The following is a 115,343-nucleotide window of genomic DNA, read 5'->3' as shown; positions in this document are numbered from 1 at the left end:
CTATGCCACTCGGCGTCGACGCACCTACATCGACGTCGCGGCGCTGCTCAGCATCATGATCTGCCTGCTCTACCTGCTGCCGGCACGGCTGATCGTGCCGAACCTGACGTACGTGGGGCGGCCAGCCCTGCTGCTGGCGATGCTCCTCTGGTGCTGGTGGCTGTTGACCCGCCTCAACCCGTTGCTGGTCATGACAGGACCGCAGCCCCTGCGTTGGGCGGTCCTGGCCTTCCTGCTGGCGGCGATGCTGTCCTATGTCGCGGGGCTCCTGCGCGGCCTGCCCACCTTGGAGGCCAACGCTCAGGACTTCGCCATGCTCGCGCTGTGCCAGTTCCTCGGCGTGATCCTGGTTGCGGCCGACGGCATACCGAACTGGGAACGACTCAAGGGCGTCCTGCGGGTGCTCCTCTGGTGCGCCGGATTCATGGCGGTCAGCGCGCTGCTCCAGTCGATCTTCACGTTCGACATCACGCACTACCTGGTCCTGCCGGGGCTCGAGATCAAGGGCTACATCATCGGGTTCGAAAACCGAGGTGAGGGCACCGGCCTGTTCCGCGTGGCGGGTACCGCGACGCACTACATCGAGTTCAGCTCGGTCATGGCCATGGTGGTGCCGTTCGCGATCCATTTCGTGCGCTTCGCACCCTCGCGCGGCCATCGCCTCGCGGCGGCCGTCGCCGGGCTGCTGTGCGCCGCAGCCATTCCGATATCCATCTCGCGTACGGGCATCGTGGCGCTCGCCGCAGCGATCATCGTGATGATCCCCGTCTGGCCCTGGCGGTGGCGATACAACCTGCTGATTCTGGGCGGCGTGATGACCGTTGCCCTCATGGTGGTCAAGCCAGGACTGCTCGGCACGTTGAGATACATGTTCTCGGGAGCCGATGAAGATCCGAGCATCGAGGGTCGCACCAAGGACTACGAACTGGTCGGTCACTGGTTCTCGCAGCGGCCCTGGCTGGGGCGCGGCCCGCGCACGCTGGTGCCTGACCTCTACCAGGGGACTGTGCTCGACAACCAGTGGCTCTACACGTTGGTCACCGGTGGCATCCTTGGCGTGGTCGTGCTCGCTGCCTTGCACATCACCGCGATCACGCTCGCCGGGATCGCGCTGCGAAGGTCAACGCGGGAGGAAGATCGGCATCTCTGTGTCGCCCTGATCGCCGCGCAGGTGATCGGCATTCTGGTGTCGGCCACCTATGACGCCCTCGCCTACACCACCTACGCCACCACGCTCGCCCTGCTCACCGGGTTCTGCGGCGCTGTCTGGAGGTTCACCCACCCGACCCGCACCGTCCGCACCTCCACCGTCCATCGGGTGCTGAACCAGGCGCCGCGGGCGCCTCGGTAGCGGTGCCTCGCAGGGCGGTCGACCCCGCCAGCTACCAGGAGTTTCGTCCATTCCTGGCCACCGGCACGTCACCGATCGCGCCAACCGCCCCTCGTCGCTGCTCCGACCGCAAACAGCACGGTGGCCGGTACAGAGTTGCTGTCGCACTGCGAGGCTGTCCGAACGGTTGACCCGCAGCGATCCGGGATGGTGCCAGTTCCGATGTGGACGAGCAATTGTCGTGCCGTCCCCGGCACGGCTACCGTCGCGGCAGTTCTTGTCAATGAGTTCATATCTGGGGCTCACTCCTTGACTCAATCATGAGAGCGAGGGTCCGTGGACGCGGATGGACTCGGCCGGGCAGACGGATTGTCAGCACCTGCTGTTCTGACTCGTGCATCGGCAGCGGCCAGGTCGGGCTGGGCGAGGCGTGCGGGCGGTCCGGGGCGATTCTCGCGGGCGACCACCTCGGGGCGCGGGTGGAGGTGCCCGCGGCCGGGGGCGCGCCGGGCCGCGGGTGGCGCGGTGGCTCTCACCGGACTGCTTCTGCTGGGAACCGGCCTCGTCATGTCCCCAGCGAACGCCGCCACCGATGCCTGCGGCACCCCCGACAACGTCGTCGTGTGTGAGAACGGCAAGCCAGGATCGCCGGCCTCAGAATGGGATGTGGTCGGCGCAGGCGACCCCGAACTGCAGGGATTCGCGACCGACATCAGTGTCAATGTCGGCCAGCAGGTTGATTTCAAGATCAAGGCTGCGGCGTCCTCGTACACCATCGACATCTACCGCCTCGGTTGGTATGGCGGCGACGGCGCGCGAAAGTGGGGCAGCGCTGTGCCTTCCGTGCCCCTGCCCCAGCAGCAGCCCGACTGTCTCGAGGACGCCGGCACGCAGATCTACGACTGCGGCAACTGGGCCGTCTCGGCGAGCTGGACCGTCCCGCAGAGCGCGGTGTCCGGCGTCTACATCGCCCGACTGCAGCGTCCGGGGGCCGAGGACGGCAGCCACATCGTCTTCGTCGTGCGTGACGACTCCAGCCAGTCGAGGCTCTTCTTCCAGACCTCCGACACCACCTGGCAGGCATACAACCTCTACGGCGGATCCAACTTCTACGAGGGCGGCGCCCGGGGACGTGCCTACGCGCTCAGCTACAACCGCCCGTTCGCCACCCGCGGCCACATGTCGGGGCGCGACTTCCTCTTCAGCAACGAATACCCCACGATCCGCTTCCTCGAGCGCAACGGCTACGACGTCAGCTACACGACCGGGATCGACAGCGACCGGCGGGGCGGCCTCATCCGAAACCACAAGGTGTTCCTCTCGGTGGGGCACGACGAATACTGGTCAGGCGCGCAGCGCGCCAACGTCGAGGCGGCCCGGGATGCCGGCGTGCACCTCGCCTTCTTCAGCGGCAACGAGGTCTACTGGAAGACCCGCTGGGAGAGCAGCCAGGATGGCTCCGGCACGCCGTACCGCACCCTGGTCTGCTACAAGGAGACCTGGGCCAACGACAAGATCGATGACTCCGCGGAATGGACCGGCACGTGGCGGGACCCGCGGTTCACCCCGCCCGGCGACGGCGGGAGGCCGGAAAACGCTCTGACGGGTACCGCATACGTGGCCAACGACGACGACCTGCCGTTGCAGGTTCCGGCCGAGCAGGGCCGGTTCCGGATCTGGCGCAACACCTCCGTTGCCGCCGCCGCCCCGGGACAGGTGACCACTCTTGCCGAGCACCTCGTCGGGTACGAGTCCAATGAGGACCTGGACAACGGGTTCCGGCCCGCGGGACTGATCCGGATGTCCACCACCACCGGTCCGACACCGCAGTATCTTCGCGACTTCGGCAACAAGGTGAGCCCGGGAACCACCACCCACCACATCACGATGTACAAGGCCAGCAGCGGCGCACTGGTGTTCTCGGCCGGCACCATTCAGTGGGGCTGGGGCCTCGACGACAGGCACGACTCCCGCACCGCGGTGGAGCCGGCCGACCCGGCCATCCAGCAGGCCACCATCAACCTCCTCGCGGACATGGGCGTCCAGCCGGCCACCCTGATGACCGGCCGGGCCGCGGCCAGCGCGTCGACCGACACCCAGCCGCCGACCGCGACCATCACCTCGCCCACGACGGGGGTGTCGGCGACCAACGGCAACGAGGTCACCGTCCAGGGCACCGCCAGCGACACCGGCGGCGGCCGGGTGGCCGGCGTGGAGGTGTCCACCGACGGCGGCGAGACCTGGCATGCGGCGGCGGGCACCACCTCGTGGACCTACCGGTTCTGGGCGAGTGGACTGGGCACGCAGAGCATTCTCGCCCGCGCTACCGACGACAGCGCCAACCTCGGCCAGCCCAGCCAGCCCGCCGTGCTCACGCTCACCGGCTCGAACACCCTGTTCGGTCAACGGCTGCCGGCAAACCCGGCGGAGTCCGACGCCGGCGCGTGGGAACTCGGCATCCGGTTCACGCCGCTGACCGACGGCTTCGTCACCGGAATCCGCTTCTACAAGGGCCCCGGCAATACCGGCACCCATACCGGCAGCCTCTGGTCGGCTGGCGGCACCCGGCTGGCGACCGGGACGTTCACCGGGGAGACGGCCACCGGGTGGCAGAAGCTGAGCTTCAGCACCGCCGTGCCGGTCACCGCCCACACCAGGTACGTCGCGTCGTACTTCGCTCCCGCCGGCCACTACGCCGCCGACTTCCACCAGTTCAACTACCGGGACTGGGTGTCCGGCCCGCTCGCCGCGACTCGTGCCACCCAGACGAGCGGCAACGGCCTTTTCCGCTACGGCAGCAGCGGCTTTCCGGCCAGCACCTACGACGGTACGAACTACTACGTGGACGTGACCTTCACGGCCGCGGCCGACGCGGCGCCGGCCGTCTCGTCGATCAACCCCATCGGTGACCAGACGGGTGTGCCGGTTTCGGTGGCGCCGTCTGCCACCTTCTCCAAGCCGATCGACGCGTCGAGCCTGCAGTTCACGCTCACGAACTCGGCCGGCGCCCCGGTGGCGGGCACCGTCGGGTATGACGGGCCCACCCGAACCGCCACGTTCACTCCCGCATCCCCGCTGGAAGCGACGCGGACGTACACCGCCGCGGTGGTGGGCAGCGACACCCAGGGCAACGCCATGGACGCGCCGACGCGGTGGTCTTTCACGACCGACCTCGATCCGTCCGTGCTGAAGCTGTTCGCCACGAACGCCACGCCGGCGTCTCCGGCGTACAACGATGGTGGCGCCGTCGAAGTGGGCGTGAAGTTCCGGCCGTCGGTGAGCGGTTCGGTCATCGGCCTGCGGTATTTCCGCGGCGATGGCAACATCGGCACGCACACAGGAAGCCTGTGGACGGCGAGCGGAACACTGCTGGCCCGGCTCACCTTCCCGTCGAACGCGGCGATCGGGTGGCAGAGCGCGATGTTCGCAAACCCGGTGCCCATCTCCGCCAACACCACGTACGTGGTGTCCTACCATGCGCCGAACGGCCATTACGCCATCACCACGAACTTCTTCGCCTCGGCCTGGACCAACGGTCCGCTGACCGCGCCGGCCACCGCCAACGGGGTCTACCGCTACAGCGGCACCCCCGCGTTCCCGAACAACTCCTACCAGGCCGCCAACTACTGGGTGGATCCGTTGATCCTGCCCGGAGGGGGCTCGGAACCGCCTCCCGCCCCGACGACGATCGGGTTCTTCGCCGAGGATGACCTGCCGGCCTGGGACAACTGGAACGACACCAGTGCGGTGGAGGTCGGCGTCAAGTTCAGTTCGGACGTCGCCGGTGACGTGCAGGGTGTCCGCTTCTACAAGGGCGAGCTCAACGGTGGCGTCCACACCGGCACGCTCTGGTCGGCGAACGGCACCCTACTGGCCACCGCCACGTTCGAGGACGAGACCGCCTCGGGGTGGCAGATGCTGAAGTTCTCCCAGCCGGTCACCATCACTGCGGGCACCACGTACGTCATCTCGTACCAGACCCTGGCCGGGCGGTACGCGCTGACCAGCAACTCGTTCACCAACCCACTGACGCGCGGGCCCCTGCACATTCCCGCCGCCGGTGCCGTCTACCGGTACGGCGGAGGCTTTCCGGGCAATCCCTCAAACGCCAATTACTGGGTGGACGTCGTCTTCAAGCGTGCATAGCGGGGTCACATTGGCGACAGCGGCCCGAGCCGGTGAGTCGTTGTGATCCCCGCCCTGCCTGTGGAAGCGTGGCTTTCGTCAGCAGGCACCCGGCGCGAGACGCGCGGGCGGGGCGGTTGTTGAGAGGAATGCCGCAACGCGGCACACAGGCCGCGGCAACCGGCCGGCTGAGGCGGAGACAGCGAGGTAAGCGGTGGTGCGACCGTGATCAAGCTCAGACCCCAACCGCTGCGAGGGCGGCCCACGGTCTCCGTCGTGGTTCCCTGCTACAACTATGGGCGCTTCCTGCCCGACTGCGTGTCCGGCGTACTCGGGCAGGAGGAGGTCGAGGTCGACGTCGTGATCGTCGACGACGCCTCTCCGGACGGCAGCAGCGTGGTCGCCCGGCGGCTCGCTGCGGCCGACCAGCGGGTCAGGCTGATCGCCCACGAGACCAACCGCGGCCACATCGCCACCTACAACGAGGGGCTGGCCGTCGCCGAGGGGGAGTTCGTCGTCCTGCTCTCGGCCGACGACCTGCTCAGTCCCGGCTCGTTGGCCCGGTCGGTCGCGTTGCTGCAGGCCCACCCCGAGGTGGGAATGGTCTACGGCTTCTCGCCAACGTTTGCCGACCGGCCACCGACGCCCCGCACGACCGCCCGCTCGTGGTCGATCTGGCCCGGGTTGGAATGGATCGAGCAGATGTGCCGGCGAATGAGCAACCCGGTTTCCACGCCCGAGGTCGTCATGCGCGGCTCGCTGATGCGGGAGTTCGTCGGCTACGACAAGCGGCTGCCACACGCCGCCGACCTTCTGCTGTGGTTGCGGGCCGCGACGCGTGGTCCGATCGGCCGGATCAACGGCGCGGACCAGGCGTTCTACCGCAAGCATGGGGCCAACATGCACGTCGAGATGTTCGCCGGCGTCTACACCGACATCGCCGAGCGGAGGCGCACCTTCGACATCCTCTTCGACGAGGACAGCGCCTGCTTTCCGGACGGTCACCAGCTGCGCGAGGTGGCCCTGCGGTCCCTCGCCCGCGAGGCGCTGGTCACCATGTGCCAGGCGGAGAAGCTGGGTCAGGTCGGCGACGAGCCGCACGACAAGCTGGTCGCGCTGGCCGCGGAGATGTGCCCACCCGAGCGCGACCCGCGGTTGTGGCGGGCGTACGAGCGGACGCAGACGCGGTCGCGCAGCGGCCGGGGGCCGGTGGTGCCCCGCACGGTCGGTCGGGCCATGGCGGACCTCGGCGGCCGGATCCGCTGGCGGCGTTGGCGCCGGACGGGATTGATGAGCGCGGTGGGGTCGCTGTGAGCGCAATGCCCGCCGGAAGGGATGTCATCGTCCTTTCCGCGCTGTCGAAACTCTACGAGCCGACGCCGAAGTGGATGCGGTTCCTGGCCCGGACCCACATCACCGAGCCGGTCAAGGCTCTCGACGGGGTGGACCTGGTGGTACGGGCTGGCGAGATCTGTGCCATCGTCGGCCCCAACGGCGCCGGTAAGACATCACTGTTCCGGATCATCGTCGGACTGACCACGGCGACCGGCGGCACCGGCAGCGTCCTGGGCCTCGACGTCGAGCGCGACTCCGAGGAGATCCGTCAGGTCGTCGGCTGGATGCCGGCCGAGGACCGCAGCCTGCTCATGCGAGCCACCTGCCGGGAGAACCTCCAGCTGCACGGCCGCCTGCAGGGCATGCACCGGCGGGACCTGGCCGCGCGGATCCCGCACGTTCTCGCGGCCGTCAATCTGGTTCCCCAGACCGACGCGGTCGTCGCGAGCCTCTCCGCCGGGATGAAGGCACGACTGCGCCTGGCCCGGGCGCTCCTGCCGGGCCCGCGGGCGCTGATCCTCGACGAGCCCACCGGTGCCGTCGACCCGATCGCCGCCCATCAACTTCTGACGCTCATCATGGACCTGGTCGACCGGGAGCAACTCGCGGTGCTCATCTCCTCGCACCGACTGGAGGAGATCGAGGCACTACAGTCGCAGGCCCTGCTCCTGGACCGCGGCCGGGTCAGGTACTCGGGCGATCTGCAGAGCCTTCGCGACGAGTGGGAAAGCCCGCAACTGGAACTGGTCTTCACGGATCCGCTACGAGCCCGACACGCCAGCGCCGAGCTGATCGCCCAAGGCATCGACATCACCGTCGACGGCGGCACCGTCATCTGTCGCATGCCGGCCCGGGGTGGCGTCGGTGCCGTCCTGGCCGGGCTCGGTCCGCTCACCGCGTCGATCCAACACATCAGGGAGGTCCCGATGCCGCTGCGCGACCTGATCGCGCAGGTCTACGCCAGCGGGCCCGCGGAAGAGGGTGTGCTGCGATGAGCATCGAGTCCCGTGCCGGCTCCGTCGCGTCCGGGGCGAGCGCGGCGGCGGCACTGGGTTATCCGGTGCCGATCCGTCGCCGTACCCGCCTGCGCAAGGTCCTCGAAACCTTCGAGGGATACATCCGGATCGACCTGGTCGAAGAGCGGATGTTCCCTGCGGCGAGCCTGTTGCGCTATCTCGCCGTCGTCTTTCCCGTGCTGCTCTACTACTTCCAGAGCGCGTTCCTCGACATGGGCGGCCAGCTCTTCTCGGTCATGCTCATCGGCACGGCGGTGACCGCCGGGCTGCAGGAAGCCCTTACCGGGCTCACCAACCGCCTCCAGTACGCCCAGGAGCGCGGCACGTTGGAGACCTACCTCGTCGAGCCGGTGCCGTGGGCGCTGATCCCGCTCGCGATGAACATCTGGCGCAGCGTCACCGGCGGAATCCTGGCCTGCATCATGGTCGGCGTCGGTTGGGCCCTGGGCGCGCCGATCGAGGCGCGGTCCATCCCCCTGGCGCTGCTGGTGCTCTTCCTCGGCATCGTGGCCTGTAACGCCGTGGGCACGCTCGCGGCGAGCTTCCTCGTACTCTTCAAGCGGGGCGAGCCGGTCATCGCGCTCTACGGCCTGGCTGCCGGTGTGCTCGGTGGCGCCCTCTTCCCGGTCAGCGTGCTGCCGGACTGGATCCGGTGGGTGAGTTATCTCGTCCCGCACTCGTACGTGATCAGCGCCGAGCGTCAGCTGCTGATGGCAGACCCGCCCGCGGGCGAGCAGTCGCCAGCTGTCTCGATCGCGATACTGGCGCTCTTCTGCCTGGTCGTCTTCACGGGCGGGCTCTTCGTCTTCGATCGATCGCTGAAGCTTGCCCGTCGACTCGGCATTCTCAGCGTGTGATTCCGCTCCAGCCGATTGGCCCTGCCATGCATCGTCTTCTGCTCTGGGCGCAGCGCCGCGCCCACGCTGTCCCGGTGCCACTGCGCCGCCTCGGCCGGCTCGTGCTCGGCAGGGTCGGCGGAGGTGAGACGGAATCGTCCGGCCCGCTGGAGGACTGGTCGACACCGCTCCTGCCGGGCCGCGGCACCGGCGACCTCGAGTCGCTGCCACCGGTGCCAGACGCTGGCGCCGGTCCCGATCTGGCCCCGCCGACGGTCGGCCGGCCCGCGTCGGCCGGAGAGGCGCCACTGCGCGTCGTCGTCGCCATCGACGTGCTCGACGTCGGCGGGATGGACGAGTTCGTCGCGTTTCTGGGCCGCCGGCTTCCGCGTCACGGCGTCCAGACCGTGGTCGCGTACGCCAGCACCACGATGCCCGGCTATCAGGGTCAGAGCGGTCGCCTCGTACGCGCCCTGGAACGCGACGGGGTGGCCACGGTGGCGCTGACCGCAGAGTCGTGTCGGGAGTGGCTGCGGGCACATCGGCCCGACGTCATCAGCGCGCACGGTGCACCCGACTGGCTGCTCGACGTCGCGGCCGAGTTGGGCGTGCCGTGGGTGGAGACCCTGCACGGCATGCACCACTTCCTGCACCCCGACACGTGGGAGCCCGAGCGGCGGCGAAGCCATCGGATCCAGGCCCAGATCGCCGTCAGCGAGCTGGTCCGGCGGCAGTATCTCGCGCGTAACCCGAACTTCCCGGCAGAGCGGATAGTGACCGTGCCGAACGGAGTCGACGAAGAGCGGCTCAGATGGGTCGACCGGTCGCAGGCGCGGGCGGCGCTCGGTCTGCGCGACGAGTTCGTCTTCCTCTCGCTGGCCCGCTACGGCCTGCAGAAGAACACCTTCGCGCTCGTCACCGCGTTCGCCCAGGTGGCTGCGGTTCATCCCGCGGCGCACCTGCTGGTCGCCGGCCGCGCCGACGACCAGCGCTACTACGAGCAGGTGCGCGCCCACGCCGAGCGCCTCACCTGCGCCAGTCGGATCCATCTGCGCGGCCACTGTGCGAACACCTCGGCCTTGCTGGCAGCGGCCGACGCGTTCGTCCTCGACTCGTTCTTCGAGGGGTGGCCGTTGGCCTCGATGGAGGCGCTCGCCGCCGGCCTGCCGGTGGTGATGAGCGACGTCGGCGGGGCACGCGAGCAGTTGGGAGACGGTGGCCGGGGCCACCTCGTGGACAACCCCGCCGGCGACCCCGAGGCGATCGACTGGCAGCTGATCAGCGACCTGCGGTTCCGATCGCAGGGCAACCAGGACCAGTTGGTCTCGGCGATGTCCGCGCTGGTCGCGGACCGGGCGCGGTGGGCGGCCGACCGTCAGCGGTTGCGTGACGAGGCCCGGTCGGCATTTTCGGCAGAGCTGTGCCTGAGCCGTCACGCCACCGTGTTGCGCAGCGTCGTCCAGGGCAAGCCGGTACCGACTTTCCTCCACCATGCGCGGCGCTGATCCCGTCACACCGGCACGACGCACGTCACCGGACCACCGCCGGTGACCAGGCGTCGTGCACGAGTAACCGGGCTGCCCCGCCGCCGCCGGCCGGGACCACCCAGACGTCGCTGGTCGCCCTGGTTGAGCCGCTGCGCGGCAGGCCGTAGATCACCTGATCGTCGTCAAGCCACTCGACCTGGTCGTCCACGCTGCGCTCCTCCGCGAGGAGAGTCTCCTTGCCGGTCCTGAGGTCGTAGACCGCCAGCCGCCAACGACCCGAAGGCAGGTCACCGTGCTTCTTGAACGCGACCCGGGTGCCGTCCGGTGACAGCGACGGGCATTCGACGTCTTCGCGCAGCGCGGTCACCCGCCGGGCAGTGAGACTGCCATGGACGAGCCAGGTACGCCCACCGGACGCGGCCGTCGCGTAGAACCGGTCGTCGTCGGCGAAGGTGACGCCCCACAGGTTCCGGTCCGCGTCGGTCACCGTCCTGCCGTTGACCACCAGCACGAACTGCTCGATGTCCCCGACCATCGTGCCGTCCACCCGACTGACCATCGTGCGGGTCGAGAACTGACCAGGCGTGGCGTACGAGTCACCGAAGACGAAGGTGGTGGTGGCGACCAGCGAGCCGTCGCGGGACAGCCGGGCCCGGCTCGGGACGCCAGTCAGCGGCAGGTCGCGCCGCGGCGTCCAGTCGGAGTTCAGCAACGTCGTCTGATAGCTCGTCACCAGGCCCTTTCGGGAGGCCAGGCAGATCGCCTCGCCGGCCCTGGCGTAGATCCGGTCGCACTTGGCCGAGGTGAGGGCACGCGGGCCGTCCGGCGCGGACAGCGGCGCCAGCGCAACCCGCCCGTAGCCGTCATCCGGCGCGGTGCTTCGGAAGACGAGGTGCGGCTGGCGCGCCATGGCGGACAGGCCGTCCGGGTTCGCGGCGACTCGTGCGTCGGCCCCGGCCTGATCCTGCGCGCGGCGTTCGAGCAGCACGTATCCGCCGCCACCGAGGACTGCGAGCACCAGGACGCCCGCGAACAGCGCCACCCGTAGCCGCAGCGTCATGCCTTCACCTCCGGCGTGCCGTCCGGGCGCCGCGGCCCCGCCTCGCGCACCTGGTCGCTGCTTCTCGCGTGCGGCGCGGCGATCTGGCCGGCATCCACCTCGCGCAGCAGCCAGAAAGCCACGGGTATGGCGGCGGTCAGCAGGCCGGCCACGACCAGCATCGCGGGTACCCGTCCCTGCAGCTGCCAGAGCAGGCCGAACGCCAGCGACGCGACAAACCGCGCCAGCGCGAGGGCGGTCTGCGCCGCCGCGATTCCGCTTCCCCGCGCCTGGGCGGGAACGAGCCCGCTGACGAGGGCCGACAGCACGCCGTCGGTGGCGGCGTAGAAGGTGCCGAGCAGCAGCAGGATGGCGACGGTCGACGTGAGACCGCCCGCGGAGCGGGCGGTCAGCAGGTAGGCGACCAGCAGCGGCAGGTGGCCGGCGACCAGCACCCGGGCCCTGCCGACCCGGTCGGCGAGGCGCCCGATCGGCACGGCGAGGACGAGGTAGGCGATGTTGGTGCCCACGTAGAGCAGCGGGAAGTAGCGCGCCGCGACGTCGTCGCGGTCCTGTATCGCGAGGTAGAGGAAGCCGTCGCCGAGGGTCAACAGGCCCAGCAACGCCGCCGCGACCAGTGGGCGGCGTAGCTGCCGCCGGGTCAGCTCCCGACCGAGTTGGCGTAACCCGAGGCGCGCGCCGGGGGGCGCGGTGCGGCGGTCGGGCACGAAGAGCACCAGTACGGCGACACCGACGACGGCGAACGCGAACGAGACCACGAACACCGAGTCGTAACTGGCCGGCACAGCGGCGAGCAGCGAGAACGCGATCAGCGGACCGAGAGCGGCGCCGAGGGTGTCCAGCGCCCGGTGTACGCCGAACGAGCGACCCAGCAGGTGCGGCTCGGACGCGCCGGCGATCAACGCGTCGCGGGGCGCGGTACGCAACCCCTTGCCGAGCCGGTCGGCCGTGATCACGGCGGTGATCGCCGCGAGACCGTGCACCGGGAGCATCGCGATGCGGCTCAGCGCGGAGAACCCGTACCCGACAGCGGCGACCCACTTCGGGTGGTCGCTCCGGTCCCCGGCATAGCCGCCCGCGATCCGTACGACCGCGCTCACCCCCTGGTAGAGGCCGTCGAGCAGGCCGTAGGCGGCCATTCCAAGACCCACCTGGGCGGTCAGGTAGAGCGGGAGGACCGACGACACCATCTCGGAGGAGACATCGGTGAGCATGCTGACGATGCCGAGGAGGATGACGGTCGTGGCGACCCGTTGGGCAGCGGTGCCCGTGGTCGATGGCATGTCACGTCCGCGGGGCCTGTCCCGCAGTGATACGTACACCGAGCTTCGCCTTTCGCCGTGCCCCCAGCGGGACCGGGTTGCCGCCTACCCGGCACGCCGCGGTTCCGTGAGTTCCGCTTCGAGCTGGGTGATCCGGCGTACCAGGTCGATCGTGCGTAACCCGAGCGTGGCGCGGACGGACGAGACGACGTGGGTCGCCGGGACCGGACACTGGCCGTCGACGCGCAGTGACTCCAGCCGCAGCACCCCGTCGCCGGTGAGCACGTCGACGCAGCCGTTCTGCTTGTCCACCCGGACCACCCGGCCGGGCACGCGGCCGGCGTAGACCGGCGCGTCCGCCACGGGTGTCGCCCGGTCGATCCACACCACCTGCAGGCCGACGTAGGTGTAGGCGCCGGGGAACGGCGCCGACAGCGCCCGGACCTGGCGGTCGATGGTGGCGGTGGAGGCCCGCCAGTCGATCTCTCCGTCCTCAGGCAGCCTCGTGCATCCGTACGTCGCGTGTGATTCGTCCTGCGGCACACCTGGGTCGCCCTCGAGGTGCCGGGCGACCGCGTCGGCCAGGTGCTCCCGTTGCAGGTCGTCGAGGCGGCGGTAGACATCGCCGACCGTGTCGCATGCCCCGATGGGCGTCGGAGCCTGGAAGAGAACGCCACCGGCGTCGAGACCCGGCACGATCGTGTGCACGCTGATCCACGCCTCGGGCTCGCCGGCGAGCATCATCCAGTTGACATTGGCCCGGCCGCGATAGCGGGGCAGCGGGGAGTAGTGCACGTTGACGAAGGGGCACAGGGTGAGCAGGCCCGCCGGCAGCACCCGGTCGTAGGAGGACACGACGACCGCGTCGGGTGCCAGCCGCTCGACCAGCTCGCGCACCGCCGCCAGCGAGGTCTCGCCGGTGACCTCGGCGCCGCCCGCAGCTGCGGTGCGGACCAGCTCGTCGTCGCCCGGCCGGACCAGCGCCACAACGTCGAAGCGGCCCGACAGCGACGCGTACGCGGCGGCAGCGGTCGGGCCGAGACCCAGGTGCACCACCTGCGAGCGGGGCTCAGAGCTCATCGAGAAACTCCAGGTCCTGCGGCCTGCGCAGCGCCGGCGGGCGAAGCAGCACCTCGGCCACCTTCAGCCCACCCGCCTGCAGCCGCACGATCGGGTCGGGGCCGACGGCCGACGGCAGCACCGCCATGTGCCCGGGACTGGGCGGGATCATCGGCCAGTACGGCAGGCCGGCGGCGTCGAGAGCGGCGCGGTCGAGGTCGCCCCAGTACTGCACGACCGGCAGCCCGGGCCAGCGGGTGGCGATTTCCTCGACCGTCGCCGGGCTGAGCACGGATCCGCCGGTCGGGCGCAGCGACACCACCAACGCGTCCAGAGCAGCGGCAGGGGACAGGCCGGCCACCGAGGCCGCGGCGGTCACCGAGCGGGCGCCCGCCCCGCGCAGCCCGCGTACCAGGTAGTCCTCGAACGGGTTGTCGCAGAGCACGCCGAGGTGCGTGCCGTAGGTCGGGATCCCGGCATCGATCAGCGCTTTCACCGCCATGAGCCCGAGATAGGAGAAGACGTCGACGGACGGGTGGCGCTCGTTGGTGCCGGCCACCGCGACCCCGCGCTGACGCAGCCTCTCGAGGTCGAGGTCGAAGCGTCCGGCCTGGATCTCCCACGCCTCGAACATGAGCGGCACGACCGCGCCCGGCTTCATAGCCGCGACCAGGGTCGCGTCGATCGGCCGGACGTGGCCGCTGTTGGTGACGACATCGGCAGCGGCGACGTCGGCCAGCGAACGGTGATCGGTGATCGTGATGCGATCGGCCACCCCGAACTGCGCGGCTAGCGCCTCCGTCTGTGCGTGTACCTCGGCGACCGACCCGTGCCGGCTGGCTCGCGTCCACGCGTGCACCCGTGCCGCGCCGGCCAGGGCGGCGAGGACCGGCGTGACCACGTACGCCCCGGTGGCGGCCTCGGTCAGCACGACCCGGTCGGTCAGGTCCAGCTCCACCCGGGCGGCCGCGTCGGCCACCAGCCGGGCGAGCCTCGTGGCGGGCGACGCCGCGATGACCGGCCCTGCCGTCATCGGATCGCCCGCACCAGTGCCTCGGCGACCCGCTCCTGCTGGTCGGCGGAAATGCCGGGATGGAGCGGCAGGGACAGCAGTGTGCCGGCCGCCTGCTCGGCGACGGGGAAGGCGCTCACGCCCGCACCGAGCGCGGCGAAGGCGGGGTGCAGGTGGACGGGCCGGGGATAGTGCACGCCGGCGCCGATGCCGTCGTGCTGAAGGCGGCTCAGCACCGCGTCCCGATCGTCCACCCGCACCGGGTAGAGGTGCCAGACGTGCGTGTTGCCCGTGGCCGTTCGGGGGAGGGTGATCCGGTCGACCCCGTCGAGCAGCTTGTCGTAGCGGCTCGCCGCCTCCTGGCGCAGCGTGTTCCAGCGGGCGAGGTGGGCGAGCTTGGCGCGGAGCACGACTGCCTGCAGGGCGTCCATGCGTGAGTTGAAACCGACGGTGATGTGGTCGTACTTGGTCTCCGCGCCGTGATTGGCGAGTAGGCGAACCCGGGTGGCCACCTGCGTGGCACCGGTGAGCACCGCCCCCGCGTCACCGTAGGCGCCGAGGTTCTTGCCCGGGTAGAAGCTGGTGCCGGCCGCGTCCCCGAACGTCCCCGCCGGCCGACCGTGCCTGGTTGCCCCCTGACACTGGGCGGCGTCCTCGACCACCGGAATGCCGCGCGGCATGGTGATCTCCAGGATCCGCTCCATCGGCGCAAGCTGGCCGTACAGGTGAACGGGCAGGACCGCGCGGGTCCGCTCGCTGAGCGCGCGGGTCAGCAGGCGAGGGTCCAGCAGCAGGTGGTCGGGGTCGACGTCGACCAGCACCGGGGTGGCGCCGCAGCGCACCACCGCCTCAGCTGTCGCGACGAATGTCATCGCGGGCAGTACGACCTCGTGGCCGGGGCCGACGCCGACGGCGCGCAGCGCCAGCTCCAACGCGTCGGTGCCGTTGGCGACGCCGACGCAGTGCGGCACGCCCATCGTCGCCGCGTACTCCCGCTCGAAGGCCGTCACCTGTTGGCCGCCGACGAAGCTTCCGGCGCCGATGACGTCCGCGAAGCCGGCGGTCACCTCGTCGGCGATCTCCGCGTGCTGCCACTGCAGATCGACCAGCGGAACGGATTGCGTCATACCCTTACTTCCTTCCCGCCTTACGAAGCACGGCGACGATGTGGTCCTGGTCGTCCTCGGTAAGTGCGTGGTGGAGCGGGAGGATCAGCGACTCGCGGGTCAGCTGTTCCGTCACCGGGAGGGGAGTCGTCGTCAGGTCGGCGTACGCCGGCTCGAGGTGCGCCGCCATGATGCCTCGGCGTGCCGACACCCCGGCGGCCGCGAGTTCGGCGAGCACGTCGTCGCGCCCCGCGCCGAACTTCGGCGTCAACAGCACCCAGAACGACTGGTAGTTGGTCTGCCCGTACGCGGGATCCCGCACCGGCACGAGACCGTCGATGCCGGACAGCAGCTGGTGGTAGCGGCCCGCCAGCTCGCGGCGCTGCGCGACCAGCCCCGCCAGCCGGCCGAGCTGGACCAGGCCCACTGCCGCCTGGATATCGGTCATCCGGTAGTTGTAGGCGGTCTCCAGATATGACTCGAGGACCGGCTGGGCACTGGCATGCCGATCTGCGGCGGAGACGTTCATGCCGTGCTCGCGGAGACGGCGCAGCCGGCTGGCCCAGTCCGGGTTGTCCGTGGTCAGCATCCCACCCTCGCCGGTCGTGATCACCTTGCGTGGGTGGAAGGACCAGGCGGCTATGGTCGCGCCCGCACCGACGGGCCGGCCGTATGCGGTGGTGCCGGCAGCGCAGGCGGCGTCCTCGACCAGGGCGACGCCCCACGCATCCGTGGCGGCGCGCAGCGCGGCCACGTCGACCGGCACCCCGCCCTGGTGCACGGCGATGACCGCCCGGGTGCGCGCCGTACGCACCGCGTCGACGGTGTCGACCGTCAGGTTGCCGGTGGCCAGGTCCACGTCGGCGAAGACCGGGGTCGCGCCAACGTAGCGGACCGCGTTGGCGGTGGCGATGAACGACAGCGACGGGACGATCACCTCGTCGCCGGGCCCGACGTCGAGCACCAGCAGCGCGAGGTGCAGGGCGGTGGTGCAGGAGCTGACGGCGACGCCATGCTCCGCGCCCACCGTCGCGGCGAACTCGCCTTCGAACCGCGCGACCCGGGGCCCCTGCGCCACCCAGCCGGACAGCACCGCGTCGGCCGCCGCCCGCGCCTCCTCCTCGCCGAGCTGCGGGATCATCACGGGAATACGACGCTCGCTCACCGTTGACCCCGCCACCACTCCACCAGCCCCTGCAGTCCTTCGGAAAGCCCGACCTCGGCCCGGAAGCCGATCCGCTCGGCGGCGGTGGAGGTGTCGGCCAACCGCCGCGTCACCCCGTTCACGGCCCGGGCGGGCCCGTGCTCCGGCGGCAGGTCGGACTTCATCACCGCGCTGAGTGCCCAGGCCAGCTCTCTCAGGCTGGTCTCGGTGCCGCTGGCCACGTTGAACACCTCGTCGGTCACATCGGCCTCGGCCGCCATGATGTTGGCACGGGCGATATCGGCCACCTGCACGAAGTCCATCGTCTGCAGGCCGTCGCCGAGAATCAGCGGCGCGATTCCGGACTCGATGCGTTCCATCCAGCGGATGAGCACCTCGGTATAGACACCGTGGGTGTCCATGCGGGGGCCGTAGACGTTGAAGTAGCGCAGCGCGACGTAGTCCAGGCCGTACATGCTGTGGAAGCTGCGCAGCATGCCTTCGTTGAACGCCTTGGCGGCGCCGTAGAAGGTGTCGTTGTTGTAGGGGTGGTGCCGCTCGGCCGTGGGGAACTCGTCGGCGAGGCCGTAGACCGACGCCGACGACGAGGCGACGACCTTCCGCACATTGGCCGCCGCGGCGGCCTCCAGCACGTTGAACGTGCCGTCGACGAGCACCTCGTTGGCCAACCGTGGTTCCTCGGCGCACTGGGTGATGCGGATCGCGGCGAGGTGGAACACCAGATCCTTGCCGCGAGTGACCTGGTGGACCAGGTCCGTGTCGCGGATGTCGCCTTCCACCAGGCGCACCGGGCCGTGCTGCACGGCCCATTGGAGGTTGTCGCGCCGGCCGCGTACGAGGTTGTCGAGGACGACGACCTGCGTCGCGCCACCGCGGACCAGTTCGTCGACGACGTGCGAACCGATCGTGCCGGCGCCGCCGGTGACGAGGCAGCGTGAGCCTTCGATCTCTACCGCGCTCACCCGTTGGGTCCCCCGTTCAACTTGATCATCTCTCCGCCCTTGGCGAGGCTCCGCGACGCGGCCTCAAGGATGCTCAGTACGCGCAGCCCGGACCGGCCGTCGGTCAGCGCCGGCGTGCCCGTTCGGATCGCCCGGCCGAACTCTTCGACCATGGTGCGCAGCGCCTCCCGCTCGGTCAGCGCCGGCGCGACCATGTCCCCGGAGCGGTACGACACCAACATGTCACGGCGCTCCTCGACGTCCAGCTCGTGCGGTGATGCCACGTCCACGCCCCGATCGAAGATCGCCAGCCGCTGGCTGGGATTGAGGTCGTCCCAGACCAGCGTTCGCTTCGACCCGCCGATGATGGTGGTGCGGATCTTCACCGGGGAGAGCCAGTTGACGTGGACGTGCGCGATCGCGCCGGTGTTGAGTCGGAGCGTGAGGTAGGCGATGCAACTGCGGCCGGCGCCGATCCCGTCGGCGCCCTGCGCGGCCACCGCCACCGGAGTGACGCCTTCCGGCAGGACGAAGTCGAGGATCGACAGGTCGTGTGGCGCGAGGTCCCAGATGACGTCGATGTCGCGCTGCACCAGGCCGAGGTTGATGCGTACGGAGTCGAGGTAGTGCAGCTCACCCAGCTCACCCGAGTGCAGCAACTCACGAATGCGCAGAACCGCCGGCGTGTAGCAGTAGGTGTGGTCGCACATCAACGTCAGGCCACGCCGGTCGGCTTCGTCGACCAGCTGCCGGCCTTCCTCGTGCGTGGCCGCCAGCGGCTTCTCCACCAGCACGTGCTTGCCCGCGCGCAGCGCGGCCAGCGTCACCGGCAGGTGGGTGCCGGCCGGCGTGGCGAGCGCGACCGCCTGGACCCGGTCGTCGGACAGCACGGCATCCAGGCTGTCGGTGGCCTCCACCGTGGAGTAGGCGCCGAGCACGCTGCGCGCCCGGTGCAGGTCGAGGTCGCACAGCCAGCGTAGGCGGAACGACGTCGAACCTTGAAAGTTGCGGACGAGATTCGGGCCCCAGTAGCCGGCGCCGATCACGGCGACACCGATCGGCTCCTCGGCCGTCGCAAGCGGTGGAATCACGGATATCCGTTTCGGCTCGGCAGGGTGCGGTCGGGACGGCGCGCTGTCGTGCTACGGGTGAGACGTGCGACGCCTGGCTGCTCGGCCCGGGGCCACCCCGAGCTGATCCGCCTCGGCAAGTTAACGGTCGCTCGACCTGAGGCCGCCAGCGCAGTGACGGATATATTGCACCGCGACCAGCGGCTCCGGGCTGTTCGGACAACCGCCGGGACCGGACGGCCACCCCTCCGCACGCCCGTCGGCTTGCCGACACCGGCGTACGGCGGCGACGGGTAGCCTGGCGCGGTTCCCCTGTGGAGAGGAAGCCGACATGGCGGACGCTGCGGACGAGGCGCGCGGGCAGAGCCGGGTAGCGGCGAGCGCCGACGTCGACCCCCGCGCGACGGTGGGCCCGGGCACGCGGATCTGGCACCTCGCGCAGGTGCGCGAGGACGCGGTGGTGGGGTCCGACTGCACCATCGGGCGGGGGGCGTACGTCGGGCCGGGCGTCCGCCTCGGCGACAACGTCAAGCTGCAGAACTATGCCCTGATATACGAGCCGGCGCGGCTGGGCGACGGGGCCTTCGTCGGCCCGGCGGCCGTCCTCACCAACGACGAGTACCCGCGGGCGGTCACCCCAGAGGGCCGGCTCAAGGGTGGCGACGACTGGACCGCCGTGGGTGTGCAGGTGGGCGAGGGGGCGGCTATCGGTGCTCGCGCGGTATGCGTCGCGCCGGTGCGCGTCGGCCGCTGGGCGCTCGTCGCCGCCGGGGCGGTGGTGACCCGGGATGTGCCGGACTTCGCCCTGGTCGTCGGCGTGCCGGCGCGGCGCGTCGGCTGGGTCGGCCGCGCCGGCGAGCCGCTCACCGCCAAGGGCGAGGGCGTCTTCGTCTGCCCCCGCACTGGCGTGGAATACCTTGAGACCGACAGTCTCCTGTCGGAACGGTGACGGCGATGCTGGGCAGAATCCGGCGGGGCGTCCGCGCCGGCATGCGGTGGGTGGCCCGCGACGAGACCGTCACCTCGGCGGGGCGTAGCGCACTCGTGCTCGCACCGCATCCCGATGACGAGACGCTCGGCTGCGGCGCCACGATCCTCCGCAAGGTCGCGGCGGGCACTCCTGTCACCGTCGCCCTGGTGACCGACGGTAGGAATTCCCACCGCAGCGCCCACCTGACGCCGGACGACCTGGCGGTCCTGCGGAAGGCCGAAATGACCGAGGCGGCAGCCAGGTTGGGTCTGGCGCCCGGCTCCGTGCGATGGGGCGGCTTCGTCGACGGCACGCTGAGCGACCGCGAGGAAGAGCTCGTCTCCTATCTGGAAGGACTGCTCCTCGAACTGCGGCCCGACGAGGTCTACACCACGTCCGCCGTCGAGCCGCACCCCGACCACTCGGCGCTGGGCCGCGCGGCACGTCGGGCGGTGTCCACCACGTACGGCGCCCCGCGCCTGCTCGAGTACCCGGTCTGGCTCTGGGGATCCTGGCCACTGCGGCGCGGCGATCGTCTCGGATCCACCTTCCAGGCGGCGAGCACCATTGCGCGTCGGCGGGTCGTCAAGGTGCGGGCGGGCGCTCACCTTGCCGGCAAGCTGCACGCGCTGCGCGCGCACTCCTCACAACTGAGCCGGCCGGTCGGGGTGCCCGCCGACGAGGAGTGGGCCAGCCTGCCGCCGCCGCTGCTCGATGCGGCAGCCGACCGCGCCGAACTCTTCCTGCCGTGGGCCGCACCCGCGCCGGCTGCTGCCGTACGCCCCGCCGTCTGCTTCCCAGACGCAGGGTGAGAGGGTGACAGCTGCTCGCGTGTCGATTGCCAATAGTGCTCATAAGTCCGCTAGAGTGGCGGCGTGAACTTGAAGGAGTGGGCGGCGGCGACAGGCGTCTCGTATGCGACCGCACGTCGGCGCTACGAGGCCGGGACGCTGCCCGTTCCTTCGTACCGGCTTGGCCGGCTCATCATGGTCGGCGAGCCGGTGACAGGCGCGACGGCAGGTTCTGGGCAAGTCGTGGTCTACGCCTGCGTTTCCTCGGCTGACCAGAGACCGGACCTGGACCGGCAGGTCGCCCGTGTCACCATGTGGGCCACCGGCCAGTGTCTGGCCGTGTCTCGGGTGGTGACCGAGGTCGGGTCGGCGCTCAACGGGCACCGTGAGAAGTTCCTCGCCCTGCTGCGCGACCCTGCCGTGTCGACCATCGTGGTTGAGCACCGCGACCGGTTCGCGCGTTTCGGCGCCGAGTACGTCGAGGCCGTTCTCGCCGCGCAGGGCCGCCGCCTGCTGGTGGTCGACCCGGCCGAGGTGGACGACGACCTGGTGGGCGACGTCACCGAGATCCTGACGTCGTTGTGCGCCCGCCTGTACGGCCGCCGCGCCGCCGCGAACCGCGCCCGCCGCGCCGTCGAGGCCGCCACAGAGGGCCCGGCGTGAAGACGATCCAGGCGTACCGGTTCGCCCTGGACCTCACCCCAGTCCAGGAGCGTGCGGTTCTCGCTCACGCCGGGGCGGCTCGTGTAGCCCACAACTGGGCGTTGGCCTGGGTGAAGGCGGTCATGGACCAGCGGGCCGCCGAGCGCACCTACGGCGTGCCGGACGACCAGCTCACCGAGTCGATCTCGTGGACCCTGGCGTCGCTGCGCAAGGCGTGGAACGTCGCCAAAGCCGACGTGGCGCCGTGGTGGCGGGAGTGCTCGAAGGAGGCGTTCAACACCGGCCTCGACGCCCTCGCCCGCGCCCTGAAGAACTGGTCGGACTCCCGCATCAGCAAACGGGCTGGTCGGCCGGTCGGGTTCCCCCGGTTCAAGTCCCGCCGCCGCACCACCGCATCGGTGCGGTTCACCACCGGCACGATCCGGGTCGAGTCCGACCGCATGCACGTGGTGCTGCCCCGGCTGGGCCGGTTGAAGCTGCACGAGTCGGCCCGCAAGCTCGCCCGCCGCCTGGACAACGGCACCGCTCGGATCATGTCCGCCACCGTGCGCCGTGACGGTGGTCGCTGGCACGTCGCGTTCTGCGTCGAAGTGCACCGCGCCGACCGTACCCCGGCCCGACCGGGCAGTGTGGTCGGCGTGGACGTCGGCATCAAGCACCTCGCGGTGCTGTCGACCGGTGAGCTGGTGGACAACCCGCGCCACCTCGTCGCCGCCCAGCAACGGATGCGGCACCTCGACCGGGCGCTGACCCGCAAGCAGGGCCCGGACCGGCGCACCGGCCGCCGCGCGTCGCACCGGTGGCAACGCGCCGCGAACCGGCTCGGCCGGGCACACGCCCGGGTGGCGAACCTGCGCCGTGATGGTCTGCACAAACTCACCACGCGGCTGACTCGCGAGCACGGCACGATCGTGGTCGAAGACCTCAACGTCACCGGGATGCTCGCCAACCGGCGTGTCGCGAAGCACATCGCTGACGCCGGATTCGCGGAGATCCGCCGCCACCTGGCGTACAAGACCGGATGGAACGGCGGCCGTCTGCTGGTGGCCGACCGCTGGTACCCGTCCTCGAAGACCTGCTCGGGTTGTGGCGCGGCGAAAGCCAAGCTGTCCCTGTCCGAGCGTGAGTATCACTGCGAGGCGTGCGGTCTGGTCATGGACCGCGACCGCAACGCCGCAGCGAATCTGGCCGCCCTGGCGGCGCAGTTCGACACCGCCGGGAGTGGCCCGGTGGCAGGACGTGGAGCCGACCGTAAGACCCGCCCCGGCGGGCTGGTGGCTGTGAAACGTCAACCCGGCACGGCACCCGCCGGTCAGACCGGGACCGTCCCACCGCAAGGCGGGACTGCTGATCATGTGCTCACTAGAGCGCACTGAAAGGTAACGGCGACCGCTCCTGGGCTGAGGCGTCAGGATCTGCGGGGCAGGTGAGTGCACGGTATCTCGACGAGCCACGGCCGGTCTCCCCGAGGCGCCACAGGCACCCGAGCCGTCGCACCCTCGCTGCAACTGGCCGCCGCCCGTTCCAGCTCGGCGCTCCAGCCCGGCCCGTCCGCGCGGCGGTTGTCCACCCGCAGGTTGACGGCCGCGACCACGGCCAGCAGCGCGGCCAGAACGTACAACGGGGCGGTAGTGGAACGCCGCATGGCGCCGACCGCCGCCCCGGCCGGGCGGGGTTGCACCAGGGCCACCAGCGCGGTCACCAGCAGCATCGCCGGCGCTACCGCGTAACGCGGGGTGGCGACGCCGGAGAGCAGGACCGGAAGCACGTAGAGCGCCGCGCTGTGCAGCGCCGCCACCAACGCCAGCGCCCACCCGGGCCGTACGACGCGGGCGTACGCGAGCAGCACCGCCGCGGCGACGACCAGCCACGCGAGTGCGGCCAGCACGAGGGACCGGGCGGTGATCTCTTGCCCCAGCCAGCGCTCGCCGATCAGCGGCGCGGGCACCGCACGCAGCAGGTACCCGGAGGCGGCGCGCAGCGGGTCGGGGGCGAGGGCGCGCGAGCTCGACCCGATGAGCAGACCGGCGAACTGGACGGCCAGGCCGACCGCGAGCGCCGCAGCGAGCAGCATGGCGTGCGGCTCGCGCCGTTCAGCGTCGGGGCGACGTAAGGCCCGCAGCAGGGCGAGCGGCAGGAACACCACGGAGAGAATGTCGCTCGCGGAGACGAGCAGGACGACCGCCGCCGCGACGAATCGGCCGGCGCGCCCGGCCGGCGCCCAGATCAGCACCCAGAACAGCGCGTAGAGGCCATACCAGTGCAGGTTGGCGATCGAGTTGAGTGTGTCGTCCTGCGCGACCGGCACGACCACGACGATCACCGAGACCAGCAGGCGGGACAACGTCGAGGCGAGGTGGGCGCCGGAGGCGGTGTACACCAGCAGCGCGACCAGGGCGGTGCACAGCGCCGCCTCCACGGCGAGGACGGCGGAGGCGGCCTCGGCCGGCACGAGCGCGGCGACGCCGGCGAGCAGCCGCGGCACCGCGTGGTAGTAGCCGGCGTACGACGTCGTGAGTGCGGACAGTGGACCCTGCCGCACCGCCTCGCTGAAGAAGACCTGCCCGTCCTCCGCCCACATCGTGTCGAGGGCACCCACGCCGGGCTGACGTAGCAGGCCGACGGCGGTGCCCAACGCAACGGCCCCGACGCCGACGGCGACCGCGCGCCAGCTGGGGCGGCGGGTCGGCCGGACGGCGAACAGCGCCTGGATCAGCGCCGGGAGCCGGGCCGAGAGCGGACGGCGGGCAGTGGCCGCCCCCGGCGCGTCGGTGGCGGCCGGACCCGTGGCGGTCAGAGCCGCCCCTCCTCGACCGCCCGCGTCACCCACGGGATCACCTCGTCGAGCATCTCGTCCAGAGTCGTCGTCGCCTCGAACCCGAGCACCTCCCGCGCCTTCGTGACGTCGGGGACGCGCTTCTGCACGTCGTACTCGAACGGGTCGTCGGAGACGTACCGGAACGGCGTCTGCGGGCCCTTGATCTTGCGCCAGATCACGTCAGCCAGCTTGAGCACCGTCGTCGACTCCGCCGTGGAGAGGTTGAAGTCCTCGTTGCGCGCCGCCTCGTGCTCCATCGCGACCACGATGCCTCGCGCCAGGTCACCGCCATAGGTGTAGTGGCGGACCTGCCCGCCGTCGCCCAGGATGTGCAGTGGGTCCTGTCCCTTGACGATCTTTTGCACCAGGTCGGGCACCACATGCGACATGGCCAACTTCACGTTGCCGGAGAGCACCTCGGCCTCGCCGAGCGCCCGGCCCTCACCCACGCCGACGCAGTTGAACGGACGCACGATGGTGTACGGCAACCGGTACTGGTCCCACGCCGCGCGGGCGTAGTACTCCACCGCCAGCTTCTGGAATCCGTACGAGGACAGTGGTGGCGGAATGCGCCGCTCGTCGCCTTCCCTGGACGGCCAGTGATCGGTGGACTCGAACACCATCGACGAGGACAGGTATGTCACCTTCCGCAGTCGGCCCTTCCGGTGCGCCCGGATCGCGGCGTCGCACGACGCGGCCATGATCCGCTCGTTCGTGGCCAACAGGTCGTACGCGTAGGCGTGGAAGTAGGAGATGCCTCCGATCATTGCCGCACCCGCGATGAACTGGTCGCAGTCGGCCAGCAGCTCGCCGAGCAGGTCGACGTCGCGGGCGTCCCCTTCCATGAAGCGGTATCGCGGGTGGGCGTCATAGGAATGCGACACCGGACCGTACTTGGAGAAGTTGTCGACCCCCACGACCTCGTGGCCGCGCGACAGCAGCTCCTCGACGACGTAGCCGCCGATGAAGCCGGCCGAACCGGTGACCAGAACTTTTGACACGATTGCTCCTAGCGGATCGGTTCGAGGGTGGGGGTGTCGATGGACGGGGTCGTCTCGTGCCGCTGCCGCCGGCCGACGAGTTGCTCCATGGTCAGCCGGCGACCGTATGCGAAGCGGTACCAGCGCAGGTAGCTGGGGAGGAACCGGCCCAGGTCGAAATGCGACTCGCCGAGCTGCCGGTCGAGCCAGATGGTGGGGATCTCGGCGACCGGGCGGCGGATCCTGCTGGCCTTGGCGGTCAGCTCCAGGCCGATCTCGAAGCCGGCGCGCGACTCGATGCCGACCGACCGGACGAATTCCGTGTCGTACGCCTTGAAGCTGTTGGTCGCGTCGCGGGTACCGACGCGCGTGAACAGGTAGAGGCTGCGCCCCGCCCAGCGGGACATCACCCGCTTGAGGCGCGGGCCGCCGACCTGCTGCCCGCCGGGCATGTACCGCGACGCGGCGGCCACCACCACTCCCCGTTCGACGAGCCGGGCCAGCTCGTCGATCTGCCGAGGGTCGTCGCATCCGTCGGCCATCGTCACCACCGTGACGGGAGCCTGGGCGGCGTCGATGCCGAAGCGGATGGCGTTGGCCGGCCCACGCCCGTACGTGTTGAGGACGGCTCGTACCCGTGAATCGCCGACGGCGATCTTCTCCGCGTACGGCACGGTGGAGTCGTCGGGCGTGTCGTGCACGAGCAGGATCTCGCTGGGCAGCAGCACGTCGCGCAGGAGCCGCTCCATGCAGGGCATGATGGCCGCGCCCTCGTTGTACACCGGGATGACGACCGACACCCGGGGCCTCACACCAGCACCGCCTGCCCCGTGACGCCCCACATGTCGATCAAGGGGCGATCGGTGTCGAGTCGGGCGTAGTCGACGTGCGGCGCGGCGATGACCAGGACGTCGGCGGCCGCCAGCACATCGGCGAGCGGGCTGAGCCGGCTGTCGACCACGTACGGGTCGGTGCACAAGACCGACCTGGCCTTCAACGTGAGGATCTTCCGGAGCTTGTACGCCAGGCTCTCGCGCGGATCGTCGCTGCCGGCCTTGAACGCCATGCCGAGCAACCCGATCGTGGTGTTCGTCAGGTCGAAGCGCTCTTCGAGCCGGGAGACCAGATAGAGCGGCAACCCCTCGTTGATGAGCATCGCGGCGTGGCCGAGCACGAAGTTGTTCTTGTTGAAGGCTGCCAGCTGCATGGTGTCCTTCAGCAGGCACGGCCCGGCGGCGAAGCCCGGCATCGGTACGTCGGCGGCCCGCGGGTAGTCGAACGTGATGGCGTGGCGGATTCGCGCGTAGTCCAAACCGAACTCGTTGGCCATCATCCAGAACTGGTTGGCGGTGGCGAACTTGATGTAGCGCCAGGTGTTGGTGAACAGCTTCGCCAGCTCGGCCTCTTCGGGCGCGAGCGGCACGATCTGGTCGGTGAGGTTGCGGAAGAACTTCTCCGCCCGCTGGCTCACGCCCGGGCTACGCGCCGCCACAATCTGTGGCAGGTCGAACAGTTCCGTCAGCGCCTTGCCCTCCGCGATGCGCTCGGGGCAGAACGCGACATCCACCTCGATGCCCTTGTCGCGCAGCAGCTTTTCGGTGAGCCCGGTGACTCCGGGATACACCGTGCTGCGCAGGATGATCAGCTGGCCGGAAACGAGGTGCTCGGCGCAGCGTTCAAGGGCCCGCGGCACGGCACCCAGGTCGGGGTTGAGGTGCTCGTCGACCGGGGTGCCCACCACCACGACCAGGTTCTCCGCCGTACCCACGCTCGCCGGATCGGTCGTCGCGCTGAGTCTGCCGGCCGCGACCACCTCGGCCAGCAGCGCCTCGGCACCCTCCTCGGCGAAGGGCATGACACCATTGTTGACTGTGGTCACGGCCGCGTTGTTGATGTCGTAGAGGGTCACCATCAGGCCGCGTGAGGCGAGTGCTATCCCCAAGGGGAGCCCGACCCTGCCGCAACCGCCGATGATGACCACGTCCCGCGAAAACTCGTTCTCGCGCACAGGCGTACCCCTCACAGTGCGTCGACCCGTGGACTGTCCGACCGCGGCGGGAGCCTGGTGCCCGGCCTAGCGACGGCCAAATGCTATTGATCCCCGCAGGGCCACAAGCCCGTCTGTCCAGAACGTGACAGGGGCCAGCGACAGGTGGCTGAGATCGGCTGCCCGAACTACCGATACCGTTCGCCGCCGATCTCCTGACGGGCCCGGGGTTCCTGCCGGACCGGGCTCGAAAAAGCCGGTTGAGTCTTACGCTCCTCCTCCGCACAAAGCCCCCGTCGAGGCGATTCGAATGCACCCCGAAGATGCCGTCGTGATCGACGACCCGGTGACTCATTGAGCCCATTCATCGGGGGTGCATGAGGACGGCGTGCACGATGGTGGTGGCGCCGCGCGGGGGAGCGGTGCCCTTGGTCAGGACCCTCTCAGGACGGACAGGCGGGTGCGGTCCTCGTGGCTGACTGTCGTCCTACGGAAGGCTTTGTCCTATCTGGAGCAGCGACACGCCCGCCTCGACTGGCCGCCCAACCATCCTTGGGCACGATCAGAAGAGTCTACTCTCCGATATCAGCCGCCAGAAGCTCAGTTCATGATTTAGTTGCCCTGGCGCGCGTGGCAGACCACTTGGTCTGGCAGGACTGACCAGTCATGATCAAATTAGCAGTGCGGCTCTGGCGACCAGCGGATCAGCCACGGCTTCGCCAGAAGGGGTAACGGATGCGTGATCAGTTGAGATCCGTCATTGTGCTGGGCGTCGCCGGCCTCGTCGCGGTCGCCGGAACAGCGCTTGCCAACGCGACACTCGCCAGCATTCGCGGTGGCGATCCCCTGCTCGATCGCCCCGAAACATATTCACTGTGGAGTGGTTCGGCGGCCCCGACAACCGTGACCGACCCGGACCGGCGAAGCGTGGAGTTGGGCGTCAAGTTCAAATCCGACCAAGACGGCACCGTGCTGGGTGTGCGGTTCTACAAGTCGGCGACCAACACCGGGGTGCACACCGGCAGCCTCTGGACCATGACCGGCACCAGGTTGGCCACCGCCGAGTTCACGAATGAGACGGCCTCCGGATGGCAGTACGTGGCCCTCTCCAAGCCGGTAGGCATCAAGGCCAACGTCCTGTACGTCGTGTCGTACCACACGGACGTGGGGCACTACTCGGCCGACGACAACTACTTCCGCGCTGGCCGCGACCGTGGCCCGTTGCACGCCCCCGCCGACGGTGTCGCCGGCACGAACGGCGTGTACGCCTACGGCGCCGGCGGATTCCCGAACCAGGGTGACCGGGCCACCAACTACTGGGTCGACGTGGTCTTCACCTCCCGTACGACCACTCACCCCGGTTCTCCGACCCCGCAGCCCACGGCCACGTCGGCATCCCCGACCGCGACCGCTACTCGCCCCCCGACGGCCAGGCCGACCCCGAGCCCCACTCGCAGCGCCACATCGTCCCCGCCGGCTCCCGACGGCTCCGGCTGCCCAGCCTTCCCCGCCTTCCCGGACGCGAGCTGCACCGGTTGGCAGCACACCGGCGTGAAATTGCACACGGAAAACTGTCCTGCCCGGATGACGCGGCCGAACACGACGTACGACAGCTGCCTCTTCACGGACGGCGTCAGCATCGCGGCCGACAACGTCACGATCAAACGATCCCGCGTCGAAGGGCGGATCGACCCGGCAGCCACCGACGGGAACCTACGCGGTCTCACCCTGGTGGATGTGGAGGTCGACGGCGGGCGCGAGCCGGACTTCAACCAGTCGGCGATCGGCAACAGCAACTACAGTTGCACCCGGTGCGATATCCACAGCACCGGGCGCGGCGTGAACATGGGCAGCAACGTCACGATCAGAGATTCCTACATCCACGACTTCGTCTACAGCGAGGGCGCGCACCAGACGGCCGTCGGCGCCCATGGTGGAGACAACTACACGATCGTGCACAACAATTTGCAGTGCAACAGCAACAACTACGGCTGTTCCGCCGCGCTGTCGTTCTACGGCGACGACTCGCAGATCAACGGCGCGCTCGTGCAGAACAATCTGTTCAACACCGACGGCGGCTACTGCACGTACGCCGGTTCGCTCAACGGGAAGCCGTACCCGCACGGGATCAACATCCGTTACCTCGACAACCGCTTCGGAAAGAAGTTCAACCCCAGATGCGGCGGCTACGGTCCCGTCGCTTCGTACGAGCAGAACCCCGGGAATGTCTGGCGGGGGAACGCATGGCAGGACGGATCGGGGGTCGTCACATCCTGACGCGTCGGCGACGACAGGGTGATGTGGCACCCACGACGACCGGCCGCGCCGGAACGAGCGGTGACGGGCACCCCCACGCGGGGGTGCCCGTCGAAATCGCGTCCCGGCCTCGCCGCTCAGGTCAGGTCGAGCTGCACCGTGGCGATCTCCCAGGCGCGCAACGGCAGGCGCACCTGACCGTCGGCGTCGACGGTCAGCCGGTCGCCCGGCCGGCCCAGCAGGTCGGCCCGCCACGCCCCCCGGACACCCCGCCCGGCCCCGATGACCGCGCAGGTGCCGGACGGGGTCTCGGCCACCACCCGCACCTCGACCTGACCATGCCGGTGCCGGACGCTGGTGAGTGCCACCCCCGGGCCGGCCACGGTCAGCCCGGTGACCGGGCCCGGCAGCGCGACGGACGGCTGCCCCGTACCGGGGAAGGCCAGCAGCTCGTGCCGGTAGGCCTCGGCCGCCTCGGCCACCCCCGCCGCGTGCCACTCGCCCCGGAACGGCAGCACCGCCAGTTCGACGGTCCGCTCGCCGCGGCACTGGGCCAACGGGGTGGGCAACTGCGGGCCGGCCGGCTCGTCGCGCAGGGCGTGCCGGTTGCGCGACAGCATCCCGATCGACCGCAGCACCGTCACCGCCAGCTCGCGCCCGGAGTCGGTCAGCTCGTACTCGGTCGGCTGGGTCAGCAGCACCGCCAGCGAGCCGGCCGGCCCGCCGGCGGCCACGAACCCGGACGCCGGGAACGTCGGCAGCGGCACCTCACCGCCACCGCCCTCCGCGGTCAGCCCGCGCTCCACCACCGCGAACTGACCCTCGGCGTACGACGCGCGGGCCGGGGACGGCAGCGGCAGGTGCAGCCGGACCCGGTGGTCGTCGCAGCGGTTGTCGAACTCGATGCGGAACCGGGCGAACCGCTCGCCGGAGCGCAGCTCGACCTGGGTGGTGACCACCACCGGCTCCCGGTCCACCATGCGAGAGCCGGCGTCGACGTCGGCCGCCACCGGCCAGCGGTACTCGCGCACCACGTCGAGGACGGCCACCAGCGGACCAGCGTGGCGGACCACCGTCCGCACCGCGCGGGGCTTGTCGACCAGCTCGTCGGCGGCGGGCGGGGCGTAGTTGTAGCTGTCGCCCACGTCACCGCCGTCGATGATCCGGCCCACCCCGTCCACCGCGACGCCGTCCGGGGTGGCCAGCCGCAGCGTGCCGTCCTCGGCGACATCGACGCGCAGCAGTCCGTTGTCCAGGCTCCGGCCGGCGACGCTGACCGGTCCGGGGACCGCGGCGGTGCCGGCCGGCAGCGCCACCGGCCGCACCGCGGTGTGACCGAGCGCCGGGACGTCGACCAGCGCGGCGACGCTCAGCCGGGGTGCGGCGACGATGCGGAACCGCCACTGCTCCGGCTGCCCGGCGTCGGCCAGCGCCAGCCGGACATCCGCCACGTCGAAGGCGGGATCGCCGTGCCGCGCCACCTCGAAGGTGAGGGTGGCGTCCGCCGGCGACACCGACCACCGGGTGATCTCCTGGCCGTAGAGCTCCCGGCCGTGCACCCGGGTGAGCGCCGCGGGCAGGTCGGCGGCCGGCACCACGTCGTCGGCGAGCAGCGTCCGGGCCCGGTCGAGGACCTGGGCGGCCACCGCCACGCCGTCCGCGCCGGCCAGCCCCACCGCCGCATCCTCGGGTGCCTCGACGTCCAGCCGCACCAGCGCGGTCCGGGTGGTCGGGCTGGGGTTGAACAACAGGTACCCGTCGTGCGGCACGGCGGCGGCCAGGCGGGCACCGACCAGGTCGCAGACCGCCCGGCCGAGCTGGTCGGCCTCGGCCAGCCGGGCAGCCACCTGCTCGGCGGTCTCGTCGCAGCCGCACCCGGTCACCGAGTCGTGGCAGCTGGCGTCGATCAGCCGGGTCCACGCCATGTCCAGGAAGCGCTGCACGGACGGGTCGTGCCAGAGCGCGGCGAGCGGTTCGGCGTACCGCTCCACCCGGCGCTCGGCGCGGCCCATCGCCTGCTTCAGATGGGCGCGTACGGAGATCACGCCGGGCAGGATGTTCGCCCGGGCGTGCGAACGCAGCTCCCCGTGCACGGTGGGTAGCTCGTCCACTGTGGCCGGCTGGGTGGCGAAGTACTCGGCGAGCGTGCCGAGCCGGAGCCGGGTGCCGCCGACGTCGGCGGCGGCGAGCAGGTCGGGGGCGTCCGGGGCCGGCGCGGCGTGGTCGGTGCCGTACATGGCGAGGATCGGGGTGGCGGCGCCCTCGGGTCGCCAGCCGCCGAGCCGGGCGGCCAGGTCGGTGGCCCGGCGGGTGACCAGCGCGGCGTCGTCCAGCAGGCCGGCCGCGTTGCCGTACCCGCCGGGCAGGTACTCGGTGCGCACGGTGGTGCCGTCCGGCGCCTGCCAGGCGAACGCGTGGCTCCGGACCCGGTGGGGGACGCCACGGAACACGCAGGCGTGGGCAAGCCCGGCCCCGGCCAGGATCTGCGGCATCTGGGCGATGTGACCGAACATGTCGGGCAGGTAGCCCACCGGCATGGCACCGCCGAGGTCGGCACTGCGGGTCAGCCCGCGCTCCAGGTTGCGGACGATGTTCTCCCCCGAGCAGAGGAACTCGTCGAGCAGGATCTGCCACGGCCCCACCGCCAGCCGTCCGGCGCGTACCAGGGCGATCACCTGCTCGCGCCGCTCCGGGCGGACCTCCAGGTAGTCGTCCACCGCGGCGAGTTGGCCGTCGAGGGTGAACCGCTGCCGCTCGTCGCGTTCCATCCGGGCGAACACGTCGTCCAGCAGCGCCACCAGCCGCAGCCGGAACCGCTGGAACGGCTCGTACCACTCCCGGTCCCAGTGGGTGTGCGGCACGACGATGATCTCGGTCGGTCGGGTCATGAGCTCGCCGCCTCTCCGCCGATCGCCGCACCGGTCAGCTCACCGTAGCGGCGTACCACCTGTTGACTGGTCCGTACGTCGGTCGCGCCCTCGGCGATCCCGGTCAGCGGTGGCGCGCCCGCGGTGACCATCGCGTGGAAGGCGACCAGCTCCTGCTCGAACGCCTCCGTCACCGACCGGAACGCCGCCCGCCGCTCACCACCGCCGTGCGCCTCCACGAGGGTGAGCGTGGTGGGCGCGTTGAGCAGGTACGGCGACGGGAAGACCAGTTCCAGCGAGCCCCGGGCGTGGTGCAGGGTCACCGTCTCCCGGTAGGCGGGATAGTCGGGCAGGTTGAGCCAGCGGATGCCGTAGCGGGCCCCGCCCGGCAGCCGCCCGCTGATCTCCACCGACGGCTCCGCCGGGCCGCCGGGCACCACCGGCCAGGTCGCGACGTGCTCCACGGTGGCCGGCGCACCGGTGAACAGCCGCAGCAGGGACAGATCGTGGGAGATGCTGTTGATCAGGATCTGGTAGAGGGTGCGCGCGCCGGGGTCGCCGCCGACCGCGGCATCGAGCAGCGCGGCGTCGGCCGCGCGGAGCCGGGCCGCCTCCCCGGGCGGCACGTCGGCCGGGGCCGGCGGCAGGTTGGCGAACGCGAGCTGCCGGTCGCCGCCGGCGTGCAGCACGCTCACCTCCACCGCGTGGACCCGCTCGGCTCCGCCCCACTCGTCGACCAGGCGGGCGGCCTCGGCCACCGCCGGGTCGTACTGCTTCATGTAGCCGACCATCAGCGCCGGGGTGCCGCCGCCCAGCTCCCTCAGGCGGGCCGTCTCCGCGAGGGTGTAGGCCAGCGGTTTCTCGCAGAGCACCGGCAGGCCCGCGCGCAGGGCCGACGCAGCCAGCTCACCATGCGAGCCCGAGGTCGCCAGCAGCAGCGCGTCGTACCCGCCGTCGGCCACCATCGCGGTGGCGTCGGTGTACCGGCGGCACGGCTCGACGCCGTACCGGCCGCCCAGCTCCGCCACCCGGGTGGGGGAGAGGTCGCCGAGCGCGACGATCTCGAACAGGTCGCCGCGGCGTTGCAGCAGCGGCAGGTGCACGGTACGGGCGATGGTGCCCAGACCGGCGACCGCGATGCGGATCCGCTTGCCAGGTTCGGTCACCGCAGCGCCTCCTCCAGCCACGACCGGTTGGCTCGCTGGTCGGCCAGCGTCCGGTCGAGGTCCCGCCCGTGCGCCGGCGCGTCCTGTTCGATCACCAGCCAGCCGGTGTAGCCGATTGCGTCGAGGCCGGCGAGCACCCCGGCGACGTCGACGTCACCGACGCCCAGCGCGCAGAAGCCGCCGGCGGCGACCACGTCGGAGAGGCCGCCGCCGGCCGCCCGGACCCGCTCGTGGACGGCCAGGTCAGCGTCCTTCAGGTGCACCTGCCCGATCCGGCCGGCCCACCTGCGTACGGCCGCGACCGGGTCGCCGCCGGCCAGCAGCAGGTGCCCGGTGTCCAGACAGACCGCGATGTCGGTGAGTTCGAGCAGCCGGTCGGCCTCGGCCTCGGTCTCCACGTCGGTGCCGAGGTGGTAGTGGAACACCGGTTCCAGGCCCCGGTCCCGGCAGCGGTCGGCGGCCTGCTGCACCCGGCCGGCGAACTCCGGCCACTCGCTGGCCGGCAGCACCGCGCTCCGCTCCGTCGGGGTGCCGGGATGGGCCATCCGGGCGGGGTTGCCGGGATAGGCGAGCGTGGGTCGGGGGGCGAACCGGGGGTCGCCGGCCGGTACGGCGGCGAAGGCGTCGAGCGCCGCGTCGAGCTTGGCCAGGTCCTCGGTGAAGCCGTCCGGGTCGGCGTAGCGCAGGTCGACCCAGCCGCCGGCGAGCCGGATGCCGGCCGCCGCGAGCCGGTCGGCGAGCGCCTCCCCGGTGCCGAGGTAGCCGATGGGCCCGGAGTCCACTCCGTCGTACCCGTCGCGGGCCAGGGCCGCCAGCAGCTCGTCCGGGCTGAGGAGGGCGTCGTCCGGCTGGTAGATGCCGTGGTTGACGGGTGCGCCGGCCACCCGGGTGCGTCCGGTCAGCTGCACAGTGCGATCACCTCCATGCGGTGGGATTCCAGGACGTGCAGGCCGTCGCCGGCCGGGAGCCGGCACCGGTCGCCGCGGACGACGCGGTGGCTGCCGTCGGGACAGCCGAGCAGCGCGCCGTCCGCGTCGAGCGCGAGCAGTTCGTCGCCGAGGCGCAGCAGCAGCGGCGCGTCGGGGTCGGCGGACACGGCGGTACGACCGGCCCGCAGCGCGTCGAGCACCGCGGCCTGGGGTTCGCGGTCGGCGTCGACCAGCAGCCAGGTGGTGGGGGAGCCGGGCGGTGCGTCGTCGCCGGGGCGGTGGAAGTCGCTGCCGCCGACCGGTACCACGTCCGGGTGCCAGGCTCGCGCCCACGCCAGCGGGGCGCCCCAGGTGCGGTCCCACCAGCCGGAGTGCCACACCTCGGCCAGTCGGGTACGGGTGGTCAGCGGCTGCCGCCACGCGCAGTCACCGCCGAGGGGGTGGTTGACCGACATCAGCCCGCCGGCCCGCTCGGCGGTGGCCAGCCACACGTCGGGCGGCTGCCGGAAGTCGACCCAGCCGACCGGGCCGAACACGTTGGCATGTCCCCGGTCGGTGGTCACCTCCTGCCCGGGCAGCAGGGTGAGGCCGTACCGGGCCGAGGCGTCGGGCAGCCACGGGTGGTGGCTGACGGTGTTGTGGTCGGTGACGGCGAGGAAGTCCAGGCCCCGGGCGGCGGCGAGGGCGGCCAGTTCGTCGATGGTGGCCACGCCGTCACTGTGCACGGTGTGCGCGTGCAGGTCCCCGGCGAGCCAGTGCCGGCCGTCCACCTCGGGCAACGCGCGGCGCGGCGGGCGGTCCGGGCGCGGCGGTGCCGCCGGCGGCACCGGGGCGTCCGGCCTGGTGGTGCTGGTGGTGGCGGTGACCTCGTAGTCCAGGCCGTCGGGTGGGATCCGGTGCAACCGGAGCAGGACCTGCCACTCGCCGGGCTCCAGCTCGCCGGGCAGGTACCCGGGGGTGGCCCAGTCGGCGGCCACGGTGTAGCCGTCGCGGGCACCGCCCGACCAGCCCCGGAAGCCGGCCGGCCCGACGCAGCCGAGGTCGAGCACCCCGGCCTGCCTCGGGTAGTCGAGGCGTACGGTGAGCGCAGCGGTGCCGGAGGGCACGGTGACCGGCAGGGCCCGCAGCACGTGGTCGGCGCGGTCCGACAGGGTCCACCTGCCCCGGTGCACCGCCATGGTCACCGCTCCGCGCCGACGCCGGTACGCGCGGCGGGCACGGACGGCGGCGCCGCCGCGCTGCTCACCAGCTCGCCGTCCCGGTAGAGCAGCGACCGGCCGGGCCTCGGCACCACCCAGCCGGTGTCGCCGGGCTCGGGTTCGCGCCCCTCCGGCACGACGACCTGCAGGCTGGTCCCCGGGCCCCCGGCGGCGTCCCCGCTCGGCAGGTCGAGGGAGACCAGCGAGAAGCTGCCCAGGTTCTCCACCACGACCACCTGCCCGCTCAGTGCCCCCGGCACCGGCTCGGCGGAGTAGTCCAGGTACTCGGGACGTACCCCGTAGACGAGCTTCTCGCCGGAGGTCACCCGGGTGTCCTCCGGCACTGGCAGCCGCGCGCCGGCGACGGCCAGTTCGCCGTCGTGCACCTCGGCGTCGACCAGGTTCATCGGGGTGGAGCCGATGAATCCGGCGACGAAGGTGTTGGCGGGGCGGCGGAACACCTCGGTCGGGGTGCCGACCTGCCGGATCCGGCCGCCCTCCATGACGGCGATCCGGTCGGCGAGGGCGAGTGCCTCGGCCTGGTCGTGGGTGACGAAGACGGTGGTGACGCCCAGTTCGCGTTGCAGCCGCTTGAGGAAGGTGCGCGCCTCCAGCCGCAGCCGGGCGTCGAGGTTGGACAGGGGTTCGTCGAGGAGGAAGACCTGCGGGTGGCAGGCCATCGCCCGGGCGAGCGCGACCCGCTGCTGCTGCCCGCCGGACAGCTGCCCCGGGCGGCGTTGCAGCAGCGCGGACAGGCCCAGCTCGTCGGCGGTCTGCGCCGCCTTCTCGGCGCGGCCGCGGCGGTCCACCTTCTTGATCCGTAGCGGGTAGGCGATGTTGTCCTGCACGGTCATGTGCGGGAAGAGCGCGTAGTCCTGGAAGACCATCGCCACGTCCCGCTTCCCGGGCGGCAGGTTGGTGACGGCGCGGTCGCCGATGCGCACGCTGCCGCCGGAGGCCACCTCCAGCCCGGCGATGGTGCGCAGCAGGGTGGTCTTGCCGCAGCCGGACGGGCCGAGCAGCGCGAAGAACTCCCCGTCGGCGATCTCCAGGTCGAGGGCGTCCAGGGCCCGCACCCCGTTGGGGTAGACCTTGGTCAGTTCGCGCATGGTGATGGCGGACATCAGCGCTTGATCCCTCCGTGGAAACGGAATCCGTACCGGCTGCTGACGAAGACGAACATGAGCGCGACCGGCAGCGAGTAGAGCAGCGAGAAGGTGGAGAGCAACCGCAGGTCGGCCTGGCCGCCCTCGGTGTAGAGGGTGTACATGATCACTGCGGCGGGGGCCTTCTCCGGGCCGCGCAGCAGCAGGAACGGCACCAGGAAGTTGCCCCAGACGTTGGCGACCGCCCACACCCCGACGGTGGCCAGGCCGGGGCGGACCACCGGCACCACGATGTGCCGCATGATCTGCAACGGGCTGGCGCCGAAGACCCGCGCCGACTCCTCGTAGGACGTCGGGGTGGCGTCCATGAAGTCCTTCAGGATGAAGATCGCCGCGGGCAGCAGCCCGCCGGTGAGGATCAGGATGACCCCGAGCCGGGAGTCGATCAGGTTGAGCCGGAACGCCAACTCGAACAGCGGCACCATCGTGGCCGTGCCGGTCACGATCGACGAGAGCAGCAGCAGCCCGTAGAGCAGCGCGTCGCGGCCGGGCACCCGGACCCGGCTCAGCGCGTACGCGGCCAGCGCCGCGAACGTCACCACCAGCGCCGCGGTGCCGGCGGCCAGGTAGACGGAGTTGAGCAGCGAGCTGAGCGCGTACGGGTTGTCCAGCAGGGCGCGGAAGTTGTCCAGGGTGAACTGCGGCAGCGACGCGGTGATCGTCGGGGTGTCGTCGAACGGGGCGGTCGCCAGCCAGAGCAGCGGCAGCGCGAAGAACCCGAGGACGGCGCAGAGGAAGACGTAGCGCCCGGTCCGGGCGAGCAGGTGGCGTACGGCGCTGCTGGCCCCGTCGTGCGCCCGGTCCCTCGGCGGCGCGGGGGCCGTGGTGGTCGCGCTGCTCACGCCGCCTCCTTCCGCCGGCCCAGCATGCGCAGGTAGACCAGCGCGATGACCAGGTTGATCAGCAGCATGAGGAACGAGATCGCGGCGCCGAAGCCCAGTTCACCGCCGGAGAGCGCCACTTTGTAGACGTAGACCGGCAGGATCTCCGAGCGTTGCTCGGGGCCGCCGGCGGTGATGAGGAACGGCGCGAAGTCGTTGAACGTCCACAGGCTGATCAGCAGCAGATTGGTCAGCACGTGCCCGCGGATGCGGGGGAAGACCACGTCGCGCAGCTGCTGCCAGGTCGACGCGCCGGCCAGCCGGGCGGTCTCCAGGTGTGAGCGGGGCACGTTCTCCAGGGCGGCAGCGTAGAGCATCATCGAGAACGCGGTGCCGCGCCAGGTGTTGAAGATGATGATCGACAGCATCGGGTGGTCCAGCAGCCAGGCCGTGCCCGGGATGCCGAGCAGCGTGTTGAGGGTGCCGCCGTCCCGGTCGAGCAGGGCGATCCACAGGAACGCGACCACCGAGCTGGGCAGGATCCAGGAGAGCAGCACGAACGCCTCGACCACCCGGCGCAGCGGACCGCGGCGGTCGCGCAGCGCGAAGGCGATGGCGAACCCGAGCCCGGCCTGGCCGATGACCGCCGAGCCGAGCACGAACTGCAGGGTCAGCAGCAGCGAGGAGCGGAACCGCTCGTCGCCCAGCGCGCGGGTGTAGTTGTCCAGGCCGACGAACTCCGGATTGGCGGCGGCCAGGCCGGTCAGCCGGTAGTTCGTGACGCCCAGGTAGATCGTCCAGGCGGCCGGCACCACGAGGAAGACCAGGATCAGCACCATGGCCGGCACGAGGAAACCGGTCGCCCGGGCCCGGCCCAGCCCGGCGGCGTCCGGGGCCGGGGAGGCGCCCGGGTCCGGGCGCCTCCCCTGCACCACCTGGTCAGGAGGTGACGTTACCCGGGCCACCGACGATCCCTTCCACCTTCTTCTGGTACGCGGTGGCGGCCTCGTCGGCGCTCTTGCCCGCTGCTGCGGCGGCGGTCGCCTCCTGCAGCGCCACCGACACCTGCGGGTACACCGCCAGCGGCGGCCGGTACGCGGTGACGGGCAGCACCTTCTCCGTGATGAAACTCAGCATCTGGTCGCCGGCCAGCACCTCCTTGTTGACATCCATCCGCGCGGTGATCCGCTTCTCGCCGGCGAGTTCGGCCTTGACCCCCTCCGCCGAGTGCATGAACGAGAGCAGCTCCCATGCCTGGGACGGGAACTTGGAGTGGGGGTTGAGCACTCGCACGCCACCGCCGGACATGCTGACGAAGTCCTGCCCGCGGATGCCGGCGCCGGGCTGCTTGGCGGGGATCATCGCGTACCCGACGGTGGTGTCCCGGTCGGCCATCTTGGCGATGCCGGTGCTCGGGTTGACGACGCTGCGCCAGAAGTAGTCGCCCTCGGCCAGGATGCCGATCTTGCCGGTGGCGAACTCCGCGAAGGACTTGTCGCGCCCCTTCGCCTCCTGCTGCAACTTGGGGTCACCCAGGCCGCCGCCGTAGATCTTGGTGTAGAAGTCGAGCATGTCCTTGACCGGCTGGCTGGCCCCGGCCCACTTGCCGCCCGCGTAGATCTCGCCGCCGGCGCCGACCAGCAGCGGCAGCGCGCCCTGCATGGAGGTGGCCTCGCCCATCGCCGTGCCAGCGTTGATCTGGATCGGCGTCACCCCGGGCAGCGCCTTGAGCTTGGCGCCGGCGTCGAGGATCTCCTGCCAGCTCCTGGGCTGCCAGTCGGCGGGCAGGCCGGCCTGGGCGAAGAGCTTCTTGTTGTAGTAGAGCACCCGGCCGTCGGTGCCGAGCGGGATGCCGTAGCGCTTGTCCTCGAAGCTGCCGAGGCCCTGCACGGTCTCCGGGATCTGCGACCAGCCCTCCCAGGAGTCGGCCTGGTCGCCGGCCACTTCGGACAGCGGCTTGAGGTAGCCGGCCTGGACGAATTCGCCCACCCAGATGCCGTCCACGGCGATGACGTCGGCACCGCCCTTGGACCGCAGGTCCAGCGCCAGCTTGGTCTTGTACTGCTCGTCGTCGACGCCGCTGGGCACGAACGTCACCTTGGCGGTGACACCCTTGGCCTTCTGCGCCTCGACGAACCGGGGAATGACCCACTTCTCGATCCACTCCGCGCCGGCGGAGTTCTTGCCGCCGACGATGGAGTTGGCGGCGATGGTGAGGGTGATGTTCTTGGCGTCCTTGCCGGCGGGCTCGGACGAGTCGCCGCAGGCCGTGGCGGCAAGGGCAACGGCGGTGAGTGCGGCGAGCACGCCCGCCGCGTGTCTCGGCTTGGCTGACATGGGCTGCTTCCCTTCGCAAGGAGAGACTTCGAAGAGACTCGCGGGGTCGCCCGCCGGCCGCATGTCCGCCGCCGGCGGTGCTTGCGGCCACAATGTCATGACAGCCTGACGACGTAAATACCTGTCACTGAAATGAGCGCGAAACATTCACCGTCACCGCTCGGCGACGGTCACCTCAAGGGAGTATCGGCTGGCCCGGTAGATGTGCGCGCCGTGTTCCACGTAGCGGCCCTGGTCGTCGTACGCGGTGCGGGTCATGGTCAGCAACGGCGCCCCCCGCCGCTCGCCGAGCATCTGTGCCTCCGCGGCGGTCGCCGCCCGTGCGCCGATCCGCTGGTGGGCGCCGCGGATGCGCATGCCACCAGCGCGCAGGATCGCGTACAGGCCCTTGGCCTGCAGCGCGTCCATGCCGAGCCGCACCAGGTCGGGCGGGAGCCAGTTCTCCATCACCGCGAGGGGTTCCCCGTCGGAGAACCGCAGCCGGCGCAGGTGCTGCACCTCGCTGCCCGCCGGTACGCCGAGCGCGGTGGCGACGTCGGCCGGGCAGGGCACGGTGGCCAGTTCGAGGACCGAGGTCGACGGCCGCTGGCCGGCGCGCAGCAGATCGTCGTGGAGGCTGGTCAGCTCCACCGCCCGGCGCACCTCGCCCCGCGCCACCTGGGTGCCCACCCCGCGGCGGCGCACGATCAGTCCCTTGTCGACCAGGTGCTGGATCGCCTGTCGCACCGTCGGACGGGACAACCCGAGCCGGTCGGCGAGGTGCAGCTCGCTGTCCAGCCGGTCGCCCGGCGCCAGGTCGCCGCGCTGGATCGCCGCGGCGAACTGCTCCGCGACCTGGAAGTACAGCGGGACCGGGCTGCTCCGGTCGACCGCGATCTCGGGGCCGGTCACGGCACCTCCTCGCTGGGCACGCGCGGGTCTCGGGGGCACGATGATGGGCGCCACTGTACCGAAGCGGTCACCGACCGCAGAGGGCGGATGTCATGACAACATATTGACAGAACTCACAGAGTGCTGTTACCAATCAGGGACAGGGCCGGCGGGCACGGCGTCGCCGGCCGGAACGAAGGACGCCGCATGCTCGATGTGCTCACCATCGGCCGGGTCGGGGTGGACATCTATCCGTTGCAGATCGGCACGCCGCTGGCCGAGGTCGAGACGTTCGGCAAGTTCCTCGGCGGCAGTCCCACCAACGTGGCCGTCGCCGCGAGCCGCCAGGGGCTGCGCGCCGGCGTGATCACCCGCACCGGCGCCGACGCGTTCGGCGACTACGTGCACCGGGCGCTGCGCGACTTCGACGTCGACGACAGTCAGGTCCATCCGGTCGACGGACTGCCCACCCCGGTGACCTTCTGCGAGATCTTCCCGCCGGACGACTTCCCGCTCTGGTTCTACCGCACCCCGACCGCTCCCGACCTGCAGATCCGCCCCGAGGAACTCGACGCCGACGCGATCGCCGCGGCCCGGGTCTTCTGGCTCACCGGCACCGGCCTGTGCCAGCAGCCCAGCCGGGACGCCCACGTGGCCGCACTGGCCGTCCGCGGCGGACGCCCGCACACCGTGCTCGACCTGGACTACCGGCCGATGTTCTGGCCCGACCCGGCGGCGGCCACCGCCGCGATCGCCGAGGCGCTGCCACAGGTCAACGTGACCGTCGGCAACCTCGACGAGGTCGAGATCGCCGTCGGCACCCGCGACCCCGAGCAGGCCGCCGGGTTGCTGCTCGACCGCGGTCCCCGGCTCGCGGTGGTGAAGCTCGGGCCCGCCGGGGTGCTGGCCCGCACCCGCACCGAGACCGTCCGGGTGTCGCCGGTGCCGGTGACCGTGGTCAACGGGCTCGGCGCCGGCGACGCGTTCGGCGGCGCGCTCTGCCTGGGACTGCTACGCGACTGGCCGCTGGAGCGGACGCTGCGCTTCGCCAACGCCGCCGGCGCCATCGTCGCTTCCCGCCTGGCCTGCTCTGCCGCCATGCCCGACCGCGCCGAGACCGCGGCGCTGGCCCGTGCCGTCCAGTCGGAACCGGGGTCGTCGACCGCCGCCGTGGGAGGAGAAGACCGGTGAGCACCGAATACGACGCGCTGACCCTCACCCGCGCCCACCGGCCACAGGCCATCGCCGAGGCCGCCGCCGGCCGGACCCGCCGACCGTGGCCCGACCACGGGCGGCCGCTGTTCATCATCGCCGCCGACCACCCCGCCCGCGGCGCCCTCGGCGTCCGGGACCGGCCGATGGCCATGGCCGGGCGCACGGACCTGCTCGACCGGCTGCGCCTGGCGCTGTCCCGGCCCGGCGTCGACGGGGTGCTCGGCACCCCCGACATCCTGGAGGACCTGCTGCTGCTCGGTGCGCTGGAGGACCGCCTGGCCATCGGCTCGATGAACCGCGGCGGCCTCTCCGGGGCCACCTTCGAACTCGACGACCGGTTCACCGCGTACGACGCCGACAGCATCGCCGCCATGCGCTACGACGGCGGCAAGATGCTCTGCCGCATCGACCCGGACGACCCGGGCACCGCCCCGACCCTGCAGGCCTGCGCCCGGGCCGTCACCGCGCTGGCGGCCCACCGGACGGTCGCCCTCGTCGAGCCACTCTGGGTGGCGCGCACCGACGGCCGGGTACGCGCCGACCTGCGCCCCGAAGCGGTCATCAAGGGCGTCAGCGTCGGTCAGGCCCTCGGCGCCACCTCCGCGTACACCTGGTTGAAGCTGCCGGCGATCGACGAGATGGAGCGGGTGATCGCCGCGACCACCCTGCCGGTCCTGCTGCTTGGCGGCGACCCGGTGGAGGCGCCGGACGTGGTGTACGCGCGGTGGGAACGGGCGTTGCGACTGCCCGGCGTACGCGGACTGGTGGTCGGCCGGGCGCTGCTCTACCCGCCGGACGACGATGTGGCCGCCGCCGTGGACCTGGCTGGATCGCTGCTCCCCACCGGGCAGGACGCGTGACGACCACCGGGGCCCACCTGTCCTGGGGCACGACCGCCCGGGCGCCCTGGGCGCTGGAGGTCACCCCCGAGCGGGCCGGCTGGCGGTACGCCGGCCTGCGGGTGCTCACCCTGCCCGCCGGCGGCGCGGTCACGTTCGACACCGGCGACGAGGAGATGCTGGTCCTGCCGCTGGCCGGTGCCGCGAGCGTGCACTGCGACGGGGTATGGCTCGCCCTGACCGGCCGCGCGTCGGTCTTCGCCTCGGTCACCGACTTCGCCTACCTGCCCCGGGACGCCACCGTGACGGTGCGCGGCGAGGGCCGGTTCGCCCTGCCGTCGGCCCGCGCCACCCGCCGGCTGTCACCCCGCTACGCCGCCGCCCGGGACGTGCCCGTCGAGCTGCGCGGCGCCGGCCCGGCCAGCCGCCAGGTCAACAACTTCTGCGCCCCGGAGGCCTTCGACTGTGACCGGCTGGTCGCCGTCGAGGTGCTCACCCCCGGCGGCAACTGGTCGTCCTACCCGCCCCACAAGCACGAGGAGGACCGGACCCACGACGACGGCCGGGTCGAGGCAGAACTGGAGGAGATCTACTACTTCGAGGTGGCCGGCGGCGTGCCCGGCGACGCCGGCGGCCCGGTCGGCTACCAGCGCGTCTACGGCACCAGCCGGCGGCCGTTCGACCTGCTCGCCGAGGTGCGCGGCGGGGACGTGGTGCTCGTCCCGTACGGCTATCACGGGCCCTCGATGGCCGCGCCCGGCTACCACCTCTACTACCTCAACGTGCTGGCCGGGCCCGGCCCCGCGCGGACGATGGCCTGCGTGGACGACCCCCGGCACCACTGGATCCGCAGGAGCTGGGCGGACCAGCCGGTCGACCCGCGGCTGCCGCTGGCCGGCCCGACGATGCGGGAGGCGTGATGCCCAGACTGACGGTGGCGCAGGCGCTGGTGACCTTCCTCGCCCGGCAGTGGTCCGAACGCGACGGAACGAGGCGGCGGCTCATCCCGGCCTGCTTCGGCATCTTCGGGCACGGCAACGTCGCGGGGATCGGGGAGGCGCTGGCCGGCCCGGCGGGCGCGGAGCTGCCCTACCACCTGTGCCGCACCGAGCAGGGCATGGTGCACACCGCCGCCGCGTACGCCCGGATGACCGACCGGCTCAGCACCCTGGCCTGCACCACCTCGATCGGCCCCGGCGCGACGAACCTGGTCACCGGCGCCGCCGGCGCCACCGTCAACCGGCTGCCGGTGCTCCTGCTCCCCGGTGACATCTTCGCCACCCGGGTGACCAACCCGGTGCTCCAGGAGCTGGAGGACCCGCGGTCCTACGACGTCAGCGTCACCGACGCGCTGCGGCCGGTCTCCCGCTACTGGGACCGGATCAACCGCCCGGAGCAGTTGCCGGCGGCGCTGCTGGCCGCGATGCGGGTGTTGACCGACCCCGTCGAGACCGGCGCGGTCACTCTCGCCCTGCCACAGGACGTGCAGGCCGAGGCGTACGACTGGCCGGCGGAGCTGTTCACCGAACGGGTCTGGTACGTGCCGCGCCCCCGCCCGGACCCCTCGGCCGTCGCCCGGGCCGTCCGGGCCGTCACCACGGCGCGCCGGCCGCTCCTGGTGGCCGGCGGCGGGGTGATCTACAGCGGGGCGTGCGAGGCGCTGCGCCGGTTCGCCGAGAAGCACGGGGTGCCGGTCGCCGAAACCCAGGCCGGCACGGGCGCGCTGCCGCACGACCACCCGCTCGCGCTCGGCGCCGTCGGGGTCACCGGCACCACCGCCGCCAACGAGATCGCGGCCGGCGCGGACCTGGTGATCGGGGTGGGCACCCGCTACGGCGACTTCACCACCGCCTCCGGCACTCTCTTCGGCGAGGACGCCCGGTTCGTCAATCTCAACATCACCGGCTTCGACGCCGCGAAGCTCTCGGGACTGCAGGTCGTCGGCGACGCCCGGGAGAGCCTGACGGTGCTCGACGCGGCCTGTGCGGGCTGGGGCACCGAGCCGGCGTACCGGGCGTCGGTGGCGCAGCGCAACGAGCGGTGGGCGGCCGTGGCGGACCGGGCCCGGCACGCCGACCCCGACGCGCGGCCCACCCAGACCGCCGTGATCGGCGCGGTCAACGACGCCGCCGGGCCGCGGGACGTGGTGGTCTGCGCTGCCGGGTCCATGCCCGGCGACCTGCACCGACTGTGGCGCAGCGCCGACCCGAAGAGCTACCACGTCGAGTACGGCTACTCGTGCATGGGCTACGAGATCCCCGGCGGGATCGGGGTCAAGCTGGCCGCGCCGGAGCGCGAGGTCTTCGTGCTGGTCGGCGACGGCTCCTACCTCATGCTGCCGAGCGAGCTGGTCACCGCGGTGGCGGAAGGGGTGAAGCTGGTCGTCGTGCTCGTCGACAACCAGGGGTTCGCCTCGATCGGCCGGCTCTCCGAGAGCGTCGGCGCGCAGCGGCTCGGCACCGCCTACCGTGACCGGGCCGGCGGTCGGCTCCCCGTCGATCTGGGCGCCAACGCGGCGAGCCTCGGCGCGGACCTGATGCGGGTGACCACCACGGCGCAGTTGCGGGCCGCGCTGGCGACTGCCCGGGCGGCGGAGCGCACCACGGTCATCCACATCGAGACCGACCCGTACGAGGCCGGCCCGGACGGCGGCGCCTGGTGGGACGTGCCGGTCGCCGCGGTCTCCACCACCGCGCGGACGCGGGCCGCCCGGGCCGCGTACGAGGCCGGGCGCAAGGCTCGTCGCACCCAACCGCACGCCTCGCAGGGGTCGTCCCGGTCAGGCGACGGCGGCCACGGCGGCGTCGCCGCCGTTGCGCCAGAGCACGCCGACCTCGCTGAAGCCGGCGGCGCGCAGCGCGTCGAGGTGCCAGCTCGCCGGCGGGGTCCACTCGGGACTGTGTCCGGTGGGGTAGATCTGTCGCCGTTTCTCCACCAGGGGCCCGAGGGTGGGGTCCGCGGCGGCCTGCTCCCACCACCCGGCCCAGGACTGGGCGGCGCCGGCGGCGTGGCGGGCCGCGCGCCGTTGCCGGGCGCGTTCGGTCAGCCGGGTGGTGAGGGTGGGCAGGGCGTCGCTGGGCATGTGGTCGGCGTTGGCGAACACCCCGCCGGGCCGCAGGGTGTCGTGGATCTCGCGGTAGAGGCTGGCCAGGCGTGGGCCGTCGAGCCAGTGCAGGGCGGTGGCGGTGAGCACCGCGTCGTAACCGCGGTGGGGGAGTGCGGCCGTCCAGTCGGGGCGGTTCAGGTCTGCCGTGACGATGGCGGCCCGGCCGGACAGGGACGCCTCGGCGATCGTGAGCAGGACCGGGTCGAGGTCGACCACGGTGACCTGTGCGTCGGGGCGGCGAGCGAGGGCGCGCAGGCTGATCGAGCCGGTGCCGCCGGCGAGATCGAGCAGCCGTAGCGGCCCGTCGCCGCTGACGGCGTCGGCGGCGTCGAGCAGAGCGGCGAATCGGTGTTCCCGGTCCGGCAGGTAGGTCTCCTGCTGCCGGTCCCAGCTTTCCTGCCACGCCCGCGCCTCAGCAAGGTAAGGAGTCATCTCCAGCACGATAGTTACCGCGAGAGCCGGAGTCGAGGGTTGGCCATGACTTGTTGCCGGGCCGGCAGGCCCCCGGCCAGGGCCCGGGAACAGACGAACGCGCGTACGGCCGCAAGGTCCTCGGCGTGCGCGTAGGGCATGGTCGCGACGGCGGAGGACGGGGTGGCGGGATGCTCAGCCATGGTGACCGCCCTCCACCGGCCGAAGGGCCCGTCACCGCTGCCTCGAGCCGTCGTCGTCCGCGGGGTGGCGCAGCAGGTCTCCGACGCCGGTGATGTCCAGGACGTTCGCGACGCCCCCGGCGGCCTTGACCAGGTACGGCCGGCCGCCGGCGGCGAGGGCCGTGTGGTGGGCGGTGACCAGGCCGTGGATGCCGGTGGAGTCGAGGAAGTCGAGCGCGCCCGCGTCGACCACCACGACGGGGGCACTGGCCACGGCGGCCAGCAGCGTGGACGTGAGCTGTTCCCGGGCAGCGAGGGCGGCGCGAGGTCGCGACGGAACCTGTCCGTCAGGCGGCGGCCCGCAGCCAGGCCACCGCGCGTCGCACGGTGTCGTCGGGTACGTCGTGGCCGCCGTCGAACTCGTCATAGGTGACGTCGTGGCCGAGGGCGCGCAGGCGCGGCACCAGGGACCTGCTGCATCGGTCGATGGACAGCACCCGGTCGGCGGTGCCGTGGGAGACGTAGACCCGGGGCCTGCCGTGGGTGAGCAGCGGGGCGGCGAAGCCGGGGGAGAAGGCCAGGACGGCGTCGAAGACGTCGCCGTTGGTCAGACCGAGCGACAGTGCGTACGACGCGCCGTCGGAGAACCCGCCGATCAGCATGTCGGAGGTCGGGTAGGCGGTGACGATCTCCTGCAGCACCCGGTCGATGCGTCGTACGTCGGGGCCGAAGCCGACACCGATCATGTCCCAGGTCGCCGCGACCGACTGCGGCGCGACGAGCAGCAGGCGCTGTTCGTCGGCGACCGCCAGCATCAGGTCCAGGGCCTGCCGGGGCGATCCGCCGGCGCCGTGCAGCAGCAGGGCCAGCCGGTACGGGCCGCCGTCCGCCGGCTCCGGCACGTAGGCCTGGGCGACCAGGTCGCCGGCCTGCCCCTCGAACGACACCAGGCCGGTGCGGGCCGCGGCGACCACCGGCGGGCCGGGCCGCACGCTCAGGCGGCCGTGTCGGGAGTTCTCCTCCGGCTGCTCATGCGGTGGTGCGGTCTCCCGGATGTTCGGCATGGGCGCCTCCGCGTCGGACCGGACTCTCCGGCGGGCTACCCCCTCAGGCGCCGGGCAACCGTCCGCTGACCGTGGAGAACTTCGCCGCCGACGTGATCGAGTTGCTCGACCGCCTCGGCATCGAGCGGGCGGACGTGTTCGGCTGGAGCATGGGCGCGGTGGTCGCGCTACGCCTCGGCACCGACCACGCGCACCGGGTCGGGCGGCTGGTACTCGCCTCGGTGAGTTTCGACAACGCCGGCATGCACCCCGGGCTGCTGGACGGCATCCAGGACCTGCGACCGGAACACCTGCACGGCTCGGAGTTCCACGAGGAGTACCTGCGGGCTGCGGCGGACCCGGCGGGCTGGCCCAACCTGGTCACCAAGATGAAGATCCTGGACGCGAACCTGCCGCAGTGGACGCCCGAGCAGATCCGCTCCCTGGCCGCGCCCACCATGATCGTGCTGGCCGACTCGGACATCATCCGGCCCGAGCACGCCGTCCGGATGTTCCGGCTGCTCGGCGGTGCGGTGCCCCGGCGACCTGACCGGCCTGCCGGCCTGCCGCCTGGCCATCCTGCCCGGCACCACGCACACCACGATCCCGCAGCGCGCCGGCTGGCTGGCCCCGATGATCGACGAGTTCCTGGACGAGGGCTGACGGGGGGGTAATCTGCGAGCGTGAACGACGACGCTGGGGCCCTCGACCCGGAGCTGATCAGCTTCCGGTCTGCCGCAGCTTCCGTCCTCATGTCAGTGGACTTCACCGCCGCCACCCTGACCGCCCTGCGGCACCGCGTGCAGGCAGCGGTACGTGGCGCGGGACTCGCCGGCGACGAGGGCTACGAGTTCGTCCTCGCCGTACACGAACTGGCCACCAACGCGGTGCGTCACGGCGGCGGCCACGGCCACCTCGAACTCCGACGCCAGGACGACGTGCTGATCTGTGAGATCAGCGACCACGGCGCGGCCACGGGCAGCCTGCCCGTGCGGCTGCCCGCCGCCGACGTCGTCGGCGGACGCGGACTGTGGCTGGCCCACCAGCTGAGCGAGGGACTTCTCCTCACCCGCGGACCCCACGGCGTCACCGCCACCGTGACCGCTTGCCTGAACCCCGCCGAGCGCTAGTCCCTGGCCAGAGGTGGTTTCGGTGGCCTACGCCTCGCCCCGCCGTCCGTGCGTTCGAGGCCGGCGGCCGATCCTGTTGCCGAATTCTGTACAGGCAGTGGACTAGGGATTGCGTCGAAGTCGGCGTTGGCGCCTGAGCTGGATCGACGAGTTCGGGCGCGTGTCGAAGATCGAAAATGGGCTAAGTCTCCGGTAGATGGTTTGACGAACAAGAAGAACCGGATATCCATGCAACGCGCCCATCACGGGCAAGTCGTACACCACTCGGATGGGCGTGGCCGGCATTGATCCAGATCGAGGTGAGTCCAGGGGGTCCCCTAACCCTCTTCTGGGGTTATCCTGGGCCAATGTCACTCCGTACGTTGGGCGTGGCTGTGGTAGGGGCGGGTCGGGGTGGTCGTACAACTCCATGCATTGATGGTGAATGTCGCGACATTGCCGGAGATGCATGCCAGTCGTTGATACGGCAGGATGGCGCGCCCCGATCGCCTGCACAGGGCAGCAGCAGCGCCGCTTGTTGCCCGCAGCAACGTTCGAAGATGAGGTGGTCGCAAGCAATGAGGTACGAGCTGCTGGGGCCGGTCCGGGTGGTCAACGGAAACAAGACGTCATCGGTTAGTGCGCGGAAGGTAGAGATGCTGCTGGCAGCCCTTCTCATCCGCTCGGACCGAGTGGTCGGTACGGACCAGCTCATGATCGAGATCTGGGGAGAGAATCCACCGCGGCGCGCGACCGCAGGACTGCACGTCTACATTTCCCAACTGCGCAAGTTCCTCACCCGGGTAACGCACGGCCGCAGCCCGATCCTTACGACGCAGAAGGGTTACCTGCTGAGCTTGGGCTCCCACGAACTCGACGTCCACATCTTCCAACGCATGATCCAGCAGGGACGCAACCACCACCGTGCCGGACAACTCGTGGAGTCGTACAACGCTTTTCAGGAAGCACTGGACCTCTGGCGTGGCCCGGCGCTCGGCGGTCTCCACGACGGCCCACTGATGAACAGCTTCGCCGGATGGGCCGAACAGGCGCGCTTGGCGTGTCTCGAAGAGCTGGTCGACGCCGCGCTCCTGCTCGGCCGGCACCGTCAGTTCATCGGCTTCCTCTACTCACTGACCACGGAGTACCCGCTGCGTGAGGCGTTCCATCGACAGCTGATGCTTGCGCTCTACCGGTCCGGCTGCCAGGCCGATGCACTCAACGTCTACCAGTCCCTGCGAACCGTGCTGAAGGACGAACTGGGTCTCGAGCCTTGCCGGATGCTCAAGGACCTGCAACGCGCGATCCTGCTGGGTGATCCCGGACTGGAGGTCTGCGCCGCCGCCTAGACCAGCGCGTGTGTCGCTGCCGGGTAGACGTGGCGAAGTTCCAAGACCGGCGTTGCTTCTGCGTTTCCGGTCGGAGCGGCACCGGCTGCGCTATGCCCCGCAGGCCCCTGCGGGGCATGTTCCCTACCTGCCTGAGCAGGACGGCTAAAACAAGCGGATCGCAACAGGACGGGTCGGGCCGGTGTGTCAGTTGTGCCAGATCACGGCGGTGAGCGCGAGGATGGGTTGCAGTACGCGTACGGCTACTCCCGCTGGAATGCGTCCGCCGTGTCGTTCCAGGTCGAGCTCGCCGTTGAAGGTTGGGTTGACCGACTCGATGGTCTGTCGTAGAGCGCGGTGGTGGCCCAGCACGGCCTGCAGCACCGCGATGGTGATCAGCTCCGCGTTGGTGATCTTCGGGGCGATACCGGCCACCGGCCGCCATCGGTTGAGCTGGGGTGACGTCTTCAACTCGTCATCGATCTTCAGCGTAGAGTGCGGTGGCGAGGGTGTCCCGATCGACGTGCACGTGGCCTCCATGGTCATGGTTGCTCCGCAACGTCGATCATGGACACCCTCGCTCATTCTCGCTGCCCCGTACCCCTTGGAGCAGATCGTCTAGGTCGCCCTGACCTCCGGGCCGAATGCCGATGGTGGGCCCCACCACGTCACCGCGTCGTCGCCGGCGTCCGCGTGGGAACGCCCTCACCACCGGCGCCGAGCACGGCTCCAGCCTGCTGCGACCAGCGCGAGACAGCATTACCTGGTTCCGACCGACAGGAGGTCTACATGCGCGTGGGCGACATCTTCATCAATGGGATCGGGGTGGAACTGCCCGAGAGGCAGAGCATCGAGTCGGCAGTCGAGCAAGGGTTGTTACGCACCGATGACGCCACGGTCCAGGGGTTCACCAGCGTTGCCATCGCGGGAGACACGCCAGCTCCGGAGCTGGCGTTGCGGGCGGCACAGAGCGCCTTCAAGGACTGCGACGTGCAGCCGGTCGAGGTCGCCCTCCTGGTCTACGCCAATGTCTGGTTCCAGGGCCCGCTCACCTGGCAGCCGCAGTTCTATCTCCAACATCACCTGGTCGGCGACAGCCCGCTGGCCATCGAGATCAAGCACGGCTGCGTCGGCATGTTGAGCGGAATGGAATTGGCGGTCGGTTCGCTGCGCGCGGACGACAAGCATCAGGCCGCGCTCGTCGTGGCCAGCGACAACTTCGGTACGCCGCTGATGGACAGGTGGGCGACCGGGGCCGGCTTGACGGTGCTCGGGGACGGTGCGAGTGCTGTGGTGCTGACCAAGAAGCCCGGCTTCGCGCGGTTGGTATCGGTATGCAGCGGATCCTTCTCTGGGATGGAGGAAGCGTGGCGAAGTGGGGAGCCGCTGTTTCCCCCCGGCGTCACCGTCAGGCGGCCCGTGGACTTCTTCGGCACGCATGACGCGTTCCGCAAGAGCGTGACCGCCGAGGCCGCCGCGATCATGTCGATCACCCACATCCAGCGGAACATCGAGTGCATCCAGCGCACGCTGGCCGAAGCGGACGTGCGGACGGGCGAGATCAAAAAGATCATCACCCACACCATGTCGAAGGAGGAGCAGCAGAGCTACGTCGGCATGCTGGGGTTCTCGCTCGAGCAGTCGACCTGGGACTTTGGCCGCGGCATCGGGCACGTCGGCGCTAGTGATCAGGTGCTCGCCCTCCACCACCTGCTGACGACAGGCCAACTGGTGCCGGGTGACCGCGTCCTGCTGTGCGGCTTCGCCCCGGGGTCGACCTACAAGGCCGCGGTCGTGGAGATCCTCGATCTTCCGTCCTGGGCGCCGTCCCGGTAGGGCCAGCGTGTCACGGCCCGTGACGACCGAAGCCGCCGGCCCGGAGGGCCGGCACCTGGGATGTGCCGGCCTCCGGACTCGAAGGACCGGCCAGGTGACCCGAGCGGTACGGTGGCCGACGCGTCTCCGGTGCGAGCACTGGGTGTTCGCGGCGCAGCCGACGGTGCCGAAGGACTGCACGCGCGTGGGCTTCCGGTCCGGTGTGGTCAGGATTCCATCGGCTGCCGCTGCTTGGTCAATCGGACCGTCCCACCGGCCCGATCCTTCCGATCATCGCGACGATGCTCTCCACGTTCTCGAAGCTGAGCGCGTCGATCATCGACAGGGGCACTGTGGTGCCGAACTCGTCGCGGATGAAATTCAACAACCTCGCTGTGCTGAGCGAATCCAGGATGCCCGACTCCAGCAGTGGGGTGTCCGGCCCGAAACCGGCCATCAGTTCGTCGGGGAGCAGGTTGTCCTGGATGAAGCGGAGCAGCTTGCCACCAATGTCGGCACGTGTTTCTGCGTAGGCCATCTGCCTCTTCCTCGCCTCGGGGTGAGTTCATCGCGGGTCTGCCACCGGTCCTCTTCGTCCGGCGGCCACCGGATACCTGCTGGCTGTTCGCACGGCCGGTATGCCGACACGACCACTGTCACCGACCAGCCTCAAGCGGCGCTAATGGCTCGGCCGAGGCGACCGCGCCCCAGCCCGCGCCAGTTCCCGCCGGGCCGGCCGCTCCATCCGCCACCGTGGGAGCAACTTGCGGGCCTTGAGCGCAGCCGGAAATTGGTACAGGAGCCAACATTTAGGTTGGAACGGACATGCCGAAGGATCGTCTGCGTTTGTGCCGCTTTCCAGCCAGCGATGAACGAGCTTACGAAACGAGCCGTCGACGCTTCACATGATCAACCAGCCATCCCAACAGAACGCACAGGAGGACCACAATGATTCACGAGGCCGAACACCTACAGCTGATCATCCATGGCGCCACCGCTTTCGAACTGCTGCGCACCGCGCTCGAGTTCGAGCTCTTCGAGAAGATCGAAGCGGACGGCGGCATGAGCCTTCCGGCGGTGGCCGCGTCGCTCGGTGTCGAGGAGCAGCCGGCCCGGATCCTGCTGCTGGGCCTGGCCTCCCTGCGGCTCCTGCGCAGGGAGGGCGAGAACTACGTCAACACCCCGCTCACCCGTCGGAGCCTGCTGCCCAAGCGGGCGGGCTATCTGGGGCCTCTTGTCGAGATCCAGGAGAAGATCACGAATCCCGGCCTGGTCGACTTCGCGGACTCCATTCGGCGCAATACCAACGTCGGTCTGCGCCACGTGGAAGGGCCCGGCACGACGTTGTACGAGCGCGTGACCACCAACCCGGCGCTGCAACAGGTGTTCTACAACAACATGGGACACGCGTCCCGGCAGACGTTCCCACTGGTGGCCGAGACGTTCGACTTCTCAGCCCTGCACCACTTGGTCGACATCGGTGGCGGGGACGGCAGCAACAGCATCGCCGTGGCGAAACGTCACCCGCACCTCGAAATGACGATCTTCGACCAGGAGACCGTGCTGAACATCGCGAAGCAGAATGCCGTAGACGCCGGCGTAGGGGATCGCGTGCACGGATGGCCGGGCGACCTGTTCACCGATCCCCTGCCGACCGGGATCGACGGCATCCTCTTCTGCCACATCTTCGAGATCTGGTCGCTCGAGCGGAACACGGAGTTGCTGCGCAAGTGCTACGAGGCGTTGCCGCCGGGCGGCGCGGTACTCGTGTACAACTTCGTGTCCGACGACGACAACACCGGCTCGCCGCCCGCCGCGTTCATGTCGGTATATTTCCTGACCATCGCGTCCGGCGAGGGCATGGTCTACTCGGTGCAGGACATGAAGACCGCGCTGCGTGATGCGGGATTCTCGAGGGTCGAGCGCCACGAGGGCGTCGGATTCCATCACGCGCTCATGGTCGGATACAAGTAATCAATCCCGGGGCGGTCGTCGACCGCCCGCCCACATCGCCGGAACACCGGGGCTCCGGAGTAGCCCGCGAATGTCTGCTTTGGTCGGATCTTGTGGTGGGTGCCCGGATGGAAAGCGAGCACGACACCTGTGGATCATGGAGTTGTCTGCGCTTCAAGATCCCCAAAGGTGTCGTGTTCGCTGCGTCGTCATCGCTCATGCCCCCGGCGGGTCGCGTCGTGGCCTGTCTCTACCAATGCGGGTGCGCGGCCCGGTGCCCCACTGGCGGGGCGAGCAGCGCCACGCCCACTACCTGCTCACCGTCAAGGGCAATCAGTGCGCCACGAGGCGCTCTGACACATCCCCGCTGCAGGCGGGACAGACTCGAAGGGGGCTAGGGCGCGTCGCAGAGTCCGGGCTGGTGGCCGTAGTGAGCGGATGACGAGGGTTTGGTCAGCCTGGGGCGAGGAGGCAGAACTCGTTGCCTTCCGGGTCGGCGAGGACCGTCCACGGGACATTGCTCTGACCTAGGTCGATGGCGGTGGCGCCGAGAGTCCGCAGTCTGGCTGCCTCGGCCTCCGGGTCGTTACCCGGCTATGGGCGGACGTTGAGATGGACGCGGTTCCACACGGTCTTCACGTCGGGTGTGCGGAGGAACTGCAGATATGGGCCGAGGCCCTTGGCGGAGCGCAGTACCGCGTTGTGGTCGGTCACCTCGTGCAGGGTCCAGTCCATGGCCTTGCCCCAGAAGCGGGCCATGGCTCGCGGATCCGCGCAGTCGACCACTACCGCGGCGATCGGTCCGGTGTCTCGGTAGAGCGGGCGGGGGTCCAGCACGCAGAACTCGTTGCCCTCTGGGTCGGCCATGACCGTCCATGGGGCGTCGCCCTGGCCTACGTCGGCGGGTGTTGCGCCGAGATCCTTCAGGCGCGTGACCACCTCCGCCTGATGGGTCGCCGAGGTGGTGGCGAGGTCGACGTGTACGCGGTTCTTCACCGTCTTGGGTTCCGGGGAGGCGATGAGGTCGATGCAGACGGCGACGGGGTCGGGGTAGACGAAGCCCTCGGGTTCGAGGTTGGTCACGCCGGGTCCCTCGCTGGAGACTCCCCAGCCGAGCGTCTCCGCCCAGAAACCGCCCAGCGCGGAGTCGTCCCGAGCCTTCATGTTGATTTGAACAAGCCGAGTTGCCATGCCGACGATGCTAGGGCCTGTGTCGAGTCGGCGGTGGTGCCCGAACTGGAGTGACCGTTCGGCGCGTCAAAGATCGACATATGGCGATGTCTTTGGGAGGTGGTTCAACGACCAAGCAGAACTTGAAACCGGAGACCTCGTGGACACCCTAGTGTTCTGTCTCAGTTTTGACTAGCCGATTGCTGGAGGGTGACGCGTCCACGTCGGACTTTGGCCAGGATTGATTCGGCGGTGGCGGTCCACACGAACGGTTTCGGGTCGTCGTTGTGTACCCGCAGGTACTCCTCGATCGCCTTGACGAGGTCATCCACGCTGCGGAACACGCCCCGGCGGATCATCTTGTCGGTCAGTTCGGCGAACCAGCGCTCGACCATGTTCAGCCATGACGAGCTGGTCGGGGTGAAGTGCAGGTGAAAGCGCGGATGTTTGGCCAGCCAGGCCTTCACGTTCGGGTGGGTGTGGGTACCGTAGTTGTCGACGATCATGTGGATCTGCAGCTTGCGGGGCACCGACGTGTCGATGGTGCGTAGGAAGCGCAGGAACTCGTCATGGCGGTGCCGGGCGAAGCACTTTCCGATGACCTTGCCGGTCAGCACGTCCAGTGCTGCGAACAATGTCGTGGTGCCATGCCGCTTGTAGTCGTGGGTCATCGTGCCGGCCCGGCCGGGCTTGAGCGGCAGACTCGGCTGTGTCCGATCGAGGGCCTGGATCTGGGATTTCTCGTCCATGCACAAGACCACGGCCTTGTCCGGCGGGTTCAGGTACAGGCCCACGACGTCGACGAGTTTCTCCTCGAACCGCTTGTCATTGGACAGCTTGAACGTCTCCACCAGGTGCGGCTTGAGCCCGCGCGCGTCCCATACACGCTGCACGGTGGCCTTCGACACGCCGACCTTGGTCGCCATCGACCGGCACGACCAATGCGTGGCGCCCTCAGGCCGTGAATGCAGCGTCAGTTCCACGATCTGGTCGATCACCGCCTGCGGGATCGATGGCTTGCGGCCCCGACCCGCCGCCACCTTGCCCAGGTCAGCGAGCCCACGTTCGGCGAACGCCGCCCGCCACGCCCGCACCGTCATCCGGGTCACCCCGGCCAGCACGGCGATGTCGGTGTTGGACACCCCGTCGGCCGCGTGCAGCAGCACCTGCGCCCGCTGAACCAGACGGTGCTCCGCGGTCCGCGACTTCGCCAGGGACTCCAGCAGTTCACGCTGGCCCGGATCAAGCACCAACGGTGCAGCGGCACGATTCACGACCAGCATCGTACCAACTGGCTATCTATTTACGAGACGGTACACTAGCGGTGACAAGGCGGTTCGACCCGACCGACGGCAGTGGGCGGTGCTGGAGCCGTTGCTGCCGGCGCCGAAGCGCCCGGGTCGACCGCCGTCATGGAGCAGGCGGCAGTTGATCGACGGGATCCGGTGGCGGATCCGGGTGGGCGCCCCGTGGCGGGACGTGCCACCGCAGTACGGATCCTGGTCGGCGGCGTATGCCTGTTCCGCAGGTGGCAGCGCGATGGCACCTGGAAGCAGCTGCTCACCGCGTTGCAGACCCTTGCCGACGCGGCCGGCAGGATCACCTGGGACGTGTCGGTGGACTCGACCAGCGCCCGCGCCCATCAGCACGCGGCCGGGGCGAGGAAAAGGGGGATCTGCAGGCCGATCCACCCGGCGGCGTCAGCGTCGAGCCGGCCGACCATGCGCTGGGCCGCTCCCGCGGTGGGTTGACCACGAAGCTGCACCTGGGCTGCGAGCAAGGCCAGAAACCCCTCGCCATCGTGCTGACCGCCGGCCACCGCGGCGACAGCTCGCAGTTCATCCCGGTCCTGGACGCCAGCCGCGGCCCCCGAATGACCACCGGCCGCCCGGGAACCGCCCTGACCGGGTCCTGGCTGATAAGGCGTACACGTCGAAGGCGAACCGGGCCTACTAGGTCGGCGCGGGATCGCCGCGACCATCCCGAGCAGGGCCGACCAGGAGGCCCACCGGCGAGCCAAGGGATCCAAGGGCGGCCGGCCGCCAGTCTTCGACCCGCACCTCTACCAGCAAACGTCACGCGGTGGAGTGCGGGATCAACCGGCTCAAGCGCAACCGGGCCGTGGCCACCCGCTTCGACAAGCTGGCCGTCCGCTACGAGGCCACCATTCACCTCGCCGCCATCAACGAGTGACCGACTTCGAAAGGGCCCTAGCCGACCTCCTCGACCTTCTCCGGCTCCGCCGGCTGCAACAGGCCGGCCAGGTGCTCGATGATCGCGGTGACCGTCGGTTGATGCCACAGCAGCGTTGACGGCAGCTTGTGCCCGTAACGCCGCTCGAGGCGGCGCCGGATGACGATGGTCATCACGGAGTCGAGCCCCTGTTCGATGAGCGACCGGCGAGGATCGAGGGTCGTCGCCGGAAGCTTCATCTCGTCCGCGATCTGGCCGCCGACGTCCTCCATCAGGCGCTGACGCAGCTGCTCGGGCGGTAGATCGACGATGGTCAGCGGGTTCTGCCCGGTCGGACCGGTCGGGGCCGGCGCCGCCGAACTGTCGGACAGCTCCGCCAGCAACGGGAGCCTTTCCTCGCCGGGCTCCAGCGGGGTGACGCGCAGCACCGGGAACATTCCGCCGCCGCGCTCCTCGGCATGGTCCCAGGCGCTGAACGCCTCGACCACGGAGATGTCGCCGACGCCGCGGGCGCGGAGCTCCGCGTCGACCACCTCGTTGACCGCCATGCCCTGACCGTGCCACGAGGTCCAGCCCAGACTCAACGTTCCGTCCGGATCGGATGCGGCGTGGTTTCGGTACCGCGCGAAAGCATCCAGGTAGGCGTTGGCCGAACCGTACGTGGCCTGACCGGGGATGCCGAGAAGATAGCCGCACGACGAAAAGAGCACGAAGAAGTCCACACTCCCGGGCGGGAAGACGCCGTGCAGGGCCCAGGCGCCCTCCACCTTCGGCCGCAGCACGTTGTCCAGCGACGCCCGGTCGACGTCACGGAGCATCCGGTTGTCCAGCACGCCCGCGGCGTGGACCACTCCGCGGATCGGAGGCAGGCCGAGCGTTTCCGGTGCCAGTTGACGAGCGACCTGATCAGGATCGGCGATGTCGAGGGCCAGGACCCGTACGGTCACCCCGAGCGCCTCGAGGGCGCGGACCTGCGTGATCTGCCGGCGGGTCACGTCATCGACGGCCAGGTCCCAGGCGTCGCGGGTGGGCAGGCCACGGCGGCCGGCGATGACGATTCGGCGCGCACCGCGCTCGGCCAGCCAGCGGCACACCTGCAAGCCGAGCACGCCGAGCCCGCCGGTTACCAGGTAGGTGCCGTCGGCCCTGCACCGTACGGGCCCGCGGACCGGTGCTCGCTCCGTGGGCACCAGGCGGGCGACGCTCGGGGTGCCGTCGCGCAGCACGATGATGTCCTCTCGGGGCCGCGCACGCAGGACGTCGAGCAGCAGCTCCGCTGCCTCCGCCGGCGCTTCCGGAGGCAGGTCGACAATCCCGCCCCACAGCTCGGGATGCTCACCGGCGACGACCCGACCGAGTCCCCAGAGCGGCGCATGGGCAAGGTGGCTCTCGGTCGTACCCTCGCCGACGCCGACGGTCAGGCACCACAGCCGGGGGAACCGGCTGCCCTGGCGCGCGGACAGTCGCTGAACGACAGTGATGAGCAGCCAGGCGGCATCCGCCACGGCACCGGTGACGCGGGCCGGCGAATCGGGCGACGGCGGCAGGAGCAGCAGATCCGTGTCGTCACCGAACAGGTCCAGGTCACCGAGGTGGGACGGGGCGAGACACGAGGCCCCGGCCGCGGTCAGTCGCTCCCGCAACTCGGCGGCCACCGGGCTGTCCGGGCCGACGAACGCGATCCGGCGCGGCGCCGACCCGGCCAACCCGTCGGGCGCGGCGGCCGGCAGTGCGAGCGGGCGCCAGGCAACCTCGTGCACCATCTCGCCCGGACCGGTCCGGCCCCTGGCCTTCGGCTCCATCTCGGCCAGCCGAAGGCCGGCCAGCCGGGCAACCACCCGCCCCGTCGGCTCCGCCAGCAGCACGGTGAGGGCGTCGTCACCGGGATCGGCGATGATCTCGACGTCCACGACCCGCAGGGGCGCCCCCGAGGTGTGTACCTCGTCGATGCCCGCGACCATCCGCAGCGCCGGCGGGCCGGGATGCGCGAACGGAGCGATCGACAGGGCTGCGTCGAAGACCGGGGCCCAGGTCGTCCGCGCCGTCGGCGGCAGGTCGATCCGCACCCGGGCCCGGATGCGGTTGTCCCCGCGCCAGAGCTTCTCGATGGTCCAGTCGAACGCCATCGTCGGCACCCCGACGGAGGCCAACTGCCGGCGTACCGCATCCGGATCCGTCTGCTCGAGCTCACCGAGTCGGCCGGGAAGCTGCTCCGGTAGCGTCGAACCCGCCTTGGCGATCAGGGCCGTGGCGTGCACCAGCCACGGTCCGTCGGCCGCCGGGGTACGGGAGGCCAGGCGCAGCACGTCGTGGTCGTGCACTACCTGGATGTCGCGGGGCTCCCTGGTCAGCAGCGGGATCTGGAACGACACGTCGGTCAGCGTCGCCACCGAGAGGCCCTCCTCGCGCGCACCGAGGAAGGTGTTGATCAGGATGGCGGCCGGGGTCACCTCGGCGCCGTTGATCGTGTGGCTTCCCGGGTACGGCCGGCTGTCGTCGGTGAGCCGGGTCCGCCACACGCGCAGCGGGGTGCCGGCGATGCTCACGCGCGAGCCCAAGACCGTGTGCGAGGCAACATCGTGGCCGGACCCGTCGATGCCCGACGGGGATGCCGGATCGCGCCACAGCCGTCGGTGCTGCCAGGGAACTCCCGGCAGGGTGACCAGATCGCCGGCCGGTTGCAGCGTCGGCCAGTCCAGCGCCACACCGTGGCAGTGCAGCACAGCTGCGTTGGTCAGCAGCCTTTCCCGCTCCGGCGCGTTGCGTCGCAGGGTCGACACGACAAGGCCGTCCTCGTGGCCGGCGTAGGACAGTGTTTCGGAGATGGAGTGGGACACCACCGGATGAGCGGAGATCTCCAGGAACACCCGGTAGCCGTCCTCGACAGCCGCCTGGACCGCAGGCGTCAGCAGCACAGGGTTTCGCAGGTTGGCCGCCCAGTACGCGCCCTCAACGGGATGCTCGGACCGGGGATCGGGCAGCGCCGTGCGGTACATCGGTATGCGGGGCCGCTCCGGGGCCAGATCGGCGGCGGCCTCGGTCAGCTCGGCCAGCAACGGGTCCATCTGCGGGCTGTGGAAGGCGACGTCGGACGCGACCCGGCGCACCGCGATGTTCTCGTCCCGCCACCGGGCCACGAGTGCGTCGACCACCTCGATGTCACCGGCGATCACGGTCGACGCCGGTGACGACCAGATTGCCGGCCCCACGTCGGTACGATCGGCGAGCCGCTTCGCCACCTCGTCGAACGGTAGTCCGACCATGGCCATCGCGCCGTTCCCCGCCACCTGTCGCAGCAGTCGGGACCGGCGGCAGATCAGCCGGGCGCCCGCCTCAACGGTGAGAGCACCGGCGGTGACCGCGGCGGCTATCTCGCCGACCGAGTGGCCGATGACCGCGTCGGGCCGCAGCCCGGAGGACCGCCAGACCTCGGCGAGGCCGAGCTGCATCACGAAGATCATCGTCTGGATCCGGTCGACGTCGCGCAGGTCGTCGTCGAGGAGGACCTGGCGGGGGGAGAACCCGATCTCCTCAAGGAAGATCGGCTCGAGCTGGTCGATCACGGCGGCGAACACGGGCTCGGTCCGGAGGAGTTCTCGCCCCATGCCGACCCACTGGGAACCGTGGCCCGAGAAGACCCAGACCAGCCCGGTTCCGCCGCCGTCGTCCGCGGTGCCGGTGGTCACGCCGGGTGCCGGCTCACCGGCGGCGAGGTGGCGCAGCCGTGCCGCGAGTTCGTCCCGGCTCGCCGCCACGACCGCCGCCCGGTGGCGCAGATGGGAACGCCGCAGGGCGAGGGTGTGCCCGATGGACGCCAGCGACGCCGGTTCGGCCGACGCGGACAGCCAGTCGGCCATCCGTTGCGCATGTTGCCGCAGAGCGGCGTCGGAGCTGGCGGAGATCGGGAACAGGCGTGGCACGTCGTGCGCTGCGGCGTCGTCGGTGACCGAACCGCCGGCCTCCTCGGGCGCCTCCTCGATCAGCACGTGGGCGACCGTCCCGCCGTACCCGAAGCCCGACACCCCGGCCCGGCGCGGTTCGTCTCCGCGCGGCCAGGCGGCGCGTTCGGTGACGACCTGCAGACCCGCCGAGTCCCAGTCGATGGCCGGGTTGCCGACGGAGTGGTTGAGGCTGGGCGGGATCTCGCCGCGGTGCAGCGCGAGCACCACCTTGATGATGCTCGCCACCCCCGCGGCAGCCTCCAGGTGGCCGATGTTGGACTTCACCGAGCCGATGAGGCAGGGCTCGCCCGGTGCCCGGTCGACCCCGTACACCGCGCTGAGCGCACCGGCCTCGAGCGGGTCGCCCAACCGCGTGCCGGTGCCGTGCGCCTCGACGTAGCTGACCGATCCCGGGGCGATCCCCGCCTGTCGGCAGGCCCGGCTGAGCACGTGCTCCTGCGCCGGCCCGCTGGGTGCCATGATCCCGTTGGTGCGGCCGTCCTGGTTCACCGCGCTGCCCCGGATGACGGCGAGCACCCGGTCGCCGTCGCGCTGCGCGTCGGCGAGCAGCTTCAGCACCACGACGCCGCAACCCTCGCCGCGCCCGTAACCGTCGGCCGTAACGTCGAACGACTTGCACCGACCGTCCGGGGCCATCGCGCCGGCGGCGTCGAGGGTCAGTGTGAGACCGGGGGACACGATGAGGTTGACCCCCGCGGCCAGCGCGACCGGGGTCTCTCCCGCGCGGAGACTCTGACAGGCGAGGTGCATCGCGACCAGGGAGGCCGAGCAGGCCGTGTCCACCGCGAGGCTCGGTCCGCGGAAGTCCAGGGCGTACGAGATGCGGTTTGCCACGGCGCACATGGCGGCACCGATACCGGTCCACGCCTCGATCCTGGGCAGGTCCTCCAGCAGCCGCCGGCCATAGTCGTCGGAGCCGACGCCGACGAAGACGCCGACGTCGGTGCCGGCCAGTTCCCGCACGCGCATGCCGGCGTGCTCCAGCGCTTCCCAGGCCACCTCCAGCAGGATCCGCTGCTGCGGGTCCATCAGCTCGGCCTCGCGGGGGCTGAGGCCGAAGAAGTCGGCGTCGAAGCCCTCGATGTCGGAGAGGAAGCCGCCGAACCTGGTGGCTCGGCGCAGCGCGGCCGCGTAATCGGGACCGAGGTCGCCGTAGGCTTGCCATCGCTCCTCCGGCAACTCGCCGATGCCGTCACCGCCGCTGGCCAGCAGGTCCCAGAAACTGTCTGGCGAGTCCACGCCGCCGGCGAACCGGCAGCCGATGCCGACCACTGCGACGGGAGCCGTCACGGCCCGCCGCGGCGGGCCAGGTATGGCGAGGGCTTCTGCTGTCCCCATCCTGATCTCCTCAAGTTCGTCGGTGGCCGCGGGGCCGGGGCTGACCTCCGGGCGGGACGCCCGGTGTGCGAGCGGCACGGATGTTCGGACGATTCGCCGTGACTGGGCGCCGTCACCGCCAGCGCCGCCGTTGTTCGGCGTCACCCAGCCCAGGGCGTTGGCGCGTCGATCCGAACCAGGGCGCAGGACAGGGTGACTCCGGGGCCTACCCCGAGCATGAGCAGGTGATCGCCGGGCTTGAGCGCCCCGGTGCTCAGCAGGTGTTCGAGGGAGACGATCTGGTCGCTGGCGCCGAGGTGGCCGACGGTGCGGCCGAACTCCCAGGTCGACATGGACATGGGCAGGTTCAGCGCGGCCATGCACCGTTGCTCCACGATTTCCCGGGAGTAGTTCATGTAGGCGACCCGGGTGACGTCGTCGATGCCGATACCGGCGTCGGTGAGCGTGTCGTCCACGAGTCGCAACGTCTGCAGGTGGATCTGCAGCAGCGCCGCCGTCCCGCCAGCGTCGGCCATCACCCGGCGCCGGAACTCCGCATTGCGGTCGCCGAAGTTCAGTCCCCGCCCGACGGTCACGCCGGGTGGGAACAGCGGCTGACCGGCCCGGTGCATCTCCTCCGCCTCGGGAACGGTGAGCGACCGGACCGACAGCAGCCGGGCGATGCCCGGACCGGTCGTGACCACCACGGCGCTCGCGGCGTCCCCGGCGATGTACCCCGGACCCATCGTCCAACGGTCCATCAGCGGGGTGCCGAAGTTGTCGGCGGCCACCAGCAGGGCGACCCGCGGACGGCCGGCACGTGCCGCGTCCCCGCCGAGATAGCCGGCGGCCAGCTGCAGCGCGGAGAACATGCCGTTGCAGCCGTGTCGGACCTCCACCGCCAGCAGGTCACCACCGAGCAGGTGGCGTTGCAGGTAGTACTGCGGCTGCCAGCCGTCCGGGCCCTGGTGCCATGAGTCGGCGTACAACAACAGGTCGACGTCCTCGGGGCGCTGGCCGGCGCGCTTCAGCGCGTCCTGTGCGGCGCGCAGTGCCATCTCCGGCGCGGGCAGCTCGCCCGCGACCGCCGCGCCCGCCAACTCGTGCAACTCGACCTCATCGGCCGAATACCAGCCCTGCTCGACAGCGTGCTCGACACTCACCGCCTCGGGGAGGAAGACACCAATGCCGCTGATGGAAATGTCGGTATACAACGAGCGGCCTCCTCGACCGTTTGGCTCCGAGCACTGTCTCCCGGGCCCCTGGAGGCTCACTCAAGCGGCCGTCGTGGGCGTCGCCGGTGCATCGTCGTATGGTTCGCCGGCACGGCGACCATCGAGCGATCCTCGACCAGACAGGGAGATGCTCTGGGCCGGTGGCACCGGTCGACAGGAGCTTCTCATGCGCGTAATGCTGACGGTCTCCGCGTGGCCGACCCACTACATGGCGATGGTCCCGACCGCCTGGGCGCTGCAGTCCGCCGGGCACGAGGTACGGGTGGTCTGCGCGCCGTCACAGGTCCGGCCGCTGCGTGCGGCCGGGCTCATCCCGGTGCCACTGCTGGCCGGCATGGGCATCACCGAACACAACCGGCTGGAGCACTATCGGCAGGCGGTCGAAGGGACCTGGCCGTTTCCTTGGCTGCCGCCGCATCCGGTCGACGGCACCCGGCTGTCCACGCTGGACGACTTCGACGTCGCGGCGTTCGAACGCGACGTGTTGCCCGACTTCAACCGCGCCGCGGAGTGGAGCTTCGACGAGACGGTCCGGTTCGCGGCGGGCTGGCGGCCGGACGTGGTACTGCATGACCCGATCAGTCTCGAGGGGCTGCTCGCGGCGAAGGCGCTCGACCTGCCGTGCGCCCTCTTCCTGTGGGGGCCGATCGGGACGTCTGAGCCGTCGCACGTGCGGCTACTGCCGGCCGATCGGAGCGGCTCCTTCGTCCGCTACGGGTTGGGACCGTTCGGCCCGCATCTGATCGAGAACATCGTCGATCCATGCCCGGCGTCGATGAGCCCGCCGTCCGCCGCCCGGCGCTTCCCGGTGCGGTACGTGCCGTACAACGGCAGCGCTTCCCTGGTCGAGTGGACCACGCAACCGGCGCAACGCCCGAGGTTCTGCCTCACCTGGTCGACTGCGCTGACGACGATGAGCGGTCCCGACTCATATCTGCTGCCGCGGCTGGTGCAGGACCTCGCCGACCTCGACCTGGAGCTGGTCGTTACGGCGACCGACGAGGATGTACGGGCGCTCGGGGCGGTGCCGCCCGGTGTCCGGGTGCTGACCCGGTATCCGATCAATCTGTTGCTGCCGAGCTGTGCCGGCATCCTGCACCACGGCGGCGCCGGTGCGACGATGACGGCGGTGGCGGCCGGGGTGCCACAGGTGGTGGTCGGCTTCACCAACGAGCAGATCACCAACGGCGCTCGGGTGGCCGCGACCGGCGCGGCGATAAACCTGCCCGGACACCGCGCGGACACGGCGGCTGTGCGGCAGGCGGTGCGGGACGTGATCGGCGCGGCCAGTTACCGCGCCCGGGCCTCGGCGCTCCGTCAGGAGCTGCTCGACCGGCCGACGCCGCACGCGTTCGTCGAGACCCTGGAGAAGCTCGCGTCGGGCTGACGCGGTGCGGTACCGGCAGCACCAACACGGGCTGCCGGTACCGCATCGGAACGGTCAGGTGACCGGAGTGTCCTGACGCACCGACAGGACCAGGTCGGTGATCTTGTCCAGCGTGCTGAAGTTGGCTTCGGTCAGCTGCTGAAGCGGGATCGCCACCCCGAACTGCTCCCGGATGAAGCCGATGAGCCGGGCCAAGCTCAACGAGTTGAACACCCCCCACTCGTACAACGGCGTCTGTGCGGTGAGCGCCGCGGCGTCCTCGGGTTCGAGCAGATCGGTCTTGAAGAAATTGGTCAGCCGGACGAGCAGGGCGTCACGGGAGTAGATCATCGGTCCCTCCAGGATCGATTGGTCTGGCTCGTTCGGCGCATTCGTCACGACACCCATGCCGGCACGTCGAGGACCTGGATGACCGAGGCCGCGATACTGAGGCCGGGGCCAAGGCCGAGCATCAGGAGATGGTCGCCGGGGGTGAGCTCCTTGTGGTGCAGCAGGTGGTCGAAGGCGAGCAGTTGGTCGCTGGCGGAGTGCCCGACGCTGCGGTTGAACTCCCACGTCGAGATGTCCGTCGGCAGACCCAGCGCCCGCAGGCGTTCGATCAGCTTGGGGCGCGGTTCGTTGGCCATCGCCGCACGGGTGATGTCGGTGAGCTGGACGCCTGCCTCGTCGATGGCCCGCGTCACCACCTCGGTGAGCTTCCTGAACAGATGCAGGGCCATCCCCTCGGTGAAGCCGTGGTGCTTGGCGAACTCCTGGATTCGCGCGTTGAAGTCGAGCCGGTGCCCGAGCACGATGTTGGCTGGGTGCAGAGGCTCGTCTCCGCGGTGCAGCCCCTCCAGCTCCGGCACCGTCGTGGAGGTGACGGAGAGCAGCCGGGCGAAGCCCTGGGTCCGGCTGAGCACCAGCGCGGTCGCCGCGTCACCCATGGCGAAGCCTTCGAGGGTGTTCCAGCGGTCCACCAGTGGAGAGTCCAGGTTGTCCGACACGACGACGATCGCGGCCCGTTCCTCTGGTAGCGCCCGCAGATACGTCGCAGCCAGCTCCAACGCGCCGAAGACGCCGTTGCAGCCCTGTCGCACCCCCGCCGCCAGCACGTTGCCGCCCACGGCGTGCCGCTGCAGGTACGAGTGGGGGCACCAGCCGGTCGGGCCGGTGTGGTACGTATCGACGTACAGCAGCAGGCTGAGCAGGTCGGTGTCCTGCCCCCACCGGTCGAGCGCCTCGCGGGTGGCGCTGAGCGCCATCTCCACGGCGGGCGTGTCGCCGGCAATCGCGGCGCCACTCATGCCGTTCTCGGTTGCATTTGGCGCGCCCACCACCTCTGGCAGATACGTGCCCAGGGCGTTGATGAAAATGTCGGGCGTCTTCACACAGCCTCCTCCGGTCCGCTGCAGGCGTGGCCATCGCATCCTGGGTGCGGCGCTTCGAGCCTCGGTCGAGGCCGGGAATGTCCGTTTCGTCGAGGAGGTATACATCGAAGGTTGTAGCTGTTCTCCCGCCGATGCAGCGGAGTGGAACTTCCGTGTCGTCGTCTTGAGGGGGCCGGAACCGCGTCAGTACGTTGGCTCCAGGAGGCTTCGATCAAGCCCCCAAAAACGGGTCAGGGGAGGCACCGTGAGGTTTAACGTTCTCGGTCGGTTCCAGGTTGCCAGTCAGGGGCAGATATGCACACCGAGCGCGCCAAAAGTGCGCCAGGTGCTTGCTGTGCTGACGCTGCGAGCTGGTCAGACGGTGAGCATCGACGGGCTGATCGAGGAACTGTGGGAGGACAATCCGCCGAAGAGCGCGGTCACCACGACGCAGACGTATGTCTACCAGATCCGTAAGGCGTTCGAACGGCTGGAGGGCGAGGACTGTGCGGACCGGCTGCTGGTCACCCGCCCGCCGGGATACGCGCTGGAGCTCGGCAGGGAGCAGATCGACGCGACCCTGTTCCGGGACCTCGTCGACCAGGGGCGTGGCCTCTTCGATCGCGGCCGGGTCCGGCAGGCCAGCCAGGTGCTGCACGAGGCGCTGGGGCTGTGGAGCGGACCGGCGTTGACCAACGTCACCTGCGGGCCGATGCTGCGCAGCTACGCGACCCACCTCGAGGAACAACGGATCACCGCGCTGGAGCTGCGGATCGCCGCGGATCTCCAACTGGGCAAGCACCGCGAGCTCATCGCCGAGCTCAAGTCCCTCGTCGCCTTACACCCGCTCAACGAATGGCTGCACGCACAGCTCATCGTGTCACTGGAAAAGGCCGGGCGGCGCGGCGAGGCGCTGCGCGCCTACCAGGATCTGCGGCGGCTGCTCAACAACGAACTGGGCCTCGACCCCTCGGCCGAGCTGCAGCGGTTGCACCAGGCGGTGCTCAGCGCCGACACGATCGTGCTACACCCTCTGCGCCCGACCGGCGTCGTCGCACGGTCGGCCTGACTCCGGCTCCGTACGCCGCCCGAGGATCTGGTCGAAGACCTTGGCGAGCACCGCCGGCCCGGCCTCCACGTCGTCCGGCGCACGCCAACAGACGAAGCCGTCTGGTCGCACCAGCACGGCACCGGCGTGGCCGACTTCGTGCGCCGACGCCCAGTCGCCGCGTTCGTCCTCAAGGTCGTGACCCAGCTGGTACACCACCATGGGCACCTTCACCTCGGCCCGTCGTCCAGCCTCCGCCCAGCGGTCCGCCTTCGCCCCGGCGACGAGCACGAAATCGCCGCGGTACAGATCCAGGGTAGACACCGGCCGGCCGGCCCGGCGCAGCCACAGGTGCGGCGCCCGGCGCCCCGGCCGGCCGGTGAAGTCCCGGGACGGCGTGGCGGCCCCGGCCTCGATCCGGTCGCGGTCGGTGCCGACACCGGCTGAAACGGCGTTTCGCTTCCCGGCTACCGGGGTGGGGACGATCGCGGCGGAGGTGTACCGGTAGCCGAGCCCGACCGCGACCGGGTCGAGGCCCGACGCACCGTCACCGCGACCGGCGATCCGGCCGGCCTGTCGCTGCGCCGAGAAGTCGGCGGTCAGCGTGGCCACGGCGCGCCGTTCCCGCTCGTACGTGTCGAGCAGGGCGGGTGCGGCGTGGCCACGCACCACGGCGGCGAGCTTCCACGCCAGGTTGTGCGCGTCCTGGATGCCCGCGTTGCCGCCGAGGCCGCCGGCCGGGGGTGTGACGTGCGCGCTGTCCCCGGCGAGGAAGACTCGTCCCACGCGGAACCGGTCGGCGATCCAGGAGGCGAGGTCCCACGTCGGTGCCCGGCCGTGCTCCGCGAGCTGCGAGTCCAGGACGCGTACCTCCACGTCCTGTCCTACGGCCTCGCGGATGAGCCGCGGGAATTCCCCGGCCGGGAGGCCCCCGTCATCGCCGCAGGGGACCATGAGCACCCACCGCCGCGGGTCGTCGAGCCGGGTCAGCATGGTGTTCGAAACGGGCCGTTCCAGGTAACACAGCGCCAGGCGCCGGCCGCGCAGCGGACCGCTCAGGTCCGCCTCGAACGGGATGTTGGCATATCTGGTGATGGTGCCGGAGCCGCTCGTACCGACGCCGAGCGCACCCCGGATCGCCGAGCGGTGACCGTCCGCCGCCACGAGATAATCGGCACGGACCGTGGACGTCGACCCGGTTACCCGGTCCCGGAGCACCGCGGTCACCCCGTCGTCGCCCTGTTCGAACGAGTCCAGCCGAGTGGAGAAGCGCAACTGAGCGCCGCGCCGTCGGGCTTGCTCCCGCAGGACCGGCTCCACCGCGTTCTGGTCCACCACGACCGGCGTGGTGGGGCTGATGTCCGTGTACGTGTCCGGCGCCGGCCGCACGGTCCGGAACCGTTCCTCACCCACCAACGTGTCGGCGTGCATGATCGCGGGAAGGTCCCGCAGGATCGAGGCGGGCGCGGCTCGCAGGGCCTCCTCGACGCCGGCGGCGCGGAAGACCTCGGTCGAACGCAGGCTCAGGCCGCGACCGCGCGGCAGGGTCGACGTCCCGCTGTGCTGCTCGACCAGGAGCACCGGGATCCCGAGATCACTCAGGAAGAGCGCGGCCGACAGTCCGACCAGACCACCGCCGACGACCAGGACGGGCACATCGCTGCTCATGGCGCCAGGGTCGCAGCCGCCACTCGGCTCCCGCTCGCACGCGGATCCGGCCGCACCCCGGGGCTGCCTGGCCGGGCCGGGCCCCGAGCAGCTTCGAGTTGTCCTCGAAACGGCATGGCGACCATGGGGACCGCTGCCCACCACGGAAGGTGACCATGACTGAGACGGCGCTTCCCCATGTCGACGCGAAGTTGCTGCACGACATCGCACGGGGCTATGTCAAGACAGCACTCCTGCGGACCGCGCTCGAAATGCGGGTCTTCGACCTGCTCACCGACGGACCGCAGGACGCCGATGCGGTCGCCACGAAGGTCGGGGCCAATCCGCGGGGGATGCGGATCCTGCTCGACGCGCTCGCCGGGATCGGGCTCCTGCGGACCATCAAGGACCGCTATGCGCTGCTGCCGGGCAGCGACGACCTTCTCGTCAGCACCGGCGCACACTATTTCGGAGGAGCGATCCGGCTCAGCGCGAGCGACTGGGAATGGGATGCGCAGAAGCACCTCATCGACGCTGTCCGGCGCGGCGGCACCGTCACCGAGACTCACGCGTTGACGCCCGAGTTCGACTTCTGGGAGGAGTTCGCCAACCACACCTCCTGGTTCAACAACGGCGCCGCCGAGCTGATGGCGGAGAACCTCATTCCCTGGGCGAAGGACCGCGACTCGGTCGAGGTGCTCGACGTCGCATGCAGCCACGGTTCGTACGGGTTCACGTTCGCCCAGCGCGAGCCGCGGGCGCGCGTCACCGGGCTCGACTGGCCCAATGTGCTCGAGGTGACCGCCCGTAACGCCGAGCGGCTCGGCGTCCGTGACCGGGTCCGCTTCATCTCGGGCGACATGTTCAGCGTGCCGCTCGGCGGCCCCTACGACATCGTCATGCTGACCAACGTCCTTCACCACTTCTCCGAGCGGCAGGCCACCGAACTGCTCAGTCGGGTCGCCACGGCGGTCAAGCCGGGCGGCCGCATAGCCGTCGTCGGGCACACGTTCGAGGAGCACGACTCCCCAGAGACGAACCCGCTGCCCTACATGTTTTCGGTGATCATGCTGGTGCAGACGCACGAGGGTGAGACGCACTCGGTCAGCACGTACCGGAAGATGCTCTCCGCCGCCGGGTTCGTGAACGTGCAGACCCACGCCAGTGACACGGCCATGCACCGGGTCTTCATCGCGGACCGGCTCTGACCGGCCCGAACTCACCGGGAGCAGACATGGTCGAGTCGAACGGCAGCGGGGTCACCACCGCGACCCGCCTGACCGAGGACGGCGTGCGGGCGATCGTGGCCGAACACGCCCTGGCCGCCGACCGCAACCGCATCCTGTCCCCGCCGGCGGTCCGGGCCATCACCGACGCGGGATTCCCGCGCCACTTCGTGCCGGGCCGGTTCGGCGGCACGGACGGCACGTTCGTCGACTTCCTGCACCGCGTCACCGTCGTCGCGGAGGGCTGCGCGGCGGCGGGCTGGTGCGCGTCGCTGTTCGCGTCACACGCCCGCATGGCGACCTTCCTTCCCCCGGAGGGCCAGCACGACCTGTGGGGCGAGGGGCCGGACGTACGGATCTCCGCGGGGGTGGTGCCCGGCGGCACCGTCACCGGTGCGCCCGGCGGCTATACGTTGACCGGTTCGTGGACCTTCATCAGCGGCATCGACTTCGCCGACTGGGTGCTCCTGTCCGGCCAGGAGCCGGACACGACGGAGCGGCGCCTGCGCTTCTTCGCCGTGCCGAGACAGCACTGCACGGTCGACGACACGTGGTTCACCGTCGGCATGCGCGGCACGGGCAGCCGGAGCGTCGTACTCGACGATGTGTTCGTCCCGGCGCACCGGTCGTTCAGCCAGGAGTCGCTGCTGACCGGAGCCCGCCCGGACGCCGAGCACCCCCTGCCGTTCCGGTTGGTCAACGGTCTCACCATGATCGCGGCACCGCTGGGCACCACCCGGGCCGCCGTCCAGGCCTGGTCGTCATGGATCGCCGCCAAGACGGAGATGTCCATGGGCACGGTGGTGCGGGCCAGGGACAAGGCCTCCGTCCAGGCGGCGCTCGCCCGCGCCAGCGCTGCGGTGGACGCCGCCGAACTGCTGCTCACGCGGATCGCGGCGCTCGCGGACGCCGGAGTGCCGATCGAGCCGGCCGTGGTGGCGCGCAGTCATCGCGACTACGCGGTCGTGGCCGAGTCGTTGACCGACGCGATCGAGCGGGTGCTGCGGTCGAGCGGTGCCCGGGCACAGGCCGAGGACAGCCCGATCCAGCGGGCGTGGCGGGACGTCCACACGGCCACGAGCCACGCCGCACTGCAGTTCGACCCGAACGCGGCCGTCTACGCCCGGCACATGCTCGGCACCGGCTGACCCGTCCCCGTATCCAGTACCGGCGCGTACCGCGCCCGCCCACAGGAGGGAGCCGGCATGGCTCAGGAGCCGCTCAGCGAGCAGGCGGTAGCGTCGCTGCGGTTGCACGAGATGGCGCACAGTCTCGGCGTCACCGCGGCGCTCGTGGCCGCCGCTAAGTTGGGCATCGCCGACGCGATCGCCGAGGAGCCGGTCCACGCCGACGACCTGGCAAAGAAGGTCCAGGCACATCCGGAGGCGCTCCGGCAGCTCATGCGGGCCCTGGTCACCCGCGGGGTCTTCGAGGAGGTCAGTGACCACGTCTACGGGCACACCCCGCTGTCCGTCGCGCTGCGCGCCGACACGCCCGGCAGCCGTCGACCGTGGGTGCTGCTCGCCGGCGCAGCGTTCTCCTGGCAGGTCTGGTCGAAGCTGGACGATGCCGTGCGCACCGGGGCGAGCGTCTTCCCGGATCTCTACGGCAAGGACATGTTCGCCCACCTGAGCGAGGACGAGCCCGAGCTGAGCGCGCTCTTCGACCGCGCCGCGGCCACCTCGACGGCGGCGATCGCCGAGGCGCTCGCGACGGCCCTGCACCTCGGCAGCGCCGCCACCGTCGCCGACATCGGCGGCGGCCAGGGCAAGCTGGTGCGTGCGTTGCTGGAGCGACACCCGGACCTGCGTGCGGTGCTGTTCGACACGCCCAGGGTGTTGATCGACGTCGACCCCGCCCTCCGCGGCAACGGCGCGCTCGCCGGCCGCTGCTCGATCGTGGCCGGCGACGTCTGGCAGGAGGTGCCGGTGCGGGCCGACGTCTACCTCATCAAGGGCGTGCTGCACATGTGGAACGACGACCAGGCCGCCGCGGCGTTGAGCTCGATCCGCCGCAGCGCGCCGCCCGGCGCCCGCATCATGGTCATCGAGCAGCTCGTCGGAGCGTCGAGCGCGCCGGGCATCACCACCATCATCGACCTGTTGATGCTGGCCACCCAGGGTGGCAAGGAGCGGACGGCACGGGAGTTCCGCGCCCTCTTCGAGCGGGCCGGGCTGGAATTCGCCGGCACGACCCCCACCGGGCCGATGAATCACCTGATCGAAGCCGTGGTGCCGGCCCGCGACTGAGCGGCGGTGCCACGAGAGGGGACCCCGACCGTGACGGTCGGGGTCCCCTTCTTTCGTCGGTACCGCCGACCGGTCTCACCCGTCGACGGCGCGGACCACGATCGCGGCGTTGAAGCCGCCGAACCCACGGGCGAGGACGAGCGCGGTGTGCAGGTGCCCGGAACGTGGCTCGCGCACCAGGTCGAGCTCGCACCCCTCGGCGAGCACATCCACATTGACGGTGGGTGGGATCACGCCGTCGCGGATCGCCAGCAGCGCGGTCGCGATGTCGAGTGCGCCGGCGCCGGCGTTGAGCCGGCCGGTCATCGTCTTCGGCGCGGTGACCGGCACGCCCGCCGGCCCGAAGATCGCCGCGAGCGTCTGTGCCTCGGCCCGGTCCAGCTCGGGCACCCCGGCCGCGTCGGCGAACACGACGTCGACGTCGACGGGGGACAGCCCCGTGTCTTCGAGCGCACCCCGGATCGCCGCCTCCAGCCGGCCAGGCCGGCCGGAGCCGGGAGGCGGGTCGAACGTGGCGCGGTAGCCGACGATCTCGCCGTAGATCTGGGGTGCGCCCCGCTCCCACGCGGTCGCGGCGTCCTCGACGATGAGGATCGCGCCGCCCTCGCCCGGCACGTACCCGGAAGCGTCCGCGTCGAACGGGCGGTACGCCCGCCTCGGGTCGTCCCGCCAGCTCAGTCGCCCGTTGGGCACCTGCGCCGCCAGGCCCCACGGACACAGCGACGCCTCCATGCCACCGGTGACGAGCAGGCGAACTCCGTTGCGTACGTGCCGCCGGGCATGCCCGATGGCATCGAGCCCGCCGGCCTGCTCGCTGACCAACACGCCGGTCGGTCCCCGCATCCCGTGCCGGATGGAGATCTGCCCCGTGTTCACCGCGTAAAACCAGGCGAACGACTGGTAGGCGCTCACGTACTCGGGCCCTCTTGCCCAGAGGTTCTCCAGCTCCCGCTGCCCGAACTCGAAGCCCCCGGCCGAGTTCGCCGTCACCACCCCCATGTCGAACGGGTCGAGCCGCTTCGTGTCGACGGCCGCGTCGACCAGCGCCCAGTCGGCTGCGGCCAGCGCCATCTGCGTCAACCGGTCGGTCTGCGGCAGCAGCCGTCCCGGGATGTGCTCGGCGGCCTCGAAGTCATGCACCTCCCCGGCGAGCCGGATCGGGAACCCAGATGCGTCGAACCGTCGGATGCGGTCGATGCCGCTCTCCGCGTTGAGCGTGCTCGCCCAGAACGCCTCCACACCGACGCCGTTCGGCGCGACGACGCCGATGCCGGTCACCACCGTCTTCATCCGTGCCCCCTACTCGGGTCGGGCCAGCAGCATGGCGCTCTGGAAACCACCGAAGCCGCTGCCGACGGTCAACGCCACGTCGAGCCGCTTCTCCCGGGCCACCAGCGGCACGTAGTCGAGGTCCAGCTCCGGGTCCTGGTCGTGCAGGTTGGCGGTCGGCGGCACGATCCCGTGCTCGATCGCCAGGGCGGTCGCGGCGATCTCGATCGAGCCGATCCCACCGAGCGAGTGCCCGACGACAGCCTTGATCGAGCTGACCGGCGTCGCGTACGCGTGCGGGCCGAGCGCCGCCTTGAACGCGGCCGTCTCGTGCCGGTCGTTCTGCTTCGTGGCGGTTCCGTGCGCGTTGACGTAGTCGACCGCCTCCGGTGCCAGCCGCGCCTGGGTGAGCGCTGAACGGATCGCCTCCGCCATCTCCCGACCGTCGGGACGCAGCCCGGTCATGTGGAAGGCGTTGCTGCGCGATGCGAAGCCGACGATCTCGGCGTAGACGTGGGCCCGCCGCCGCCGGGCGTGTGTGAGTTCCTCCAGGACCAGGACCGCGCCGCCCTCGCCGAGCACGAAACCGTTCCGGGTGCGGTCGTACGGGCGCAGGGCGTGTGCCGGGTCGTCGTTGCGATTGGACGTCGCCTTGATCGCGTCGAAACAGGCCACGGTGATCGGCGAGATCGGCGCGTCCGCGGCGCCGGCGAACATCACGTCGACCGTGCCTTCGCAGATCAGCCCGACAGCGTGCCCGACGGAATCGAGCCCGGACGTGCAGCCGGCCGAGACCACCCCTACAGGCCCCTCCGCGCCGACGTACCAGGCAACCTCGCTGGCCATCGCGCTCGGGACGAGATAGTCGTACATGTGCGGCACCGCATACGCGGGGTCGACGACCCATTGCCGGCCACCGTTGCTGAGGATGCGGTACTCCTCGTCGAGGTTGATCGTCGCACCGACGGCCGTGCCCATGCTGACCCCGGTGCGGTCCGGCCGCAGATCCTTGGTCTCGATGCCGCTGTCGGTCAGCGCCTCACGGACCGCCACGACCGCGAACTGCACCGAGCGGTCCATTCTCCGCACCTCGTGCGGGGTCAGCCCTTCCCGCACCGGATCGAAGTCACACTCGGCCGCAATCCTGGACCGGAACGGCGACGGATCGAAGCTGGTGATCGTCCTTGTGGCGGTGCGTCCCTCGGTGATCCGTTCCCAGAACGCCTTCACGCCAGGATCGCCGGGCGCTACCACGCCAATCCCGGTGATGGCGACACGTCGATTCATCGACACTCTCGCTCCTCACAGCAACTCCGCGATCGCATGCGCAACCGCGACCACACCGTCACCGACCATGTGCACCAGCCCTCGATTCCGGCTCAAGGGTCTCTGGAGAGGCCGTGGCGATGCCGGATTGGACGACAGGTCGACCGACGCTCGAGCGCGCCGGCCGAAGATCGCAGTGCATGGCTGGAAACCGTGTCCGCATCGGCCGCCAGCCCCAACCCGTCACATGAGGGAGGGAGCCTCCGTGCCACAGACGGCTACCGTCATCGGTGGATCGTTCACCGACGCCGACGACCGGACCGCCCGCCGGTTCGCCGAGTCCGCGCACACGTACAGCACCGGAGTCATGCCGACCGCGCAGTTCCACGCGTGGCTCGCCGAGCGCGCACTCTCGAGAAGGCACCGCGTGGACCTCATCGCGCTCGACGACCTCGACGGGTGGAGCGCTGACCCGGAGACCGGCAACCTGGGCCACCGCAGCGGACGTTTCTACACCATCGAGGGGCTGGAGGTCGTCACCGGCCACCGGCACAACCCCACCTGGTCCCAGCCGATCATCCTCCAGCCGGAGATCGGCATCCTCGGCATCCTGGTCAAGGAGTTCAATGGCGTCCTGCACTGTCTCATGCAGGCGAAGATGGAGCCCGGCAACATCAACGGCATCCAACTGTCCCCGACGGTGCAGGCCACACCGAGCAACTACACGCGAGTGCACCAGGGCAACGCCATTCCCTACCTGGAACACTTCATCACGGCCGGCCGGGGCCGGGTGGTGGCCGACACCCTGCAGTCCGAACAGGGCGCCTGGTTCCTGCAGAAGCGCAACCGCAACATGATCGTCGAGGTGACCGAGGACGTACCGGTGCTGGACGGCTTCTGCTGGCTCACCGTCGGACAGCTCCACGAGCTGCTGGCCGTGGAAAACCTGGTCAACATGGACACCCGGAGTGTCATGTCGATCATCCCTCTCGCGACGCCGATCGACCGGCCGTCCCTGCTTGACGAGGACTCCTTCCGCGGGGCGCTGTTGCGGTCGCTGAGCACGAGGCCCGACCCGAACGACGCGACCGGCAACCTGGTGAGCTGGTTCACCGACGTCAAGTCGCGCCGGACCCTCAGGCGACGCCCCATCCCGCTCCACCAGACGAAGGGATGGCTGCGGACCTCCGACCGCATCCATCACGAGGACGAGCGGTACTTCTCCGTGGTCGGCGTGCGGGTGGAGGCCGACGACCGTGAGGTGACCAGCTGGTCGCAGCCGATGATCGCGCCGGCGAGCCGGGGCGTACTGGCGCTGCTCACCAGACAGGTCAACGGGGTGCTGCATGCGCTCGTGCAGGCGCACACCCAGGCCGGCACGTTCGATGTCGTCGAGATGGCGCCGACGGTGCAGTGCAGCCCGGAGAACTACGACGAGGGCCGGCCACTCTTCCTGGACTACGTCCTGTCCGCGCCCGCGTCGCAGATCCGTTTCGACGTGGTGCACTCCGAGGAGGGCGGACGGTTCTTTCAGGCGGAGAACCGCTGCCTCATCGTCGAGGTCGACGATGCCTTCCCCACCGACGTGCCGGACGGATACGCATGGGCCACCATCAGCCAGCTGACCGACCTCACCCGGCACGGGCACTACTTCAACGTTGAGGCGCGCTGCCTCCTCACCTGCCTGCACACCCTGTGGTGAGGATGTCCACCGACCGACGCGCCGTCGTGCTCGGCGGAGCGGGCTTCATCGGGCGGCGGGTCTGCCGCACCATGACCCGGGCCGGGTGGGACGTGGTGGCGGTGTCCCGCCGGCCGGTGCCCCTGCCCGGCGTCCGGACACAACCGCTGGACCTGTGTACGGCGCCGGTTCTGCCGCTGCTGCTGCACGAGCGCCCCGCGGTGGTGGTCAACGCCGCCGGTGGGGTGTTCGGCGCGACCGAGCGGGAGATGCGTGATGCCAACGTCCTCCTGGTCGAGCGACTCGTCACGGCCTTGACCGCGCTGCCGTGGACGCCGAGGCTGATCCAGCTCGGCACCGTCCACGAACATGGCGACACGGCGGCGGGCGCCCCCCTGACGGAGGACACCCCGACGCGCCCGACCAGTGTGTACGGGCAGACAAAGCTGCGCGCGACCAGGCTGGTCCGCAGCGCGCACGCGGCGGGCGCGATCGACGCGGTCGTACTGCGCGTCGTCAACCTGCTCGGCCGGGACGCGCCGACGACCAGCCTGCCCGGCCGCGTGGTCGCCGAACTGGCGCGACTGCACCGGCGGGGCGAGTCGGGCATCCTGGAACTGCTGGCACTCAACGCCGCCCGCGACTACATCGACGTCGCCGACGTCGCCGACGCGGTGGTACGGGCAGCAGGTCGGCCGGTCGGCGGTCGGGTGATCCCCATCGGCAGCGGTACGGCGACCAGTGTGCGCTGGCTCGTCCACGAGCTCGTTGCCATCAGCGGCGTACCCGCGACCGTCGCCGAGCTCGAGCCGCTCGGGCCGGGAGCCGTCGGGAACAGCGGCGGGGCCCACCACATCACGGTCGACACCACGCTGGCCGACCAGTTGCTCGGGTGGCGGGCGCGGACCACGTTGACAGGCTCGCTCCGGGCGATGTGGCTCGCGGCGAGCGAACCGGCCCCCGAACTCGGTGCCGTGCCGACTCCATGAGCACCTGCCAACCGCGTTGCGAAAAGAGATGCGCCGTGAGCGATGAGAAGACCGAGATTCTCGAGCTGGTCCGCAAGTATCATCAGCTCCGCTCGGACCAGGAGTTCATACCGGGCGTGACGCTCGTGCAGTCCTCGGGTGCCACGTTCGACGACGACGACCGGGTGGCATTGGTCGAGGCGGCACTGGACATGCGGATCGCCGCCGGTGTCAGCACCCAGCGGTTCGAGCGGGACCTCGCGAAGTTCTTCGGCCTCCGCAAGGCCCACATGGCCAACTCGGGCTCGTCGGCGAACCTGTTGGCGCTGACGGCGCTGACCTCGCCGACCCTCGGTGAGCGTCGACTCCGGCCGAAGGACGAGGTCATCACCGTGGCGGCCGGCTTTCCCACCACGGTCAACCCGATCATCCAGAACGGGATGGTCCCGGTCTTCGTCGACGTGGAGCTCGGCACCTACAACACGACACCTGAGCGGATAGCCGACGCGATTTCGCCCCGAACCAGAGCGATCATGGTCGCGCACGCGCTGGGCAACCCGTTCGCCGTGGCCGAGGTCGCGGCGCTGGCCCGGAAACACGACCTGTACCTCATCGAGGACAACTGCGACGCGGTCGGCTCCACCTACCGAGGCCAGCTCACCGGCACGTTCGGCGACATCGCCACCGTGAGCTTCTATCCGGCGCACCACATCACCACGGGTGAGGGCGGTTGTGTGCTGACCCACAGTGTGGCGCTGGCGCGGATCGTCGAGCAGCTGCGCGACTGGGGCCGGGACTGCTGGTGCGAGCCGGGCAAGGACAACACCTGCTGCAAGCGCTTCGAGTACCAGCTGGGGACGCTGCCGTACGGCTACGACCACAAGTACATCTTCTCCCACGTCGGCTACAACCTGAAGTCGACCGACCTCCAGGCGGCCCTCGGCCTCAGCCAGCTCGCGAAGGTCGCCGAGTTCGGGGCGGCCCGCCGGCGCAACTGGCAGCGCATGCACGACGGTCTGCGCGACGTACCGGGACTGTTGCTGCCCAGCCCGACCCCGGACAGCGACCCGAGCTGGTTCGGCTTCGTCATCACCGTGCAACCGGACGCGCCCTTCACCCGTCGCGGGCTCACCGACTTTCTGGAGTCCCGGCGTGTCGCCACCCGCCGCTTCTTCGGCGGCAACCTCACCCGCCATCCCGCGTACGTGGACCGTGAGCACCGGATCGCGCACGCCCTCACCAACTCCGACCTCATCACCCAGAACACCTTCTGGGTCGGCGTCTACCCGGCGTTGACCGCCCAGATGATTGACTACGTGGTGGCGACGATCCGCGAGTTCGTCGCCACCTCCTGACTGCTCCGCCCCGGGGCGGAGTGCCGCAGAGGAGACCACATGCGTGTGCTGTTCACAACCACAAACTGGCGAGGTCTGTACTCCTGCATGCTCCCGCTCGGCTGGGCGTTGCAGGCCGCCGGGCACGAGGTGCGGTTCGCGTGCGCACCCCCGCAGACGACGACCATCAGCCATGCCGGACTGACGCCCGTCCCGGTGCTCGAGCCGCTCGGCGTCGTCGAGTTGGAGCGCCTCGCCCGGTACGCGGCGGCGGTGCGGCAACCGGACCAGTTCACCGACGACGTGCCGTTGCTGCACCCGATCACCGGTGAGCCGGTCACCGACGTCGCCGACTACGACGTCGCCACCAACGAGCCGGTATTCCGTCGGGAATCCCAGGAAATCCTGGACCGCAACTTCGACGCGGCGGTCAGGTTGGCCCGGGCGTGGCGGCCCTCCCTGGTGATCCATGACCTCATGAGCCCGGAGGGCGTGCTCGCGGCCCAGGTGACCGGCGTGCCGTCGGCCTACCACTCGCTGGGCATGTTCGGGGCGGCGGAGGCCAGCCTGTACGACCCCACCAGCGCCGCCGCCCGGTACGGCGTCACGCTGGAACGGTCGCTCATCGGCTACGTCATCGATCCGACGCCCAGCATGATCATGCCCGCGCACGGCGAAGCGCTGCGCCTGCCCATCCGCTACCTCACCTACGACGGGCCGGGTGAAATGCCCCTGTGGGTCCTCGAGCAGCCGAGCCGTCCCCGCGTGACGCTGCTCTGGAGCCGGGGAACCGCCAACATCTTCGGCACGGAGGTACCGACGCTGCGGCACGCCATCGACGCCGCGGTGGCGCTGGGCGCGGAAGTCGTGGTGACCGCGCCGCCGGCCCAGGCGGACGCCCTCGGGGCGATGCCGGAACACGTGCGGGTCCTCCGCGAGTTTCCGCTGCACATGCTGCTGCCGACCAGCGATGCCATCATCCACCAGGGCAGCGGCAACCCCATGATGAGCGGCGCCGCGGCCGGACTGCCGCAGCTCATGCTCGCCATGACGGACGACGGTGTCGAGATGGGTCGACGATTCGCGCATGCCGGCTCGGCGCTGGTGCTGTCGGGCCTGAACGCCACCGCCGACGAGGTGCGCGCCGGCACCGCCGAGTTGCTCGGCAGCCCTCGACTGCGGGAGGCCGCCAAGAAGATCCAGGCGGACATGGCCGCGAACCCGACCGCCGCCGATCTCGTGGCACCGCTGGAACGGCTCGCCGGGACGGGTCGGCTCACCGCGGCCGACCTCGCCGCCGCCCTCGCCGTCCGGAGTGCCTGACGGCGTGGGCACAGCGTTCGCGACAACAGTGTCTCGAGGTTGTCCGGTGCCCCGCCGTATCCGGATGACCTCCAGGGCATTTCCACGCCTCGGACCGCGCCGCCGCGCCGGCACTGCCCGAGGAACGGATCCGTCCGATCAGCGTAGGCAAGGACGGGTAACCGACTGTAGCTGGGGAGTTAGCCGGCCTTTAGAACCCAACTCTACGCTGTAGGAGAACCGGGTATAGTGGAGGGCCAGCCGCCGGATCCCGCGTCACAATCGTGTGACGCAGTGGACGGTGGTGGTTGGCCGTCCGCGCACTGTCGTAGCCTGCGGGCACAGGCGACGATGACGCTGGGGCCAGGGGGGAGGCCAGTTTCCGCGCGGTCGGTTCGACGGACAGCGCGCCGTTACGGACAGATGGAGACCGCACCCTTGATTCGTCGACAGGCCACTGATCGTGGCCGGTCGACGGGTACCCAATGGCGAGACCCATAACGGGGGCTCACACTGCCGATGTACAAACAGGCGGTATGGAGGGCGAGTGACAGCGGCACGTACACCGATAAGGATTATCCTGCTGGACGACCACACCCTGTTCCGGGAGTCGCTCCGGGAAGCACTGGAGACGGACAGCGAGCTGTCGGTTGTCGGCGAGACAGGCCGCCCCGAGGCCGCAGTGGATATGATCTTGAGTTCGGAGCCCGATGTCGTCCTGGTCGACGCACATACTCCTGAGGCGCTGGCCGAGCGCGTGCGTCAGATCGGTGATCTGAAGACAAAATCCAGGCTTCTGGTCCTCACCTGGCATGAGGATCCGTGGTTGATCCGGTCCGCAGTCACCAATGGAGTGGGCGGCTATGTGCTGAAAAGCATCACCCGACTCGAACTCGTCTGCGCGATCAGAAGCCTTTTCGCGCGCGAGCGCCGCATTGTCATGATGGTTTCGGCCGACACGCTCACCTATGCCTTGCAGGCCGGGCGTAGCGGGGCGGAGGGCATTTCCCGGCGTGAACGGGAAGCACTCATCCTCGCCTCGCATGGGCTCAGCAACGCACAGATCGGGCGGCGGCTTTCCATCACCGAGGGGACCGTCAAACGGCACCTGAGCAACGTCTATATGAAACTCGGAGCGGCCTCGCGGGTGGACGCCGTCAACAAGGCGATGATGGCCACCCTGATCCCGTCCGTGCTGGGCGGCAGAATGTAGCAACCCTGGTTCATCGCCGTTCTCGGTTGAGCCCGTGGAGCCACCATCCCGGATACGGTCCGACCTTCCGGTCGGCACGCTGCCGCGGTGTCCGCCCATACCTCTATGGCGGACAGCGCGGCAGCGTGCGGGACGGCCCCGAGTGCGGCGGTGCGACGCTCAGCTCAGGACGTCACCGTGGGCGAGCCGTTCGGCGAACGTCAGACACTCCTCGTAGCCCGGCAGCAGTCCCGCCGCCTGCGCCTCGGCGAGCGACGGCGCGGCGGCGTCCTTGGCGGACATGATCGGAGGCTCGGACAGGCCCCACGGCAGCCGCAGCGCCGAATCGAGCGCGTTGACCTCGATCATCGTGCCGTGGACGTACTCCGTGGAGCAGAGATAGGCCATGCAGGCATCGTCGGTCAGCGTGAGGAACGCGTGCCCGAGTCCGTCGGCGAGGTAGACGGAGACCCCCGACGCGCCGTCCATCGCCGTGACATCGAACTGACCGAATCCCGGTGAGCCGACCCGAAGGTCGACCACGACGTCCAGCACCGCCCCCCGGACGCAGGTCACGATCTTCTCCTGGCCGGGCGGCAGCGCCGTGGAATGGATCCCACGGAGGGTGTTGCGCCGTGACGTCGAGCAGTAGAACTGCCCAATCCTGAAGGGGTGGCCGATCACCTCGGTGAGGGCGCCGCTCTTGAACATCTCCAGGCTGACTCCCCGATGATCCGGAAAGCGCTCCGGGACGATGCGGAAGGCGCCCGACACCGCCGTCTCTTCGATGCTCACCGGGCTAGGCGATCTCTTCCAGCCTGCGCACGATCTCACTCGTCCGGGGCTGGGCCTCGATCTCGTGGCGCAGCTTCAGCGCCGCCCGCTGGTACGGCCCGTCGCCGATCACCGCGCTCACCGCGGACTGGATCGCCGCCGCATCGGCCTCCTCCTGCGGCAGGTGCCGACCGACCCCCGAGGCATCGATCCGTTGCCCGTTGAAGATGCCCTCCGGGATCGCGGTGATCGCGACGTGGGGCTTGCCGCACGCCGCCGTCGTCAGCATCATGCCGGTGCCTCCGAAGTGGACCACGGCGGCACTCGCGTCGGCCAGCAGTTGGAACGGCACCCAGTCGACCGTACGGACGTTCGACGGCAGACCGGCCAGATAACCGGCGTTGCCGGGCGCTGTGGCAGCGACGGTGACGACGACCTCGACGTCGAGCGCGGCGATGGCGTCGATGGCCTCGCGGGCGAACTGGACGACCTCGGGGCCAAGTTTCTTCTCCTGAGTCGTTCCCCAGGTGAAGACGACCCGGGGACGCTCGCCCGGCTGGAGCAGCCAATTCGGCACGTTGCCCGATCCGTTGTACCGGACGAACTGCATGTCGAAGCGGGGCGCTCCCGCCGTGTACGACGACGGCCCGTCCTCGTCGCGCCACCGCAGGCTGGGCGGGCAGGGGTCGACCCAGGCCGCCGGGTCGGCGATCGGCTCGACCCCGAAGCGCTTGAACTGGTTGACGTAGTCGGTGCGCAGTTCGGTGCCGTAGATGCTGTCCATCTCGACCCGGAAGTGTCGCACCATCCCGTAGAGATTGCACACGGCGGGAACGCCGACCACCTGCGCGGCCACCGCGCCGGCGAACGTCACCGGGTCGTACACGACCAGGTCGGGGCGCCATGCGCGAGCGAACTGCACGGTCTCCTCGATCATGCCCTCGCAGCGCAGGAAGGCGATCGGAGCAATGCCGTCGACGAATCGCGCCAGTGCCTCCTCCGTGGTCTCGCCAGGCTGGGGCGGCTTGGGGCGGAACGCTCCGCTGGCCATGAAGGCCGAGATGTCGGCGTCCCTCCCGACCGCCGCGCCGAGGAGCCCGGACTCCCGCAGCGGCTCCGCGATCGCGGGCGCGCCGACGACCCGGACGTCATGCCCTGCCGTCTGACAGGCCCAGGCGAGCGGCACCATCGGGAAGTAGTGGGGGCGCGTCCCGTAGCTGGTGAAAAGTACACGCAAGGCGACCACCTTCTGACGAGTCAGTGTGAGGTGCCGTCATGCTCCGCCCGACGGGTCGAGTGCCGGTCGAGCAGCAGTGGAGCCGCGCCGGTACTGCTCGAAGCCACCTCAACCCATCATCGAGCTCACCAGCCGAGGATCACCGCGAACGGTCGATCCGTCGTCTGCGGAGGTGCCATCCATGCATGTGCTCGTCACCGGAGGTGCGGGATTCATCGGCCAACCGGTCGTGTCCGCCTGCCTCGAGGCCGGCCACGAGACCCGCGTGCTCGACGCGCTGCTGCCCCAGGTCCACGCCGGGCACACCCCCACGTTCCCGGCCGATGTCGAGCTGATCGTCGGCGACGTCCGCGACGAGGCGACCCTGGCCGCGGCCCTGCGCGGGATCGACGTCGTCTGCCACCAGGCCGCGATGGTCGGTCGGGGTCGTGGCACGATCGACGCGCCCGGCTTCACCAGCTGCAACGACTACGGCACGGGCGTGCTACTGGCGACCATGACCCGGCTCGGCCTGACCCGGCTGGTGCTCGCCAGTTCGGTCGTCGTCTATGGCGAGGGACGGTACCGCTGCGACGAGCACGGCGAGTCCTCGCCCGGAATGCGGCAGCGAAAGGACATCGACGCCGGCCGTTTCGAGCATCGCTGCCTGCGCTGTCGACGGGAGCTGACACCGGTCGTCGTGGAGGAGACCGCACCGCTGGAGCCACTCAGCATGTACGGCGCGAGCAAGGTGGCCCAGGAGCATCTCGTCCGGGCCTGGGCCATCCACACCGGCGGCAGTGGCATTGCGCTGCGGTACCACCAGGTGTACGGGCCCGGCATGAAACGCGACTCGTCCTATTCCGGGGTGGCGTGCACGTTTCGGAGCATGGTGCAGCGCAACGAGACGCCCCAGGTGTTCGAGGACGGCCGCATGCGCCGCGACTTCGTCCACGTGCGGGACGTCGCGACGGCCAATGTGGCGGCCCTGAGCGGGCAGGTCGAGGGCTTCCGGGCGTACAACGTGGCGAGCGGCCAGCCCCGGACGGTGGGGGAGATGGCGGCCACGATGGCCCGCATCGCCGGCGCACCGGCGCCGGTGCTGACCGGGCAGTGCCGCCTCGACGACCTGCGCCACCTTGTCGCGACGCCGCAGCGGCTGATCGCGGAGCTCGGCTGGCGTCCGGCCGTCGACTTCACCGACGGGGTCAAGGAGTTCGTGGCGTCCCCGATGATGGACTGAACACCGTCCGGCCGGTCTCCTACCGCAGGCCGGCCGGGGAGCGCCGTCGATGCCGCTCGTCCGTCACCGACCGCCGGAGACGGTCACCGTCTCGCCGGTCGTGTTGCCGTTGGCGGCCGAGCCCAGGAACACGACCGTCTGCGCCACGTCCTCCGGCGCGCTGAGCCGGCCGGTCGGGGTGCCAGCGGTCTCTCGCTCCCGGACCGGAGCCGGCAGTCTGGAAAGCACGTCGGCGGTCGTGGTCAGGCCGGGGCAGACGACGTTGACGAGAATCCCGTCCTTGCCGACATCCCACGCCAGGCTGCGGGCGAAGCCGTGCAGCGCCGCCTTCGCGGCGCCCAGGAACTCCTGCCCGGAGCCGCCACCGAGCGCGTTGTGCGACGATAGCAGCACGATCCGACCCCACGTGCGGCGCCGCATCTCGGCGACGGCCAGGCGGGTGAGGCGGATCGTGCCGCCGAGGTTGTCGTGCACCACCGGCAGCCACTGTTCGTCGTCGACGTCCTCGAAGCGGACACCCGCGTCGCGCCTCGGCGGCCGCCGCACCGCGTTGGCCACCAGGACGTCAAGTGCACCCCAGCGCTGGACGACCGCGGCCGTCGCCTGTGCGGCGGCGGCCGGGTCGTCCAGCGAGTACGGCACCGCGAACGCCTGGTCCCGCGCTGCGCCCAACTCGTCGGCGATTGCCTCGGCGGCCGACCTGTCCGTGTGGTACGTCAGCGCGACCCGGGCTCCCTCGGTGGCGTACGCCCGGGCGATCTCGCGCCCGATGCCGCGGGTGGCACCGGTGACGAGCACCGTCTTGCCGGAAAGCCCGAGATCCATGATCTGCTCTTGCCGGTCAGGCGGGTTTGCGGGCGACGACGACCCGGTCGTTGGTGACGGTTTCCAGATCGACCACGGTGTCGTAGCGGAAGCCCGCCTTCTCCATCCATACGCGGCAGTCCTCGGCGGAGTACTCGGACCCGCCGCCCCGGCTCAGTACCCGGCAGTTCAGGCTCTGCAGCAGTGCCGGCGCCTCGGTCCGCGCGTCGTCGAGCATGGCGTCGTAGACGAGCAGGGCACCGCCCGGCCGGATTGCCGCGAAGGTGCGCCCGATGATCTTCTCCCGGTACTCCGGCGGCCAGTCGTGCAACACGTGACCGATGATGATCACATCCGTCTCGGGCAGGGTGTCCTGCACGAAGTCACCGCCGTAGAAGGTGACCCGTTCAGCGGTGCCGTGTTTGGCCATGTGCTCGTCGAAGAGCGGCTCGACCGGCGGCAGATCGTAGACGCCACCGGCCAGGTGCGAAACCGCCGAGACGAGGAGCGCGGCCACGTTCCCCCGCGCCCCACCCAGGTCGACGAACGACCGGTAACCGCTCCAGTCGATCGCGGTCGCCAACTGCGGCGCGACGAAGCCGTTGTAGGTGTCCATGTGGTTCATCAGCCCACGCACGACCTCGTGGTTCTCGTAGACCTTGAGGAACGAGTCCGTGCCGTACAGCACATGCTCCTCGGCCGCCATGTCCTGCAGGGACTGGGTCAGGTCGGCCCAGAGCCGGTAGTGCTTCCTCGCGTGCTGCACGATGCTGCCGCCGATGTAGTGGCCGCCGGAGGAGGTGAGGAACTCCCCGACGCCGTCGCCGAGCGCGTAGCGTCCGCCCGCCCGGGTGAGGAGGTTCAGGCCGACCAGCGCGTCGAGGAAGTCGGGGGTCATCCGCGGCCGGATCTTCAGCTGTTCGGCGACCTCGTCAGCCGTCGCCGGACGCTGCGCGAGCATCTCGAACAGACCCAACTCGACCGCGCTCTGCAGCACCTTGGATTGGAAGTAGGCCGAGTTGAGCTGCATGATCGATCGTGCCTGCCTGGCAAGGCCCAGTAGCGTGTCGCCCATGGTCGAATGAACCGCCCTCTCGGTGTTCGAAGCGGAGGCTGCGCGTCGGTGATGCGCCGCTGCCAGCCTTCTTCGTCACCTTCGAGGAGCCGTCGAGAAGCGTTCGATCTCCGCCGGTCCGCCTCGCGGGCGGTCCGGGCCCGGCCGTCAGCTCCGGGACAGCCGCTGCTCGAAGCCGTCGAGCAGCGCCTGCAGGCCCAGCTCGTATTCCTCGTCGGGCTGGTATCCCCCCGAGATGGCCTCGGCCAGGTTGGGATAGCTCTCGAAGATCATCGCATTGACGACCTCCGGCGAGGTCGTCGGCCCGCCGACCGGATCCCCCATCTCGGCGAAGACGTGGCCGACGGTGAACGTACGCAGGCAGTTGACCATGTGGAGGATCTCCCGGCCGGTGAACCCAGAGCTCTGCACCAGTCCGATCGCCCGGTCGCCGAAGGCGAGCACCGACGGAGTGTAGGCGGGGCGGGTGGCGATGACCGAGAGTAGATTCGGGTGCCGGCGGAGCACCTCGCGCATCGTACGCATGAACGTCGCAACCTGCTCGCGCCACGAGCCCTCGGAGACGGCGTCGAAGACAGTCTCGATCTCCGTGTAGACGGCTTCGACCAAACCGTCGAAGAGCGCGGTCTTGTTGGGCAGGTAGTAGTAGACCGCCATCGGGTCGACGCCGAGCTCAGCTCCCAGCTTGCGCATCGACAGTGCGCTGACCCCGTCGCGGTCGATGAGGGCCATTGCGGTCTGGATGATGTAGTCGCGCGTCAGCGCCGGGCGAACGGGTCGTCCGGCGCTGCTCGTGCCTCTCGTCGAGCGTTCGGTCATGTAGTTCCCACTTTTGCATCCGATGGCCGGAAACGCAGACCGGCCACGATGGCGAAGCCTAGCGCGAAGGCGGCCATCACCAGCAAAGACGGGGTCACGTCGGTGAGGCCGGCGTGGTCGAGCGTAATCTTGTGCAGCGCGTCCAGAGCCCAGTAGGCGGGACTGATGTGCGCTACCGCCTGTAACCAGCCGGGCAGCGTCGAGGCGGGTGCCAGGGCACCACCGATGCCGCCCATGAGCATGCCGCCCAGGTTACCAATGACCAGCGCCTGGTCCATCGTGGCGAAGACCGCCACCAGCATCACACCGTAGGACACCACCATCGCGACGAACACCGCGATCACGACGATCAGTGCGATGACAGAGCCGTTCGGGCGGTATCCGAACAGCAGCGCGCCGGCCAGGAACAACACACCCATCTGGAGGAACTGGACCACGTACAGCGGGGCGACCTTGCCGAGCACGATGTCGAGCGTCGAGGCGGAACTCGCGCGGAGTCGGTCCCACGTGCCCCAGGCGTGCTCGCGGAAGAACAGGGTGCCGACCAGCGCGGTGCCCAGTAGGGCGAAGAGCACGCTGAGGCCGGGGATGAGCTGCTCACTACCGGTGGCGCCGGAATAGCCGGACTGCGTCAGCTGCGCCTTGGTCGCGGGCAGGAGGAAAGCGGTGAGCAGCAACGGCATCAGGATGGTCAGGACGAACGGGGCGGGGTCCACCAGCAGCAGCCGAGTGCCGCTCCGTGCGATGGCGAGGCTACGCGACGACATCATGGTCGTTCTCCAACGTGAGTGCCCGGCCGGTGATGGCCAGGTAGGCGGTTTCCAGACTTGGACGGACGAGTTCGACGCCGACGAGCGAATGGATGCTGTCGCCCAGCGTCGCGAGCGCACCGGCGGCGGCCGCGGCCGGATCGGATGGCGGCTCGATCGGCACCAGCGTCGACTCGTCCGCCCGCCAGCCGGGCAGCGCCGGAGGCGGCCCGTCGAAGCGAAGTGCCACACTCGCGGTGGCGTAGCGTCCGACCACCTCGGCGAGCGATCCGTGCACGGCCACCCGGCCCTCGTACAGCACCGCGATGTCCGCGTCGAGCTGCTCCAGCTCGGTCAGGTAGTGGGTGGTGTAGACGACGGCGGCACCCTCGGCGGCGAGGGAGCGGACGATGTCGAGGATCCCCGTGCGGGACTGCACATCGGCACCGACCGTCGGCTCATCCAGAAACATGAGGTCGGGCTTGTGCAGGACTGCCAGGCCGGTGTGCAGCCGGCGCTTCTGACCGCCGGACAGCTCGCCGGCCTTCTTCTTCAGCGACTCGCCCAGACCGAGCGCCGCCGCGACCTCGAGACTCCGACGCCGTACGGCGCCGCCGGACAAACCGGCCAGCCTTGCGAAGAACTCGAGGTTGTCCAGGACTGTGACGGTTGGATAGATGCCCAGCTCCTGCGGCGCCAGCCCGATGTGCCGGGCGGCCCCGCGCCGGTCGCGCAGCGCGTCGATGTCCGCGACCCGCACGCTGCCACCGTCGGCTGACCGAAGCCCCGCCACGATCGAAATGAGCGTCGTCTTACCGGCGCCGTTGGCACCGAGCAGGCCCACGATCTGCCCGGACTGCACCGACAGATCGACCCCGCGCAGAACCGGATGGTCGCCATACGCCTTCTTCAGGTCCTTGATCTCCAGCAAAGCGGCTCCTCTCTACGTCGTAGAACTCATCTACGCAGTAGAGTAGCCGTCCCTTGTTCCAAGTCAAGGCGTTGCACGGGGCAATTCTACAGCGTAGAGTCGACGTGGCGGCCGGGCTGCCGCACGTCGCGTCACGAGTGCACGCCGTCGCAGCGCTGTAGGACGGGGCTGGGCTGTGCGCGCTCGTCAACGGCCATCCGAGACGGAGGACCTGGCGTGGATGCGCTTGATCTCGCACGCCTGCAGTTCGCGATGACGACCAACCTGCATTTCCTGTTCGTCGCCCTCACGCTCGGGTTGGCGCCGCTGGTCGCCATCATGCAGACCCGGCACGTGCTCACCGGCGCCGCTATCCATGAACACATGACCCGGTTCTGGGGTCAGATCTACCTCATCAACTACGGGGTCGGCATCTTCACCGGCCTGGTGATGGAGTTTCAGTTCGGGCTCAACTGGAGCGGCCTGTCGCACTATGCCGGCGCCGTCTTCGGCGCCCCACTGGCACTCGAGACGATGGTGGCGTTCTTCCTGGAGTCGACCCTCCTCGGGTTGTGGATCTTCGGCTGGCACCGGATACCCCCGAAAGCGCACCTGGCCCTGATCTGGCTGGTCACGCTGACGGCCTACCTGTCGGCATTCTGGATCATGGTGGCCAATTCGTTCCTGCAGAACCCGGTGGGCGTCGAGGAGCGCGACGGCCAACTGGTGCTCACCGACTTCGGCGCGCTGATCGGCAATCCGCACCTGGCCTGGTCACTGCCCCATGTCGTCGGTGCCGCGCTGGTCACCGCCGCTTTCGTCATGGTGGCGATCAGCTCCTATCACCTGTTCCGGCGGACGTCGGCCGCCGAGTTCTTCACGCGTTCGCTGCGGACCGCGGTGGTGACCGCACTGATCGGCACGATCCTGACGTTCGTGTCCGGCCACCTCTCCGTCTTCCCGGCAGAGCGGACGCAGCCGGGCAAGTTCGACGCCCCGACGATCGACGGCCCCTTCTACACGATGCTCGGCATCGGTGACGCCCTGATGCTCTTTAGCATCCTGGTCATGCTGCCTCTGCTCCGGCGCGACCGGCTGGCCCGGTGGCGATGCCTGCATCCGCTGCTGATCGTGCTGATCCCACTGCCCTATGCCGCGTCCGTCCTCGGCTGGGTGAGCCGGGAGGTGGGCCGGCAGCCGTGGCTCATCTACGGCAAGCTCCGGGTCGCCGACGCGCTCACCCCCGGCATCACGGCCGACATGATCCTGGCCTCCCTGATCGGCTTCGCCGTCGTCCTCGGGATCCTGGTGGTGCTCGACTACGTCCTCATCGCCGGCGCCGCGCGACGCGGACCCGACGACGTCGCGCTCGGCACGCCGCCGGCTGCGGACCTCCCCACGCCGGTCGCGCCGCCGGACACGGACGTCCCCGCGCGGAGCCTGATCGGAGAACAGGGATGACAGTCCTGTGGTTCGTGTTGTTCGCCCTCATCCTCGTCGGCTATTTTGCGCTGGAAGGCGCGAATATCGGGGTCGGCGTGCTACTGCCCGTCCTCGGGCGCGGCGAGCGGGAGCGGGCCCGGCTGGTGTCCACGCTCGGGCCGCTGGTGCTCGTCGGTGAGGTCTGGCTGGTCGCGGTTGCCGGCTTGCTCTTCGGCGCGTTCCCATCGGTCGAGGGTCATGTGCTGTCCGCCCTGTATCCGCTCGTGGTCGTCCTGCTGCTCGGTTGGGTGGTCCGCGATGCCGGCGTCTGGTTCCGACGCCGCGCCACGGCTCCCGCATGGCGGCTCTGGTGTGATGGTCTCGTCGTCACCGGCAGCATCACGCTCGCGTTCACCTGGGGACTGATCCTGTACGCGTTGCTGGTCGGCCTCCACCGCCAGGTTCTCAGCCCGGCCGGCATCCTGCTTGGTCTCGCCGTGACCGCCCTGCTCGCCGTGCACGGCCTGGTGTTCGCGGCATCGAAGGCACGCAGCCGCGCCGCGACACTGGTCGCGCGACGACTCGGTCCATTCTCGAAGATCGGGGTCACCGGGTTCGCGGCGGTGCTACCCGCCCTGGTCATGGTGAGCCTGCGGGCGTCGTATCTGCTCGACAATGCCGCGCCGGACGGGACGCTCAGCACGATGGCCTGGATCGCCCTGCCGGTGGTGCCACTGATCGCCGCGGCCCAGTGGTGGGCCTGGCGGGCATTCACCCGTCCGGCACCGGTGCAGTCCTTTTTCTGACCGACCCACCAACCGCACGGTCATGCACCTGGGAAGGGTGGCGACCGCACGGCGGAAGGGGACACCGGTGGGGCCGTGCGGTGGCAACGGATCAGGGTTCGTCGAGCAGCGCCACGGCCCGCGCCCACCCCGCACCTGCGCCGGCGATCTTCACCGGAAAGCAGGAGACGGTGAATCCCGTCGGGGGGAGGGCCGAGAGGTTGGCGAGCCGCTCGATCTGGCAGTACTCGCGTTCCCGCCCGGCGAAGTGGGCGGGCCAGAGCACCCCCGGGTCGCCGGTGTGGTCGAACCGTTCGAGCATGTGCGCAAACGGCGCATCCAGGCTGAACGCGTCGGTGCCGATGACTCGCACGCCGAGGTCCAGCAACAGGTTCGTCGCCGACCCGTCCAACCCGACGAAGTCGGAGAAGTACTTCGGCGTGCCGTTGAGCACGTCGGCGCCAGTGTGCAGCAGCACGATGTCGAGCGCCTGCGGCGTGTAGCCGACCCGCACGAACTCCGCGTTCAGCCGGGCGGCATCGACCGTACCGACCGGTTCGTCGGACAGGTCGAGCACGACACCCGGCCGTAGGAACCATTCGAGAGGCAGCTGGTCGATGTGCCGGGGCGTACCGTATGCCGCGACCGAACCGTAGTGTGACGGCGCGTCGACGTGCGTGCCCGTGTGACTCGTGAGCGTGAGGGTGTCCAACGACAGCAGCTCGCCGCCGGGCAGGACGGACGGATCGAAGTCGATTCCGGCGTGCTTCCGCATCTCCTCCGCCATGTGGACGGCACCCTCGGCCGGAGACATGATCTCGTGGATGACCGGATCCGGCTCCCACGCCCTCGCGTCAATCGGCGAGGAAAGGTCTATGAGGCGCATGTGCCTGCTCTCCAATACCGTTGCGCCGGTTCAGGCGGTCAGCCCGAGACCACCGTCGACGACGATGACCTGACCATGGATCCAGCCGGCCTCCTTGCGGCAGAGCAGCGCGGCGACGTCGGCGACGTCGTCGACGCCGGTCAGCCGACCGCCAGGGGTGCGGGCGACGATCCGGGTGGCCATCCCTCCCGGGTCGCTGCCCGTCCCCTTGTCGAGCTTGCCGGCGGAGATGGTGTTGACCGTGATGCCCCTCGGTGCGAACTCGACCGCGAGGTAGCGGACAAGACTCTCCAACGCCGCCTTCGCCATGCCAAGGCTGACGTAGCCGGGCACCACCTGACGGGCTCCGCTACTGGAGATGGCGATGATCCGCCCGCTGCCGTCGGGCAGCATCGCCGCGAGCCGTTCGACCCCGTGAAGCAGCGGCCCGAGGGCCACGGCCCGGTCCTCCTCGCACAGCCCGGCCGACGGCTTGCCGGACGGCATCGGGTGGAAGAGCGAGGCGTTGTGGACGAGGACGTCGAGCCGGCCGTGCGTGCGGGTGATCTCGTCGAGAAGCCGGTCGATCTCGTCCGGCCGCCCGATGTCGGCCTTCACCACGTCGATCTTGCCGCCGAGGCCCGTCAGCGCGCGTACGGCCTCCTCGGCGGCGTTGTCGTCGTTCGCATAGTTGAGCAGGACCTCGCAACCGGACGCGCACAGTTTCCGCGCGATGGCGAGGCCGAGCCCCCGCGTGGCGCCGGTCACCAGCACGACCTTGCCGGCCAGGTCCAGCGACGAGTCGATGATCTCCGTCTGCGTGGTCAAGGCGTTCCCCTGTCTGCTTGTGCCACCTCGCGTCCGTTCGGCACCAGGCCGAACCCGCGGAGCAGCGCCGTGGTGCGCTCGAGGTCTTCGAGTGGACCGGTCCCGGCGAGGTACCCATCGGGTCTGATCAGCGCATAGCCGCCGGACGGCGCCCCGAGCGCGCGCCGCAGGGCGCCATCCGCATCGGCCAGGGGATTGGGGCCTGCCCCGTCGACGCCGACCGGTGCGACGGTACGCAGCGCGACGGCATCCCCGTAACGTGCATCCAGCTCCTCGAGCAGCCGCCGCGAGCCGGTGCCGTCCGTGAAGGCCAGCAAGGTCCAGCGGGGGTCCCGGAGCTGGGCGACCAGCTCGCCCCAACCGGTGTGGTCACGCTCCATGCCGCTGGTACAACCGACCCGGTGACCGGATGGCAGCGCACCCCGCTCAGCGGCGGAGTCCCCGCTCAGCGGACTGCCGGCATAGTCCAGGGCGAGTCCGCAGAAGCCCCGAATGATCTTTCCTTCGATCTTGCGCTTGACCGGCTTGAGCCGGTTGAGCAGGCCGAGGCCGACCGGGATCAGCACCGGTGCGAGCGCGGTTCGCAGGGCGACCAGCGCCGTCGCGGTCCGGGTCGAGCCGAGCAGGGTCTTGCCGATCGGCACCCGTTCGGCGCTGTAGCTGTCGAGGAGTTCCTCGGCGGCGTAGCCGCGCACGACATCCGCGAGCTTCCAGGCGAGGTTGTACCCGTCCTGGATTCCGGTGTTCATGCCCTGCCCGGAGGCCGGACTGTGCACGTGTGCGGCGTCGCCGGCCACGAAGCAGCGCCCGACCCGCATCTGCTGGATCATGCGCTGTTGGACGGTGAAGACCGACACCCAGGTCGGCGTGGCGACCTCGACCGGTCGGCGCAGTGCCAGCGAGATCTTGCGGGCCAGGCGCGCACGTACCAATTCCCAGTCCTCGGCGTCGGACACGTCGACGGTGTCGACCGCCCGCCACTTGCCGGGGTCCGGGAACGGCACGAGCAGGATCGTGCCCTTGCCGGTGTGCAGCAGGTGGTTGCTGTTTCGCTGGAGGTCGGCGTCGATGACCACGTCCGCGTTCATCCACGTCTGGGTCGTGTCGCCCAACAGCCGTAGCCCGAGCTGTTTGCGGACGGTGCTGCGGGCACCGTCGGCGCCGACGAGCCAGGGCACGTCGAGCTGCTCGACGCTGCCGTCCCCGCGACCCAGCGACACCGACACGCCATCCTCGGAGGGCTCGAACCGTTGCAGCTCCGTGTCCCACTCGACGGGCACACCGAGCTCCGCCAGGCTCTGCCGAAGCACCTCCTCAGTGATGACCTGGTCCACCATGAGGCTGAACGGGAACCGGGTCGGCAGGTCCGCGTAGTTGGTGTCGAAGCGCACGAGTCGCCGGCCGCGCATGTGCAGGGAGAAGTGCACCACCCGCTGGCCGCGGTGCAGCAGCCGGGGCAGGACCCCCATCTGATCGAAGATCTCCAGCGTCCGGGCGTGGGTCGCCGTCGCTCGGCTCGTCGTCGCCGGGCCCTTGGCCCGTTCCACGATGCGTACCGCGACCCCGCGGCGGGCCAGCTCGTGGGCCACGGTCAGGCCGACCGGACCCGCGCCGGCCACGAGCACGGCCGGCGCCTTCGTCGGATCAGTCACCACCGGCCTCCGCAAATGCCTTGGCCAGTCTCAGCGTCTTCTCGCTGTTCGTGCCGATGGCGTTCTGCAGGAAGGCGCGGGCCGACGCGACCGTCGCGTCCGGACCCAACACGCCGGTGATGGCCGACTCGTTGACCACGATGGTGTGCCGGGACGTGACGAGCACGACCCCGTCGGTCTTTTCGAGGACCCACTCGCCGGTGTGCGCGGTCATGAGCGCGGGCGTGACGAGCTGCTTGTAGACGATGCGCTGGTCCGGGAAGCACACCCGCACCGACTCGGTGGTGTGCACCGATCCGTTGTTGGCCCGGGTATCCATCGCCATGTGCTGGATACCTTCGATGTCCTCCCGCAGGTCCAGCCGGGCCACGTGCGGCAACCGCTCCGGCCACCGCGCCGCCTGATGGAGGAAGTCGTAGGCCAGCTCCATCGGGCCATCGACGGTGACCGAACCGTCAAAGGAGAAGGCCAGCTCGCCGAGGCGGTCCCAACGCTCGGCGACGGCCTTGATGTTGGCCAGCTCGACATCGCTGTTGCGGTCGGTCGCACGTCTGATCCAGGCCACGCCCTCCGGGTCGTCGTCCAATGCGGTGAAGTCGTGGCGGAGAGTAAGCCGCGTGTTGCCATCCGGCCGCGGTGCCGCGAGCCACTCGCCGCCCATCGAGGCGACCGGTGCCGCCGAGACCTCCTGGCGGAACGTGACCCGGTGACCCGCTTCGTCGAGGACCCGGCGGGACGTCCACGTCTTCACCGCATCGTTGGCCGTGGCCCAGATCTGCAGTCGCTCGGTCGTGCCGTCCGTCTCCAGACGCTCGACGTGGATGGTGGGACGGAAATGCTGGGGCCAGGCGACGGCGTCGGCGATGACGCGGTAGACGATGTCCACCGGTGCGTCGACGTCGATCGCGTGCTCGGCATGGTGACGGTTGCTGCTGGACACGGTGCGGCACCCTTCCCTGGCGCGTCGGGCGAAACGAGGTCGGTTCAGTAGCTGCTCAGCCCGCCGCAGACGTTCAACGCCTGCGCGGTGATGGACGCCGCGGTGTCGGTGGCCAGGTAGTCCACGAGCCCGGCGACCTCCTCCGGGGTGGCGTACCGGCCGAGCGGAATCTTGTCCTGGAACTGCTCGAGCACCTCGTCCTCGGTCACGCTCAGGGCGGCGGCGTAGCCCTGACGGACGCGCTGTGCCATCGGTGTCTCGACGTAGCCGGGGCAGACGGCGTTGACCGTCACGCCCGTGCGTGCCAGCTCCTTCGCCAGCGCCTTCGTGAAGCCGATGACGCCCGCCTTCGACGCCGAGTACGGCGAGCCGAGCGGAACCCCCTGCTTGCCGCCGGTCGAGGCGATGTTGATGATCCGTCCCCCGGAGACCCCGGCGAGTCCACCCGTGGTGAGCACCTCGCGGGTCATCAGGAAGACACCGTTGAGGTTCGTGTCGATGACGTCGTACCACAGGTCGTCGGTGATGCTGGCGGTGACGCCACCGCCGCTGCGGCCGGCGTTGTTGACCAGGACGGTGATCGGTCCGAACCGGTCCACCGCCGCGCGGACCACGCGGTGGACCGACTCCCGGGAGCGCACGTCGCCCTCGACTCCGTCGACGTCGAGACCCTGCTCACGCAGACTCTTCACGGTCGAGGCGACGTTCTCGGCGGTCCGGGCGCAGATGAAGACCGGCATCTTCCGTGCGGCCAGCCGTTTCACCACGGCGAGCCCGATACCGCTGGTACCACCGGTGACAAGCGCGACAGGGGCAGGGTGCACAGTGCTCATCAGGATTCCCTTCAGCCGGCGCGTTCGCTCGGTCGGCTGTGAGCCTGTCGGGCACGGCTCGAGTTTCGACCGAACGCCGCTGGAGCGTTCGAGGAGGTCGCCGGCCGGCTTCGGCGCACGCCGTCGGTACCGGGATGCGGTCGCGCTCCAGCGACGCTCGAGGCGCTGGTGCCACCCTCACGTCGGTCTGTTCCACGACGGCGGGAGAAAGAGACCATGTCGCCTACGGATCAATTGGTCGCAAACACCGAGGGCACCGAGCTCTACATCGAGGTGCAGCATTTCTACGGACGCCAGATGCGCCTCCTCGACGAGGCCGAGGTGGAGGCGTGGGCCGCGACGTTCACTGAGGACGGGGTGTTCGCTGCGAACGCCCATCCCGAGCCGGCACGCGGACGCGCGGCCATCGAGGCCGGTGCCCGACAGGCTGCAAGCCAGCTCGCCGCGGAGGGTATCCAACGCCGGCACTGGCTCGGCATGCTCGAGGTGGCGCCACGCGCGGACGGCGCGATCGTCGTACGTTCCTACGCGCTCATCCTCAGCACGAAGCTGGGCGGCCAGGCTGAGGTCCGTCTGAGCTGCACCTGCGACGATGTGCTCGTCCGGAAGGACGGACAGCTGCTGGTCCAGGACCGCCGGGTCTTCCGTGACGATCTTCCCAAGGGCTGAGGCCCCGGGATGACCACGCCATCAGCCCCGACGCCGGCCGACAGCGTCGCCACCGGTCCGGGTCTCGACGTCCTGGGTGACCTGATCGGCGGACCGCGCGTCGACGACCTGCTCCGGCGGGCGGCCGAACGGACGCCGTCCCGGCTCGCGGTGCGGTCCCCGGCCGGCGACCTCACCTACCGCGACCTCGACGAGCGGGTGACCGCCTGCGCGTCGGCCCTGCACCCGGTTGTCGGTGGCCCCGGCGGCGTGGTCGCACTGGCGTTGGCCCTGGATCCGGTGTTTCCCACGGCCTTCTTCGGCATCGTGCGCGCCGGCGGCGTGGCCGCGCTGGTCAACCCGCTGCTACGGGAGGAGGCGCTGGCCCACGTGCTGCGGCTTGCCGGCGCGCGTGCGGTCATCGCCACTCCGGTGATGGCCGAGCGGATCGAGCGGGTCCGCGACCGGATCCCGGAGCTCGACACCATCCTCCTGACGCGTCGACCCTCCGACGTCACGGACGAGTTGTCCGGACTGACCGACCTGGAGGAACTGGTCGGCGCCGCGTCGAGCGCCCCGCCGCCCGCGGCACCGCCCGCCGATCCAGACGCGCTCGCGGTGTTGCAGTTCACCAGCGGCACGACGGGCCTACCCAAGGGGGTGCGGCTGAGCCACCGGAACCTGAGCGTCAACGCGGCGCAGACCGCGCACGCCCACCGGGTGACGTCGACGTCGGTGCTCTTCGACCACCTGCCGACCTTCCACCTCATGCACCTCACCACGCCGATCGCCGCCGGCGCGACGCTGGTGCTCTGGCCGGACGACGACCTCGTCGGCTCGGTCGACGCCGCCGCCGAGTTCGGCGCGACCCACTACTACAGCCTCCCGATGCGCCTGTCGCAGCTGGCTGTCGACCCCCGGCTCCCAGGGCATGGCGTACCGACCCTGGAGGCCGTGCTGTCCGGCGGATCGGGACTGCCAGCACTGGCGACGAACGCGCTCGCCGCACACTTCGGCGTGCCGGTAGTGCAGGGCTACGGGCTGCAGGAGACCTCGCCCCTGACCCACTGCGACAGCCTGGACCGCCCGCGGCTGCGTTCGTGCGGCACGCCGGTGGCCGGCACGGAATGCCGCGTCGTAGACGTGGAGACCCGGGCCGTGCTGCCGGTCGGCGCCAAGGGCGAGATCCAGGTGCGCGGCCCGCAGCTCATGCTCGGCTATCTGGACGGCGGGAACAGCCGCTGCCTCGACCCCGATGAATGGTTCTCCACCGGCGACGTCGGCTACGTCGACACCGACGGTTACCTGTTCCTCGTCGACCGGATCAAGGACGTCTTCAAGTGTGACAACTGGCTGGTCTCGCCCACCGAGATCGAAGACGTCCTGCGTACCCACCCGGCGGTCGCCGACTGCGTGGTCGTCGACGTGCCGGACCCGCACAGCGGAGCGGTCGCCCTCGGCGTTGTGCTCCCGAAGCGTTCCGCCGTCGACCGGCAGGAACTGATCGCGTTCGTCGCCGAACGGCTGCCCTACTACCAGCATCTCCGCGCGGTCGAGTTCGTGGGCGAGATCCAACGTTCCCCGACCGGCAAGGTGCAGCGCCGGGACCTCCGGTCCCGGGTGCTCTCCCAGATGGCAACAACCGACCCAATGGTGTCTCACCGACCAGGAGGAGTTCGCGTGTTCACACTCATCAACCGGTTCACGGTCACCGGCGACACGGACGAGTTCGAGGCCGTGCTCGAAAACCTCACCAACTTCATGATCAAGCAGCCCGGATTCCGTACCCACCGCCTCTACCACTCGGCGAAGGAACCGAAGATCTACGTCGAGATCTCCGAGTGGGACGACCCGAGCGGACACCGGCAGGCGATGGGCAGTGACGAGTTCAAGGGCTTCGTCCAGCAGCTCATGAAGGTCACCACCGCCGACCCGGCGCCCTTCACCATCCTCAAGAGCTACGACGTCGCCGTGGCGAAATAGCCCCGCGGACGGGACAAGGGGGAGGGGCGGCGCCCCCGCCCCCTTGCCCCGTCGGCATGCCTCGAGTAGCTGACCGACGGTGACCGCATGCGACAGGGGCCGGCCACGCTCGCGGCCGGCCCCTGTCACGTCGACTACACCAGGCGCGCCTGCGCGATGTAGTGCGCCGCGGTCTCGTGGTTGTCGAGGTGGTCGTGGTAGCCCGGAATCGCCTCGAACACGTAGGTGGTGGGTTTGCTGACCGGCTCCGCCGTCCGCACCGTCTCCCAGTTGGCCAGCATCTCCTTGACCGGGTAGCCGAACTCGACGGGCGCGCTGGCGAACGCGGGCCCGCTGACGGTCTCCACGACGCTCCAGCCCGCCGACAGCTCGCCACCCGGCTGGTCGTAGACGGGGCGCGACCAGTGCTCGTACTCGTAGAGGTCGACCGCGAACGCCTGCCAGGCGGCGGGGAACCGGGGCACCACCACCTCGCGCCACCACGACCGGACGAACTCCTGCAACACCGGCTGCGAACACAGGCGGCGGAGTCCGGCCGCGATGACCGGCGACTCCGCGATGACCGGCGCCATGTCGTGGAACTCGCTCACGATCGGGTCGCTCGACGCGGCGGCCGCGGCCATCATGCTCTTGATGACCTCCGACTGGGTCATGCCAGCGAGCTGCCGGGCCGGGTCCCAGATGCAGCGGAGAAACTGGTTCTCCCCCATGATGCGCGCCCAGAACATGAACCGCTGCATATCCAGGTTTTCGGCCAGCGTGGAGCTGCGGTTGGCCAGTACGTACTCAAAGTCGTCGTCCTCGCCGCGGATCGTCACGAAGCCGTGCAGCTCCCGGCTCTCCACATAGGACGTGTTTGGCAGCAACAGCATCGGATAGATCGCGATCCGCGACACCTTGGCCGCGAGCTGGTCATAGCCCTCGAAGAACGACTCGACGGTCTCTCCGGGGGCACCCCAGATCAGCTCGGCGTAGCAGTCGAGGTCCTCCTCGCGGAGCCAGTCAACCAGCTCCTCCCACTTGTTGACCTTCATGTTCTTGCGTTGCATGTCGCCGAGCGCCTCGTCAGAGAGCGTCTGCAGGGCCAGGGTGAAGGAGCTCTTGAACCCGTGCGCCTTGAGTTCGCGCACGATGCGGTGGAAGCGGGTCGACTTGTTCTTTGCCCAGCTCGTCTCCAACGCGCGCGGGTACCCGAACCGTTCCCGGGTCTTGATCAGGTCCTCGGTGAACTCCTCGTCGGACTCCAGGAGCCCAAAGTTGGAGTCGCACAACACGATGGTCGGCGCCCCGTGGAAGGCGAAGTAGTCGAGCTCCTCCGCGATCCGTTCCCGGGAAAAGGACCGCATCCGCTGGCCGACCGCGCCGCCCCAGTAGCAGAACGAGCACTTGTACGGGCAACCGCGGTTGGTCTCCATCAGCGCGACGTCGTAGCGGAAGTTGCCGGCGGCGTCGAGCATCGGGAGGGTGCCGGTGAGGAACGGCGACGGCACGATATCCAGATTGTCGATGCGTTCCCGGTCGGGTGTGGTGTGGACGGCGCCGTCCTCCGTGCGGAACGAGATGCCGCCGATCGTCACGGGGTTCAGCTCACGCGGATTGCTCAGCCGGTATTCGACGAGGTCGCGGAAAGTGAACTCACCCTCACCGTTGACCACCACATCGACCTGGGGATACTCGCGGAACACCCGCTCGCCCTGGTTGGCGACGTGGTTGCCGCCGAAGACGACGAGACCGTGTGGGTTGAACTGCTTGAACGTCTCGGCCAAGGTGGCGAAGTTACGGTAGTTCCAGCCCAGGACCGAGAAAGCGATCACATTGGGCACCCGCTCGCCGAACAGCTCCCGCGCCATGTCCGGGAGGCCGACGCCACCACGGAAGTTGCGGATTCGTACGTCCACCTCGCCACCGATGTCCACGTCAGCGTCGAGTGACGCTTTGAGGTAGCCCGCGGCGAGGGGCATGGAGTCCAACGGCATGTCCCAGGCACCTTGTTGAACGATATCGACGGTAAGCACTCGACTCACGCTCCTGATGGGCGTCCGTATGGACGCTCCTGGCCGGACGGGCCTCGATACTCACCAAGCGCGCTCAAGGGCCGGTGGAAGGTGGCTGGACCTCTGCGGCCCGGGCGATCTGCCGCATGAGCTCCGCGTGGTGCAGCGCAGCCCCCTCCCGCTCCGTGCGCCGGGTCGCCGACAGGTCGGTGCCGTCGCCGTCACCCTCGCCGTGACCGCTGTCGCCGTTCAGCACGGCGGACGCGAAGGCGCGCATCGCGCGGCGGTACTGGTCGTCCGCGGGCAGGACGAGCTCCTCCACGCCGTCCTGGCGGTGGATCCGCACGACGGGCCGGTGGTCGGCCGGCGGTGCGAACGCGTGCTCGAGCACGAGCCGGCCGGCGGTTCCCCACAGCTCATAGGATGCGCGGTACGCGTAGTCCATCCCGAACGTGAGGTGCGCGACGACGTCGTCATCGGTGACGAGCAGCGCGGCGCCGGCGATGTCGACACCCAGGTCGGGCTGCCGCCGCAGGGTCGCACCGACGACGCGCAGCCGCGGTCCGAGAATGAGCTCGGCCGCGCGGATCGGGTAGCCGCCAACGTCGAGCAGCGCACCGCCACCGAGCGCGGCCTGGAGGCGGATGTCCCCTTCCGGCCGCTGCGGGATGGTGAACGCGCTGAGGAACGAGCGGGGCTCGCCCACCGCGCCCTCGGCGATGAGCTGCCGGATCGCCGCGTGCTGGGTATGGAAGGGGAACATGTAGTTCTCAATCAGCACCCGTCCCGCCTTCCGGGCCGCGGTGAGCAGCTCCGCCGTCTCCGCGGGATCGGGCGTCAACGGCTTCTCGACGAGGACGTGCTTGCCGGCCCGGAGCGCGGCATGTGCCCACGGCGAGTGCAGCGCCGCCGGAAGGGGCACGTAGACAGCGTCGATGTCGGCTCGATCGAGCAGCCGCTGGTACCCCTCGACCGGCTCGCACCCGAACCGTGCGCCGAACCGGTGCGCCTTGTCGGCGTCCCGGCTCGCGACGGCCACGAGATCGAGGCTCGGCTCGTCCTCGACGGCCGGGAGCGTTCGCCGCCAGGCGATCCCGGCGCAGCCCAGCACACCGAGTCGGACCCTCCCGCGAAGGCTCGTCACCCCGGTCGTCCCAGGGCGCGTCGCAGTTGCGCCCGGACCGGCATCGATGGCCGCAATGTCATGGTCGGTCCGCACGGATCCCTCCACGGTGTGCGCGAGGCTTACGAGGCATCCAACGTCGCGGACACCGTTCGAGACGACGTCGAGCAGTTGTCGGGACGTCCGTCGGTGCGGGCCCACCCGCACCGCCAACGAGCCTTGAGCGTGTCTCGACGGCATCGGCCGACGATCTGGGTCCTGGCGGCGCGGTGGCATCCTGCGCCACCACTTCCGCAGCATGTCACCAGACGTGGGAGGGACCACATGCGGCAGTTCACGATAGAGGACCTCAGGCGGATCATGCGCCAGTGCGCCGGGGAGAGCGACGCGCTGAACCTTGACGGGGACATCCTCGACACGTCGTTCGACGATCTGGGCTACGACTCGCTGGCGCTGCTGGAGACGACCAGCCGCACCTCACAGGAGTTCGCGGTCGAGCTGCCGGAGGACGGGATGGCGAGCGCCACCACGCCGCGACGGCTCCTCGACTTCATCAACGACCAGCTCGCCGCGAAGGCCTGAGCGGGCACTGATGACCGCCGTTGTGGGTGATGCGGCCGTCGGGGCGGCCGAGTGGCAGCTGTGCGCGCACTGCCGCAGTCTCGTCTACCGCAAACGCCTGCAACGCAACCGGAGCGTCTGCCCGGAGTGCGGGCGGCACGAGCGGCTGACCGCCCGGGAGCGGGTCCGGCAGCTCTTCGACGCCGGCTCCGCCACACCGCTCGACTTCCAGGTCGACCCCGGCGACCCGCTGGGGTTCGTCGACACGCGCCCGTATCCGGAGCGGATCCGTTCGGCACAGCGCAAGACGGGTCTCGCCGAGGCGGTGCTGTGCGTGCGCGGCACCATCGGCGGCAGTCCGTTGGTCGCCGCGGTCATGGACTTCGACTTCATGGGCGGAAGCCTGGGCACGGCCGTCGGTGAGCTCGTCACTCGGGCCGCCGAGCACGCGCTGGACCGGCGGATCCCGCTCCTTCTCGTGACCGCGTCGGGTGGCGCGCGGATGCAGGAGGGCGCGCTGGCCCTGATGCAGATGGCGAAGACCAGCCAGGCATTGGCGGAGCTGGACGAAGCCGGGATCCTCACGGTCTCGCTGATCACCGATCCCACGTTCGGCGGGGTAGCCGCGTCGTACGCGACCCTGTGTGACGTCATCGTCATCGAGCCCGGCGCGCGCCTCGGCTTCGCCGGACCCCGGGTGATCGAGCAGACCATCGGGCACGTGCTGCCCACTGGCCTGCAGACCGCGGAGTTCCTGCTCGATCACGGCATGGTCGACATGGTGTGCCCACGCGCCGCGTTGCCGGCCACGCTCGCGCGGATCCTGTCGTTCGGGGTGCGTGACCGCGCCGAGCGCCCCTCCGGAGCCCGGACCGCGCCGCTGGTCCACGACGGCGGGGAGTTGGCGGCGGGTAGCCCGTGGGAGACCGTGCAACAGGCGCGGGATCCGCACCGGCCGACCACGCTCGACTACATCCATGCGATGCTCGAGGACTTCGAGGAGCTGCATGGCGACCGGCTCGCCAGCGACTGCACGTCCGTCGTCGGGGGGCTGGGCCGGCTGGACGACGTCCCGCTCGTCGTCATCGGTAACCAGAAGGGGCACACAGCCACCGAGCTGGCCGCGTGCAACTTCGGCATGGCCACGCCGGCCGGATACCGCAAGGCCGCCCGCTTGATGCGCCTGGCGGCCAAGCTCCGGCTGCCGTTGCTGACGCTGGTCGACACACCCGGCGCCTATCCGGGCCCGGAGGCCGAGGAGCAGGGGCAGGCCGTGGCGATCGCGGACAGCCTCCGGATCATGACCAGGCTCCCGGTGCCGGTGGTCGCGGTCGTGACCGGCGAGGGTGGCAGCGGCGGCGCGCTCGCGATCGCGGTCGCGAACCGGGTGCTCGCCTTCTCCAACGCCGTCTATTCGGTCATCAGCCCCGAGGGGTGCGCCGCGATCCTGTGGAAGGACGCGGCGCAGGCTCCCCGCGCGGCCGAGGCGCTGCGCCTCGAGACGCGGCACCTCCTGGCGCTCGGGATCATCGACGGGGTCATCCCCGAGCCGGAGGGCGGCGCCCAGGCCGACCCCGCGCTGGCCGCCGAGCGGCTGGGCCACGCGGTCAAGAGCACGTTGGACGAGCTTTCCGGGCTCGACGCCCGCCAGCTCATCGCAGAGCGGAGGCTCCGCTTCCGGAGCTTCGGCACCCTGCCACCCGCGTGAAGGGTGGGCACGCACGCGATCGGCGCCCGGTCACAAGTGTGAAGGCGAGGACAGCAGGTGGGGCAGGAAGAGCGAACCGAAGATGGCAACCGTCCGGCATTCCAGGAGCTCTGCCAGCACGCGGTACGGCTGGCGACGGCCACGCCCGTGCCGCCGAGCAGGCTGCTGCTCCGGGCCGACGGGATGACCGTCGAGCTGGAGTGGGCGGCCGCGACCGCGAGCCTCACAACGATCCAGGTCGACCCGCCGACATCGATGTCGCCCGACACGGCGGCGACGGCGGGCACGAGCGGCGCTGACGGCGTCGAATACCTGCGCGCGCCGATGGTGGGCGCGTTCTACCGCGCGCCGGGTCCGGACGCCAAGCCGTTCGTCGAGGAGGGCGACATTGTCGAGGTCGGCCAGCAGATCGGCATTTTGGAGGCGATGAAACTCATGATCCCGGTCGAGGCGGACCGCGCGGCGCACATCGTGGAGGTGATCGCGGTGGACGGAACCATCGTGGAGTTCGGCGAGCCACTCCTCGCCATCGTCCCGCTCGACGCGGCGTGACGCGGGGTCGGAATGTTTGCCAAGGTCCTCATCGCCAACCGGGGCGAGATCGCGCTGCGGATCGCCCGCACCTGCCGTGGTCTCGGCATTCGCACCGTCGCCGTGTATTCCAGCGAGGACGCCGACGCGGCCGTGCTCGGCGTCACCGACGAGGCCGTCCGGATCGGGCCGCCGCCGGCGAAGCGCAGCTACCTCAGCATCCCGGCGATCATCGGCGCCGCCCGACGGACCGGGGCCGACGCGATCCACCCGGGATACGGATTCCTCTCCGAGGACGTGGACTTCGCCGAGGTCTGCACCACCTCGGGCCTGACGTTCATCGGTCCACCCGCGCCGGTCCTGCGCCGACTCGGCGACAAGGCTCTGGCGCGGGCCGCGATGGCGGAGGCGGGGCTGCCGTTGCTGCCCGGCACCGTGGACCCGGTGGAAAGCCTCGCTGAGGCACAGGAGACCGCGCGGGAGATCGGATATCCGGTGATCATCAAGGCCGTCGGTGGTGGCGGTGGGCGCGGGATGCACGTGGCCACGACCGCGGACGAGCTTCCCGGCGCGTACCAGCGCGGCAGGTCGGACGCGCAGGCGTTCTTCGGCAACAGCCAGGTGTTCCTGGAGCGGTACCTGCCCTTCGCCCGCCACGTGGAGGTACAGGTCCTGTGCGACGGCGAGGGCAGAGGGGTGCACCTGGGTGAGCGGGACTGCAGCGTGCAGCGCCGGCACCAGAAACTCATCGAGGAGACGCCCGCTCCGCACCTGCCCGCCCACCTGCTGGACGAGATGAAGCGACTCGCCCTGCACGGTGCGCTGAGCGTCGGGTACGTCGGGTGCTGCACGTTCGAGTTCCTCGTCGACGACCGCGGAGGCTTCTACTTCCTGGAGGTCAACTGCCGGATCCAGGTCGAGCACCCGGTGACCGAGATGGCCACCGGCGTCGACCTGGTCCGCGAGCAGATCCGGGTCGCAGCCGGGTACCCGCTCGGCTTCAAGCAGGAGGACATCGTGCCGCGCGGCGCGGCGATCGAGTGCCGGGTCAACGCCGAGGACCCGGAGCGGGGCTTCGTGCCCACGCCCGGGCTCCTGACCGAGTTCCGGCCGCCCGGTGGCCCGTTCGTCCGCGTCGACACCCACGGCTTCCCCGGCCTGACGATCTCGTCGTCCTACGACTCTTTGCTGGCGAAGGTCGTCGTCTGGGCGCCAGACCGCGACGAGGCGATCGACCGGATGCGCGCCGCGCTCGAAGAATTCCGGGTCGCCGGGGTCAGCACTACGTCCGCCTTCTTGCGGCGGGTCCTCGACGAGCCGGCCTTCCGGCAGGGTCTGCACAGCACTGCACTCGTCGAGGGCATGACCCAGCCCGGCTGACCATCGCGCCTTCCACCTGGATGTTCCGCCACGGCGCAGGGACGCCGTGGCGGAACCGGTCCCGGCGCCGAGAGCGCCGTGGATCACGAGGGATTCCGGAGGTTACTCAGCCACGTGGGGAATTCTGCCGGCCGGGCGTGGTGAACGCCTCGGTCGCAATGCGGATGCCGGCGTTGTTGTAGGCAATCTGACGCAGGATCTTGCCGTAGAGCGGGGTCCGCGACACGAGCGAGGCCATCTTCGGCCGGACCCGCGCCGCCATGCCGGTGGTGGACAGCATTACCTTGCTCTGCGCGACCTGGAACCGCATGACCCGGTCGATGTCCCGCTGCCGGGCCAGGAACGCCCCGAGCCGCGCCGAACTCGGGTCACCTGCCTGCCACGAATCCACGAGGATCGGGTGCAGCACCACGGCGTCCTGGATGGCCAGCATGATGCCCTGCGCACCGATGGGGCTGTGGGTGTGCGCGGCGTCGCCGATGAGCACGAGCCCGTCGCGCACCCACGTTGCGGCGCGCCCCGAGAACACGTCGAGCAGGCTGAGATCCCTGAGGCTGGTGACGTGCTCACGGATCAGCTCGGCGTACGGCGGGACCGCGGCGCCGATGCGCTCCTTGAGGCCGTCCAGCCCTTCCCCGACCACCTCGTTGTAGCGACCGTGCGGGAGCGTCCAGCCGAGTTGGATGGAGTCGGGGACGGAGACGTAGCTGAGCACCGGCTCCCCGCCGGCACGGAAGATGCGCACGTCGCGCGGCGCCTCGCCGGGCACGGGAACCTTGAGCCACAGCACGTCGCGCTCGAAGACGTCCAGCCGGCCGTCTTCGATCCCCGCGAGGCGACGCACCTTCGAGTACCGGCCGTCGGCACCGATGACACAGTGGGCGTTGACGACGAGTTCGCGGTCGGTGATCACGCCGGTGGTACGGCTGCCGTCGCGCAGCAGGGCGGTGACCCGGTTGCCGTCGACGTAGGTGAACTCGTCGAAGCGGCGGCACTGACCGAGCAGTTCCTCCAGCACGTGCCGCTGCGGGATGCTCAGCAGGTAGTTGTACGGCGCGGGTAGTGCCCGATAGTCGCTGTCGAGCAGGACCCGATCGCCGTCCTCCAGCCGGAACCGGTGATGCTCGTGGGCACCTCGCGCCCGAGCGGCGTCGAGCACACCGAGCTCGTCGAGCAGGCTCAGCGCACCCGGTTGCAGGATCTCGCCCCGGTACTCGCGCTCGAAGCTGCGCGAGCGCTCGACGAGCGTGACCCGGGCGCCGGAGCGCACCAGCAGGAGCGCGAGCACCAGGCCGGCCGGGCCGGCGCCGACCACGCAGAAGTCGGTCTCGACGTCAGCCACGGCCGTCCTCGTCCGGCGCGCCGAACCAGGTCGTCAGCGCCTGACGCAGCCCGGTACGGGTCTCCTCCTGCACGGCGTCCAGCGGCGCCGCCCAGACCACGTGCCCGTCGGGGCGCAGCAGCAACGCCTTCACCTCCGGCTTGTCCACCGGATCGGCGGTGACAACCTCGACCCGCCGCGCCCAACCCCCCTGGAGCGCGGAGGCCTCCAGCAGGTCGCCCAGGACCAGCAGCACACCCCGACCCGAGCGGAGCAGCTCGGCGACCCGGCCCCGCCCGTCCGCCGTTCGGATGGCGATGGCGGGGGCGTACCCGCCGACCAATGGATCCGCCTCGTCGGCGGGGTCGAAGGCGTACCGGACGTCCGTGCCGCTGACGAGTCTGGAGAGGAACAGGTTGACCGCGTCGAGCGCGAGCAGTTGCCCGAACAGCTCACGGAGGGGGTTGATGCGCTCGTCGGGATTCATGAGCGCGAGCTGGGCCTGCGTCTCGCGCAGCACCGCCCGCGCGACCGGCTGGCGTTCCCGGGCGTAGGTGTCGAGCAGTCCCTTCGGTGCCCAGCCGTTGACCTCCGCGGCAAGCTTCCAGCCAAGGTTCATGGCGTCCTGGAGGCCGAGGTTCAGTCCCTGCGCGCCGATCGGGAAGTGCACGTGCGCGGCATCACCGGCGAGGAGGATTCGGCCGCTGCGGTACTTCTCCGCGAGACGGGTCGCGTCGGTGAACCGGGACAGCCACTGCGGGTCGCGCAGCCGCACCTCCTGGCCGGTAACCCGCAGGATGCTCTCGCGCAGCTCGTCGAGCGTGACCGGGGCGGTCCGGTCCGCGTGCTCGCGGCCGAATTCGGTCGTCAGCACGCGTGTCGTCGGTGCCTCGAGGGCGACCGCCATCAGCAGGCCGTTCGCCGTACGCATGGTGCCGGGGACGCCGGAGGGCAGCTTTTCCGGCTCCACGATCGTCACGTCGCCGAGGAGCGCGGCCACGGATCCGCCGGTGCCCGGGAACTCGATGCCCGCAAGCTTCCGGACGGTGCTGCCACCGCCGTCACACCCGACCAGGAAGTCCGCCCGCAACTCGTACTCGGTGTCGCCCTCCCGCACCTGGACGGTGACCGTGTCGTCGTCCTGGCGCAGGTCGACGACCTCGTGGCCGCGACGGATCTCGGCGCCGAGTTCCCGGGCGTGGGCCTCGATCAGCCGCTCGGTGCGGGCCTGCGGGATCAGCAACGAGTACGGGTGCTCACTTTCCAGGCCGGCCAGGTTGAGCAACGGCTTGATCCCGGCGAAGTGGGCGCTCGGCCACATCAAGTTGTCCTTGCGGAACCGGTCGAGCAGCCCGCGTGCGTCCAGGATCTCCAGTGTGCGCGGCTGCAACCGGAAGGCGCGCGAGTGCGGGTTGATGTCCGGTCGCTTCTCCAGCACCACCGCGCCCACCCCGGCGAGGCGCAGCTCCGCCGCGAGCAGCAGGCCGACAGGTCCTCCACCAACGACCACGACATCGACCGCCATCGCAACCTCTTTCCCTGGTGACACGTCCGGCCGAGCCTGGCTCGCAGGTCTCAAGGACACGTCGTGGTGTGGTCGAGTCGCCGGCTCAAACCGCCCTCGAAAACACGGCGCTAGCGTCTCGGCCAGCATCCACGGAAGGATCACCCATGGCGTTTCGACTCTTCACCTCGGAATCAGTGACCGAGGGACATCCCGACAAGATCGGGGACCAGATCTCCGACGCCATTCTCGACGCGCTCATCGGCGCGGATCCACGCAGTCGCGTGGCGGTCGAGACGCTTGTCACGACCGGCCAGGTGCACGTGGCCGGTGAGGTCTCGACGTGCGCGTACGCGGACGTCCCGCAGATCGTGCGGGACACGATCCTGGAGATTGGCTACGACTCGTCGAAGAAGGGGTTCGACGGTGCGTCGTGCGGGGTCAGCGTCTCCATCGGGTCGCAGTCGCCGGACATCGCCCAGGGTGTGGACGCGGCGATCGAGGTGCGGGAGGGTTCCGGCACGGATGATCTGGATCTCCAGGGCGCCGGGGACCAGGGCATGATGTTCGGGTTCGCGTGCAGCGAGACGCCCGAGCTGATGCCCTTGCCGATCGCACTGGCGCACCGGTTGGCCCGTCGGTTGGCCGCGGTGCGCAAGGACCACACGATCCCGTACCTGCGGCCGGACGGAAAGACGCAGGTGACGATCGAGTACGACGGGCTGCGCCCGGTTCGATTGCACACCGTGGTGGTGTCGAGCCAGCACGCGCCGGGCATCTCGTTGGAGTCGCTGTTGACCCCGGACGTGCGCAAGCACGTGATCACGCCAGAGCTCGAGGGTCTGGGGTTGGACGCCGAGGGATACCGACTGCTGGTGAATCCGACCGGGCGATTCGAGATCGGTGGTCCGATGGGTGATGCCGGCTTGACCGGGCGGAAGATCATCGTCGACACCTACGGCGGGTACGCCCGGCACGGCGGTGGGGCCTTCTCGGGCAAGGATCCGTCGAAGGTGGACCGCTCCGCGGCGTACGCGATGCGTTGGGTGGCCAAGAACGTGGTGGCCGCCGGGCTGGCCGAGCGCTGCGAGGCGCAGGTGGCGTATGCGATCGGCAAGGCGCACCCGGTGAGCCTGTCCGTGGAGACCTTCGGCACGGAGGTCGTCCCGGTGGAGCGGATCGAGCAGGCGATCGACGAGGTCTTCGACCTGCGTCCGGCGGCGATCATCCGGGATCTGGACCTGCTCAAGCCGGTGTACCGGCAGACCGCCGCCTACGGTCACTTCGGTCGGGAGCTGCCCGACTTCGCCTGGGAGCGGACGGACCGGATCGCCGAGCTCAAGTCCATCGCACTCTGAGAGGCACTCATGACGACCATCGCACTGCCCGAAACGGTCTCGCCTGATACGAACCGCGACTTCAAGGTGGCCGACCTTTCCCTGGCGGCCTTCGGGCGTAAGGAAATCGAGCTCGCCGAGCACGAGATGCCCGGCCTGATGGCGATCCGCCGTGAGTTCGCCGCCGCGCAGCCGCTGCGTGGCGCGCGGATCACGGGTTCGCTGCACATGACGATCCAGACCGCGGTGCTGATCGAGACCCTGACCGCGCTGGGTGCACGAGTGCGCTGGGCCAGTTGCAACATCTTCTCCACCCAGGACCACGCGGCCGCCGCGGTCGCCGTCGGCCCGGACGGCACGCCGGAGCGGCCGTCCGGGATTCCGGTGTACGCCTGGAAGGACGAGACGCTGGAGGAGTACTGGTGGTGCACCGAGCAGGCGCTGCGGTGGCCGGCCGGGTGCGGCCCGAACATGATCCTCGACGACGGCGGTGACGCCACGCTGCTGGTGCACAAGGGCGCCGAGTTCGAGCACGCCGGCGTGGTCCCCGCACCGGACGCCGCCGACTCGGAGGAGTACGCGGTCATCCTCGGCGTGCTGAAACGGTCGTTGCGGGAGGACAACGGTCGCTGGACCCGGGTCGCGGCCGGAATCAGGGGCGTGACCGAGGAGACCACCACGGGGGTGCACCGGCTGTACGAGATGCAGCGGGCCAAGACACTGCTGTTCCCGGCGATCAATGTCAACGACTCGGTGACGAAGTCGAAGTTCGACAACCGGTACGGCTGCCGGCACTCCCTCGTCGATGGCCTCAACCGGGCCACCGACGTACTGATTGGTGGGAAGGTCGCGGTCGTGTTCGGCTACGGCGACGTGGGCAAGGGCTGCGCGGAGTCGTTGCGAGGCCAGGGCGCCCGGGTCATCGTGACCGAGGTCGACCCGATCTGCGCCTTGCAGGCGGCAATGGACGGCTACCAGGTCGCCACCATCGACGACGTCGTCGCGACCGCGGACATCTTCGTCACCGCGACCGGCTGCCTGGATGTGATCACCGCCGAGCACATGGCGCGAATGAAACACCAGGCCATCGTCGGTAACATCGGCCACTTCGACAACGAGATCGACATGGCTGGCCTGGCCAGACGCTCCGACGTCACCCGGATCACCATCAAGCCGCAGGTCGACGAGTGGAAGTTCGACGACGGCCACTCGATCATCGTGCTGTCCGAGGGCCGGCTGCTCAACCTCGGCAACGCCACCGGACACCCGTCGTTCGTCATGTCCAACAGCTTTGCCAACCAGGTCATCGCGCAGATCGAACTGTTCACCAAGCGCGAGCAGTACTCGACCGGCGTCCACACCCTGCCCAAGCACCTCGACGAGAGGGTCGCCCGCCTGCACCTCGACGCCCTCGGCGTCAGGCTCACCGAGCTGACCAGAAAGCAGGCCGACTACCTCGGCATCCCCGTCGAAGGCCCGTACAAGGCAGACCACTACCGGTATTAGGCGGTGATCGGAATGCAGATCGTGGCGATCACAGGCTCCATAGCCACCGACCATCTCATGCGCTTTCCCGGCAGGTTCGCCGACCAGATCGTCGCCGACAAGTTGGCGACCGTCTCGCTGTCGTTCCTCGTGGACGACCTCGTCGTACGGCGGGGCGGTGTGGCTGCCAACATCGCCTACGGGATGGGGCAGCTCGGACGGCGCCCCGTCGTCGTCGGCGCGGTGGGACTCGACTTCGCCGAATACCGCGCGTGGCTGGAGCGGCACGGCGTCGACTGCGACCACGTCCAGGTGAGCAGCTCCGCGCACACCGCCCGGTTCGTCTGCACCACCGACGAGGTCATGTGCCAGATCGCCTCCTTCTACCCGGGTGCGATGCGGGAGGCCGCCTCCATCGATCTCGCGGCCGTCGCCCGCCGTACCGGCCGCCCGGATCTGGTCGTGATCGGCACTGACGATCCCGCGGCGATGCTGCGGCACGCGGCGACCTGCCGTCGGGAGGGGTGGCGGTTCGCCGCCGACCCGTCCCAGCAGTTGGCCATCATGCCCGGTGAGGATGTGCTGGAATGCATCCGCGGCGCCGAGTACCTGCTCACCAACGAATACGAGGCGCACCTTCTCGCGTCGAAGACCGGCCTGTCGCAGGAGGCCCTGGCCGATCTGGTCGACGTCAGGGTGACGACGCTCGGTGAGCGCGGAGTGCACATCACCGAGCGGGGCTGCGCGCCGAGGCAGGTCCCCGCCGTTGTGGTGTCCGAGCCGGTCGACCCGACCGGGGTCGGCGACGCCTTCCGCGCCGGTTTCTTCACCGGTCTGGCCTGGGGGCTGTCACTGCGGGAGGCCGCACAGGTCGGCTGCCTCCTCGCCGCTTACACCCTGGAGACGGACGGCGCCCAGGAGTACGTGGTGGAGCCGGACCTCTTCTGCGCCCGACTGGCCGTGACCTACGGCGACGCCGACGCGATCAGAGTGCGCGACGCGTGGACGGGCTCGTCCCCACGGCAGACCCCGGATCTGGTCGGTGGTCGACACGAGTAGGCCGGTGTCGCTTGACTTCCTACATCGTAGAACTACTCTACTTCGTAGAGATTTCTACGGTGTAGGAGGAGTCAGTCATGGCGACGCTCGGGCGCTGGTGCTTACGGCACAGGTACGTCGTGATCCTGATCTGGGTCGCGGTTCTCGGCGGTCTCGGCGTGTCCAACAGCGCCGTCGGAAGTGCGTACAACGACACCTTCTCCCTGCCTGGGACCGAGTCGACCAAGGCGCTGGACCTGCTGCAGCACTCCTTCCCGGCGACATCCGGTGACACGATCACCGTGGTATGGCACAGCACCAACGGCTCGGTCGAGGATCAGGCCGTACGTGACCGCATGACGTCGACGCTCCAACGTATCGACGACTCGGCGCACGTCTCCGGCGTGATGAGCCCGTACGGCGAGCTCGGCGGCACGCAGATCAGCGGCGACAAGAAGACGGCATACGCGCTGGTCAACTTCGATGACCAGGCGAACCAGCTGCCCACCAAGGTCTTCACCGACATCATCGAGATCGGCGAGGACGCCCGCACCGACGGCCTCCAAGTGGAGCTGGGCGGCATCGCCATCCAGGCGAGCGAGCAGGGGCCGTCCTTCGGGGCCGAGCTGTATGTCGGGCTCATCGCCGCAGCCGTCGTACTCTTCCTCGCATTCGGCTCGCTCGCCTCGATGTTCCTGCCGCTGCTCACCGCGATCGTCGCGCTCGGCGCCGCACTCTTCACCGTCGGAGTGCTCAGCCACGCCATGACGATCGGCACCACGGCGCCCACCCTCGCCGCTCTCATTGGGCTCGGTGTCGGCGTCGACTACGCGTTGTTCATCGTGACGCGGCACCGCAACGGCATCAAGGCCGGACGTACCCCCGATGAGTCGATCGGCAACGCGCTGAACAGCTCGGGCCGCGCGGTCCTGTTCGCCGGCGGGACCGTCGTCGTGGCCCTGCTCGGCCTCTTCGTCCTTGACATCGCGTTCATCAGTGGCATGGCGGTCGGCGCGGCGGTCACCGTCGCGTTCACCGTGGCGGCGTCCTTCACCCTGCTGCCTGCGATGCTCGGCGTCATCGGCACCCGGGTGCTCAGCCGGCGGGAGCGCAAGCGGCTCGCCGAGTTGGGCCCGAAGGTCGACAACGGGGGCCGCTACTGGACGCGGTTCTCCGGCTTCGTGCGTCGCCGCCCCGCTCTCCTGGCTCTGTTCTCGCTGGCCGTCATGGCGGTACTCATCATCCCGTTCTTCTCGCTCCGGCTCGGCGCCGCTGATCAAGGCAATCTCCCCGAGGAGACGACGGCCCGCCGCTCCTACGACCTGCTCGCGCAGGGCTTCGGGCCCGGCTTCAACGGTCCGCTGCTGCTGGTCGCCCAACTGCCGCCGGGTGGCGGTGGTGACGCCACCCTGCAGACGCTCGCCGACCGGGTCAAGGCGACCCCGGGCATCGCCGCGGTCAGCGTGCCGATTCCCAACGAAGCCGGCACGACGGCCATCCTGCAGGCGATCCCGACCACCGCACCGCAGGACGAGGCGACCACCAAGACGATCGCCAGGCTCCGGGACGACGTGATCCCGTCGGTCACCCAGGGCACCGGGGTAACCGTCCACGTCGGCGGCCTGACCGCGATTTTCGACGACTTCGCGGAGGTGTTCGCCGACAAGCTGCCGCTGTTCATCACGGTCATTGTGGGGCTCGGCTGTCTGCTGCTGCTCATCGCGTTCCGCAGCATCGTCGTGCCGCTCACCGCCGCCGCGATGAACCTGCTCGCCGCCGGAGCCTCGTTCGGTGTGGTGATCGCGGTCTTCCAGTGGGGTTGGGACATCAACCTCATCACCATCGGCAGAGAGGGGCCGATCGAGTCCTACCTGCCGGCGCTGATGCTGGCCGTCCTCTTCGGACTCTCGATGGACTACCAGGTGTTCCTCGTGAGCCGGATCCACGAGGAGTGGGTCAACACGCGGGACAACGGCCGGGCCGTCCAGGTGGGGCAGGCCGAAACCGGGCGGATCATCACCGCCGCCGCGACCATCATGATCCTGGTGTTCGGCTCCACCGGTCTCGGCGACGAGCGGACCTTCTCCGAGTTCGGCATCGGGCTCGCGGTCGCGGTCGCGCTGGACGCGTTCATCCTGCGCACGTTCCTGGTGCCCGCGGTGATGCATCTCCTGGGACGGTCCAACTGGTGGCTGCCCGGCTGGCTCGACCGGATCCTGCCGCACGCGTCGATCGACCCGCCTGACGACTACCGGACCTCGGCACCGTCGAATCTGCAGACCACCGCCAAGTAGGGGCTGGCAGCGGCCCGAACTCGTACGCACGCTGAGCCCCGCCCGAGCCGATCGGCTCGACCGAGTTCGGCGCCAGCGCGCTGACGAGCTGTGCGTCCTCG

General features: G+C 70.1%; 93 protein-coding genes and 3 pseudogenes (1 of these 96 running past the window's edge). 44 read left to right on the top strand and 52 right to left on the bottom strand.

The features are described from left to right. From ABZ807_RS17135 to ABZ807_RS17110, 6 genes are all read left to right on the top strand, one after another. Positions 1–1,351, top strand: partial view of an O-antigen ligase family protein gene (locus ABZ807_RS17135; RefSeq protein ID WP_357158179.1) — the 3' portion only. The gene continues 59 nt to the left of window position 1, outside the view; only the last 1,351 of its 1,410 coding nucleotides appear in the window; its start codon lies beyond the left edge, outside the window; its stop codon occupies positions 1,349–1,351. 504 nt (positions 1,352–1,855) lie between these two features. Beyond that, the gene (locus ABZ807_RS17130) at positions 1,856–5,476 is read left to right on the top strand and encodes a DUF4082 domain-containing protein (RefSeq protein WP_357158176.1); all 3,621 of its coding nucleotides are present in this window, start codon (positions 1,856–1,858) and stop codon (positions 5,474–5,476) included. Positions 5,477–5,680: 204 nt separating this feature from the next. Then, positions 5,681–6,769 (top strand): glycosyltransferase, encoded by a 1,089-nt coding sequence (locus tag ABZ807_RS17125; RefSeq protein WP_357158173.1) that lies wholly within the window; start codon positions 5,681–5,683, stop codon positions 6,767–6,769. 5 nt (positions 6,770–6,774) lie between these two features. Beyond that, entirely contained in the window at positions 6,775–7,785 is a 1,011-nt protein-coding gene (locus ABZ807_RS17120) for an ABC transporter ATP-binding protein (protein WP_357158267.1), read from the top strand. Next, positions 7,782–8,663, top strand: coding sequence for an ABC transporter permease (locus ABZ807_RS17115; RefSeq protein WP_357158170.1), 882 nt, complete (start codon positions 7,782–7,784; stop codon positions 8,661–8,663). The genes ABZ807_RS17120 and ABZ807_RS17115 overlap by 4 nt, the downstream gene beginning before the upstream one ends. A gap of 26 nt (positions 8,664–8,689) precedes the next feature. Next, complete coding sequence (locus ABZ807_RS17110) at positions 8,690–10,147, top strand: glycosyltransferase (RefSeq protein WP_357158167.1); 1,458 nt, start codon at positions 8,690–8,692, stop codon at positions 10,145–10,147. Positions 10,148–10,172: 25 nt separating this feature from the next. On the opposite strand, the gene ABZ807_RS17105 is transcribed toward ABZ807_RS17110, so the two are convergent. The 8 genes from ABZ807_RS17105 to ABZ807_RS17070 form a co-directional block, all read right to left on the bottom strand. Continuing rightward, a complete protein-coding gene (locus tag ABZ807_RS17105; protein ID WP_357158164.1) occupies positions 10,173–11,189 on the bottom strand; it encodes a hypothetical protein in 1,017 nt (338 codons plus the stop codon). Further along, positions 11,186–12,472, bottom strand: coding sequence for an MFS transporter (locus tag ABZ807_RS17100; protein ID WP_357158161.1), 1,287 nt, complete (start codon positions 12,470–12,472; stop codon positions 11,186–11,188). Before ABZ807_RS17100 ends, ABZ807_RS17105 begins: the two co-directional genes overlap by 4 nt. A gap of 84 nt (positions 12,473–12,556) precedes the next feature. Beyond that, positions 12,557–13,531, bottom strand: coding sequence for a methionyl-tRNA formyltransferase (locus ABZ807_RS17095; protein WP_357158158.1), 975 nt, complete (start codon positions 13,529–13,531; stop codon positions 12,557–12,559). Beyond that, on the bottom strand, positions 13,521–14,543 hold the full coding sequence (locus ABZ807_RS17090; RefSeq protein ID WP_357158155.1) for a hypothetical protein: 1,023 nt from the start codon (positions 14,541–14,543) through the stop codon (positions 13,521–13,523). Before ABZ807_RS17090 ends, ABZ807_RS17095 begins: the two co-directional genes overlap by 11 nt. Next, positions 14,540–15,649 carry a DegT/DnrJ/EryC1/StrS family aminotransferase gene (locus ABZ807_RS17085; RefSeq protein WP_357158153.1) on the bottom strand — a complete coding sequence of 370 codons (1,110 nt, stop codon included), beginning with the start codon at positions 15,647–15,649 and terminating at the stop codon, positions 14,540–14,542. Before ABZ807_RS17085 ends, ABZ807_RS17090 begins: the two co-directional genes overlap by 4 nt. Before the next feature lie 4 nt (positions 15,650–15,653). Continuing rightward, positions 15,654–16,793 (bottom strand): DegT/DnrJ/EryC1/StrS family aminotransferase, encoded by a 1,140-nt coding sequence (locus ABZ807_RS17080; protein ID WP_357158150.1) that lies wholly within the window; start codon positions 16,791–16,793, stop codon positions 15,654–15,656. Next, positions 16,790–17,755: an NAD-dependent epimerase/dehydratase family protein gene (locus ABZ807_RS17075; protein ID WP_357158147.1), complete on the bottom strand. Its 966-nt coding sequence runs from the start codon at positions 17,753–17,755 to the stop codon at positions 16,790–16,792. The genes ABZ807_RS17080 and ABZ807_RS17075 overlap by 4 nt, the downstream gene beginning before the upstream one ends. Further along, positions 17,752–18,825, bottom strand: coding sequence for a Gfo/Idh/MocA family oxidoreductase (locus tag ABZ807_RS17070; protein WP_357158143.1), 1,074 nt, complete (start codon positions 18,823–18,825; stop codon positions 17,752–17,754). The genes ABZ807_RS17075 and ABZ807_RS17070 overlap by 4 nt, the downstream gene beginning before the upstream one ends. A gap of 310 nt (positions 18,826–19,135) precedes the next feature. Between ABZ807_RS17070 and ABZ807_RS17065 the strand changes: the two genes are divergently transcribed. The 4 genes from ABZ807_RS17065 (at position 19,136) to tnpB (ending at position 22,604) form a co-directional block, all read left to right on the top strand. Then, a complete protein-coding gene (locus ABZ807_RS17065; protein WP_357158140.1) occupies positions 19,136–19,753 on the top strand; it encodes an acyltransferase in 618 nt (205 codons plus the stop codon). Positions 19,754–19,758: 5 nt separating this feature from the next. Next, complete coding sequence (locus ABZ807_RS17060; protein WP_357158137.1) at positions 19,759–20,586, top strand: PIG-L deacetylase family protein; 828 nt, start codon at positions 19,759–19,761, stop codon at positions 20,584–20,586. Positions 20,587–20,649: 63 nt separating this feature from the next. Continuing rightward, the gene (locus ABZ807_RS17055; RefSeq protein WP_357158133.1) at positions 20,650–21,228 is read left to right on the top strand and encodes an IS607 family transposase; all 579 of its coding nucleotides are present in this window, start codon (positions 20,650–20,652) and stop codon (positions 21,226–21,228) included. Next, positions 21,225–22,604: an IS607 family element RNA-guided endonuclease TnpB gene (gene tnpB, locus ABZ807_RS17050; protein WP_357158130.1), complete on the top strand. Its 1,380-nt coding sequence runs from the start codon at positions 21,225–21,227 to the stop codon at positions 22,602–22,604. The genes ABZ807_RS17055 and tnpB overlap by 4 nt, the downstream gene beginning before the upstream one ends. A 32-nt stretch (positions 22,605–22,636) precedes the next feature. Here tnpB and ABZ807_RS17045 read toward each other — a convergent pair whose 3' ends face one another. Genes ABZ807_RS17045 through ABZ807_RS17030 form a run of 4 tightly spaced genes read right to left on the bottom strand, consistent with a single transcriptional unit; the run spans position 22,637 to position 27,034 of the window. Beyond that, on the bottom strand, positions 22,637–24,058 hold the full coding sequence (locus tag ABZ807_RS17045) for a hypothetical protein (RefSeq protein WP_357158127.1): 1,422 nt from the start codon (positions 24,056–24,058) through the stop codon (positions 22,637–22,639). After that, a complete protein-coding gene (locus ABZ807_RS17040; protein ID WP_357158124.1) occupies positions 24,022–25,047 on the bottom strand; it encodes an NAD-dependent epimerase/dehydratase family protein in 1,026 nt (341 codons plus the stop codon). Before ABZ807_RS17040 ends, ABZ807_RS17045 begins: the two co-directional genes overlap by 37 nt. Before the next feature lie 8 nt (positions 25,048–25,055). Further along, entirely contained in the window at positions 25,056–25,826 is a 771-nt protein-coding gene (locus ABZ807_RS17035; RefSeq protein WP_357158121.1) for a glycosyltransferase family 2 protein, read from the bottom strand. An 8-nt stretch (positions 25,827–25,834) separates the two neighbouring features. Further along, positions 25,835–27,034, bottom strand: coding sequence for a nucleotide sugar dehydrogenase (locus ABZ807_RS17030; RefSeq protein ID WP_357158118.1), 1,200 nt, complete (start codon positions 27,032–27,034; stop codon positions 25,835–25,837). A 714-nt stretch (positions 27,035–27,748) separates the two neighbouring features. On the opposite strand from ABZ807_RS17030, the gene ABZ807_RS17025 reads away from it, so the two are divergent. After that, a complete protein-coding gene (locus tag ABZ807_RS17025; RefSeq protein ID WP_357158115.1) occupies positions 27,749–29,290 on the top strand; it encodes a DUF4082 domain-containing protein in 1,542 nt (513 codons plus the stop codon). A 116-nt stretch (positions 29,291–29,406) separates the two neighbouring features. Here ABZ807_RS17025 and ABZ807_RS17020 read toward each other — a convergent pair whose 3' ends face one another. The 9 genes from ABZ807_RS17020 to ABZ807_RS16980 form a co-directional block, all read right to left on the bottom strand. Further along, positions 29,407–32,157, bottom strand: a complete 2,751-nt coding sequence (locus ABZ807_RS17020) for a hypothetical protein (RefSeq protein ID WP_357158112.1) — start codon at positions 32,155–32,157, stop codon at positions 29,407–29,409. Further along, complete coding sequence (locus ABZ807_RS17015; protein WP_357158109.1) at positions 32,154–33,302, bottom strand: Gfo/Idh/MocA family oxidoreductase; 1,149 nt, start codon at positions 33,300–33,302, stop codon at positions 32,154–32,156. Before ABZ807_RS17015 ends, ABZ807_RS17020 begins: the two co-directional genes overlap by 4 nt. Continuing rightward, positions 33,299–34,210: a sugar phosphate isomerase/epimerase gene (locus tag ABZ807_RS17010; RefSeq protein ID WP_357158106.1), complete on the bottom strand. Its 912-nt coding sequence runs from the start codon at positions 34,208–34,210 to the stop codon at positions 33,299–33,301. Before ABZ807_RS17010 ends, ABZ807_RS17015 begins: the two co-directional genes overlap by 4 nt. After that, a complete protein-coding gene (locus tag ABZ807_RS17005; RefSeq protein ID WP_357158103.1) occupies positions 34,201–35,409 on the bottom strand; it encodes a CehA/McbA family metallohydrolase in 1,209 nt (402 codons plus the stop codon). Before ABZ807_RS17005 ends, ABZ807_RS17010 begins: the two co-directional genes overlap by 10 nt. 2 nt (positions 35,410–35,411) lie before the next feature. Further along, entirely contained in the window at positions 35,412–36,554 is a 1,143-nt protein-coding gene (locus ABZ807_RS17000) for an ABC transporter ATP-binding protein (RefSeq protein ID WP_357158100.1), read from the bottom strand. Further along, positions 36,554–37,438, bottom strand: coding sequence for a carbohydrate ABC transporter permease (locus ABZ807_RS16995; protein ID WP_357158097.1), 885 nt, complete (start codon positions 37,436–37,438; stop codon positions 36,554–36,556). Before ABZ807_RS16995 ends, ABZ807_RS17000 begins: the two co-directional genes overlap by 1 nt. Then, complete coding sequence (locus ABZ807_RS16990; protein WP_357158094.1) at positions 37,435–38,382, bottom strand: sugar ABC transporter permease; 948 nt, start codon at positions 38,380–38,382, stop codon at positions 37,435–37,437. Before ABZ807_RS16990 ends, ABZ807_RS16995 begins: the two co-directional genes overlap by 4 nt. Continuing rightward, a complete protein-coding gene (locus ABZ807_RS16985; RefSeq protein WP_357158091.1) occupies positions 38,357–39,754 on the bottom strand; it encodes an extracellular solute-binding protein in 1,398 nt (465 codons plus the stop codon). Before ABZ807_RS16985 ends, ABZ807_RS16990 begins: the two co-directional genes overlap by 26 nt. Before the next feature lie 153 nt (positions 39,755–39,907). Then, positions 39,908–40,645, bottom strand: a complete 738-nt coding sequence (locus ABZ807_RS16980) for a GntR family transcriptional regulator (RefSeq protein WP_357158088.1) — start codon at positions 40,643–40,645, stop codon at positions 39,908–39,910. A gap of 186 nt (positions 40,646–40,831) precedes the next feature. Here ABZ807_RS16980 and iolC point away from each other — a divergent pair, with 186 nt between their 5' ends. The 4 genes and pseudogenes from iolC to iolD form a co-directional block, all read left to right on the top strand. Continuing rightward, a complete protein-coding gene (gene iolC / locus ABZ807_RS16975; RefSeq protein ID WP_357158085.1) occupies positions 40,832–41,815 on the top strand; it encodes a 5-dehydro-2-deoxygluconokinase in 984 nt (327 codons plus the stop codon). After that, positions 41,812–42,699, top strand: a complete 888-nt coding sequence (locus tag ABZ807_RS16970) for an aldolase (protein WP_357158082.1) — start codon at positions 41,812–41,814, stop codon at positions 42,697–42,699. The genes iolC and ABZ807_RS16970 overlap by 4 nt, the downstream gene beginning before the upstream one ends. Continuing rightward, positions 42,696–43,598: a 5-deoxy-glucuronate isomerase gene (iolB, locus tag ABZ807_RS16965; RefSeq protein ID WP_357158079.1), complete on the top strand. Its 903-nt coding sequence runs from the start codon at positions 42,696–42,698 to the stop codon at positions 43,596–43,598. Before ABZ807_RS16970 ends, iolB begins: the two co-directional genes overlap by 4 nt. Further along, positions 43,598–45,412 (top strand): annotated as a pseudogene (iolD, locus tag ABZ807_RS16960) (3D-(3,5/4)-trihydroxycyclohexane-1,2-dione acylhydrolase (decyclizing)); the annotation flags it as partial. The gene iolB and the pseudogene iolD, both read left to right, overlap by 1 nt. 45 nt (positions 45,413–45,457) lie before the next feature. Here iolD and ABZ807_RS16955 read toward each other — a convergent pair. Genes ABZ807_RS16955 through ABZ807_RS16940 form a run of 4 tightly spaced genes read right to left on the bottom strand, consistent with a single transcriptional unit; the run spans position 45,458 to position 47,441 of the window. Continuing rightward, positions 45,458–46,216 (bottom strand): class I SAM-dependent methyltransferase, encoded by a 759-nt coding sequence (locus tag ABZ807_RS16955; RefSeq protein WP_357158264.1) that lies wholly within the window; start codon positions 46,214–46,216, stop codon positions 45,458–45,460. 14 nt (positions 46,217–46,230) lie between these two features. Beyond that, positions 46,231–46,398: a hypothetical protein gene (locus tag ABZ807_RS16950; RefSeq protein WP_357158076.1), complete on the bottom strand. Its 168-nt coding sequence runs from the start codon at positions 46,396–46,398 to the stop codon at positions 46,231–46,233. A gap of 31 nt (positions 46,399–46,429) precedes the next feature. After that, positions 46,430–46,804, bottom strand: a complete 375-nt coding sequence (locus ABZ807_RS16945) for an STAS domain-containing protein (RefSeq protein ID WP_357158073.1) — start codon at positions 46,802–46,804, stop codon at positions 46,430–46,432. After that, positions 46,725–47,441, bottom strand: a complete 717-nt coding sequence (locus ABZ807_RS16940; RefSeq protein WP_357158070.1) for a phospholipase — start codon at positions 47,439–47,441, stop codon at positions 46,725–46,727. The genes ABZ807_RS16945 and ABZ807_RS16940 overlap by 80 nt, the downstream gene beginning before the upstream one ends. 71 nt (positions 47,442–47,512) lie before the next feature. On the opposite strand from ABZ807_RS16940, the gene ABZ807_RS16935 reads away from it, so the two are divergent. The 3 genes from ABZ807_RS16935 (at position 47,513) to ABZ807_RS16925 (ending at position 49,878) form a co-directional block, all read left to right on the top strand. Further along, positions 47,513–48,094, top strand: a complete 582-nt coding sequence (locus tag ABZ807_RS16935) for an alpha/beta fold hydrolase (RefSeq protein WP_357158067.1) — start codon at positions 47,513–47,515, stop codon at positions 48,092–48,094. Positions 48,095–48,103: 9 nt separating this feature from the next. After that, on the top strand, positions 48,104–48,550 hold the full coding sequence (locus ABZ807_RS16930) for an ATP-binding protein (RefSeq protein ID WP_357158064.1): 447 nt from the start codon (positions 48,104–48,106) through the stop codon (positions 48,548–48,550). Positions 48,551–49,107: 557 nt separating this feature from the next. Continuing rightward, positions 49,108–49,878: an AfsR/SARP family transcriptional regulator gene (locus ABZ807_RS16925; protein ID WP_357158061.1), complete on the top strand. Its 771-nt coding sequence runs from the start codon at positions 49,108–49,110 to the stop codon at positions 49,876–49,878. A 186-nt stretch (positions 49,879–50,064) separates the two neighbouring features. Here ABZ807_RS16925 and ABZ807_RS16920 read toward each other — a convergent pair whose 3' ends face one another. Further along, positions 50,065–50,403: a hypothetical protein gene (locus ABZ807_RS16920; RefSeq protein ID WP_357158058.1), complete on the bottom strand. Its 339-nt coding sequence runs from the start codon at positions 50,401–50,403 to the stop codon at positions 50,065–50,067. 243 nt (positions 50,404–50,646) lie between these two features. On the opposite strand from ABZ807_RS16920, the gene ABZ807_RS16915 reads away from it, so the two are divergent. Then, a complete protein-coding gene (locus tag ABZ807_RS16915; protein WP_357158055.1) occupies positions 50,647–51,693 on the top strand; it encodes a ketoacyl-ACP synthase III family protein in 1,047 nt (348 codons plus the stop codon). A 235-nt stretch (positions 51,694–51,928) separates the two neighbouring features. Here the strand turns inward: ABZ807_RS16915 and ABZ807_RS16910 are convergent, their stop codons facing one another. Beyond that, on the bottom strand, positions 51,929–52,210 hold the full coding sequence (locus ABZ807_RS16910) for an acyl carrier protein (RefSeq protein WP_357158052.1): 282 nt from the start codon (positions 52,208–52,210) through the stop codon (positions 51,929–51,931). A 410-nt stretch (positions 52,211–52,620) separates the two neighbouring features. Here ABZ807_RS16910 and ABZ807_RS16905 point away from each other — a divergent pair, with 410 nt between their 5' ends. Continuing rightward, on the top strand, positions 52,621–53,646 hold the full coding sequence (locus tag ABZ807_RS16905; protein WP_357158049.1) for a methyltransferase: 1,026 nt from the start codon (positions 52,621–52,623) through the stop codon (positions 53,644–53,646). A 432-nt stretch (positions 53,647–54,078) separates the two neighbouring features. Here ABZ807_RS16905 and ABZ807_RS16900 read toward each other — a convergent pair. Then, positions 54,079–54,816, bottom strand: a pseudogene (locus ABZ807_RS16900) (VOC family protein). 161 nt (positions 54,817–54,977) lie between these two features. Continuing rightward, positions 54,978–56,078: an IS630 family transposase gene (locus ABZ807_RS16895; protein WP_357158046.1), complete on the bottom strand. Its 1,101-nt coding sequence runs from the start codon at positions 56,076–56,078 to the stop codon at positions 54,978–54,980. Positions 56,079–56,157: 79 nt separating this feature from the next. Here ABZ807_RS16895 and ABZ807_RS16890 point away from each other — a divergent pair. Continuing rightward, positions 56,158–56,988: pseudogene (locus tag ABZ807_RS16890) on the top strand (IS5 family transposase). A gap of 17 nt (positions 56,989–57,005) precedes the next feature. Here the strand turns inward: ABZ807_RS16890 and ABZ807_RS16885 are convergent. Both ABZ807_RS16885 and ABZ807_RS16880 read right to left on the bottom strand, forming a co-directional pair. Next, positions 57,006–62,288 carry a type I polyketide synthase gene (locus ABZ807_RS16885; RefSeq protein WP_357158043.1) on the bottom strand — a complete coding sequence of 1,761 codons (5,283 nt, stop codon included), beginning with the start codon at positions 62,286–62,288 and terminating at the stop codon, positions 57,006–57,008. A gap of 140 nt (positions 62,289–62,428) precedes the next feature. Next, on the bottom strand, positions 62,429–63,481 hold the full coding sequence (locus ABZ807_RS16880; RefSeq protein ID WP_357158040.1) for a ketoacyl-ACP synthase III family protein: 1,053 nt from the start codon (positions 63,479–63,481) through the stop codon (positions 62,429–62,431). Positions 63,482–63,668: 187 nt separating this feature from the next. On the opposite strand from ABZ807_RS16880, the gene ABZ807_RS16875 reads away from it, so the two are divergent. Further along, a complete protein-coding gene (locus ABZ807_RS16875; protein ID WP_357158038.1) occupies positions 63,669–64,889 on the top strand; it encodes a nucleotide disphospho-sugar-binding domain-containing protein in 1,221 nt (406 codons plus the stop codon). Between the two features lie 54 nt (positions 64,890–64,943). Here ABZ807_RS16875 and ABZ807_RS16870 read toward each other — a convergent pair whose 3' ends face one another. Beyond that, a complete protein-coding gene (locus tag ABZ807_RS16870) occupies positions 64,944–65,219 on the bottom strand; it encodes an acyl carrier protein (RefSeq protein WP_357158034.1) in 276 nt (91 codons plus the stop codon). Positions 65,220–65,263: 44 nt separating this feature from the next. Next, positions 65,264–66,259, bottom strand: a complete 996-nt coding sequence (locus tag ABZ807_RS16865) for a ketoacyl-ACP synthase III family protein (RefSeq protein WP_357158031.1) — start codon at positions 66,257–66,259, stop codon at positions 65,264–65,266. On the opposite strand from ABZ807_RS16865, the gene ABZ807_RS16860 reads away from it, so the two are divergent. Next, a complete protein-coding gene (locus tag ABZ807_RS16860) occupies positions 66,174–67,307 on the top strand; it encodes an AfsR/SARP family transcriptional regulator (protein WP_357158028.1) in 1,134 nt (377 codons plus the stop codon). The genes ABZ807_RS16865 and ABZ807_RS16860 overlap by 86 nt on opposite strands. Here ABZ807_RS16860 and ABZ807_RS16855 read toward each other — a convergent pair. Then, positions 67,263–68,954, bottom strand: a complete 1,692-nt coding sequence (locus tag ABZ807_RS16855; RefSeq protein ID WP_357158025.1) for an FAD-dependent monooxygenase — start codon at positions 68,952–68,954, stop codon at positions 67,263–67,265. The two genes, ABZ807_RS16860 and ABZ807_RS16855, sit on opposite strands and share 45 nt — an antisense overlap. Before the next feature lie 155 nt (positions 68,955–69,109). On the opposite strand from ABZ807_RS16855, the gene ABZ807_RS16850 reads away from it, so the two are divergent. Genes ABZ807_RS16850 through ABZ807_RS16840 form a run of 3 tightly spaced genes read left to right on the top strand, consistent with a single transcriptional unit; the run spans position 69,110 to position 72,408 of the window. Further along, entirely contained in the window at positions 69,110–70,141 is a 1,032-nt protein-coding gene (locus ABZ807_RS16850) for a class I SAM-dependent methyltransferase (RefSeq protein WP_357158022.1), read from the top strand. Between the two features lie 26 nt (positions 70,142–70,167). Continuing rightward, positions 70,168–71,307, top strand: a complete 1,140-nt coding sequence (locus ABZ807_RS16845) for a hydrolase (RefSeq protein ID WP_357158019.1) — start codon at positions 70,168–70,170, stop codon at positions 71,305–71,307. Between the two features lie 57 nt (positions 71,308–71,364). After that, positions 71,365–72,408: a methyltransferase gene (locus ABZ807_RS16840; RefSeq protein WP_357158017.1), complete on the top strand. Its 1,044-nt coding sequence runs from the start codon at positions 71,365–71,367 to the stop codon at positions 72,406–72,408. 75 nt (positions 72,409–72,483) lie between these two features. Here ABZ807_RS16840 and ABZ807_RS16835 read toward each other — a convergent pair whose 3' ends face one another. Then, the gene (locus ABZ807_RS16835) at positions 72,484–73,698 is read right to left on the bottom strand and encodes a ketosynthase chain-length factor (protein ID WP_357158014.1); all 1,215 of its coding nucleotides are present in this window, start codon (positions 73,696–73,698) and stop codon (positions 72,484–72,486) included. 9 nt (positions 73,699–73,707) lie between these two features. Further along, a complete protein-coding gene (locus ABZ807_RS16830; protein WP_357158011.1) occupies positions 73,708–74,964 on the bottom strand; it encodes a beta-ketoacyl-[acyl-carrier-protein] synthase family protein in 1,257 nt (418 codons plus the stop codon). A 244-nt stretch (positions 74,965–75,208) separates the two neighbouring features. Here ABZ807_RS16830 and ABZ807_RS16825 point away from each other — a divergent pair, with 244 nt between their 5' ends. The 5 genes from ABZ807_RS16825 (at position 75,209) to ABZ807_RS16805 (ending at position 81,441) form a co-directional block, all read left to right on the top strand. Continuing rightward, positions 75,209–76,645, top strand: coding sequence for an NDP-hexose 2,3-dehydratase family protein (locus ABZ807_RS16825; protein ID WP_357158008.1), 1,437 nt, complete (start codon positions 75,209–75,211; stop codon positions 76,643–76,645). A 2-nt stretch (positions 76,646–76,647) separates the two neighbouring features. Beyond that, positions 76,648–77,613 (top strand): NAD(P)-dependent oxidoreductase, encoded by a 966-nt coding sequence (locus ABZ807_RS16820; protein ID WP_357158005.1) that lies wholly within the window; start codon positions 76,648–76,650, stop codon positions 77,611–77,613. A 35-nt stretch (positions 77,614–77,648) separates the two neighbouring features. After that, on the top strand, positions 77,649–78,947 hold the full coding sequence (gene rfbH / locus ABZ807_RS16815; RefSeq protein ID WP_357158002.1) for a lipopolysaccharide biosynthesis protein RfbH: 1,299 nt from the start codon (positions 77,649–77,651) through the stop codon (positions 78,945–78,947). Positions 78,948–78,986: 39 nt separating this feature from the next. After that, positions 78,987–80,249: a nucleotide disphospho-sugar-binding domain-containing protein gene (locus ABZ807_RS16810; RefSeq protein WP_357157999.1), complete on the top strand. Its 1,263-nt coding sequence runs from the start codon at positions 78,987–78,989 to the stop codon at positions 80,247–80,249. A 526-nt stretch (positions 80,250–80,775) separates the two neighbouring features. Next, positions 80,776–81,441 (top strand): response regulator transcription factor, encoded by a 666-nt coding sequence (locus ABZ807_RS16805; RefSeq protein ID WP_357157996.1) that lies wholly within the window; start codon positions 80,776–80,778, stop codon positions 81,439–81,441. Between the two features lie 159 nt (positions 81,442–81,600). Here ABZ807_RS16805 and rfbC read toward each other — a convergent pair whose 3' ends face one another. After that, positions 81,601–82,215 (bottom strand): dTDP-4-dehydrorhamnose 3,5-epimerase, encoded by a 615-nt coding sequence (rfbC, locus tag ABZ807_RS16800; RefSeq protein ID WP_357157993.1) that lies wholly within the window; start codon positions 82,213–82,215, stop codon positions 81,601–81,603. A 4-nt stretch (positions 82,216–82,219) separates the two neighbouring features. After that, entirely contained in the window at positions 82,220–83,431 is a 1,212-nt protein-coding gene (locus ABZ807_RS16795) for a nucleotide disphospho-sugar-binding domain-containing protein (protein ID WP_357157990.1), read from the bottom strand. A gap of 181 nt (positions 83,432–83,612) precedes the next feature. On the opposite strand from ABZ807_RS16795, the gene ABZ807_RS16790 reads away from it, so the two are divergent. Further along, positions 83,613–84,653, top strand: coding sequence for an NAD-dependent epimerase/dehydratase family protein (locus ABZ807_RS16790; RefSeq protein WP_357157987.1), 1,041 nt, complete (start codon positions 83,613–83,615; stop codon positions 84,651–84,653). Between the two features lie 63 nt (positions 84,654–84,716). On the opposite strand, the gene ABZ807_RS16785 is transcribed toward ABZ807_RS16790, so the two are convergent. From ABZ807_RS16785 to ABZ807_RS16765, 5 genes are all read right to left on the bottom strand, one after another. Then, complete coding sequence (locus ABZ807_RS16785; protein ID WP_357157984.1) at positions 84,717–85,478, bottom strand: SDR family NAD(P)-dependent oxidoreductase; 762 nt, start codon at positions 85,476–85,478, stop codon at positions 84,717–84,719. Between the two features lie 16 nt (positions 85,479–85,494). Further along, a complete protein-coding gene (locus ABZ807_RS16780) occupies positions 85,495–86,487 on the bottom strand; it encodes a methyltransferase (protein WP_357157981.1) in 993 nt (330 codons plus the stop codon). Between the two features lie 192 nt (positions 86,488–86,679). Then, positions 86,680–87,351: a TetR/AcrR family transcriptional regulator gene (locus ABZ807_RS16775; RefSeq protein WP_357157978.1), complete on the bottom strand. Its 672-nt coding sequence runs from the start codon at positions 87,349–87,351 to the stop codon at positions 86,680–86,682. Further along, the gene (locus tag ABZ807_RS16770) at positions 87,348–88,121 is read right to left on the bottom strand and encodes an ABC transporter permease (protein ID WP_357157975.1); all 774 of its coding nucleotides are present in this window, start codon (positions 88,119–88,121) and stop codon (positions 87,348–87,350) included. The genes ABZ807_RS16775 and ABZ807_RS16770 overlap by 4 nt, the downstream gene beginning before the upstream one ends. Next, on the bottom strand, positions 88,105–89,031 hold the full coding sequence (locus ABZ807_RS16765) for an ABC transporter ATP-binding protein (RefSeq protein WP_357157972.1): 927 nt from the start codon (positions 89,029–89,031) through the stop codon (positions 88,105–88,107). The genes ABZ807_RS16770 and ABZ807_RS16765 overlap by 17 nt, the downstream gene beginning before the upstream one ends. A 216-nt stretch (positions 89,032–89,247) precedes the next feature. Here ABZ807_RS16765 and ABZ807_RS16760 point away from each other — a divergent pair, with 216 nt between their 5' ends. Both ABZ807_RS16760 and ABZ807_RS16755 read left to right on the top strand, forming a co-directional pair. Further along, positions 89,248–90,471 (top strand): cytochrome ubiquinol oxidase subunit I, encoded by a 1,224-nt coding sequence (locus ABZ807_RS16760; protein WP_357157969.1) that lies wholly within the window; start codon positions 89,248–89,250, stop codon positions 90,469–90,471. After that, a complete protein-coding gene (locus tag ABZ807_RS16755) occupies positions 90,468–91,238 on the top strand; it encodes a cytochrome d ubiquinol oxidase subunit II (RefSeq protein ID WP_357157966.1) in 771 nt (256 codons plus the stop codon). The genes ABZ807_RS16760 and ABZ807_RS16755 overlap by 4 nt, the downstream gene beginning before the upstream one ends. Positions 91,239–91,329: 91 nt before the next feature. On the opposite strand, the gene ABZ807_RS16750 is transcribed toward ABZ807_RS16755, so the two are convergent. The 5 genes from ABZ807_RS16750 to ABZ807_RS16730 are packed head-to-tail and all read right to left on the bottom strand — an operon-like array spanning position 91,330 to position 96,335. Further along, a complete protein-coding gene (locus tag ABZ807_RS16750; RefSeq protein ID WP_357157963.1) occupies positions 91,330–92,103 on the bottom strand; it encodes a cyclase family protein in 774 nt (257 codons plus the stop codon). Positions 92,104–92,133: 30 nt separating this feature from the next. Then, positions 92,134–92,910 carry an SDR family oxidoreductase gene (locus ABZ807_RS16745; RefSeq protein ID WP_357157960.1) on the bottom strand — a complete coding sequence of 259 codons (777 nt, stop codon included), beginning with the start codon at positions 92,908–92,910 and terminating at the stop codon, positions 92,134–92,136. Continuing rightward, entirely contained in the window at positions 92,907–94,562 is a 1,656-nt protein-coding gene (locus tag ABZ807_RS16740) for an FAD-dependent oxidoreductase (protein WP_357157955.1), read from the bottom strand. Before ABZ807_RS16740 ends, ABZ807_RS16745 begins: the two co-directional genes overlap by 4 nt. Further along, positions 94,555–95,502 carry an aromatase/cyclase gene (locus ABZ807_RS16735; protein WP_357157952.1) on the bottom strand — a complete coding sequence of 316 codons (948 nt, stop codon included), beginning with the start codon at positions 95,500–95,502 and terminating at the stop codon, positions 94,555–94,557. Before ABZ807_RS16735 ends, ABZ807_RS16740 begins: the two co-directional genes overlap by 8 nt. Positions 95,503–95,546: 44 nt before the next feature. Further along, complete coding sequence (locus tag ABZ807_RS16730) at positions 95,547–96,335, bottom strand: SDR family NAD(P)-dependent oxidoreductase (RefSeq protein WP_357157949.1); 789 nt, start codon at positions 96,333–96,335, stop codon at positions 95,547–95,549. 216 nt (positions 96,336–96,551) lie between these two features. On the opposite strand from ABZ807_RS16730, the gene ABZ807_RS16725 reads away from it, so the two are divergent. Beyond that, on the top strand, positions 96,552–97,004 hold the full coding sequence (locus ABZ807_RS16725; RefSeq protein ID WP_357157946.1) for a nuclear transport factor 2 family protein: 453 nt from the start codon (positions 96,552–96,554) through the stop codon (positions 97,002–97,004). Between the two features lie 9 nt (positions 97,005–97,013). After that, positions 97,014–98,966, top strand: coding sequence for an AMP-binding protein (locus tag ABZ807_RS16720; protein ID WP_357157943.1), 1,953 nt, complete (start codon positions 97,014–97,016; stop codon positions 98,964–98,966). A 134-nt stretch (positions 98,967–99,100) separates the two neighbouring features. On the opposite strand, the gene ABZ807_RS16715 is transcribed toward ABZ807_RS16720, so the two are convergent. Together ABZ807_RS16715 and ABZ807_RS16710 are read right to left on the bottom strand one after the other, a co-directional pair. Then, positions 99,101–100,981: a KedN5 family methylcobalamin-dependent radical SAM C-methyltransferase gene (locus ABZ807_RS16715; protein ID WP_357157940.1), complete on the bottom strand. Its 1,881-nt coding sequence runs from the start codon at positions 100,979–100,981 to the stop codon at positions 99,101–99,103. Positions 100,982–101,054: 73 nt separating this feature from the next. Continuing rightward, positions 101,055–102,104 (bottom strand): Gfo/Idh/MocA family oxidoreductase, encoded by a 1,050-nt coding sequence (locus ABZ807_RS16710; RefSeq protein ID WP_357157937.1) that lies wholly within the window; start codon positions 102,102–102,104, stop codon positions 101,055–101,057. A gap of 303 nt (positions 102,105–102,407) precedes the next feature. On the opposite strand from ABZ807_RS16710, the gene ABZ807_RS16705 reads away from it, so the two are divergent. The 4 genes from ABZ807_RS16705 to ABZ807_RS16690 all read left to right on the top strand — a co-directional run bounded on the left by ABZ807_RS16705 (position 102,408) and on the right by ABZ807_RS16690 (position 106,263). Next, a complete protein-coding gene (locus ABZ807_RS16705; RefSeq protein ID WP_357099705.1) occupies positions 102,408–102,665 on the top strand; it encodes an acyl carrier protein in 258 nt (85 codons plus the stop codon). 10 nt (positions 102,666–102,675) lie between these two features. Then, the gene (locus ABZ807_RS16700; protein WP_357157934.1) at positions 102,676–104,352 is read left to right on the top strand and encodes an acetyl-CoA carboxylase carboxyltransferase subunit alpha; all 1,677 of its coding nucleotides are present in this window, start codon (positions 102,676–102,678) and stop codon (positions 104,350–104,352) included. A gap of 183 nt (positions 104,353–104,535) precedes the next feature. After that, positions 104,536–104,904, top strand: coding sequence for a biotin/lipoyl-containing protein (locus ABZ807_RS16695; protein WP_357157931.1), 369 nt, complete (start codon positions 104,536–104,538; stop codon positions 104,902–104,904). 12 nt (positions 104,905–104,916) lie between these two features. Then, complete coding sequence (locus tag ABZ807_RS16690; RefSeq protein WP_357157928.1) at positions 104,917–106,263, top strand: acetyl-CoA carboxylase biotin carboxylase subunit; 1,347 nt, start codon at positions 104,917–104,919, stop codon at positions 106,261–106,263. A 106-nt stretch (positions 106,264–106,369) separates the two neighbouring features. Here the strand turns inward: ABZ807_RS16690 and ABZ807_RS16685 are convergent, their stop codons facing one another. Next, complete coding sequence (locus tag ABZ807_RS16685; protein ID WP_357157925.1) at positions 106,370–107,605, bottom strand: FAD-dependent monooxygenase; 1,236 nt, start codon at positions 107,603–107,605, stop codon at positions 106,370–106,372. Continuing rightward, positions 107,598–109,109 (bottom strand): FAD-dependent monooxygenase, encoded by a 1,512-nt coding sequence (locus tag ABZ807_RS16680; protein WP_357157923.1) that lies wholly within the window; start codon positions 109,107–109,109, stop codon positions 107,598–107,600. The genes ABZ807_RS16685 and ABZ807_RS16680 overlap by 8 nt, the downstream gene beginning before the upstream one ends. Positions 109,110–109,255: 146 nt before the next feature. On the opposite strand from ABZ807_RS16680, the gene metK reads away from it, so the two are divergent. The 4 genes from metK to ABZ807_RS16660 all read left to right on the top strand — a co-directional run bounded on the left by metK (position 109,256) and on the right by ABZ807_RS16660 (position 115,242). Further along, the gene (gene metK / locus ABZ807_RS16675) at positions 109,256–110,446 is read left to right on the top strand and encodes a methionine adenosyltransferase (RefSeq protein ID WP_357157921.1); all 1,191 of its coding nucleotides are present in this window, start codon (positions 109,256–109,258) and stop codon (positions 110,444–110,446) included. A 9-nt stretch (positions 110,447–110,455) separates the two neighbouring features. Continuing rightward, positions 110,456–111,931, top strand: coding sequence for an adenosylhomocysteinase (ahcY, locus tag ABZ807_RS16670; protein WP_357157919.1), 1,476 nt, complete (start codon positions 110,456–110,458; stop codon positions 111,929–111,931). Between the two features lie 12 nt (positions 111,932–111,943). Continuing rightward, positions 111,944–112,969 (top strand): carbohydrate kinase family protein, encoded by a 1,026-nt coding sequence (locus ABZ807_RS16665; protein WP_357157917.1) that lies wholly within the window; start codon positions 111,944–111,946, stop codon positions 112,967–112,969. 77 nt (positions 112,970–113,046) lie between these two features. Beyond that, the gene (locus ABZ807_RS16660; protein WP_357157915.1) at positions 113,047–115,242 is read left to right on the top strand and encodes an MMPL family transporter; all 2,196 of its coding nucleotides are present in this window, start codon (positions 113,047–113,049) and stop codon (positions 115,240–115,242) included. Positions 115,243–115,343 lie beyond the last annotated feature (101 nt).

It is taken from the genome of Micromonospora sp. NPDC047548, assembly GCF_040642975.1.
GTDB lineage: Bacteria > Actinomycetota > Actinomycetes > Mycobacteriales > Micromonosporaceae > Micromonospora.
Note: the sequence above shows the minus strand (reverse complement) of the source record. Positions and strands in the feature narration are given on the sequence as shown.

Coding starts and splice junctions, on each gene's coding strand:
- ABZ807_RS16850 (WP_357158022.1), top strand. CDS start 69,110: ATGACTGAGACGGCGCTTCCCCATGTCGACGCGAAGTTGCTGCACGAC.
- ABZ807_RS17005 (WP_357158103.1), bottom strand. CDS start 35,409: ATGGCGGTGCACCGGGGCAGGTGGACCCTGTCGGACCGCGCCGACCAC.
- ABZ807_RS16700 (WP_357157934.1), top strand. CDS start 102,676: ATGACCGCCGTTGTGGGTGATGCGGCCGTCGGGGCGGCCGAGTGGCAG.
- ABZ807_RS16940 (WP_357158070.1), bottom strand. CDS start 47,441: ATGCCGAACATCCGGGAGACCGCACCACCGCATGAGCAGCCGGAGGAG.
- ABZ807_RS16780 (WP_357157981.1), bottom strand. CDS start 86,487: ATGCAGCTCAACTCGGCCTACTTCCAATCCAAGGTGCTGCAGAGCGCG.
- ABZ807_RS16665 (WP_357157917.1), top strand. CDS start 111,944: ATGCAGATCGTGGCGATCACAGGCTCCATAGCCACCGACCATCTCATG.
- ABZ807_RS16820 (WP_357158005.1), top strand. CDS start 76,648: ATGTCCACCGACCGACGCGCCGTCGTGCTCGGCGGAGCGGGCTTCATC.
- ABZ807_RS16950 (WP_357158076.1), bottom strand. CDS start 46,398: ATGGCTGAGCATCCCGCCACCCCGTCCTCCGCCGTCGCGACCATGCCC.
- ABZ807_RS16770 (WP_357157975.1), bottom strand. CDS start 88,121: ATGATGTCGTCGCGTAGCCTCGCCATCGCACGGAGCGGCACTCGGCTG.
- ABZ807_RS17105 (WP_357158164.1), bottom strand. CDS start 11,189: ATGACGCTGCGGCTACGGGTGGCGCTGTTCGCGGGCGTCCTGGTGCTC.
- ABZ807_RS17085 (WP_357158153.1), bottom strand. CDS start 15,649: ATGACGCAATCCGTTCCGCTGGTCGATCTGCAGTGGCAGCACGCGGAG.
- ABZ807_RS16875 (WP_357158038.1), top strand. CDS start 63,669: ATGCGCGTAATGCTGACGGTCTCCGCGTGGCCGACCCACTACATGGCG.
- ABZ807_RS17020 (WP_357158112.1), bottom strand. CDS start 32,157: ATGACCCGACCGACCGAGATCATCGTCGTGCCGCACACCCACTGGGAC.
- ABZ807_RS16870 (WP_357158034.1), bottom strand. CDS start 65,219: ATGATCTACTCCCGTGACGCCCTGCTCGTCCGGCTGACCAATTTCTTC.
- ABZ807_RS16925 (WP_357158061.1), top strand. CDS start 49,108: ATGAGGTACGAGCTGCTGGGGCCGGTCCGGGTGGTCAACGGAAACAAG.
- ABZ807_RS17110 (WP_357158167.1), top strand. CDS start 8,690: ATGCATCGTCTTCTGCTCTGGGCGCAGCGCCGCGCCCACGCTGTCCCG.
- ABZ807_RS16895 (WP_357158046.1), bottom strand. CDS start 56,078: ATGCTGGTCGTGAATCGTGCCGCTGCACCGTTGGTGCTTGATCCGGGC.
- ABZ807_RS16855 (WP_357158025.1), bottom strand. CDS start 68,954: ATGAGCAGCGATGTGCCCGTCCTGGTCGTCGGCGGTGGTCTGGTCGGA.
- ABZ807_RS17025 (WP_357158115.1), top strand. CDS start 27,749: ATGCGTGATCAGTTGAGATCCGTCATTGTGCTGGGCGTCGCCGGCCTC.
- ABZ807_RS16705 (WP_357099705.1), top strand. CDS start 102,408: ATGCGGCAGTTCACGATAGAGGACCTCAGGCGGATCATGCGCCAGTGC.
- ABZ807_RS17100 (WP_357158161.1), bottom strand. CDS start 12,472: ATGCCATCGACCACGGGCACCGCTGCCCAACGGGTCGCCACGACCGTC.
- ABZ807_RS17095 (WP_357158158.1), bottom strand. CDS start 13,531: ATGAGCTCTGAGCCCCGCTCGCAGGTGGTGCACCTGGGTCTCGGCCCG.
- ABZ807_RS16955 (WP_357158264.1), bottom strand. CDS start 46,216: ATGACTCCTTACCTTGCTGAGGCGCGGGCGTGGCAGGAAAGCTGGGAC.
- ABZ807_RS16910 (WP_357158052.1), bottom strand. CDS start 52,210: ATGGCCTACGCAGAAACACGTGCCGACATTGGTGGCAAGCTGCTCCGC.
- ABZ807_RS16785 (WP_357157984.1), bottom strand. CDS start 85,478: ATGGATCTCGGGCTTTCCGGCAAGACGGTGCTCGTCACCGGTGCCACC.
- ABZ807_RS16730 (WP_357157949.1), bottom strand. CDS start 96,335: ATGAGCACTGTGCACCCTGCCCCTGTCGCGCTTGTCACCGGTGGTACC.
- ABZ807_RS16695 (WP_357157931.1), top strand. CDS start 104,536: ATGACCGTCGAGCTGGAGTGGGCGGCCGCGACCGCGAGCCTCACAACG.
- iolC (WP_357158085.1), top strand. CDS start 40,832: ATGCTCGATGTGCTCACCATCGGCCGGGTCGGGGTGGACATCTATCCG.
- ABZ807_RS17115 (WP_357158170.1), top strand. CDS start 7,782: ATGAGCATCGAGTCCCGTGCCGGCTCCGTCGCGTCCGGGGCGAGCGCG.
- ABZ807_RS16680 (WP_357157923.1), bottom strand. CDS start 109,109: ATGGCGGTCGATGTCGTGGTCGTTGGTGGAGGACCTGTCGGCCTGCTG.
- ABZ807_RS17090 (WP_357158155.1), bottom strand. CDS start 14,543: ATGACGGCAGGGCCGGTCATCGCGGCGTCGCCCGCCACGAGGCTCGCC.
- ABZ807_RS16690 (WP_357157928.1), top strand. CDS start 104,917: ATGTTTGCCAAGGTCCTCATCGCCAACCGGGGCGAGATCGCGCTGCGG.
- ABZ807_RS16845 (WP_357158019.1), top strand. CDS start 70,168: ATGGTCGAGTCGAACGGCAGCGGGGTCACCACCGCGACCCGCCTGACC.
- ABZ807_RS17120 (WP_357158267.1), top strand. CDS start 6,775: ATGCCCGCCGGAAGGGATGTCATCGTCCTTTCCGCGCTGTCGAAACTC.
- ABZ807_RS16985 (WP_357158091.1), bottom strand. CDS start 39,754: ATGTCAGCCAAGCCGAGACACGCGGCGGGCGTGCTCGCCGCACTCACC.
- ABZ807_RS16720 (WP_357157943.1), top strand. CDS start 97,014: ATGACCACGCCATCAGCCCCGACGCCGGCCGACAGCGTCGCCACCGGT.
- ABZ807_RS16775 (WP_357157978.1), bottom strand. CDS start 87,351: ATGACCGAACGCTCGACGAGAGGCACGAGCAGCGCCGGACGACCCGTT.
- ABZ807_RS16750 (WP_357157963.1), bottom strand. CDS start 92,103: ATGCGCCTCATAGACCTTTCCTCGCCGATTGACGCGAGGGCGTGGGAG.
- ABZ807_RS17065 (WP_357158140.1), top strand. CDS start 19,136: ATGGCGGACGCTGCGGACGAGGCGCGCGGGCAGAGCCGGGTAGCGGCG.
- ABZ807_RS16915 (WP_357158055.1), top strand. CDS start 50,647: ATGCGCGTGGGCGACATCTTCATCAATGGGATCGGGGTGGAACTGCCC.
- ABZ807_RS16905 (WP_357158049.1), top strand. CDS start 52,621: ATGATTCACGAGGCCGAACACCTACAGCTGATCATCCATGGCGCCACC.
- ABZ807_RS16790 (WP_357157987.1), top strand. CDS start 83,613: ATGCATGTGCTCGTCACCGGAGGTGCGGGATTCATCGGCCAACCGGTC.
- ABZ807_RS16945 (WP_357158073.1), bottom strand. CDS start 46,804: ATGACGAGTTCGACGGCGGCCACGACGTACCCGACGACACCGTGCGAC.
- ABZ807_RS16920 (WP_357158058.1), bottom strand. CDS start 50,403: ATGACCATGGAGGCCACGTGCACGTCGATCGGGACACCCTCGCCACCG.
- ABZ807_RS17000 (WP_357158100.1), bottom strand. CDS start 36,554: ATGTCCGCCATCACCATGCGCGAACTGACCAAGGTCTACCCCAACGGG.
- ahcY (WP_357157919.1), top strand. CDS start 110,456: ATGACGACCATCGCACTGCCCGAAACGGTCTCGCCTGATACGAACCGC.
- metK (WP_357157921.1), top strand. CDS start 109,256: ATGGCGTTTCGACTCTTCACCTCGGAATCAGTGACCGAGGGACATCCC.
- ABZ807_RS16885 (WP_357158043.1), bottom strand. CDS start 62,288: ATGGGGACAGCAGAAGCCCTCGCCATACCTGGCCCGCCGCGGCGGGCC.
- ABZ807_RS16840 (WP_357158017.1), top strand. CDS start 71,365: ATGGCTCAGGAGCCGCTCAGCGAGCAGGCGGTAGCGTCGCTGCGGTTG.
- ABZ807_RS16810 (WP_357157999.1), top strand. CDS start 78,987: ATGCGTGTGCTGTTCACAACCACAAACTGGCGAGGTCTGTACTCCTGC.
- ABZ807_RS16830 (WP_357158011.1), bottom strand. CDS start 74,964: ATGAATCGACGTGTCGCCATCACCGGGATTGGCGTGGTAGCGCCCGGC.
- ABZ807_RS17060 (WP_357158137.1), top strand. CDS start 19,759: ATGCTGGGCAGAATCCGGCGGGGCGTCCGCGCCGGCATGCGGTGGGTG.
- ABZ807_RS16835 (WP_357158014.1), bottom strand. CDS start 73,698: ATGAAGACGGTGGTGACCGGCATCGGCGTCGTCGCGCCGAACGGCGTC.
- ABZ807_RS16860 (WP_357158028.1), top strand. CDS start 66,174: ATGCCGTTCTCGGTTGCATTTGGCGCGCCCACCACCTCTGGCAGATAC.
- ABZ807_RS16725 (WP_357157946.1), top strand. CDS start 96,552: ATGTCGCCTACGGATCAATTGGTCGCAAACACCGAGGGCACCGAGCTC.
- ABZ807_RS16660 (WP_357157915.1), top strand. CDS start 113,047: ATGGCGACGCTCGGGCGCTGGTGCTTACGGCACAGGTACGTCGTGATC.
- ABZ807_RS16755 (WP_357157966.1), top strand. CDS start 90,468: ATGACAGTCCTGTGGTTCGTGTTGTTCGCCCTCATCCTCGTCGGCTAT.